At 60.2% G+C, this 114,280-nt stretch carries 106 protein-coding genes and 5 tRNA genes (2 of these 111 running past the window's edge); 69 read left to right on the top strand and 42 right to left on the bottom strand.

Annotated features, from left to right (window positions below; all coding sequences use genetic code 11):
- Together AWB64_RS14310 and AWB64_RS14305 are read left to right on the top strand one after the other, a co-directional pair.
- Positions 1 to 83 carry the final stretch of an electron transfer flavoprotein subunit alpha/FixB family protein gene (locus tag AWB64_RS14310; RefSeq protein WP_060856078.1) on the top strand. It extends 853 nt beyond the left edge of the window, so only the last 83 of its 936 coding nucleotides appear in the window; its start codon lies off the left edge, out of view; the stop codon is at positions 81 to 83.
- A gap of 77 nt (positions 84 to 160) precedes the next feature.
- Positions 161 to 1,951 carry an acyl-CoA dehydrogenase gene (locus AWB64_RS14305; RefSeq protein WP_060856077.1) on the top strand — a complete coding sequence of 597 codons (1,791 nt, stop codon included), beginning with the start codon at positions 161 to 163 and terminating at the stop codon, positions 1,949 to 1,951.
- An 84-nt stretch (positions 1,952 to 2,035) separates the two neighbouring features.
- Here AWB64_RS14305 and AWB64_RS14300 read toward each other — a convergent pair whose 3' ends face one another.
- A complete protein-coding gene (locus AWB64_RS14300) occupies positions 2,036 to 3,328 on the bottom strand; it encodes a D-amino acid dehydrogenase (RefSeq protein ID WP_060856076.1) in 1,293 nt (430 codons plus the stop codon).
- A 150-nt stretch (positions 3,329 to 3,478) separates the two neighbouring features.
- Here AWB64_RS14300 and AWB64_RS14295 point away from each other — a divergent pair, with 150 nt between their 5' ends.
- Both AWB64_RS14295 and AWB64_RS14290 read left to right on the top strand, forming a co-directional pair.
- Positions 3,479 to 3,967 (top strand): Lrp/AsnC ligand binding domain-containing protein, encoded by a 489-nt coding sequence (locus AWB64_RS14295; protein WP_060856075.1) that lies wholly within the window; start codon positions 3,479 to 3,481, stop codon positions 3,965 to 3,967.
- Positions 3,968 to 4,066: 99 nt separating this feature from the next.
- Positions 4,067 to 5,203, top strand: coding sequence for a PA0069 family radical SAM protein (locus AWB64_RS14290; protein ID WP_060856074.1), 1,137 nt, complete (start codon positions 4,067 to 4,069; stop codon positions 5,201 to 5,203).
- Positions 5,204 to 5,239: 36 nt separating this feature from the next.
- Here AWB64_RS14290 and AWB64_RS14285 read toward each other — a convergent pair whose 3' ends face one another.
- Complete coding sequence (locus AWB64_RS14285) at positions 5,240 to 5,734, bottom strand: NINE protein (RefSeq protein ID WP_060856073.1); 495 nt, start codon at positions 5,732 to 5,734, stop codon at positions 5,240 to 5,242.
- Between the two features lie 386 nt (positions 5,735 to 6,120).
- Here AWB64_RS14285 and rpsP point away from each other — a divergent pair, with 386 nt between their 5' ends.
- From rpsP to AWB64_RS14255, 6 genes are all read left to right on the top strand, one after another.
- Positions 6,121 to 6,375, top strand: coding sequence for a 30S ribosomal protein S16 (rpsP, locus tag AWB64_RS14280; RefSeq protein ID WP_047844837.1), 255 nt, complete (start codon positions 6,121 to 6,123; stop codon positions 6,373 to 6,375).
- A gap of 79 nt (positions 6,376 to 6,454) precedes the next feature.
- Positions 6,455 to 7,162, top strand: coding sequence for a ribosome maturation factor RimM (gene rimM, locus AWB64_RS14275; RefSeq protein WP_060856072.1), 708 nt, complete (start codon positions 6,455 to 6,457; stop codon positions 7,160 to 7,162).
- A gap of 36 nt (positions 7,163 to 7,198) precedes the next feature.
- Positions 7,199 to 7,969 carry a tRNA (guanosine(37)-N1)-methyltransferase TrmD gene (gene trmD, locus AWB64_RS14270; RefSeq protein ID WP_060856071.1) on the top strand — a complete coding sequence of 257 codons (771 nt, stop codon included), beginning with the start codon at positions 7,199 to 7,201 and terminating at the stop codon, positions 7,967 to 7,969.
- Between the two features lie 137 nt (positions 7,970 to 8,106).
- Positions 8,107 to 8,493, top strand: coding sequence for a 50S ribosomal protein L19 (gene rplS, locus AWB64_RS14265; protein ID WP_056354506.1), 387 nt, complete (start codon positions 8,107 to 8,109; stop codon positions 8,491 to 8,493).
- A 132-nt stretch (positions 8,494 to 8,625) separates the two neighbouring features.
- Complete coding sequence (locus AWB64_RS14260; protein ID WP_244164060.1) at positions 8,626 to 9,327, top strand: CoA pyrophosphatase; 702 nt, start codon at positions 8,626 to 8,628, stop codon at positions 9,325 to 9,327.
- A gap of 114 nt (positions 9,328 to 9,441) precedes the next feature.
- Positions 9,442 to 10,380, top strand: a complete 939-nt coding sequence (locus AWB64_RS14255; protein ID WP_060856070.1) for a CobD/CbiB family protein — start codon at positions 9,442 to 9,444, stop codon at positions 10,378 to 10,380.
- A 344-nt stretch (positions 10,381 to 10,724) separates the two neighbouring features.
- Here the strand turns inward: AWB64_RS14255 and AWB64_RS14250 are convergent, their stop codons facing one another.
- Genes AWB64_RS14250 through AWB64_RS14240 form a run of 3 tightly spaced genes read right to left on the bottom strand, consistent with a single transcriptional unit; the run spans position 10,725 to position 13,249 of the window.
- On the bottom strand, positions 10,725 to 11,048 hold the full coding sequence (locus AWB64_RS14250) for a putative signal transducing protein (RefSeq protein WP_060856069.1): 324 nt from the start codon (positions 11,046 to 11,048) through the stop codon (positions 10,725 to 10,727).
- A gap of 9 nt (positions 11,049 to 11,057) precedes the next feature.
- Positions 11,058 to 11,984, bottom strand: a complete 927-nt coding sequence (gene rsgA, locus AWB64_RS14245) for a ribosome small subunit-dependent GTPase A (RefSeq protein ID WP_060856068.1) — start codon at positions 11,982 to 11,984, stop codon at positions 11,058 to 11,060.
- On the bottom strand, positions 11,981 to 13,249 hold the full coding sequence (locus tag AWB64_RS14240) for a M48 family metallopeptidase (protein ID WP_060856067.1): 1,269 nt from the start codon (positions 13,247 to 13,249) through the stop codon (positions 11,981 to 11,983). The genes rsgA and AWB64_RS14240 overlap by 4 nt, the downstream gene beginning before the upstream one ends.
- A 161-nt stretch (positions 13,250 to 13,410) precedes the next feature.
- On the opposite strand from AWB64_RS14240, the gene orn reads away from it, so the two are divergent.
- The gene (orn, locus tag AWB64_RS14235) at positions 13,411 to 14,040 is read left to right on the top strand and encodes an oligoribonuclease (protein WP_060856066.1); all 630 of its coding nucleotides are present in this window, start codon (positions 13,411 to 13,413) and stop codon (positions 14,038 to 14,040) included.
- An 18-nt stretch (positions 14,041 to 14,058) separates the two neighbouring features.
- Here orn and mog read toward each other — a convergent pair whose 3' ends face one another.
- Entirely contained in the window at positions 14,059 to 14,679 is a 621-nt protein-coding gene (gene mog / locus AWB64_RS14230; protein WP_075643286.1) for a molybdopterin adenylyltransferase, read from the bottom strand.
- Positions 14,663 to 15,307, bottom strand: a complete 645-nt coding sequence (gene yjgA / locus AWB64_RS14225; RefSeq protein ID WP_060856157.1) for a ribosome biogenesis factor YjgA — start codon at positions 15,305 to 15,307, stop codon at positions 14,663 to 14,665. The genes mog and yjgA overlap by 17 nt, the downstream gene beginning before the upstream one ends.
- A gap of 216 nt (positions 15,308 to 15,523) precedes the next feature.
- Here yjgA and pmbA point away from each other — a divergent pair, with 216 nt between their 5' ends.
- Complete coding sequence (gene pmbA / locus AWB64_RS14220; RefSeq protein ID WP_060856065.1) at positions 15,524 to 16,894, top strand: metalloprotease PmbA; 1,371 nt, start codon at positions 15,524 to 15,526, stop codon at positions 16,892 to 16,894.
- Positions 16,895 to 16,969: 75 nt separating this feature from the next.
- Here the strand turns inward: pmbA and AWB64_RS14215 are convergent, their stop codons facing one another.
- Positions 16,970 to 17,467 (bottom strand): dihydrofolate reductase, encoded by a 498-nt coding sequence (locus AWB64_RS14215; RefSeq protein WP_060856156.1) that lies wholly within the window; start codon positions 17,465 to 17,467, stop codon positions 16,970 to 16,972.
- 104 nt (positions 17,468 to 17,571) lie between these two features.
- Positions 17,572 to 18,120: a hypothetical protein gene (locus tag AWB64_RS14210; protein WP_060856064.1), complete on the bottom strand. Its 549-nt coding sequence runs from the start codon at positions 18,118 to 18,120 to the stop codon at positions 17,572 to 17,574.
- Between the two features lie 514 nt (positions 18,121 to 18,634).
- Between AWB64_RS14210 and AWB64_RS14205 the strand changes: the two genes are divergently transcribed.
- Both AWB64_RS14205 and AWB64_RS14200 read left to right on the top strand, forming a co-directional pair.
- The gene (locus AWB64_RS14205; RefSeq protein WP_060856063.1) at positions 18,635 to 20,011 is read left to right on the top strand and encodes a sigma-54 dependent transcriptional regulator; all 1,377 of its coding nucleotides are present in this window, start codon (positions 18,635 to 18,637) and stop codon (positions 20,009 to 20,011) included.
- A gap of 286 nt (positions 20,012 to 20,297) precedes the next feature.
- Positions 20,298 to 21,131: a thymidylate synthase gene (locus AWB64_RS14200; protein WP_060856062.1), complete on the top strand. Its 834-nt coding sequence runs from the start codon at positions 20,298 to 20,300 to the stop codon at positions 21,129 to 21,131.
- A gap of 80 nt (positions 21,132 to 21,211) precedes the next feature.
- Here AWB64_RS14200 and AWB64_RS14195 read toward each other — a convergent pair whose 3' ends face one another.
- Positions 21,212 to 23,176: an alkyl/aryl-sulfatase gene (locus tag AWB64_RS14195; RefSeq protein WP_060856061.1), complete on the bottom strand. Its 1,965-nt coding sequence runs from the start codon at positions 23,174 to 23,176 to the stop codon at positions 21,212 to 21,214.
- Between the two features lie 241 nt (positions 23,177 to 23,417).
- Entirely contained in the window at positions 23,418 to 24,197 is a 780-nt protein-coding gene (locus AWB64_RS14190) for an ArsR/SmtB family transcription factor (protein WP_060856060.1), read from the bottom strand.
- A 163-nt stretch (positions 24,198 to 24,360) separates the two neighbouring features.
- Between AWB64_RS14190 and AWB64_RS31930 the strand changes: the two genes are divergently transcribed.
- The 3 genes from AWB64_RS31930 to AWB64_RS14180 all read left to right on the top strand — a co-directional run bounded on the left by AWB64_RS31930 (position 24,361) and on the right by AWB64_RS14180 (position 26,858).
- On the top strand, positions 24,361 to 24,504 hold the full coding sequence (locus AWB64_RS31930) for a hypothetical protein (RefSeq protein ID WP_167353920.1): 144 nt from the start codon (positions 24,361 to 24,363) through the stop codon (positions 24,502 to 24,504).
- 113 nt (positions 24,505 to 24,617) lie between these two features.
- The gene (locus tag AWB64_RS14185) at positions 24,618 to 25,145 is read left to right on the top strand and encodes an acyl-CoA thioesterase (RefSeq protein ID WP_060856059.1); all 528 of its coding nucleotides are present in this window, start codon (positions 24,618 to 24,620) and stop codon (positions 25,143 to 25,145) included.
- Between the two features lie 177 nt (positions 25,146 to 25,322).
- A complete protein-coding gene (locus AWB64_RS14180; RefSeq protein ID WP_060856058.1) occupies positions 25,323 to 26,858 on the top strand; it encodes a class I SAM-dependent methyltransferase in 1,536 nt (511 codons plus the stop codon).
- Between the two features lie 56 nt (positions 26,859 to 26,914).
- On the opposite strand, the gene fumC is transcribed toward AWB64_RS14180, so the two are convergent.
- The 5 genes from fumC to AWB64_RS14155 all read right to left on the bottom strand — a co-directional run bounded on the left by fumC (position 26,915) and on the right by AWB64_RS14155 (position 33,838).
- Positions 26,915 to 28,309: a class II fumarate hydratase gene (fumC, locus tag AWB64_RS14175; protein ID WP_060856057.1), complete on the bottom strand. Its 1,395-nt coding sequence runs from the start codon at positions 28,307 to 28,309 to the stop codon at positions 26,915 to 26,917.
- 109 nt (positions 28,310 to 28,418) lie between these two features.
- A complete protein-coding gene (locus tag AWB64_RS14170) occupies positions 28,419 to 30,107 on the bottom strand; it encodes a phospholipase D family protein (RefSeq protein WP_082850491.1) in 1,689 nt (562 codons plus the stop codon).
- Positions 30,108 to 30,459: 352 nt separating this feature from the next.
- Positions 30,460 to 31,887 carry an MATE family efflux transporter gene (locus AWB64_RS14165; protein WP_060856056.1) on the bottom strand — a complete coding sequence of 476 codons (1,428 nt, stop codon included), beginning with the start codon at positions 31,885 to 31,887 and terminating at the stop codon, positions 30,460 to 30,462.
- Between the two features lie 180 nt (positions 31,888 to 32,067).
- Positions 32,068 to 33,126, bottom strand: coding sequence for an NAD(P)-dependent alcohol dehydrogenase (locus AWB64_RS14160; RefSeq protein ID WP_060856055.1), 1,059 nt, complete (start codon positions 33,124 to 33,126; stop codon positions 32,068 to 32,070).
- Between the two features lie 490 nt (positions 33,127 to 33,616).
- A complete protein-coding gene (locus AWB64_RS14155) occupies positions 33,617 to 33,838 on the bottom strand; it encodes an RNA-binding S4 domain-containing protein (RefSeq protein WP_060856054.1) in 222 nt (73 codons plus the stop codon).
- Positions 33,839 to 34,207: 369 nt separating this feature from the next.
- Between AWB64_RS14155 and AWB64_RS14150 the strand changes: the two genes are divergently transcribed.
- The 3 genes from AWB64_RS14150 (at position 34,208) to AWB64_RS14140 (ending at position 37,213) form a co-directional block, all read left to right on the top strand.
- Positions 34,208 to 34,597, top strand: coding sequence for a hypothetical protein (locus AWB64_RS14150; protein WP_060856053.1), 390 nt, complete (start codon positions 34,208 to 34,210; stop codon positions 34,595 to 34,597).
- Positions 34,598 to 34,662: 65 nt separating this feature from the next.
- Positions 34,663 to 34,920, top strand: a complete 258-nt coding sequence (locus AWB64_RS14145; protein WP_374728624.1) for a hypothetical protein — start codon at positions 34,663 to 34,665, stop codon at positions 34,918 to 34,920.
- A 169-nt stretch (positions 34,921 to 35,089) separates the two neighbouring features.
- Positions 35,090 to 37,213, top strand: coding sequence for an ATP-dependent helicase (locus AWB64_RS14140; RefSeq protein WP_060856154.1), 2,124 nt, complete (start codon positions 35,090 to 35,092; stop codon positions 37,211 to 37,213).
- A 22-nt stretch (positions 37,214 to 37,235) separates the two neighbouring features.
- Here AWB64_RS14140 and AWB64_RS14135 read toward each other — a convergent pair whose 3' ends face one another.
- From AWB64_RS14135 to AWB64_RS14120, 4 genes are all read right to left on the bottom strand, one after another.
- Positions 37,236 to 38,000, bottom strand: a complete 765-nt coding sequence (locus tag AWB64_RS14135; protein ID WP_060856051.1) for a DUF4088 family protein — start codon at positions 37,998 to 38,000, stop codon at positions 37,236 to 37,238.
- 158 nt (positions 38,001 to 38,158) lie between these two features.
- On the bottom strand, positions 38,159 to 38,632 hold the full coding sequence (locus AWB64_RS14130) for a CreA family protein (protein ID WP_060856050.1): 474 nt from the start codon (positions 38,630 to 38,632) through the stop codon (positions 38,159 to 38,161).
- A gap of 252 nt (positions 38,633 to 38,884) precedes the next feature.
- Positions 38,885 to 39,943 (bottom strand): aldose epimerase family protein, encoded by a 1,059-nt coding sequence (locus tag AWB64_RS14125; protein WP_060856049.1) that lies wholly within the window; start codon positions 39,941 to 39,943, stop codon positions 38,885 to 38,887.
- A complete protein-coding gene (locus AWB64_RS14120; protein ID WP_060856048.1) occupies positions 39,940 to 40,728 on the bottom strand; it encodes a FadR/GntR family transcriptional regulator in 789 nt (262 codons plus the stop codon). The genes AWB64_RS14125 and AWB64_RS14120 overlap by 4 nt, the downstream gene beginning before the upstream one ends.
- Before the next feature lie 828 nt (positions 40,729 to 41,556).
- Here AWB64_RS14120 and AWB64_RS14115 point away from each other — a divergent pair.
- The 3 genes from AWB64_RS14115 to AWB64_RS14105 are packed head-to-tail and all read left to right on the top strand — an operon-like array spanning position 41,557 to position 44,290.
- Entirely contained in the window at positions 41,557 to 42,300 is a 744-nt protein-coding gene (locus tag AWB64_RS14115) for a (Fe-S)-binding protein (RefSeq protein ID WP_060856047.1), read from the top strand.
- Positions 42,297 to 43,706 (top strand): lactate utilization protein B, encoded by a 1,410-nt coding sequence (locus tag AWB64_RS14110; RefSeq protein ID WP_060856046.1) that lies wholly within the window; start codon positions 42,297 to 42,299, stop codon positions 43,704 to 43,706. Before AWB64_RS14115 ends, AWB64_RS14110 begins: the two co-directional genes overlap by 4 nt.
- Positions 43,703 to 44,290 (top strand): LutC/YkgG family protein, encoded by a 588-nt coding sequence (locus AWB64_RS14105; RefSeq protein WP_060856045.1) that lies wholly within the window; start codon positions 43,703 to 43,705, stop codon positions 44,288 to 44,290. The genes AWB64_RS14110 and AWB64_RS14105 overlap by 4 nt, the downstream gene beginning before the upstream one ends.
- A 72-nt stretch (positions 44,291 to 44,362) precedes the next feature.
- Here AWB64_RS14105 and kdgD read toward each other — a convergent pair whose 3' ends face one another.
- The 4 genes from kdgD to fdxA form a co-directional block, all read right to left on the bottom strand.
- Positions 44,363 to 45,280 carry a 5-dehydro-4-deoxyglucarate dehydratase gene (kdgD, locus tag AWB64_RS14100; protein ID WP_060856044.1) on the bottom strand — a complete coding sequence of 306 codons (918 nt, stop codon included), beginning with the start codon at positions 45,278 to 45,280 and terminating at the stop codon, positions 44,363 to 44,365.
- Positions 45,281 to 45,556: 276 nt separating this feature from the next.
- Positions 45,557 to 46,300, bottom strand: a complete 744-nt coding sequence (locus AWB64_RS14095; RefSeq protein WP_060856043.1) for a FadR/GntR family transcriptional regulator — start codon at positions 46,298 to 46,300, stop codon at positions 45,557 to 45,559.
- 188 nt (positions 46,301 to 46,488) lie between these two features.
- Positions 46,489 to 46,564: transfer RNA gene (locus AWB64_RS14090), tRNA-Asn, on the bottom strand.
- A 132-nt stretch (positions 46,565 to 46,696) separates the two neighbouring features.
- On the bottom strand, positions 46,697 to 47,020 hold the full coding sequence (gene fdxA / locus AWB64_RS14085) for a ferredoxin FdxA (protein ID WP_060856042.1): 324 nt from the start codon (positions 47,018 to 47,020) through the stop codon (positions 46,697 to 46,699).
- A gap of 433 nt (positions 47,021 to 47,453) precedes the next feature.
- On the opposite strand from fdxA, the gene pncB reads away from it, so the two are divergent.
- The 4 genes from pncB to AWB64_RS14065 all read left to right on the top strand — a co-directional run bounded on the left by pncB (position 47,454) and on the right by AWB64_RS14065 (position 52,682).
- Positions 47,454 to 48,644 carry a nicotinate phosphoribosyltransferase gene (gene pncB / locus AWB64_RS14080; RefSeq protein ID WP_060856041.1) on the top strand — a complete coding sequence of 397 codons (1,191 nt, stop codon included), beginning with the start codon at positions 47,454 to 47,456 and terminating at the stop codon, positions 48,642 to 48,644.
- Between the two features lie 175 nt (positions 48,645 to 48,819).
- A complete protein-coding gene (locus AWB64_RS14075; RefSeq protein ID WP_060856153.1) occupies positions 48,820 to 50,211 on the top strand; it encodes a sodium:proton antiporter in 1,392 nt (463 codons plus the stop codon).
- Positions 50,212 to 50,221: 10 nt separating this feature from the next.
- A complete protein-coding gene (locus tag AWB64_RS14070) occupies positions 50,222 to 51,202 on the top strand; it encodes a 2-hydroxyacid dehydrogenase (protein ID WP_060856040.1) in 981 nt (326 codons plus the stop codon).
- A 10-nt stretch (positions 51,203 to 51,212) separates the two neighbouring features.
- Complete coding sequence (locus AWB64_RS14065; RefSeq protein WP_060856152.1) at positions 51,213 to 52,682, top strand: DNA recombination protein RmuC; 1,470 nt, start codon at positions 51,213 to 51,215, stop codon at positions 52,680 to 52,682.
- Here the strand turns inward: AWB64_RS14065 and AWB64_RS14060 are convergent.
- The 6 genes from AWB64_RS14060 to AWB64_RS14035 form a co-directional block, all read right to left on the bottom strand.
- The gene (locus AWB64_RS14060; protein WP_060856039.1) at positions 52,679 to 53,173 is read right to left on the bottom strand and encodes a GNAT family N-acetyltransferase; all 495 of its coding nucleotides are present in this window, start codon (positions 53,171 to 53,173) and stop codon (positions 52,679 to 52,681) included. The genes AWB64_RS14065 and AWB64_RS14060 overlap by 4 nt on opposite strands.
- Positions 53,173 to 53,448, bottom strand: a complete 276-nt coding sequence (locus tag AWB64_RS14055; protein WP_031363462.1) for a hypothetical protein — start codon at positions 53,446 to 53,448, stop codon at positions 53,173 to 53,175. Before AWB64_RS14055 ends, AWB64_RS14060 begins: the two co-directional genes overlap by 1 nt.
- A gap of 117 nt (positions 53,449 to 53,565) precedes the next feature.
- On the bottom strand, positions 53,566 to 54,873 hold the full coding sequence (gene moeA / locus AWB64_RS14050; protein ID WP_060856038.1) for a molybdopterin molybdotransferase MoeA: 1,308 nt from the start codon (positions 54,871 to 54,873) through the stop codon (positions 53,566 to 53,568).
- A 138-nt stretch (positions 54,874 to 55,011) separates the two neighbouring features.
- Positions 55,012 to 55,644, bottom strand: coding sequence for a molybdenum cofactor guanylyltransferase MobA (gene mobA, locus AWB64_RS14045; RefSeq protein WP_060856037.1), 633 nt, complete (start codon positions 55,642 to 55,644; stop codon positions 55,012 to 55,014).
- Between the two features lies 1 nt (position 55,645).
- Complete coding sequence (gene moaA / locus AWB64_RS14040) at positions 55,646 to 56,755, bottom strand: GTP 3',8-cyclase MoaA (RefSeq protein ID WP_060856036.1); 1,110 nt, start codon at positions 56,753 to 56,755, stop codon at positions 55,646 to 55,648.
- A gap of 214 nt (positions 56,756 to 56,969) precedes the next feature.
- Positions 56,970 to 60,341, bottom strand: coding sequence for an Rne/Rng family ribonuclease (locus AWB64_RS14035; protein WP_060856035.1), 3,372 nt, complete (start codon positions 60,339 to 60,341; stop codon positions 56,970 to 56,972).
- 926 nt (positions 60,342 to 61,267) lie between these two features.
- Between AWB64_RS14035 and AWB64_RS14030 the strand changes: the two genes are divergently transcribed.
- From AWB64_RS14030 to AWB64_RS14015, 4 genes are read left to right on the top strand one after another with little or no spacing between them, the layout of a single operon-like run.
- Complete coding sequence (locus tag AWB64_RS14030) at positions 61,268 to 62,272, top strand: RluA family pseudouridine synthase (protein WP_060856034.1); 1,005 nt, start codon at positions 61,268 to 61,270, stop codon at positions 62,270 to 62,272.
- Positions 62,272 to 62,931 carry an HAD-IIIA family hydrolase gene (locus AWB64_RS14025; protein WP_060856033.1) on the top strand — a complete coding sequence of 220 codons (660 nt, stop codon included), beginning with the start codon at positions 62,272 to 62,274 and terminating at the stop codon, positions 62,929 to 62,931. The genes AWB64_RS14030 and AWB64_RS14025 overlap by 1 nt, the downstream gene beginning before the upstream one ends.
- Positions 62,928 to 63,314: a Rieske (2Fe-2S) protein gene (locus tag AWB64_RS14020; RefSeq protein ID WP_060856032.1), complete on the top strand. Its 387-nt coding sequence runs from the start codon at positions 62,928 to 62,930 to the stop codon at positions 63,312 to 63,314. The genes AWB64_RS14025 and AWB64_RS14020 overlap by 4 nt, the downstream gene beginning before the upstream one ends.
- 46 nt (positions 63,315 to 63,360) lie before the next feature.
- The gene (locus AWB64_RS14015) at positions 63,361 to 64,362 is read left to right on the top strand and encodes a S49 family peptidase (RefSeq protein WP_060856031.1); all 1,002 of its coding nucleotides are present in this window, start codon (positions 63,361 to 63,363) and stop codon (positions 64,360 to 64,362) included.
- A gap of 59 nt (positions 64,363 to 64,421) precedes the next feature.
- Here the strand turns inward: AWB64_RS14015 and AWB64_RS14010 are convergent, their stop codons facing one another.
- Positions 64,422 to 65,141 (bottom strand): SAM-dependent methyltransferase, encoded by a 720-nt coding sequence (locus AWB64_RS14010; protein WP_060856030.1) that lies wholly within the window; start codon positions 65,139 to 65,141, stop codon positions 64,422 to 64,424.
- Complete coding sequence (locus AWB64_RS14005) at positions 65,138 to 65,752, bottom strand: Maf-like protein (protein ID WP_060856029.1); 615 nt, start codon at positions 65,750 to 65,752, stop codon at positions 65,138 to 65,140. Before AWB64_RS14005 ends, AWB64_RS14010 begins: the two co-directional genes overlap by 4 nt.
- 419 nt (positions 65,753 to 66,171) lie before the next feature.
- Between AWB64_RS14005 and AWB64_RS13995 the strand changes: the two genes are divergently transcribed.
- From AWB64_RS13995 to nagZ, 22 genes are all read left to right on the top strand, one after another.
- Positions 66,172 to 66,837 (top strand): YceD family protein, encoded by a 666-nt coding sequence (locus AWB64_RS13995; RefSeq protein WP_060856027.1) that lies wholly within the window; start codon positions 66,172 to 66,174, stop codon positions 66,835 to 66,837.
- A gap of 143 nt (positions 66,838 to 66,980) precedes the next feature.
- Positions 66,981 to 67,160 (top strand): 50S ribosomal protein L32, encoded by a 180-nt coding sequence (gene rpmF / locus AWB64_RS13990; protein ID WP_056354381.1) that lies wholly within the window; start codon positions 66,981 to 66,983, stop codon positions 67,158 to 67,160.
- Positions 67,161 to 67,331: 171 nt separating this feature from the next.
- On the top strand, positions 67,332 to 68,483 hold the full coding sequence (gene plsX / locus AWB64_RS13985; protein ID WP_060856026.1) for a phosphate acyltransferase PlsX: 1,152 nt from the start codon (positions 67,332 to 67,334) through the stop codon (positions 68,481 to 68,483).
- Positions 68,483 to 69,472, top strand: a complete 990-nt coding sequence (locus tag AWB64_RS13980; RefSeq protein ID WP_060856025.1) for a beta-ketoacyl-ACP synthase III — start codon at positions 68,483 to 68,485, stop codon at positions 69,470 to 69,472. Before plsX ends, AWB64_RS13980 begins: the two co-directional genes overlap by 1 nt.
- 69 nt (positions 69,473 to 69,541) lie before the next feature.
- Positions 69,542 to 70,474, top strand: a complete 933-nt coding sequence (gene fabD / locus AWB64_RS13975) for an ACP S-malonyltransferase (protein ID WP_060856024.1) — start codon at positions 69,542 to 69,544, stop codon at positions 70,472 to 70,474.
- Between the two features lie 23 nt (positions 70,475 to 70,497).
- A complete protein-coding gene (gene fabG, locus AWB64_RS13970) occupies positions 70,498 to 71,238 on the top strand; it encodes a 3-oxoacyl-ACP reductase FabG (RefSeq protein ID WP_060856023.1) in 741 nt (246 codons plus the stop codon).
- 234 nt (positions 71,239 to 71,472) lie between these two features.
- Positions 71,473 to 71,712 carry an acyl carrier protein gene (acpP, locus tag AWB64_RS13965; RefSeq protein WP_004197638.1) on the top strand — a complete coding sequence of 80 codons (240 nt, stop codon included), beginning with the start codon at positions 71,473 to 71,475 and terminating at the stop codon, positions 71,710 to 71,712.
- Between the two features lie 156 nt (positions 71,713 to 71,868).
- Entirely contained in the window at positions 71,869 to 73,107 is a 1,239-nt protein-coding gene (gene fabF / locus AWB64_RS13960; protein ID WP_060856022.1) for a beta-ketoacyl-ACP synthase II, read from the top strand.
- 49 nt (positions 73,108 to 73,156) lie between these two features.
- Entirely contained in the window at positions 73,157 to 73,633 is a 477-nt protein-coding gene (locus tag AWB64_RS13955; RefSeq protein ID WP_060856021.1) for a hypothetical protein, read from the top strand.
- Between the two features lie 95 nt (positions 73,634 to 73,728).
- On the top strand, positions 73,729 to 74,328 hold the full coding sequence (rpoE, locus tag AWB64_RS13950) for an RNA polymerase sigma factor RpoE (RefSeq protein WP_060856020.1): 600 nt from the start codon (positions 73,729 to 73,731) through the stop codon (positions 74,326 to 74,328).
- Between the two features lie 79 nt (positions 74,329 to 74,407).
- Complete coding sequence (locus AWB64_RS13945; RefSeq protein WP_060856019.1) at positions 74,408 to 75,040, top strand: sigma-E factor negative regulatory protein; 633 nt, start codon at positions 74,408 to 74,410, stop codon at positions 75,038 to 75,040.
- A gap of 3 nt (positions 75,041 to 75,043) precedes the next feature.
- Positions 75,044 to 76,102: a MucB/RseB family sigma factor regulatory protein gene (locus tag AWB64_RS13940; RefSeq protein ID WP_060856018.1), complete on the top strand. Its 1,059-nt coding sequence runs from the start codon at positions 75,044 to 75,046 to the stop codon at positions 76,100 to 76,102.
- A 19-nt stretch (positions 76,103 to 76,121) separates the two neighbouring features.
- Positions 76,122 to 77,753 carry a DegQ family serine endoprotease gene (locus AWB64_RS13935; RefSeq protein ID WP_060856017.1) on the top strand — a complete coding sequence of 544 codons (1,632 nt, stop codon included), beginning with the start codon at positions 76,122 to 76,124 and terminating at the stop codon, positions 77,751 to 77,753.
- A 15-nt stretch (positions 77,754 to 77,768) separates the two neighbouring features.
- Positions 77,769 to 78,020 carry a glutaredoxin family protein gene (locus AWB64_RS13930; RefSeq protein WP_075643285.1) on the top strand — a complete coding sequence of 84 codons (252 nt, stop codon included), beginning with the start codon at positions 77,769 to 77,771 and terminating at the stop codon, positions 78,018 to 78,020.
- Positions 78,021 to 78,150: 130 nt separating this feature from the next.
- Entirely contained in the window at positions 78,151 to 79,941 is a 1,791-nt protein-coding gene (gene lepA, locus AWB64_RS13925) for a translation elongation factor 4 (RefSeq protein WP_060856016.1), read from the top strand.
- Between the two features lie 21 nt (positions 79,942 to 79,962).
- The gene (gene lepB, locus AWB64_RS13920) at positions 79,963 to 80,856 is read left to right on the top strand and encodes a signal peptidase I (RefSeq protein WP_060856015.1); all 894 of its coding nucleotides are present in this window, start codon (positions 79,963 to 79,965) and stop codon (positions 80,854 to 80,856) included.
- Between the two features lie 222 nt (positions 80,857 to 81,078).
- On the top strand, positions 81,079 to 82,332 hold the full coding sequence (gene rnc, locus AWB64_RS13915; RefSeq protein WP_060856014.1) for a ribonuclease III: 1,254 nt from the start codon (positions 81,079 to 81,081) through the stop codon (positions 82,330 to 82,332).
- A gap of 91 nt (positions 82,333 to 82,423) precedes the next feature.
- Positions 82,424 to 83,323: a GTPase Era gene (gene era / locus AWB64_RS13910; RefSeq protein WP_060856013.1), complete on the top strand. Its 900-nt coding sequence runs from the start codon at positions 82,424 to 82,426 to the stop codon at positions 83,321 to 83,323.
- The gene (gene recO / locus AWB64_RS13905) at positions 83,310 to 84,245 is read left to right on the top strand and encodes a DNA repair protein RecO (protein WP_060856012.1); all 936 of its coding nucleotides are present in this window, start codon (positions 83,310 to 83,312) and stop codon (positions 84,243 to 84,245) included. The genes era and recO overlap by 14 nt, the downstream gene beginning before the upstream one ends.
- Positions 84,246 to 84,257: 12 nt before the next feature.
- Positions 84,258 to 85,031, top strand: a complete 774-nt coding sequence (pdxJ, locus tag AWB64_RS13900) for a pyridoxine 5'-phosphate synthase (protein ID WP_060856011.1) — start codon at positions 84,258 to 84,260, stop codon at positions 85,029 to 85,031.
- 7 nt (positions 85,032 to 85,038) lie between these two features.
- On the top strand, positions 85,039 to 85,437 hold the full coding sequence (gene acpS / locus AWB64_RS13895) for a holo-ACP synthase (protein ID WP_060856010.1): 399 nt from the start codon (positions 85,039 to 85,041) through the stop codon (positions 85,435 to 85,437).
- Positions 85,438 to 85,519: 82 nt separating this feature from the next.
- A complete protein-coding gene (gene nagZ / locus AWB64_RS13890; protein WP_060856009.1) occupies positions 85,520 to 86,524 on the top strand; it encodes a beta-N-acetylhexosaminidase in 1,005 nt (334 codons plus the stop codon).
- An 85-nt stretch (positions 86,525 to 86,609) separates the two neighbouring features.
- On the opposite strand, the gene AWB64_RS13885 is transcribed toward nagZ, so the two are convergent.
- The 4 genes from AWB64_RS13885 to earP all read right to left on the bottom strand — a co-directional run bounded on the left by AWB64_RS13885 (position 86,610) and on the right by earP (position 90,833).
- A complete protein-coding gene (locus AWB64_RS13885; protein ID WP_060856150.1) occupies positions 86,610 to 87,992 on the bottom strand; it encodes a sigma-54-dependent transcriptional regulator in 1,383 nt (460 codons plus the stop codon).
- A gap of 258 nt (positions 87,993 to 88,250) precedes the next feature.
- On the bottom strand, positions 88,251 to 88,586 hold the full coding sequence (locus tag AWB64_RS13880; RefSeq protein WP_060856149.1) for a BON domain-containing protein: 336 nt from the start codon (positions 88,584 to 88,586) through the stop codon (positions 88,251 to 88,253).
- 264 nt (positions 88,587 to 88,850) lie between these two features.
- Positions 88,851 to 89,408, bottom strand: a complete 558-nt coding sequence (gene efp / locus AWB64_RS13875) for an elongation factor P (protein ID WP_060856008.1) — start codon at positions 89,406 to 89,408, stop codon at positions 88,851 to 88,853.
- A 225-nt stretch (positions 89,409 to 89,633) separates the two neighbouring features.
- Positions 89,634 to 90,833: an elongation factor P maturation arginine rhamnosyltransferase EarP gene (gene earP / locus AWB64_RS13870; RefSeq protein WP_082850490.1), complete on the bottom strand. Its 1,200-nt coding sequence runs from the start codon at positions 90,831 to 90,833 to the stop codon at positions 89,634 to 89,636.
- A 169-nt stretch (positions 90,834 to 91,002) separates the two neighbouring features.
- On the opposite strand from earP, the gene uvrC reads away from it, so the two are divergent.
- The 6 genes from uvrC (at position 91,003) to AWB64_RS13840 (ending at position 94,969) form a co-directional block, all read left to right on the top strand.
- Positions 91,003 to 93,174: an excinuclease ABC subunit UvrC gene (gene uvrC / locus AWB64_RS13865; RefSeq protein ID WP_060856147.1), complete on the top strand. Its 2,172-nt coding sequence runs from the start codon at positions 91,003 to 91,005 to the stop codon at positions 93,172 to 93,174.
- A gap of 85 nt (positions 93,175 to 93,259) precedes the next feature.
- Complete coding sequence (pgsA, locus tag AWB64_RS13860; protein ID WP_060819787.1) at positions 93,260 to 93,856, top strand: CDP-diacylglycerol--glycerol-3-phosphate 3-phosphatidyltransferase; 597 nt, start codon at positions 93,260 to 93,262, stop codon at positions 93,854 to 93,856.
- Between the two features lie 178 nt (positions 93,857 to 94,034).
- Positions 94,035 to 94,110, top strand: a tRNA-Gly gene (locus AWB64_RS13855).
- A 59-nt stretch (positions 94,111 to 94,169) separates the two neighbouring features.
- Positions 94,170 to 94,245: transfer RNA gene (locus tag AWB64_RS13850), tRNA-Gly, on the top strand.
- Between the two features lie 66 nt (positions 94,246 to 94,311).
- Positions 94,312 to 94,385 (top strand) — tRNA-Cys (locus tag AWB64_RS13845).
- Between the two features lie 104 nt (positions 94,386 to 94,489).
- A complete protein-coding gene (locus AWB64_RS13840) occupies positions 94,490 to 94,969 on the top strand; it encodes a GNAT family N-acetyltransferase (RefSeq protein ID WP_060819785.1) in 480 nt (159 codons plus the stop codon).
- Here AWB64_RS13840 and AWB64_RS13835 read toward each other — a convergent pair.
- Entirely contained in the window at positions 94,966 to 95,592 is a 627-nt protein-coding gene (locus tag AWB64_RS13835; protein ID WP_060856146.1) for an SCO family protein, read from the bottom strand. The two genes, AWB64_RS13840 and AWB64_RS13835, sit on opposite strands and share 4 nt — an antisense overlap.
- A gap of 285 nt (positions 95,593 to 95,877) precedes the next feature.
- On the opposite strand from AWB64_RS13835, the gene otsB reads away from it, so the two are divergent.
- Both otsB and otsA read left to right on the top strand, forming a co-directional pair.
- Positions 95,878 to 96,630, top strand: coding sequence for a trehalose-phosphatase (gene otsB / locus AWB64_RS13830; protein WP_060819784.1), 753 nt, complete (start codon positions 95,878 to 95,880; stop codon positions 96,628 to 96,630).
- Entirely contained in the window at positions 96,627 to 98,006 is a 1,380-nt protein-coding gene (otsA, locus tag AWB64_RS13825; RefSeq protein WP_060819782.1) for an alpha,alpha-trehalose-phosphate synthase (UDP-forming), read from the top strand. The genes otsB and otsA overlap by 4 nt, the downstream gene beginning before the upstream one ends.
- A gap of 72 nt (positions 98,007 to 98,078) precedes the next feature.
- Here the strand turns inward: otsA and AWB64_RS13820 are convergent, their stop codons facing one another.
- Positions 98,079 to 99,917, bottom strand: coding sequence for an ABC transporter ATP-binding protein (locus AWB64_RS13820; RefSeq protein WP_060819780.1), 1,839 nt, complete (start codon positions 99,915 to 99,917; stop codon positions 98,079 to 98,081).
- Between the two features lie 939 nt (positions 99,918 to 100,856).
- On the opposite strand from AWB64_RS13820, the gene AWB64_RS13815 reads away from it, so the two are divergent.
- The 3 genes from AWB64_RS13815 to AWB64_RS13805 all read left to right on the top strand — a co-directional run bounded on the left by AWB64_RS13815 (position 100,857) and on the right by AWB64_RS13805 (position 103,589).
- The gene (locus AWB64_RS13815; protein ID WP_060819778.1) at positions 100,857 to 101,921 is read left to right on the top strand and encodes a glycosyltransferase family 4 protein; all 1,065 of its coding nucleotides are present in this window, start codon (positions 100,857 to 100,859) and stop codon (positions 101,919 to 101,921) included.
- Positions 101,922 to 102,223: 302 nt separating this feature from the next.
- Complete coding sequence (locus AWB64_RS13810) at positions 102,224 to 103,066, top strand: hypothetical protein (RefSeq protein WP_060819777.1); 843 nt, start codon at positions 102,224 to 102,226, stop codon at positions 103,064 to 103,066.
- Between the two features lie 49 nt (positions 103,067 to 103,115).
- Positions 103,116 to 103,589, top strand: a complete 474-nt coding sequence (locus AWB64_RS13805; RefSeq protein ID WP_060819776.1) for a DUF2214 family protein — start codon at positions 103,116 to 103,118, stop codon at positions 103,587 to 103,589.
- A gap of 90 nt (positions 103,590 to 103,679) precedes the next feature.
- Here AWB64_RS13805 and AWB64_RS13800 read toward each other — a convergent pair.
- The 4 genes from AWB64_RS13800 to AWB64_RS13785 form a co-directional block, all read right to left on the bottom strand.
- Positions 103,680 to 103,754: transfer RNA gene (locus AWB64_RS13800), tRNA-Val, on the bottom strand.
- A 79-nt stretch (positions 103,755 to 103,833) separates the two neighbouring features.
- A complete protein-coding gene (gene dnaQ / locus AWB64_RS13795; RefSeq protein ID WP_060819775.1) occupies positions 103,834 to 104,571 on the bottom strand; it encodes a DNA polymerase III subunit epsilon in 738 nt (245 codons plus the stop codon).
- An 11-nt stretch (positions 104,572 to 104,582) separates the two neighbouring features.
- A complete protein-coding gene (rnhA, locus tag AWB64_RS13790) occupies positions 104,583 to 105,041 on the bottom strand; it encodes a ribonuclease HI (RefSeq protein ID WP_060819773.1) in 459 nt (152 codons plus the stop codon).
- Complete coding sequence (locus AWB64_RS13785; RefSeq protein WP_060819771.1) at positions 105,041 to 105,886, bottom strand: class I SAM-dependent methyltransferase; 846 nt, start codon at positions 105,884 to 105,886, stop codon at positions 105,041 to 105,043. Before AWB64_RS13785 ends, rnhA begins: the two co-directional genes overlap by 1 nt.
- An 18-nt stretch (positions 105,887 to 105,904) precedes the next feature.
- Between AWB64_RS13785 and gloB the strand changes: the two genes are divergently transcribed.
- The 5 genes from gloB to carB all read left to right on the top strand — a co-directional run.
- Positions 105,905 to 106,708, top strand: a complete 804-nt coding sequence (gene gloB, locus AWB64_RS13780; RefSeq protein WP_060819769.1) for a hydroxyacylglutathione hydrolase — start codon at positions 105,905 to 105,907, stop codon at positions 106,706 to 106,708.
- Between the two features lie 157 nt (positions 106,709 to 106,865).
- Positions 106,866 to 108,524: a transglycosylase SLT domain-containing protein gene (locus AWB64_RS13775; protein WP_060819767.1), complete on the top strand. Its 1,659-nt coding sequence runs from the start codon at positions 106,866 to 106,868 to the stop codon at positions 108,522 to 108,524.
- A 111-nt stretch (positions 108,525 to 108,635) separates the two neighbouring features.
- Positions 108,636 to 109,871 carry an MFS transporter gene (locus tag AWB64_RS13770; RefSeq protein WP_060819766.1) on the top strand — a complete coding sequence of 412 codons (1,236 nt, stop codon included), beginning with the start codon at positions 108,636 to 108,638 and terminating at the stop codon, positions 109,869 to 109,871.
- 284 nt (positions 109,872 to 110,155) lie between these two features.
- Positions 110,156 to 111,295, top strand: a complete 1,140-nt coding sequence (gene carA, locus AWB64_RS13765; protein ID WP_060819764.1) for a glutamine-hydrolyzing carbamoyl-phosphate synthase small subunit — start codon at positions 110,156 to 110,158, stop codon at positions 111,293 to 111,295.
- A 48-nt stretch (positions 111,296 to 111,343) separates the two neighbouring features.
- On the top strand, positions 111,344 to 114,280 hold the 5' portion of the coding sequence (carB, locus tag AWB64_RS13760) for a carbamoyl-phosphate synthase large subunit (RefSeq protein WP_060819762.1). It continues 318 nt past the right edge of the window; only the first 2,937 of its 3,255 coding nucleotides appear in the window; the start codon lies at positions 111,344 to 111,346; its stop codon lies beyond the right edge, outside the window.

The raw sequence follows: 114,280 nt of genomic DNA, 5'->3' as shown, positions 1-114,280 counted from the left end.
CGCCTATCTTCGGCGTCGCGGACTACGGACTCGTGGGCGATTTGTTCACCGTGGTGCCGGAGTTGGTGAAAGAGCTGGGCTGACTGGTTGAATAAAGCCGGACGACAAAAAAGGGGCGACGCATGTGCGCCCCTTTTTACATCTAGTGGGGAGACAAGACATGAGCTATAACGCGCCCGTCAAGGACATGTTGTTCGTGATGAAGGAACTCGCGGACATTGAGAGTATCGCGGCGCTGCCGGGTTTCGAGGACGCCAGCCTCGACACCGCTCGCGCCGTGCTCGAAGAAGCCGCGCGTTTCAACGGGGAAGTGGTCGCGCCGCTGAACGTTGAGGGCGACAGGAATCCGAGCGCGTGGAAAAACGGCGAAGTGATCACCACGCCGGGATTCAAGGACGCTTTTCGCCAGTTCGGCGAAGGCGGCTGGCAAGGCGTGCTGCATCCGGTCGAATACGATGGACAAGGCCTGCCGAAACTCATCGCGACGCCGTGTATAGAAATGTTGAATGCGGCAAACCTGTCGTTCGCTTTGTGCCCGCTGCTCACCGATGGCGCTATCGAAGCGCTGCTCACCGCCGGCACCGACGAACAAAAGCAGCGCTATGTGCCAAAGCTGATTTCGGGCGAATGGACCGGCACCATGAACCTGACCGAGCCGCAAGCGGGCTCCGATCTCGCGCTCGTGCGCACGCGCGCCGAGCCGCAAGGCGACGGCACGTACAAGGTATTCGGCACAAAAATATTCATCACCTACGGCGAACACGACATGGCGAAGAACATCGCTCATCTCGTGCTGGCGCGCACGCCTGGCGCGCCCGATGGCGTGAAGGGCATATCGCTGTTCATCGTTCCCAAGTTCCTCGCCGATAAAACCGGCGCGCCCGGCGAGCGTAACGACGTGCATTGCGTATCGATTGAACACAAGCTCGGGATCAAGGCGAGCCCGACCGCCGTGCTGCAATTCGGCGACCACGGCGGCGCGGTCGGCGAGTTGATCGGCGAGGAAAATCGCGGGCTCGAATACATGTTCATCATGATGAACGCCGCGCGCTTCGCGGTCGGATTGCAGGGCGTGGCCGTTTCCGAGCGGGCTTACCAGAAGGCCGTTGCGTTTGCGAAGGAGCGCGTGCAGAGCCGGCCGGTCGATGGCTCGGCGAAACAACCGGTATCGATCATTCATCATCCCGACGTGCGCCGCATGCTGCTGACCATGCGCTCGCTGACCGAGGCGTCGCGCTCGCTCGCTTACGTGGCGGCGGCGCATTGCGACTTCGCGCACCATCATCCCGATGAAGCCACCCGGGCAAATCATCAGGCCATCTACGAATTCCTCGTGCCGATCGTGAAAGGCTGGAGCACGGAGCTGTCCGTCGATGTCACGAGCCTTGGCGTGCAGGTTCATGGCGGCATGGGTTTTATCGAGGAAACGGGCGCGGCCCAGCATTATCGTGATGCCCGGATTCTTTCCATCTACGAAGGCACGACCGCGATCCAGGCGAATGACCTGATTGGCCGCAAGACCGTGCGCGACGGCGGCGCGACCGCGTTGGCGATGCTTGCGCAGATGGATCAGACCATCGCGCTTTTGGCCGATCGGGAAGGGCAGGCGTTCAAGTCCATGCACCGGCACTTGAGCGCGGGCAGTCTAGCGTTGGCGCGTGTGGTCGAGTTCATGGTCGCGAAGGTGAAGAGCGACCCGAACGCGGCGTTTGCCGGCAGCGTGCCTTATCTGAAGCTCGCAGGCATTGTGCTCGGCGGATGGCAAATGGCGCGGGCGCTGCTGGTGGCATCGGATAAACGCGCCGAAGATCAGGCGTTTTACGACGCGAAGATTGCAACGGCGCAGTTCTTTGCCGAGCATGTCTTGTCGCAGGCGCCGGGTATCGAGGCGTCGATTGTCAGCGGCAACGGGCAGGAAGGGTATCTTGCGTTGAACGAAGCGCAGTTCTAAATGCATTGAGTGTTGAAGCGTTAAAAAAGGCCGTCTCCTTGCAGGGACGGCCTTTCTCTTTCGTGCTAACGCCGCATGGTCAAATCACGCGCGTGCGTACGCGGGTCTGCCGCTCGCACGCACTTCGCCCAAATAGCGATGCACCGATAAATCGTCGGACTGGATTGCCGGCTGCTTGCCGGACATCAGGTCGGCCAGGAGTTGGCCGGAACCACATGACATTGTCCAGCCGAGCGTGCCGTGTCCCGTGTTCAGGTAAAGGTTCGGCAGCGGCGTGCGGCCAACTATCGGCGTGCCGTCCGGCGTCATGGGACGCAGTCCGGTCCAGAACGATGCCTTTGCCGTGTCCCCGCCGCCCGGGAACAGGTCGTTCACGCACATTTCCAACGTTTCACGGCGTGCCTGGCGCAAGGAAGAATCGAAGCCGACAATCTCCGCCATTCCTCCAACGCGAATGCGGTCGTCAAAACGCGTGATCGCGATCTTGTAGGTTTCATCAAGCACGGTGGAGACCGGCGCGGCATGCTCGCTTACAACGGGCGCGGTGAGTGAATAGCCCTTCAGCGGATAAACAGGAATCTTGACGAGGTCGCCAAGCAGTTTCGTGGAGTATGAGCCGAGTGCGACCACGTAGGAGTCGCCGCGAACAAGTTCGCCGCCGCATTGGACGCCCGCGATCCGGCCGCCGCTGATCGCGAGGGCGTCAATAGGCGTGTTGTAGCGGAATTTCACGCCGAGTTGCTCGGCCATTGCGGCCAGGCGCGTGGTGAATTTCTGGCAATCGCCGGTCTCGTCGTTCGGCAGGCGCAGGCCGCCCGTCAGCTTGTGCGATACCGCCGCGAGCGCAGGTTCCGCCTTGTGCAGATCGGCCGGCATGAGCAATTCGAACGGCACATTCGCGTCGCGCAATACAGCGATGTCCTTTGCCGCACCGTCCAGTTGCTGTTGCGTCCGGAACAATTGCAGCGTGCCGCCGGTACGTCCTTCGTATTCGATGCCCGTGTCCGCGCGCAGCGCCTGCAGGCAGTCGCGGCTGTATTCGGCCAAACGGACCATTCGGCCTTTGTTCACCGAATAACGTTCTTGCGTGCAGTTTTGCAGCATCTGCCACATCCACTTCAACTGAAACGATGTTCCGTCCAGACGAATGGCAAGCGGCGCGTGTTTTTCAAACATCCATTTCACTGCCTTGAGCGGCACACCGGGCGCCGCCCACGGCGACGCATAGCCGGGCGAAATCTGTCCCGCGTTGGCGAAACTCGTTTCAAGCGCGGGCCCTGCTTCCCGGTCGATGACCGTGACTTCGTGTCCCGCCCGGGCCAGATAATAAGCGCTCGTCACGCCAACAACCCCGCTTCCCAGAATTACGACTTGCATGTCTTGCTCCGTGCAAAGTGACATTCCGCCGGTCATCGCTTCGTTTTGCAGGAAGCCGGGTGAGTAGCGGGTTACATAGTGGTATCGACTATAGTATTGAGAGTTCAGTAGTTTTTGTTATTGTATTTTCTTACTTTTCAGTAGAACCCAATGAGAACTCAGAGGAATTCGGTACGGGAGCTGGATAAGATCGATCGGCGGATTCTGCGGATCCTTCAGCAGGATGGCCGTATCGCCATGAAGGAACTCGCCGAGCAGGTCGGGCTTTCCGTGACGCCGTGCATTGAACGCGTGAAACGCATGGAGCGCGACGACGTGATTTCGGGCTATTACGCGCGCGTGAATCCGCATCAGCTAGGGGCGTCGCTGCTGGTATTCGTGGAGATCACGCTGGATCACAAGAGCGGCAACATGTTTGAACAGTTTCGGAGGGAGGTGCAGCGGATTCCGGAAGTTCTGGAATGTCATCTCGTTTCCGGCGATTTCGACTATCTAATCAAGGCGCGGATTGGCGAGATGGCGGATTACCGGAAGCTTCTCGGCGACATCCTGTTGCAGCTTCCAGGCGCGGTGCAGTCAAAAAGCTACGTGGTCATGGAGGAAATCAAGGAGAGTCTTGCCATTGCTGTAGAGGGGTAGATCGGAGCATTGGGGAATTCGTCAACGGGGCTTGCGAGCGAGTAGATTTACTGTATATTTATACAGTATTTTTTGTCTCTCTGAACGTACACCTCGATCATGGATTCACTCGATTCGGAATATCCCGTTGCTCCGCCTGCCGCTTTTAAAGGCCGTGGCGCGGTCACGAATATTCAGGGGCGCTACGAAAAGGACGCGCGGGAGCGCATAGACGACGGCTGGACGCATACGGATCAAAACAGCGAGACGGAAGGTGCGCCGGCGCTGCGTACTCAAGTGTTCGAGGAACGTGCGAAGAGCATCCTTACGCGCAACTCATCGCCCGATATTCCATTCAGCGTGTCCTTGAACCCGTACCGCGGGTGCGAGCATGGCTGCATCTACTGTTTTGCGCGGCCGACGCATAGTTATCTGGGGTTGTCGCCGGGATTGGATTTCGAAAGCCGTATATACGCGAAGGTCAACGCCGGAGAATTGCTCCAGCGCGAACTGGACAAGCGGTCGTATCAGCCAGAACCCATCGCGCTCGGCGTCAACACGGATGCATATCAGCCTGTCGAACGTAACTTGGGTATCACAAGGCGCGTAATCGAGATTTTGAGCGAGCGTGGACATCCATTTGCGGCCATCACGAAATCGTCGCTGATCGAGCGCGACATCGACTTGCTGGCGCCAATGGCCCAAAAGGGACAGGTGATCGTCGCCGTAACCATCACCACGCTCGACGCCGACATCGCACGCACGCTCGAACCGCGCGCCGCTACGCCGGCAAGGCGGCTGCGCACAATCCGTACACTCGCCGACGCCGGCATTCCGGTCGGCGTGAGCGTCGCACCCATGATCCCGTTCGTTACGGAACCCGACATGGAACGGGTGCTGGAGGCCTGCGCCGAAGCAGGCGCGACCAGCGCGAGCTATATTGTGCTGAGGCTGCCGTGGGAAGTCGCGCCGCTATTCAAGGATTGGCTCGCGGCCCATTTCCCCGACCGGGCGGAACGCGTGATGGGGCGAGTACGCGACATGCGCGGCGGCAAGGACTACGATTCGGATTTTTCGAAGCGCATGAAAGGCGAGGGCATTTGGGCGGACATGCTCAAGCAACGCTTTCATCATGCCGCCCGCCGGCTTGGACTGAACCAGCGGCAACGCGGCATTCTGGATATGTCGGAATTTCGGCCAGGAAAGCGCATGCCGAAGCGGCCAGTCGTGGACAGTCCGCAGATGACCTTGTTTTGACGTTGGGGAAGCAAGGTCTCTCACACCCGAACAAGATTACTGAGATAGCTCCTTGGCGGCCTGAACCTGCCCTTCGAAGTAAGTCTGGAAGGTGAGCGCAAGACCTGCCATCAGCATGAACGCCCCGAACAACAGTGAGAAGATCACTATGAAGATCACAGTCCAACCGGAATCGCTGTGCTGTCCCGTTTGCGAATTGAACTGGGCATCCCATTTTTCGTCGGGCCGCAATCCGTAGACGATCGCCGACAAGAATGCCGCCAGCAGCGAAGCGGCGCCGGGCACGACGAGCACCCAGCCCAATATCGATGCGCGTTCGCTCGCGGCGAGCAGCATGTAGCCCGTGAGACCGAGCAGGATGCCCGCAATGTGCGTCCAACCGAATTTGTCGCGCAAACCATACAGATAAAAGCGATGTGCCCCAATGCTGCCGAGAAAAAAGGCAAGCGCGGCCGTCAGCGTTTTCGATCGGAAACGACCATGCGGCGCCGGGTTAGAGGGATGCGTGACAGTGGAGGACGGGTTGTTCATCGGCGGCTGAAAAGAGAGTCGGTGGAAACACGGGACGCGAGGGGCAATACTTTTGCGTCGAAGCGGCATTCTACGCTCGCAGCCGTTGGCTAGGCCGCGCTTACTGCTTTGCCGCGACCGGCCACGCGTAGCCGATCGTTGAAGTGCTTGCAGAAAAACTGGACCCTTTTAATCGAACGGTCCCTAAAAAGGCGCGTCGAAACTTGTTCCAAAGCCCTGAAAAGCTCTGTATGCGGTACTTTCCGGGCGCCCGTCGTTGGCCGAACGGCACGCACCACGTCCCGTTTCATCTCGATTAATCGATGCAAGTGTTTGTTAAGGCATCGTTTTACCGCTATAATCGCGTGTTTTGGTAGTTCCGAACCCCGGTTTTCAAGGATTTCAGCATGGTTATCATCCGCTTGGCACGTGGCGGCTCCAAGAAGCGCCCGTTTTACAACATCGTCGCAACCGATTCGCGTAGCCGCCGTGATGGCCGCTTTATCGAACGCGTGGGTTTCTACAACCCGGTCGCGACCAAAGGCGAAGCCCTGCGCATCGCTCAGGATCGCCTGACGTACTGGCAAGACAACGGCGCGCAGCTGTCGCCGACGGTTGCACGTCTGGTCAAGCAATCGCAACAAGCTCAGCCGGCTGCTTAAGTGCAGCGGCCGCAGTCGATCGTTCGGGTACGCGTGATCCGATCGATTCTTGCTGCCGAGGTTCGCGGGAGATTGGCTCATGTCGACGCGTGACTCCGCTTCAGACTCAGGTTTGAAAGCCGAGCGTGGCGAAAAGCCTGAAGAGAACGATGCCACGTTTGGCGCATTTGTCCGCAAGCCGGCAGCGCGCCGCGTGGCTATCGACGTTTCAGGCGAATCGGGATCTATCGACACGGTCGAAACATTGCCCAACGACGCCATTGAAGTCGGCGCCATCGTAGATGCTTACGGCCTTAAGGGCTGGGTCAAGATCGCGCCGCACGCGCATGCAGGACACGGCGGCGACGCAATGCTCGCGGCAAAACGCTGGTGGCTGGTCAAGGGAAACGAGCGCAAGGCAGTTCGCTGCCTGCAATCGAAAGTGCATAGCGACACGGTCGTCGCGCATTTGGCCGGCTGCAATGACCGCGACATGGCGTATGCGTTGCGTGGCCACAGCATCCATGTGTTGCGCAGCGACTTCCCGAAGCTTACTGGCGAAGACGAATTCTACTGGGTCGATCTGATCGGCCTGGATGTCGTGAATGAAGCGAACGTGGCCCTGGGCCAGGTTGCCGGCATGATCGACAATGGCGCGCATTCCATCATGCGCGTGGAATTTCCGGCTACGGGCAAGGACGGTTCGCCCGCAACTGGCGAACGGCTGATTCCGTTTGTTGGCGTGTATGTGAAGACGGTGGATCAGGCGGCGCGCAAGATTGTCGTTGACTGGGACGCCGACTATTGATTCATCGGCCAGACCCATCACTGCAAGGAGAGAGCGATGCAGTTTGACGTCGTGACGCTCTTTCCCGAAATGTTTCGTGCGCTGACCGACTGGGGTATTACCAGCCGGGCAGTGAAGCAAGAACGGTTTGGCCTGCGCACGTGGAATCCGCGCGATTTCACCACGGACAATTACCGGACCATCGACGATCGTCCTTATGGCGGCGGCCCGGGCATGGTGATGCTGGCGCGCCCTCTGGAAGACGCAATATCGGCTGCGAAAGCGGCGCAGGCAGAGCAGGGCATTAGCGGGACGCGCGTGGTGATGATGTCGCCACAAGGGAAAACGCTGGACCATGGGCGCGTGATGCAAATCGCTCAGGAGCCCGGGCTGGTCATGCTGTGTGGCCGTTATGAAGCGATCGACCAGCGGTTGATCGATCGTGTGGTGGACGAAGAAATCAGTCTCGGCGACTTCGTTTTGTCCGGCGGCGAATTGCCGGCCATGGCGCTCATGGACGCTGTGGTGCGTCAGTTGCCCGGCGTGCTGAACGATTCGCAGTCGGCGGTGCAGGATAGTTTTGTCGATGTGCTGCTCGATTGTCCGCACTACACGCGCCCTGAAGAATATGGCGGCGTGCGCGTTCCGGATGTGCTGCTTGGCGGCCATCATAAGGAAATCGAGGCATGGCGCAGGCGTGAATCGCTTAAGAATACGCAGGAAAAGCGGCCCGATCTCATAGAAAAGGCGCGCAGGAATAAAATGTTGAGTCGTGCCGATGAGGCATGGCTTGCAAGTCTCGCCAAGGAAGGGTCGAAAGCGCAGTAGGCTTTCGGCCTTGTTCCAAGGCGGGACAAAAGGGCGGCGCTACGCCTGAATCAGGCAGGCGCCAGATGTGAACCCATCCTCTACCGGGGCCACCAACATGGCAAACAACTCCGGCAAGATGGCTCCAGGAGTCAGTAATGAATCTGATTGAGCAACTCGAAAAAGAAGAGATCGCGCGTGCACTCGGCGAAAAGTCGATTCCCGAATTCGCCCCCGGCGATACGGTGATCGTCAGCGTCAACGTGGTCGAAGGTACGCGCAAGCGTGTCCAGGCTTACGAAGGCGTCGTGATTTCGAAGCGTAACCGTGGTTTGAACTCGAATTTCATCGTTCGCAAGATTTCGTCGGGCGAAGGCGTCGAGCGTACGTTCCAGACCTACTCGCCGCTGCTCGCGAGCATTGTCGTGAAGCGTCGTGGTGACGTGCGTCGTGCAAAGCTGTACTACTTGCGCGAACGTTCGGGCAAGTCGGCTCGGATCAAGGAAAAGCTCGTGTCGAAAGACCGTGCTGCTGCAAAGGCGTAATCCTTGCGCTGAAAGCTGCACCGAAAAAGCACCCTCGCGGGTGCTTTTTTCATTGGTGTGGTCAAATCATGGTTTGCGCCTTCGTTCACGGCGCCTGAATCAAACCATTCCATTCAAGCAGCCAAGTCCCACGTGCCTCCGAACAAGTCGTCGACTCCCCGCATTCTCGAGCCTGAAATCCTGCCGATCGAATCGACCAGCGCAGATTTGCCGCGCGTGCGCGAAGACGTCCTGACACCGGACGGCATGCGTGCAAGGTTCGCGCAGACGCTCGACTGGACACCGGACGCACGCGACGACAAGATCAAGGCGCTGGGCGGGGACCCGCGCGTGGCGTCGGTGCTGATTGCGCTAGTGGTGCGCGACGGCGGCCTGACCGTGCTTCTCACGCAGCGCGCCGATCATTTGTCGAACCACGCCGGGCAGATCAGCTTTCCCGGCGGGCGCGAGGAACCCGGCGATGCCGACGCCGCGGCGACCGCGCTTCGCGAGGCGCAAGAGGAAGTCGGTCTTGAAGCCGAGCACGTGGAAGTGCTTGGCGAGCTGCCTGACTATCTGACCGGAACGGGGTTTCGCGTGACGCCGGTGGTCGCGCTGGTCCATCCTCCAATCGAACTCCATGCGGACACCCTCGAAGTTGCCGATATCTTCGAAGTCCCGCTCGCGTTCCTCATGGACCCGGCCAATCACCAGACCCGCGTGTTTCGATGGGAAGGCGGCGAGCGTCGTTTTTTTGCGATGCCTTTCACGCCGGCCGGGAACGCGTCTCCCTATTTCATCTGGGGCGCAACGGCAGGTATGTTACGCAATTTCTATCGCTTCCTCGCCGCGTGACGCGTAATGTGTCGGCACTCGAATGGCGCTTCGTCCGATGTGTCCCTCTGGCAGCATCGGTGCTGTGCTATCTTTACAAGAAATTCGTAAAACTCGAATGTCCCGGCGCATCGCATGACTTTTTTCTCTGTATTGCTGGCTCTTATCATTGAGCAATTGCGCGCGCTTTCGCCGCAGAATCCTGTTTCGGCGCTGCTTCAGTACCATGCGGAATCCGCGGCTCATGGCTTCGATGCCGGCAAGCAGCGGCATGGCGTGCTCGCGTGGCTGGTCGTCGTGCTGCCGTGGACTTTGGCCGTCGGGCTGATCTACTACGTTCTGTATCGCATCAACTTCGTGCTGGCATTCTTGTGGAACGTCGTGATCGTGTACTTCACGCTCGGGTTCCGGCAGTTCAGCCACTATTTCACCGACATCCATCTCGCGCTGAATAACGACGACGTTCCGCGCGCCCGCGAGATTCTCAATGAATGGACCGGTATCGATACCCTCGATATGCCCGTCAGCGAGATTGTCCGGCATACGCTGGTTCATGCGGTCGTGGCTTCGCATCGGCATGTGTTTGGCGTGTTTTTCTGGTTTTTGATTCCTGTCGGGCCAGCGGGCGCAGTGTTGTACCGGATCGCGGAGTATCTGGCGCGGTCGTGGGTGCAGCCTACTGACGAACGCACGCCCGCGTTCTCCACTTTTGCTCAGCGGGCATTCTTTTTCATCGATTGGGTGCCTGCACGGTTGACCGCGCTCGGGTTCGCTATTGTGGGGAATTTTGAGGACGCTATTTATGCGTGGCGTAATCACGCGAAGCAGTGGCCCGATGCTAATGAAGGGGTTCTGCTTGCTGCAGGGAGCGGGGCGCTTGGGGCCCGGCTGGCTGGACCTCTGGCCGAGCCACTTAGCGTGGAAGCTTTGGCCGTTGGCGATGCCAGCCCGCTGCCAGTCGGCGATGATTGCACGCCTCGGACTTTGCAGTCTGCAGTTGGACTTGTCTGGCGGGCTGTGATCCTGTGGATGCTTTTGTTGCTCATGCTGAGCATCGCGGTTTGGTTGGCTTAGGGTTTTGGTTTTTGCTCGCGCTGGCGGATTGGTGGGTTGGTGGGTTGCCAACGCTTCCTTCTTCTGGGAACTTGATTTCGCTTTGGTCTATTAGCGTTGCCACTGTGCGTGGCGGCACTTCATTTCTTTTTCCAAACGGCGAAAAAGAAACGAAGCAAAGAAAACGCCTTTACACCACAACCACTAAATTACCCGCTTCGCACAGCTCTTTTCGTGGCACGCCTTGGCTAACGCCCTAGTCATCCGTAGCCGTTGAAAAGAACCTGCTCGCCTTTTTGCGTTACCTCACACGCTTCGCTTGTCAGGCCGTACCGGTTGTATCGCTTGTCTGGACCTGGGCCGCCTTATTCGTCATTCAGCGGGTCTCGGGCCGTTCCGCATTGCCAGCATACCGTGAATTGCCCTTCCAGCCATTCGCCGCAGTGCTGGCATCGCCATGCTCTTGCATTTGCCGGACCATTTCTCGCTCGGTCCAGTACGCCCGTTGCCAACGCCTCGTCGCGGTCGTCCAGTATCCAGATTTCTGGTGCGCACTGGTCCGCCGGAATCTCACCCATCGCACCACTCAAATACCGGTTGTGCAACTCGCACGCTATCCCCGCAGTCGTCAGCACATTCATCCAGTGATGCGCCGTGATCAAGTTCGGAGCCCGCGTCAGTTTTTTCATGCGGTAAAGTTATCGAACAATCTGGCTGGCCTCGTGCACGAGCTGCGCATACAACTGATGACGCGCCGGGCGGATTTTGCCTTCCGCCATTGCTTCCAGAATCGCGCAGCCCGGCTCCTGCAAATGCCGGCAATTGTAGAAGCGGCATTGCCCAAGAAAAGGCCGGAAATCAGCGAACGCGCGCTCCAGTTGCCCTTCGGACAAGTGGTGCAGCCCGAACTCCTGGAACCCCGGCGAGTCGATCAGCGATCCTCCGCCAGGCAACGGATACAAACGCGTGAACGTGGTCGTGTGCCGCCCGCTGTTCAACGCCTTCGATATCTCCCGCGTCGCTACCTCTGCATTCGGAATCAGAATATTCACAAGCGTCGACTTGCCCATGCCAGACTGTCCAAGCAACAGCGTGGAACGGTTCGCAAGACGCGCATCGAGTTGATCGTGAACGTGCTGCGGCGCCGCCTTCGCCGATAATTCCACGACCGTATATCCAAGCTCCCGATACAGCGCCAGACGCTTGCGCGCGACCGCGAGCGGTCCCTCCATGTCGATCTTGTTCAACACGATCAGCGGTTCCAGACCGTGCGCTTCGGCCGCAATCAACGCGCGGCCGAGCAAGTCCTCGCTGAAATGCGGCTCGGTGCCCAGCACGATCATCAATTGATCGAGATTGGCGGCGAAGAGTTTCGATTTGAACTGGTCGGACCGGTAAAGCAGATTGCGGCGCTCACCAATCTCGACAATCACACCCTGATCCGCCGATGACTGCTCGTACTGCACGTTGTCGCCCACGGCTATCTCGCTGCGTTTGCCGCGCGGGAAACATTGCAGCATCACGCTGCCATCCGCAGGGGCGACGAGATAATGCCGTCCATGAGCGGCAATGACTTTTCCCTCGATGCGCGCGTTCGCCGGTTTCTTCGCGGTGCGCGGCCTCATGCGGCGAATTGCATCAGGCGCTCGATGCGCTGCGACGCAGGCGGATGCGACGCGTAGAACGCGGTGTAGAGAGGATCGGGCGTGAGCGTGGACGCATTGTCCTCATATAGCTTCACAAGCGCATTGACGAGGTCGCGTGGATCGGTCTGGCTCGCGGCAAAAGCGTCGGCCTCGAACTCATGCTTGCGTGAACTCAAGCTGCCAAGCGGCGTCACGAAGAACATGAAGACCGGCAGCGCCAGCATGAACAGCACGAGCGCAAGGCCGTTGTTGTTGCCGATCAGCGATGGCCGGACGCCAAGTCCCTCATAAAACCACACGCATTGTGCAAGCCAGCCGAGCAGCGCGAGCATCACCAGGCTGAGCACGAAAGTCACGACCAGGCGCTTGATCACGTGGCGGCGTTTGAAGTGACCCAGTTCATGCGCGAGCACCGCTTCAATTTCGCTGCCGGAGAGCCGGGCGAGAAGGGTATCGAAGAAAACAATCCGCTTGGCCGCGCCGAAACCCGTGAAATATGCGTTGCCGTGCGCCGAGCGGCGGCTGCCGTCCATCACGAACAAGCCCTTTGCAGCAAAGCCCGTGCGCGACATCAGGTTTTCAATGCGCGCCCGCAGCGCCTCGTCTTTCAACGGTTCGAACTTGTTGAAAAGCGGCGCGATAAAGGTCGGGTACAGGATCAGCACGAGCATCTGGAACGCGACCAGCAGCACCCACGCCCACAGCCACCACAGCGCGCCCGCCTGATTCATCAGCCACAGGGTCACGAACAATACGGGCAAGCCAATACCCGCGCCCAGCACCACACCCTTGACGAGGTCGAGGAAAAAAAGCTTCTTTGTCATGCGGTTGAAGCCGAACTTCTCTTCGATCACGAAATGCCGGATGTAATCGAAAGGCAGATCCACCACGCTCGTGATCGCCACCACAATAGCCACCAGCGCCATCTGCCCTATATAGCCGCGGCCGAGCCAGCCGGTGACGGCCAGATCGATTTGCTGAATACCGCCGAGCAGCGTCAGCGCAATCAGCAACGCCGCGCTCACCACGACTTCGACCATTGTCAGGCGCGTGCGCTCGACAGTGTAGTCGGCGGCACGCTGGTGAGCGGCGAGCGGAATGGTTTGCAGGAACTGCGGCGGCACCTGCCTGCGATGCGCGGCGACGTGCCGGATCTGGCGCGACGCAAGCCACAGCTTGGTGCCGACCATGCCGACCAGCGCCACGACAAACACGACCGAGAACGCGAGATTGATATTGGACATCAGCGGAAATCCGATTGAAATATGCGCGATTGAATTATGCGAGAATTATAGGTTCTTGGCCGTCACAGCGCGCATGGCTTATTGCGCGTTAGCCGAACGGCCGGGTCCTGCAAATCCCTAAGCGCCGTTCCCGGCGCCAAACCCATCCAGGTTGCCCTCCCATGGCCGATTCCGTGCTCGATTCCTCTTCTTCCGCCAGCTCGTCCGAACTCGTTCGCAGCGACATGAACCTTGTCTGGCTCGACATGGAAATGACGGGCCTCGAACCCGATAACGACCGCATTATAGAAATCGCGGTCGTCGTGACGAATTCAACGCTCGATAAACTCGTGGAAGGTCCGGTGCTCGCGATTCACCAGGACGAAACGGTGCTCGGCAAGATGGATGAATGGAACCGCAACACGCATGGCCGCTCGGGGCTGACCGAACGCGTGAAGGCGTCGACGGTGGATGAAGCCGAAGCCACGCGGCAAATCCGCGAATTCCTCGGCCAGTACGTCCCGCCGGGCAAGTCGCCGATGTGCGGCAATTCCATCTGCCAGGATCGCCGTTTCATGGCCCGGTGGATGCCGGAACTTGAAACGTTCTTCCATTACCGCAACCTCGACGTCAGCACGCTCAAGGAATTGTGCCGCCGCTGGCAGCCGGCCATCTATAAGGGTTTCCAGAAGCGCGCAATGCACACGGCGCTCGCCGATATCCACGAATCCATCGACGAACTCAAGTACTACCGCGAGCATTTCCTGATTCCGTCAGCGACCGGCGGAACCGGCGAAACCGGAACGGCTTGAAGCGCAAGGCCGGACGTTTTAAGTCTTCGTCGGCCTGATCGCGTTCTTCGGGCGGAACGCGGCGACCACTTCGGGCCGCGTTTCCATATACGGCCCACCGATCAGATCAATGCAGTACGGAATTGCCGCGAAGATTCCTGGCACTTTCGGCTTGCCATCCGCGTCGCGCAGACCTTCCAGCGTCTCGCGAATCGATTTCGGCTGGCCGGGCAAATTCACAATCAACGCCGCGTGATCCGCCGTTTCACGAATCACAGCCACCTGGCGCGACAAGATTGCCGTAGGTACGAAGTTCAGGCTGATCTGGCGCATTTGCTCGCCGAAACCGGACATCGGCTTGGTCGCAACCGCCAGCGTGGCCTCCGGCGTTACATCGCGGCGCGACGGGCCCGTTCCGCCTGTTGTCAGGATCAGGTCGCAGCCGGTTTCATCGACTAGTTCCGTGAGCGTGGCCGAAATGGTGGCCGCGTCGTCGTGAATCAGGCGTGTTTCGGCGCGCCACGGCGAACTGAGCGCGCTCGCGAGCCATTCCTGCAGCGAGGGAATGCCCTTGTCCTCATACACGCCCTGCGACGCGCGATCGCTGATCGATACCAGTCCAATCAGCAATTCGTCGGGATGATCACGCTTTGTAGCCATCGTCGTCGTCTCGTTGCGGGAATTCGATTTCATTGCCGTCTTCCGCCTCGGCCGCGCTTTCATCTTCTTCGTCCACGCCCGCCGCGGTCTTGATCCACTGGAACAGTTCGCGGAAATAGCGCGGCGGCTTGCTCTGCTCGCGTTCCTTGCGGGCGTTGCGAATCAGCGTGCGGCCTTCCTGCGGATCGACACCGGGATGCTGGCGGATGAAATCGGTGAGGGCAGAGTCGTCGGCGAGCAGCTTTTCGCGCGTGTGTTCGATCCAGTGGAGCTTCGCCGTTTCCGCGCGATTGACGCCGCGATACGTATCGAGCGCCGTGCGCAGTGCTGCCGTTTCTTCGTCGGTGAGCGAGCGCATTACGCGGCCGACGTATTGCACCTGACGGCGCTTGCCTTCGTGATCTGTGATCTTTCGTGCGTCGCGAACGGCGTCGTCGAGCTTTTCAGGCATGGGCATGCGCTTGAGCGCATCTTTTGGCAGTTCGATCAACGCGACCCCGAGCACTTGCAGCGCAAGCATGTCCCGTTTGAGCTGGGATTTACTCGGACGGTCGTAACCGTGCTCGCTGCCATCCTGTTCGGTGGCGACGGCCGGATTTATGGGTTGCGTGCGGGTTTTACGGTTCATCGCGGTATTGTACTTGTTCGACGCGGCCCACTGGGCGCCCGAGCGAGGCGCCACCCGAGTACCGCGCGCAAGGGGAGCGAAACCAAACCCCTCTGGACTTGCTATGATCCTGCGATACACGGAAGCACTCATGGCGAGCACCGCGCCGGCAAGATTTTTCCGGCGCTACCGCTACCGAACCCTTCCGCAACTCGAGCAACCCACAGGCAGACAAAAATGGCAGCAGACATGGACGTGAGGCAACGCTTTTTCCCGCACACCCAGGACGAGCTGAAGGAAATTGCGTCCGATATCCTGCGGCATGCAAAAGAACTCGGCGGAACCGACGCCGCCACTGAAATCTCGGAAGGCGATGGCCTTTCGGTCAGCGTGCGTCGCGGCGAGGTGGAAACCATCGAGCACAATCGCGACAAAATGGTCGGCGTCACGGTGTTCATCGGCAATAAGCGTGGTAACGCGAGCACTTCGGATTTCACGCGCGCCGCGTTGAAAGACACCGTGGCCGCGGCCTACAACATCGCCCGCTTCACGGCCGAAGACAGCGCTGCCGGCCTGGCCGAAGCGGAACTGCTCGAAATGGCGCCGCGGGATCTGGATCTCTACCATCCGTGGGACATCAACGCCGAAGAAGCGGCCGACCTCGCGCGCCGTGCAGAAGACGCGGCTTTTGCCGTCGATAAACGCATCCAGAATTCGGAAGGCGCAAGCGTTTCGGCGCAACATTCGCAGTTCGTGCTTGCTACGTCGCGCGGTTTCATGGGCGGCTATCCGTTTTCACGGCATTACGTGGCGTGCGCGCCTATTGCGGGCTCGGGGCGCGACATGCAGCGCGACGACTGGTACACGTCGAAGAGAAATGCCGCCGATCTCGCCGACCCCGAAGCAATCGGCCGATACGCCGCGCATCGTGCGCTGGCGAGATTGGGCGCGCGCAGTCTCGATACGCGCAAATGCCGCGTGATGTTCGAAGCGCCGCTCGCGGCGGGCATCCTGGGTGCGTTCGTGCAGGCTGTCAGCGGTGGCGCGCTGTATCGGAAGACGTCGTTTTTGGTCGATAGCCTCGGCAAACCCGTTTTCGCGCCGCATGTCCAGGTGGTCGAGGACCCGCACGTGAAGGGCGGAATGGGCAGCGCCCCATTCGACGAGGAAGGCGTGCGCACGCAGCGCCGCAACGTGGTCGAGGATGGCGTGGTGCAGGGTTATTTCCTTTCGACCTACTCGGCGCGCAAGCTCGGCATGAAAACCACGGGTAACGCGGGCGGTTCGCACAATCTTTCGCTGCGCAGTTCGCTGACAAAACCGGGCGATGACTTCGAGGAAATGCTCAAGAAGCTCGGTACGGGCCTGTTGCTTACCGAACTGATGGGGCAGGGCGTGAACTACGTGACGGGCGACTATTCGCGCGGTGCATCGGGATTCTGGGTGGAGAACGGCAAGATCCAGTATCCGGTCGAGGAAATCACGGTGGCGAGCACGCTGCAGGAGATGTTCCGGCGCATCGAGGCAATCGGTGCGGATACGGTCGTGCGCGGGAACAAGGAAATTGGCTCTGTGCTGATCGAAAAGATGACGATTGCAGGACAGTAAAAGCCGAGGAGCGCTGCCAGAGTCAAAGCCCGGGGAACGGATACGTTGCCGGGCTTTTTGTCGCTTGGTAGCCTGTCAGGCGCGCCGCTCGTATGTCACGAACGAATAGTGGAAATCATTCGGCGCGGCCGCGTGATGCGTCTCGCGCGAACGCTCTTCCCAGATGTGTGGATCGGGGGCCTCGATCGAGATATCGCCTTCGAAATCCGCATCGATCTCGGTCACGATGAGCTTCTGAGCAAACTGCCAGCCTTCGCGGAACAGTTGCGCGCCACCGATCAGGAACACTTCCTTCGCGTCGTCGCGCGCGGCTATTTCCAGCGCGCCGGACAGGCCTGTGACCGTGTCGCAGCCATCGAAACGGCGCCCGGCGTCGCGCGTCACCACAATGTTGCGCCTTCCCGGCAGAACACGGCCGATGGATTCGTGAGTCTTGCGGCCCATGACAATCGGCGCGCCCATTGTGGTGCGTTTGAAGAACGCCAGATCTTCGGGCAGGCGCCAGGGTAGTTGGTTGTCGCGTCCGATCACGCCATTGCGCGCACGGGCGACGATCAGTGTGAGCGTCGTCATGGTAATGAACCCTACAGCGTTGAGATAAATCAAGCCGCAGATTCTACCCGACGCTCCTGCTCCGGCGCGCTCGTCAAACGCGCCGAAAATTGAGTCCTGGCCGCCTATTGCGTAGTGTGCGCCTCTGTGTTTGCGACCTCGCCGGGCGTGGAATGCACCGCTGTGTTGTCATTGGGAACCGGCGATGGCAATGGCGGCGCGATCTCATCCCAGAGCGTGACGCTGTTTGGTGTTTGCGTGAGCACGGGCGTCCATTCGTCTGTCACCGAGACCTTCGCAAGCGCGTCGTCATCCTGTTCCATAAACGACGCAGGCTGGTCAAAACGAACAGGTGCCGAACCGGCTTGCGCCGTTGCGAAAACTTGAATAATGTTCTCAACCGATGCACCGCCGCTTTCACCGGGTTTCTCTATAAGTTGTTCCACAGAGATGGCTGGCGGATTAGTCCGTACCGCTAATGTTTCAAATCCGGACAATCGCAGCATAAACCCAGATTCAAACAAGGGGGTAATCGTCGGGGAATGATTCATACTATTCTGCGCGCAAACGTTGCCGCTTGAACTTCCCAGTACAATCCACGCCGTCGCCGCCGCGGCAAACCGTTGCGGAATGGCGTTTTTTCCGTATCTGACGGCGGTGCTGGCAATTTCCATGGCGAATCTCCGTGATTCGCTTTTATTAGCGAGACATATGCCATCCACCGCATTCGCCCAACCTAATTGAGCTGGACGAAAATTCTCTGACAACGCAATAAAAAAACCGCTGAAAATGTTTCACCGTTGAAACGAAACGCGATTGACGCGCATTTTTACCAGGAAGCGTGTAAATGATATTGTCTTATTTAATGTATTTGCAAACCGCTTATTAAAACAGATCACCGTATTGAATCGCATACGGCATTGCTTCAGCAACGAGATGGCAGACATTGTTGCGGATATTTGTTTTCGAAGTATTCGCTTTATAGTAGTCTCTCAAAAACAGCAGTAGAAACAAAACAGGTTCGTTTATGAACCGCGCGACAGCACTCGTCGCTTCCGGGGTTTCACCGTTTGCAGTTTTCCGAATGACCGTTCGCTAGAAGTACGCGAGTCTTCGACGTCTGCAACGTGATCGAGGGCATTTACCGGCGCGACCTTTTCAACGACCGTTGACGAAAGGATCAGAACAATGGAAGTCGCTCGGCGGCAATTAATCTATGTGACTCGTGACCCTAGTGCGCCCTTGTGCGCCCGGTTCGAGGAAAGGGGCTGGCACATCGAGGTGGTTTCCAACGCCAAGGATGCACGCCGGTGGCTTCGCAACGATCTTGCAACTGGTGGTTTGCTGGATTTATCCAGCAACTTTGAAGCGCATGAACTGGCGGCGCTGGAAGCGTCGCTGACGCTCACCAATGTTGGCTGGGTCGCGGCAACCGTGACAGGCCAGCTCGAGGACGCGGCCGTTCGCAGGCTGATTCGCGACTACTGCTTCGACTACGTGACGTTGCCAACATCGAATGACCGTGTGGTGGATGCGGTTGGCCATGCTTATGGCATGGTGGCCTTGCACGAAAACGCATCGAACGATTCACGCGACGGTCGCGCGGAAGGCGAAATGGTCGGCTCCTGCGACGCCATGCTCAGCCTGTTCCGCTCCATCCGCAAGGTCGCCATGACCGACGCTCCGGTCTTCATCTCCGGCGAATCCGGCACGGGCAAGGAACTGACCGCGGTTGCCATCCACGAACGTTCCGCCCGGCGCGAACAGCCGTTTGTTGCGATCAATTGTGGCGCCATCCCCGCGCATCTCCTGCAATCGGAACTGTTCGGTTACGAGCGCGGTGCCTTTACTGGCGCGAACCAGCGCAAGATCGGGCGTGTGGAAGCGGCCAATGGCGGCACGCTGTTCCTCGATGAAATCGGCGACTTGCCGCTCGAAAGCCAGGCGAGCCTGCTGCGTTTCCTGCAGGAGCGCAAGGTCGAGCGGCTGGGCGGACACGGCTCCACGCCCGTCGATGTACGCATCATCTCGGCCACGCACGTGGACATGCAGACGGCCATGATCGAAGGGCGGTTTCGCGCCGACCTGTATCACCGTTTATGCGTGCTGCAAATCGATGAACCGCCGCTGCGGGCGCGCGGCAAGGACATCGAATTGCTGGCGAAACACATGCTGGACCGCTTCAAGAAGGACGCGAGCCGGCGTCTTCGCGGTTTCGCGCCCGATGCTATCGCTGCAATTCACAACTACGGCTGGCCCGGCAACGTGCGTGAGCTGATCAACCGCGTGCGTCGTGCCATTGTGATGTCCGAAGGGCGGCAGATCAGCGCGCGCGACCTCGAACTGGGCGAGTACGTGGAAGTTGCGCCGGTGTCGCTTGCACAAGCGCGCGAGGCGGCGGAGCGGCAGGCGATTGAGCTCGCGTTGCTGCGCCATCGGGGCCGTCTTGGCGACGCCGCGCAGGAACTTGGCATTTCGCGCGTCACGCTCTACAGGTTGCTCAGCGCGCATGGCATGCGCCATATCGAAGTCGATGCACCCACGGAACATGTCACGCGCGGCTGAATATCTAGCCGCGCGTGACGGCCGCCGGCCGGCTGATTTCATCTAAGTTCGCCAAAACCCGCGGGTTCGCCCGAACCACCGCGGATCGCACATATTTAACCCCCGCAAAACGCCTCTGCACCTCTGCCTTCGGGCCTTGGTAAAATCGTGGTTTGGTTTTATCGGCGGCTGGATTCTTGTCATGCTCCACGGCATGGCGAGCGTGCGCAGCCCTCCACGCGCCGCGAAATCTTCAGCCAGAACAGGCAGACAGGCCACGGGCCACTTTTTAGCGAACTACCTTTCCATGATCCAGTATCAAGAACTGCTCAAAGACATTCTCGAGCGCGGCGCCCGGAAGATGGACAGGACCGGCACGGGGACGATCAGCACGTTTGGCCGGCAATTGCGGTTCGACCTGGCGGCGGGTTTTCCGATCGTGACGACCAAGCGCATTCACATGAAGAGCGTGGTCTATGAACTGCTGTGGTTCCTGAACGGCGACACCAACATCAAGTATCTGAACGACCACGGCGTGACGATCTGGGACGAATGGGCGGACGAGAACGGAAACCTGGGTCCGGTATACGGTCATCAATGGCGCTTCTGGCCAAAGAGCGACGGCACTTTGGTCGATCAGGTCAGCGGGCTCGTCCACCAGATCAAGACGCGCCCGAATTCACGGCGGCTGATGCTCACAGCGTTGAACGTGGCGGATTTCCCCGACGAATCCATGTCTCCCCTCGATAACGCCCGCGCCGGCCGGATGGCGCTCGCGCCATGTCATTGCCTCGCCCAGTTCTACGTGAACGACGGCAAGCTGAGTTGCCTGCTGTATTGCCGCAGTCAGGATGTGTTTCTGGGCACGCCGTTCAACATTGCGAGCTACGCGTTGCTCACACATATGCTTGCCCAGCAATGCGATCTGGATGTTGGCGAACTGGTGTGGACTGGCGGCGATTGCCATATCTACCTGAACCATCTGGAACAGGTAGACCTGCAATTGAGCCGCGAGCCGTATCCGCTGCCCAAGCTCAAACTGGCGAGAAAACCCGAGTCGATCTTCGATTATAAATACGAGGATTTCGAAATCGAAGGGTATCAATATCACCCGGGTATCAAGGCGCCTATCGCCATTTAAAGCGGCGATTTAAAGCGCCAAACTAAAAGCTGTGGTTTCAATGCGCTTTCCGGCGACCGGAAAGCGCAATCATCAAAACGTCAAGGCGTGACGATGTTGAACATCGAATCAAAGGTATCGAGAAGACCAAACAACTCGCTTACCTTTTGAATGTTTCCGCTGACTTTGTCGCTGGCGGCCTGCGTGCCACTCATCAGGAGCCTGGCGAACTCGTTCTTGCTCATGTTGAGCGTCGCGTCCGGGTTGGCCAGCGTGACACCTTCGGTATAGATCAAAGTGGAATTGCGCAGCTCGATGCCGTATTTCCTGCCATCGCCGAGATTCCAGTTGATGACCGCGTGCTTGCCATCAGCTTTCGGACCGTTGAGCCGGATCCCCATGTAGTCGAGCAGCATGTCAGGGCTCATTGCCGCGATGGAGTCGGGCGACGCCATGTTGATGCCCTTGCCCTTCGGCACGCCGTTGCGCAACTCGAACGCGCCCATCAGGTACTCATTGCGCCACGTCGGGTTCTCGGTCTGGTAACCGAGTTGTTCGAGCGCATCGGCTTCAAGATCCCGGGCTGCCTTGTTGGACGGATCCGCGAAAACGACCTTGTTCATTACGGTCGCGACCCAGCGGTAATCGCCTTTATCGAATGATTGAGTGGCCTTCGCGATCACGGCGTCGGCGCCGCCCATGAATTCCACGAAATGCTTCGACTCGTCTTCTGGCGGCAACGGATGCAGGTTCGCCGGATTCGAGTCATACCAGCCGAGGTAACGCTGGTAGATGCCCTTCGCGTTGTGATTCACGGAGCCGTAATAGCCGCGGTTGTACCACTTCTTGCCAATGCTGTCGGGCAACTGAACCTGATCCCCGATCTCCGTCATGGTGTAGCCGGCGTTCGCGAGACGCAGCGTCTGGTCATGCAGATACTTGAGCATGTCGCGCTGGTCGGCCATGTAGTTCACGACCTTTTGCTGACCCCATGTCGGCCAGTGATGCTGCGCGATCACCACGTCCGTGCGGTCGCCGTAGCGCAGAATGGCTTCGTTGATGGTTTTCCACCATTGCACCGTGTCACGTACCTGCGCGCCGCGCAGCGTGTACAGGTTGTGCATGGTGTGCGTGGTGTCCTCAGCGGTATCCAGCAGCTTGAACTGCGGCATGTAGATCAGCATTTCGGACGGTGCTTCGGTGCCGGGCGCCATCTGGAACTCGAACTGAATGCCATCGATCACGCGGGTATCGCCGGTTTTTTCCACGGTGTCGTTCGGCGCGATCAAGCCGAGGTTGCCGCGTGAGGTGGTCTTGCCGAGCCCGGCGTCGATCTGCCCGCGCGCGCTCGCCGGCAGCATGGCGCCGTATTGATACAGGGAGCGCCGGCCCATTGCATTTCCTGCGTAGATGTTCTCCGCCACGGCTTCCTGCAGGAAGCCTGCCGGAGCGACGACCTTGACCTTGCCGCTCTTTGCATCGGCTTCGTCGATCACGCCCTTTACGCCGCCGTAATGATCCGCGTGGCTGTGCGTGTAGATCACGGCCACCACCGGCTTCTTCGGCCGATGCTGGAAATACAGGTCCAGCGCGGCGCGCGCGGCTTCCCGTGTTGTCAGCACGTCGATCAGGATGAGGCCCGTGTCGCCTTCGATGATCGTCATGTTCGCGAGATCGAGCCCGCGCACCTGATACACGCGGTCCGTTACCTTGAACAGGCCGGTGAACATGTTCAGTTGTGCGATGCGCCACAAGCTCGGATTGACCGTGTCGGGCGCGTCGCCTTTCAGGAACGCGTACTTGTTCAGGTCCCAGCTCGTGCCGCCGGCGTCGGTCTGGAACGTGCCGGATGCAAGCGTGCCCATGAAGCCGCGCTGCGCGTCTTCGAAGTCGCTTTTATCGGCGAAAGGAAGTTGCTGGTAGGTCGCGAGGTTGTCTTGCCGGGTGATGGCCGTGGCGTCCTTGGCAGGCGCAAACGCGGCCTGCTGTGCAAGCGCGAACGGTGCGGCAAGCACGCTGAGCGCTGCGAGCGCGGTGAGCGTGAGTCGATGCGGCGATACGATCATTGTTATTCTCCATTGAAGTGCGATGCCTGTTTCGGGTCCACGCCTGATCCGACGCAAGGCACGCCTTCGACTGGTTTCGTGTCTCCCATTCCCTATTCGATAAGCTGAACGCCGCGTACCTTCACATCACAGGCGAGTCAAAAACTTTACAGGCGAACCGAATTTTTGATTGTCATATTTGGTCGGTGCGCAACCGTCATGGAATGCGCCTGAAATTCAGCGCATGAGTCGTCCAATAGCTTTACGCGTTGCCAAGGACAGCCGCGAAATGCCGCTCGCCAGATGGCGTGACGCGCAGAATGCGCCTTCGGGACGTTGTTTCCAGCCAGCCATGTTGAGTACAAGCGTCGAGAAATGCCGCGCCCAGCGCGCCGCCGAGATGCGGCCGGCGCTCGCTCCAGTCGATGCATGTGCAAGCGAAGCGTCGCCGCCGCGCTTTTTGCGCCTTCAGATCGATGCCGAGTTGCGAGAATGCGTCGATTCCTTTCGCCGTTGCATCGAGCGTGGCGGGTCCGGCCCGCGTGGACCCGGATGTGCTCGCCAACGATCCTCCCGGCACGACCTCCAGCCAGTTCGATGTCAGCATCCGGTCGAACAATCGAACAGCCAGCTCGCCGGCGAGATGGTCATAACAGGTTCGCGCATAGCGCATGTCGAGCGGCACGGCCGACGCGCGTCGTGGCGTCTGGGCGGGAGGCAGTGCCGGTTCGCGCAACGGCGCGCTCGCCTGCGCAAGATTGGCGAGGGCTTCGATTGCCATCGCAATGTCGGGCGTGGCGATTCGATAGTAACGATGCCGTCCGCTGACCTCGAGCGCGAGCAGACCGCTTTCGATGAGCCGCGCGAAATGCCCGCTCGCCGCCGATGGCGATATGCCGGCAATCATGGTCAGTTCACCGGCGGGGCGCGCGGTGCCATCCATCAGCGCCCAGAGCATGGCGGCGCGTCCCGGGTCCGCGAGCAGCGCACCAATGCGCGATAAGCCGGGAAACGGGCGTGCATCGTCGTGATTGAGAGTCATGAAAACCTCCTTCGATTGACACTACTTTAAACGCATGGCGCACGCGATGTTTCATCGGCAGATGAAATATGAATGCAGAGCCTGCAGCAACGCCGAGCGCCGTCGAAGCGCCGCGCTAGAATGGGTATTTCGTGCTGGAATGCGGTCATGCAGGGGATTTTTCATGCTGAAACTTGTGGTTGTGGCGCTGCTTGCAGCGGTGTGTGCCGGGTGTGCGGGGACGTCGGGCGGATCGTCGTCGGCGGGCGGGTCGAGCGGAATCACCATGTACGGTGTGATCGACGAAGGAATTTCGGTGCGCAAATAAGCGTTGACGACGCATCCACACGATATTGCCGCGGACGTGCCATCATTTTGAGACTCGTATAATTTGGCAATTCCACTTGACTGGCAGCTCCGCTGGGCGCGCCTTACATCCCCATGAACATTGCCGCGCCGCTTTCTTATTCAACCGATGCGCCCATCACCGACCGGTCCGAAACCACGTTTCGTTTCCTCGCCGAGCCGACGTCCGTCAATTTCGGCGGGAAGGTCCACGGCGGCGCGCTGATGAAATGGATGGACGAGACGGCCTACGCGTGCGCCGCAGTGTGGTCCGGACGTTATTGCGTCACTGTGAGCGTGGGCAATATCCGCTTTCGCCGGCCAATCCTGGTTGGCAATCTCGTGGAATTGCGGGCGCGGGTTGTCGCGACCGGACGTACGAGCATGCATTTGCATATATCGGTGCATGCAGGAGATCCGAAGAGCGGCGTCTTGCAGCAGACAACGGATTGCCTGATGGTATTCGTCGCCGTCGATGAACAGGGCAAGCCGGTCCCGGTCCCGTCCTTCGTGCCGCTAACCGACGAGCAGAAACGGCTGGCCAAATACGCGATGGACGTCAAGGACGCACTCGATGCCATCGTCGAACTGAAGCCGGAAGAGGTCGCCGCCGGCAAGGTTTGAACAGCGCTGAAGCGCGTGGGTATCGCCATCTATCCGGCTAATTAATTTGATAGCCAAAAGAAGCAAATAAGACCTTTCTCATTCATGAACGTGTGCGTTATTGGCATAGTTCGGCGCACCGTGTAATAGCCGCCTATCGGGCTAGAGCGCAACACCCAACATGAATGAGGAAACACCATGACCTGGACTGCCGGCTACAACAGCTCGGTTGCATACACGACCGGCTACTATCAGGAACAGAGTCCCAGCTTCCTGAACGCGTGTCTCGTGATGCAGCGCGTACAGCCGCCATCGCTCGAAAAATTCACATATTGCGAACTTGGCTTTGGCCAGGGACTGACTTCGCTGATCCTGGCTGCAACCCATCCCACCGGCGAGTTCTACGCCTGCGATTTCAACCCGTTGCACGTGTTGAACGCGTCATCCATACGCGACGAAGCACGCCTGCCGAACCTCACCTTGCTGGAAAACGGTTTCGGCGAGCTTGCAGAAGGCAAGGTCGACCTGCCTTTGTTCGACTACATCACCTTGCACGGCATCATCTCGTGGGTATCGGACCAGACTCGCGCCCAGATCATGCAGTTCCTCACGCGTTACCTGAAACCGGGCGGCGTGGTTCAGGTGAGCTATAACGCAATGGTCGGTTGCGCGCAGATCATGCCGCTGCAACGGCTGCTGACGCTCGGAGCGGGAAAAACCGGCGGCTGGTCAAAGGCCAACGAACTGGTGACGAAGGTGAAGGGCCTGGAAGCATTGCACTTCTTGCGCAACCCTGACTCGCGGGGCCGCGCGGAAAATTTCGATAACCAGGACAAAAACTATCTCATTCATGAGTATTTGCATGAGAAATGGACGCCGTTTCACTTTACCGATATCGCTCGGGAAATGACCGAGGCGAAGCTGAGTTTTGCGGGTAGCGCGCGTTTTTCCCATATGACTCCGGTTGCGTGGCTGACGGACAGCCAGCGCGAAATGCTGGAAACGCTCACCGATCCTTTGGAAGCCGAAGAAGTGCGCGATTACTTCGTGAACCGGGCATTCCGCTCGGATATCTTCGTGCGAGGCAAGGCGCCGCTTTCCGATGCCCGCCTGCGCGAGCAGGCGCAACACGTTTATCTGTGGGGTAACTCGTCTGCGGCCTATAAGCCCGAGGCGAGCCTGGAACACGCCACGATCACTCGCGCCGACAGTCACCACAAGCCATTGTTCGATTTGCTGCGCCGCTCGGAAACGACGCTCGCCCAAGTCTTTGACTCGCCCGAGTTCGCAGGGCTTTCGCTTGACGCGATTCTGGGTCTGCTGCGCCTCTCGATTGCCGTTGGCGAGACGGCCGTGCGTTACGGCGCGGAACAACCGCGCGTTGCGGCGGATCGGCTCAACGCTGTTTTGCTATCGCGAGTCGAGCGCGGGGAAGTGTGGGGCGCGTTGGCTTCGGTCCGGCAAGGCGGCGGAGCGGGTATCAGCACGCTTGATCAGTTGATATTCGCAACACTCAATGAAAAGACCGATCCGCAAAAAGCGCTCGCCAAGGATACCAAGGAACTGGTCGCACGCCTGAAGCGCTCAATGGTTGCGACGGGCCTGAAACTGCGCATTGGCGACGTTGAGGTGGCCGACAAAGACATTGATAAACGTCTCGGTCATATTTTCGAGGATTCCGGCAAGAAGCTTCTTGCGCATGCGGTGGAACTGGGTTTCATGGCAGCACGATAGATTCATTGCACGAAGATGGCAGCGGTTAAGTACGATCAACCGCTGCCATTTCACTTTTACTTCTTTCCGACCATATCTTCTGGCTTCACCCACTCGTCGAACTCGGCTTCCGTCACATAGCCAAGCTTGAGCGCCGACGCTTTCAGCGTCGTTCCTTCCTTATGTGCCTGCTTCGCGATCTTCGCGGCCTTGTCGTAGCCAATATGCGGGTTCAACGCCGTCACGAGCATCAGCGATTCATTCAGCAAACTTTCTATACGCGGCTTGTTCGGCTCGATGCCAACCGCGCAGTTATCATTGAAGCTTTGCGCGCCGTCGGCGAGAAGACGCACCGATTGCAGCACGTTGTGGGCGATCATCGGGCGAAACACGTTCAATTCGAAATTGCCGCTCGCGCCGCCGAAATTCACCGCGACGTCATTGCCAAACACCTGGCAGCACAGCATGGTGACTGCTTCGGATTGCGTTGGATTCACCTTACCCGGCATGATCGAGCTGCCCGGTTCGTTTTCCGGAATCGACAACTCGCCCAGCCCGCAACGCGGTCCGCTCGAAAGCCAGCGGATGTCGTTGGCGATCTTCATCAAACCGGCAGCAATGGTCTTGAGCGCGCCGTGCGCGAACACGAGCGCGTCGGCGGCGGCCATCACTTCGAACTTGTTCGGCGCGGTTTCGAACGGCAGGCCCGTAAGCTTGCCGATCGCGTTCGCGACCTTCACCGCGAATTCGGGATGCGCGTTCAAGCCCGTGCCGACCGCAGTGCCGCCAAGCGCCAGTTGATACAGATGCGGCAAGGTGGATTCGACATGCCGGATGCCTTGATCGAGTTGCGCGACATAGCCGGAGAATTCCTGTCCTAACGTGAGCGGCGTTGCGTCCTGCAAATGCGTGCGGCCAATCTTCACGATCGAATCGAAGTCCTTCGATTTTTTATCGAGCGTGGCGCGCAGCGTCTTGAGCGACGGCACCAGATGCTTGACGATCGCCACGGCCGCGGCAATGTGCATGGCGGTCGGAAACACATCGTTCGATGATTGCCCGCGATTCACGTCGTCGTTCGGATGCACCTTGCGGGCTTCGCCGCGCTCACCGCCCATCAGTTCGCTCGCACGATTCGCGATCACCTCGTTGAGATTCATGTTCGTCTGCGTGCCGGAGCCCGTTTGCCACACGGCAAGCGGAAATTCATCGGAATGCTTGCCCGCGAGAATTTCGTCGGCGGCCGCGATGATTGCCTGCGCCTTGTCGGCGGCGAGCACTTTCAGTTCGGCGTTCACTTCTGCCGAAGCACGCTTGACGATGGCAAGCGCATCGATCAGTTCGGGCGATTGCTTTTCGCTCGATATCTTGAAGTTTTGCAACGAGCGCTGCGTCTGCGCGCCCCAAAGCTTGTCGTTCGGCACGGCGATCTCGCCGAAAGTGTCTTTCTCGAGTCTTGCGTTGTCCGTCATGACTGCTTGCTCCTTCAGGTTCGGTTTTGAATCGGGTCCCGGGCTGAGCGCCTGGCGTCAGCACGAACCCTCATTGCGAAAGGGCCTGCACAATCGGAAATCCACACGCTCAAAGTTGCGAATCGACGGGCAGCAACATGAACAAACCCGTCAGCAGATTCCGGTACAGCCCGGCTTGCGGATCGAAGTTATACGTGCGCACCTGGCCATTTTCTTCGGTGGTCCAGATAAGCGGTGACATTGGCGAGCCGGTGTTCCTCAAGCCTGCCAGTACTGCGGGGGATGCGAGCTCCACACGATACGCCGTTGCCGGCGCAATGCCGCGATCGAACAATTCGGCGGCCGCGCCGGCAATCTGTTTGTTGTACACGATCAGCACGAGTTCCGTGTTGAGGGACGCCGAGCGCGGATCGAGGTTCATGGAACCGATTACAAGGATACTGCGATCGATCACGTATGCCTTGGCATGAAGGCTCGCGCGCGATTGCGATCCGAACAGGCCCGCGCGCGGCTGCCCGGCGCCTTCGGCAATCACGGGCTTCAACTCGTACAGATCGACGCCGGCCTTGAGCATCGGCACGCGATACGGCGCATAACCTGCCTGGACGGCGACGGCGTCCGTTGCAGCCAGCGAATTGGTCAGGATTTCGACCTTCACGCCTTTTCCGGTGATTGCGGCGAGGGCTTTCACGCCCTCGTCATGCGGCACGAAATAGGGCGAGACGATCAGGACGCCGCTCCGCGCCTCGTTCGAGAGTTCGATGAGGCGGTCCAGCGGCGGGCTCTTGTAGTCCGGATCGGGATGCTCGATCTTGATCGGCGAATCGGCCTTGAATTCCGTGCGCGCCCACGTGAGGCCAAGGCTTTCCTGCGTAATCTGCTGGGAAAGCGGCGTGGCGTTGAGCGGCTTTGCGTTCAGCGGATCGGCCTGGTCCTTCCAGTGCTGGCGCAGGTCGGCGCGGGTTTTATCGAGATCGGCGGGATCGAATTTCTGCTTGTTCAGCGCGCGCAGCGGATACGCAATCGAGCTGTTCCAATAGTCGTCAAAGCTCGCCGATATCTCGTGCGTCACCGGCCCTGCAACGAACGCGTCGAGATCGCGAAACTGGATGGTCGGACTCGCGCTGAAATATTCGTCGCCCAGATTGCGGCCGCCGATGATCGCGATCTGGTTGTCGGAGATCATCGCCTTGTTGTGCATGCGGCGCGTGAAGTGATCGACGTTCGTCAGCAGGTTGCGGGTGCGCTCGCCAAAACTTCGGGTGGCGCTGCCGAACGGATTGAAAACGCGGATATCGATGTTGTCGTGCGAATTCAGCGCCGCCATGATCTGGTCGATGTCCTTGAAATTCAGGTCATCGACCAGCATGCGCACTTTTACGCCGCGATCCGCCGCGTAAAGCGCCGCGCCGAGCAGCAGCTTGCCCGTGTTGTCTTCTTCCGCGATGTAGTACTGCATGTCGAGCGTTTTCGTCGCGGCGCGCGCCAGCGCGATGCGCGCCTGCAGCGCCTCGGTGCCGGTCGGCAGCAGGAGGACGCCGGATTCGCCAGGATGCGCGGCCTCCTTGGGCGCGAGCGCGGCGCGCAGGGGTGTCTCGGCGGTGGCTGAGAGCGCGTGCGTGACCGGATGATCGAATGCGGTGGCTGGCGGGCGCGTGGCGCAGGCCGTGAGCACGAGCGCGGTCAGGGCGACTGCGGCGAGCCGGATACCGCGGGACACAGCGCTTGAACCGGTCGCTTTGGAACCGGCCGTATCGGGTTGTTGGCCTTTCAGGGCGGGGATATTCAATGACTGCATGCTGCTGTCCGACACGTCCATTTCTCTTCTTTCCCGAGCGATTTTTATGATCCGATGGCGCTTTGGACGCGCCTTCCTTGTCGTTCTCACGGCAGGATCTCGTTTGAACGCCCGAGGATCACGCGAGCACATTTTATGGGAAATCGGGTACGGACACGCGGAACGGTTCGATTGGAGAAAAAACGACGTGGAAGGCGTTGCTGATCGCTCGGGCGAAAAAAAGCCCGCTTCAACGAAGCGGGCCTAATACCCCTGTTACTGGATGAGTCTCAAGGAGACGGTTTGATCGTATCCGCGGATTGCTCCGATTCCAACCAACAATGCCTGCTTAACTTATTCGGCCTCATGGGGCTCATGCCGTATGGCGCGACGTTTCCCCGGTTTCTCCAGTGGCCGGCAACGTGCCGCCGGCGATAAGCCGCCGGCTCATCCGGTCGAAGCGGAAGGTCATCAGCGCGGCCACGCTCGCGAGTCCCGCCGCGAGTCCCCACCACAGGCCTTTTGTCCCGCCGCCGAAATGAAACGCCAGCAGGTAGCCCGTAGGGAAACCGATGCCCCAGTAGCCAAACGCGGCGGCGAGCATGGGCACGCGCGTATCTTTCAGCCCGCGCAGCACGCCGGAGGCTACCGTCTGCATGCCATCGACAATCTGGAACACCGCCGCCACGCCGAGCAGCGACGCCGCCAGCGCGACCGTCTGGGCATTCTTCGGGTCATCGAGATGCAGATACAGCCCCACGATCGCGTGCGGCGCCAGCACCAGCACGCAGCCCGACAGCGCCATGAACGCCACGCCGAGCGCCAGCGCGACGAAGCCCGCATGACGCGCGGCCACCGGCACGCCCGCGCCGATCCAGTACCCCACGCGCACGTTCGCCGCCTGCCCGATAGCCAGCGGCACCATGAAGGCCACCGACGCCACGTTCAGCGCGATCTGGTGCGCCGCGAGCGGTGCTTCGCCGAGCGTGCCCACGGTCATGCCGGTGGCAAGAAACAGCATCGATTCAACGCCGTAGGTGATCGCGACCGGCCAGCCGATGCCGAACAGTTCGCCCATCAACGGCAGGCGCGGGCGCGACGCGGCGACAAAATGCTTGTATCGCGCACGCAGATGCAGGAAGGCGACCAGCGTCAGCGCGGTTCCCCAGACGGTGATGGTGGTCGCGACCGCCGAGCCGAGAAAGCCGATCTCCGGCAAGCCGTACGCGCCATGGATCAGGCCATAGTTGAGAAACCCGTTCACGAACACGCCGCCAATCGATACCCACAACAGCCGCTTCGCCGCCCCGATAGCCGGCAGGAACGCGCGCATCATGCCGATCCCGATCAGGCTGCCCGGCGCGCCCCAGCGCAGCACCGCGCAATACTCGCCGACGTTTTTCGCCAGCATCACGGGCTCGTGGAACGCGAGCAGGATCGGCTCCGCGAAGCTCATCAGCAGGAACGCCGGAATGGCGAGCAGCAGCGACAGCACGAAGCCCGTCCAGTAGATGTTCGGCACAAGGTGATCGTTGTTCGCGCCGCGCGCGTGCGAAACGGACACGCTCACCGATGTCAGCACGCCCTGCAGCAGCACGACCACGACAAAAAACAGGTTCGCGCCCAGCCCACCGGCGGCGAGCGAATCGGGTCCGAGCGATCCAAGCAGGATGGTGTCGGTTACGCCCATCGCCATTTGCGAAAGTTGCGAGATGGCGAGCGGCGCGGCGAGCCTGGCGGTATCGGCGGCATGACGGGAGAGGCTTGGCGGCGCGTCGCCGCGATTTATTCTGGTTGGCATGACAGGAAATCAGAAGCTCGCACCGGCGCATGTAGCAAGAAAACGGCGCAAAAACGGTAACGGGCGATGCGCGGGCCGTTTTTGGCCCTGCATCGCCCGCTCGTTCCGGCCGTACTTTGGTGCTCAGGCGCGCATTGCGCTGAACCCGAAGCCGGCGAAAGAGAACGAAAGCCTTGTAGCTTATTGCTTGATCGAGCTCATGTCGATCACGAAGCGGTATTTCACGTCGCTCTTGAGCATCCGGTCATACGCGGTATTGATTTCGTCCATGCGGATCATTTCAATATCCGACGTAATTCCGTGCTTGCCGCAGAAATCGAGCATTTCCTGCGTTTCCTCGATACCGCCAATCAGCGAACCCGCGAGCGAGCGCCGCTTGAAAATCAGGTTGCCGATGGACGGCGACGGATGCGGATGTTCCGGCACGCCGACGAGCGTCATTGCGCCATCGCGCTTGAGCAGCGTGACAAACGCGTCGAGATCGTGGGATGCGGCGACGGTGTTCAGGATGTAGTCGAAGCTGTTGGCGTGCTTGGCCATCTGATCCGCGTCCTTCGAGATCACCACGTCATGCGCGCCCAGGCGCTTTGCATCTTCCACCTTGCTCTGCGACGTGGTGAACAGCACCACATGCGCGCCAAGCGCGGCCGCGATTTTCACGCCCATGTGTCCAAGGCCGCCCAATCCCACGATGCCGACCTTCTGCCCCGGCTGGATGTTCCAGTGGCGCAGCGGTGAATACGTCGTGATGCCGGCGCACAGGAGCGGCGCGACAGCGGCGAGTTCGAGGTTCTCGGGGATATGCAGCGTGAAGGCTTCGTCGACGACGATCTGGGTGGAATACCCGCCGTACGTCACGCCGCCCGTGTGTTTGTCGGGTGCGTTATACGTGCCGACGAACCCGCCCGGACCTTCGCAATATTGTTCGAGGCCTTCCTGGCAACTCGGACAGGTGCGGCAAGAATCGACCATGCAGCCGACGCCCGCCAGTTGCCCGACCTTGAACTTCGAGACTTCCGATCCGACTTCGACGACGCGGCCCACAATCTCATGGCCTGGAACGTTTGGGTACACCGTGCCGGCCCATTCGCTGCGCGCCGTGTGCAGATCCGAGTGGCACACGCCGCAGAACAGGATGTCGATACGCACGTCGTGCGCGGTGAGCTCGCGGCGTTCGAACTCGAAAGGGCTGAGCGGCGTGGTGGCGGAACGTGCGGCGTAAGCGTGGGTCTTGTACATGGAATGTGCTCCAGAGAGGGCAGAAAAGCGTCGGGCGAAATGCTTGGCCCGGACACAAATATTTAACGATTCAAACGGTTCAGTCAGCGGCCCGTTCGAAAGCCGCGAGCCTGTGAACCTTTGCATGTCCTGCGACCGAAATTCGTCGGGATGATGCGGGGCAGGGGCTGTGCCGGTCCTTGAGCGGACGCCACGCGTTGCAACAGAAGGAATGATTGCCGGAATGGAGCGCGCGGCCAGCCGATCTTCGGGTACTGCGCTGGTGTTGCGCGGATATAACGAAATCAGCCGCATGCATTCAATGATGCGGCCTTGATTAATTCTAAATCGACATGGGAAAACGTGCTTGAACGGCGGCCGGGTCACGCCTGGATGCTGCTTGAACGAGCCGTTGCGCAGTGCTGATTATCGCGCCTCCAACCCCGCCTTCCAACCCATGCCCATGTAAAACTTTGCCGCCGTCATGCGCGGGCTGCACCGGGCGCCGCGATCATGCCGGCTTGCGAATTTTGATCGTGGTGTCATCGATAAAAACCGTTTGGCCCGCGCGGATCTTGCGCGTTTTGCGCAACTCGATCTTGCCGTCGACCTTCACCTCGCCAGCGGCTACGCGCATCTTCGCGGAGCCGCCGCTGTCGGCGAGACCCATGATCTTGAGCAGATTGTGCAGTTCGACGTAATCGCCCGTGAGCGTGAATTCTAGGCGTGGCATGGAAGTTCTTCGCAGGTGAGACCCGGGTTGAGACCGGGCGGGGCGCACATCATAAACCAGCGGAAGACCGTAATTCCATTCAGCATTTCAGAACCGGGCACGCCATGTGCGACTGCAGCACTGTCCCGGTAAATCCGGCCGTTGCCTGCTTGACAATATGTCAGCAAATGAAACCTTCGGTAACAGTGACGGATTTCATCGAACCCGGCGGCTGGCATAGGGTCAATCGTATTACGTAGTCAGTTGTGAACAGAACGGGCGGTTGCAATGCGACTACCAGAAAGGTATCCAGGGCGGTCTCAGGACACGATTTACGCCGCCTGCGTTGCCACTGTCCCGGTAACAACAATCGTCAGAGAGGAATTGAATATGTCGCAAGTCAAGAAGATGCTGCTCGGTACTGCTTTTGTCGCTCTTGCAGGTTCCGCGTTCGCGCAGACCGCACAGCCGTCCGCCGCCGATGCTGGTGGCCAGACACCCGCCCAGGTGACGCCCGCGCCGCAAAATCTCACGGCTCCGGCGCCTACGGATCCACTCGTTCAGAAGCGCAATGCGAACGCTCAGGCCAATGCCGAGTACAAGGCATCGAAGAAGGCGTCCAAGCAGGAAATGAAGGCGACCAGCAAGGAAGCCAAGGAGCAATACAAGGAGCAAGTGCGCAACGCCAAGATCAACAAGAAAGCCGACAAGCAAACGGCCAATGACGAACTCAAGTCCGCCGAACCGAATGGCCCGCAGGACACGAACCTGCAGCACTAAGCGCAATGTATCGATGAACGCGGCCAGATTCATTGCGCCGCGTTTATAAAAAATAGAAGGAGAACATGATGACGCGGACCACACATCGTTTATTGGCTACCTTGCTTGCTGGCGCGTTTGCGACCGCTGCGACCGCATCGATAGCGCAAACCACCACCGAGCCCACGCACGCCGAAAAGAAGGCAGCAAAGAAGCAGGCTGACGCCGACAAGGATGCGAATGTCGCGCAAGCCAAGGCCGACAAGAAGAAGACCGAATCGCAATCCGAGGCGAACGAAGCCGCGGCTGATGCGAAGCTGAAGAGCGCAAAGAAAGCGGATTGATCTTTGCCCGGATGTTTTAGGCATTGGCATGGCCCGTCGAGCGCAAGCTCGGCGGGCCATTGTTTTTAAGGGCCAAAAGCGTTCCACAATCAAGCGCTTGCGTGAGCAGGTTGTATGGATATACAGTGTGCGTCACCCGTTTTTGTGATGACGCGCCGTGCTTTCGCCCATTCCCGTCCCTGCTGTCGAACCATCGCCGAAAGTAGAATCCGCCGTTCCGGATACGGCGCTTTATCTCGCCAAGCTCAACGAGGCCCAGCGCGAAGCCGTGGAATACGGAACCGATGTCAAGAATCCGGCTGGCGCGTTGCTCGTGATCGCGGGTGCGGGATCGGGCAAGACGAACACGCTTGCGCATCGTGTGGCGCACTTGCTGGTAAAGGGCGCCGATCCGCGCCGAATCCTGCTGCTGACTTTTTCGCGGCGCGCGGCCAGCGAAATGACGCGCCGGGTGACGCGCATTGCCACACATGCGCTTGGAAATCGCAGCGGGTTGGCACAGGGGCTCACTTGGTCGGGCACGTTTCACAGCGTGGGCGCGCGTTTGTTGCGCGACTACGCGGATCTGGTCGGACTGTCGCCGTCATTCACCATCAACGACCGTGAGGATTCCGCCGATCTGATGAACCTCGTGCGGCACGAACTGGGTTTATCGGCGAAGGAAAAGCGCTTTCCGGCCAAGTCCACGTGCTTTGCCATCTACTCGCGCGTGGTCAATACGGGTGCGCCGCTGGCGACCGTGCTCGACCAGGCGTTTCCGTGGTGCCGCGAATGGGAAGACGACCTGCGGCGTCTCTTCGCCGCCTACGTCCACGCGAAGCAGCAGCAAAGCGTGCTCGACTATGACGACCTGCTGCTCTACTGGTCGCATCTGGCGGCGGAGCCATCGGTGGCGGCTGATTTGTCGAGCCGTTTCGACTATGTGCTTGTCGATGAATACCAGGACACCAACAAGCTCCAGGCGTCCATCCTGCTTTCAATGAAACCCGATGGCCGCGGCCTGACCGTTGTCGGCGACGATGCGCAGTCCATCTACTCGTTTCGCGGCGCGACGGTGCGCAACATCCTCGATTTTCCGAATCACTTCGATCCGCCCGCCAAATGCGTGACGCTCGAGCGTAACTACCGCTCCACGCAGCCGATCCTGGCGGCATCGAATGCGGTGATCGGGCTCGCCACCGAGCGATACACAAAAAACCTCTGGACGGACAAGGCGTCGGCGCAACGGCCGCGCCTTGTTTCCGTCGCCGACGAAGCCGATCAGGCGCGCTATGTGGTCGAGCAGGTGCTCGAAGCGCGGGAAGGCGGCATGACGCTCAAGCAGCAAGCCGTGCTGTTCCGTGCCGCCCATCACAGCGCGGCGCTCGAAATCGAGCTCACGCGGCGCAACATTCCGTTCGTGAAGTTCGGCGGGTTGAAGTTCCTCGATTCCGTCCATGTAAAAGATATGTTGGCCGTATTGCGCTGGGCCGAGAACCCGCGGGACCGCGTTGCGGGATTTCGCGTGGTGCAGTTGCTGCCGGGTATCGGACCGGCCATCGCTGGACGCGTACTGGATCAGGTGGCGGAGCGCGGCGATACGTCAGCCGCGTTGGCGGCATTCGCGCCGCCACCACGCGCGAGTGAGGACTGGCCGGTCTTCGCCGGGTTGATGGCGAAGGTCTGCGCGCGGGAAAGCGGCTGGCCGGCAGAATTCGAGATGATCCGGCGCTGGTACGAACCGCATCTGGAACGCAATCACGAAGACGCGGCAATCCGCCATGGCGACGTGCTGCAGATGGAAAGCATTGCATCGACGTATCCCACGCGCGAGCGTTTCCTCACGGAACTCACACTCGATCCGCCCGATGCCACGAGCGACGAATCGGGTGTGCCGCTTATCGATGAAGACTATCTGATTCTCTCCACCATCCATTCCGCGAAGGGTCAGGAATGGAAGAACGTGTTTGTGCTCAACGGCGTGGACGGCTGCATTCCGTCGGACATGGGCACGGGCAGCGACGAGGAGATCGATGAAGAACGGCGGCTGTTATACGTCGCCATGACGCGGGCAAAAGAGGATCTGCACATTGTTACGCCGCAGCGGTTCTACGTGCACAACCAGACCGCCATGGGCGACCGTCACGTGTGGGCGGCGCGTACGCGTTTCATTCCCGCGCATCTGATGCCGCAATTCGAAGCGCGCGCGTGGCCGCACGTGCCGGAGCCTGCTGCGCCGACCGCCGCGGGATTGGCGGCAGCGGCGAAGGCGAAGCTGGACATTGCCGCGCGGCTGAAGAAGATGTGGGAATAGAAGGAAGCCGGCACCGCGCGGCTTAGTGCTCTGCCCGCGATGGCTTCGGCGCCTTGCGTTCCGGCGTGAAGATGGCGCGAAGCCAGTTGCCAAAGCGTGTAAAGCCGTCATACGGCTCTTCAACGAAGATCTCCGGCTTGAGCGATCGCAATTGCTCCAATACTTGCTGCGCTTCCTGCTTGGATATCGAACCATGAAACATCCCAAGCCTCAACAAACAGCGTAATTCTCCAAGCTTTTCGCGCGCCGTCGAACCCACGCTGTGCTCGGTTGCAATCCTCGTTTCATACACGCGCTGACGCAATGAATCGGCAAGACGCCACGCGGGCGTCTGCATCTTCTGCTCGAGATCCTGGATATCCGTTGCCGCCGACTTGATCTGCCCGGCGAGCGAATCGATTTGCGCCGGATCGCCTTTTGCCTCCGTCACGATCAAGGTCGCCCACGTGCGCGCGGCCTTCAGCAGATCGTCGGCCGACCAGTCCGAGCGCACCGCGAAGCCGAAACCGTGTTCCGCGGCCTGACGCATCATCATGTCCACTACGTCCGGAAACTCCTTGTCGAGCGCACGCTTGGCCCATGCGTACTGGCCGTTCTGCAACATCCGCTGGACTGCTTGCTCGGTGAGCGGCGTGGGGTTGTCGAGCAGTTTTGCGCGCAAGAAGTCTTCGAACGACGGCGTGACGAATTGCGGATCGAACTTGAGCGACAGGCGGATGAACGTATCGAAATCGCGGCGCAGCGCGGCGAGCGTTTCGTCTTTGAATGAAAGGGTGATCTGACCCATGGTGTGTCCCGGTTCGCGCGTCCCGCGCATCGACTGTTGAACGGGCGCGGAAAGACAGTTGGCGTCGCCATTAGAGCGATGGCCATTCGTCTTTATATCGGCGGCGAGGCGGGAAACTTTAGGGCGCTGGAGGAAACCGTCCAATCGCCGGCGTCACGCTACTTGACCGGGATGGTCGTGCCGGCCGGCATGGGCACGGCGGTCACGCTGTTCTTCGCGCTGCCGGTGGCAATCCGGTCGCTATACGTCAGATAGACCAGGGTATTGCGCTTGGCATCGACGACACGCACCACGTGCAAGGTCTTGAAGATAAACGACATGCGCTCCGAGAACACATCGGCTTTCTGCTTGAGCGGCGCGTCGATTTTGATCGGGCCGACCTGACGGCAGGCTATTGACGCTTCGGATGGATCTTCGGCAATGCCCAGCGTCCCCTTGACGCCACCCGTTCGCGCACGCGAGACATAGCAGGTGACGCCGGCAACGCCCGGGTCGTCGTACGCCTCGACCGTGACGCGGTCCGAACCGGTGAACCGGAAGTTCGTGTTCACGCTGGCGATTTCCTCGGCATGCAAACCAGGCATGACGAAGAGCGCCGCGAGCGACGCAAGTAGGGGGAGAGCGCGTTTCATCGGAATCCTTCGGGGTGGAAAAACAAAAAAGGCGTCGTATTGTAACGACGCCCTCGCTCCATCCGATTGAAATGCGTGCTCAGTGGAAGATCAGATACAGGATCACCAGCACGATCACCGGAACACCGAGCAGCCAACCAAGTAGATAAGGCATGTCTTCCTCCGTTAGATATCTGATTTGATGGATTCAGTATCCGTGAGAGGCCGCTGCGCTGATAGCCGCGCCTGTCCTATATGGTTGTAGGCGGGCTCCTATCGGACGCTCGTGGTGTATTGCGTGACCTGTCTGTAGCGCTCGTTCGGACGCAGGATGACGTCTTCAGCGCTGTCCATGTTGATCTGGTTGGGAAATCCGCCGGCTTCCAGGCACAACGCGCCATGCTTCCTGTAGATCACGCCTTGCTTGCCCGGTTCGCCTTCCAGATGATTGCTCGTGTAAAAGACGAGTCCGCGTTCAGTTGTCGATACAGTCAGTTCGCGCCCGCTTGCCGGATGGTAGACGCTTGCTGCGCGCTGCAATTCGGGCAACTCGGTCACCGCGCCGATTGAACGCAGCACATAACAATGATCGATCCCGCCATTCGCCAGCCTCACCTGCTCGTTATCCTGCGTATCGATTCGCGCTCCGACAGCAGCCGGCTTGCGGAAATCGAACGGGGTATCGGCGAGCTCTTCGAGCGTGGTCGGAATCGTGTTTTCATCGATGGCGAAAAACTGGTCCGCTGCGATTTCGATTTCGTGATCCGCAATGCTCGACGGTACGCCCGACAAGTTGAAATACGCGTGATTCGTGAGGTTGAGCGGCGTGGGCGCGTCGGTGAAGGCGTCGTAGGCGATCGTCAACTCGCCCGCCGCGCTGAACGTGTACGTGACCTGGACCGTGAGCGCACCGGGAAAACCGTTATCGCCATCGGGCGATTCCAGCCTGAGCACGAGCGATTCGTCCGTGTGCTTCGCTTGCCAGAGCCTGTAGCTAAAGCCCGTCGATCCGCCGTGCAGCGAGTTCGGCGGCTGGTTTGCTTCGAGCGGGTACTCGTGCCCGTCGAGTGAAAAGCGCGCGCCTGCAATGCGGTTCGCCCAGCGTCCAACGGTTGCGCCCATGTGGGCCGGACCTTGGGTGTAGGCGGCGGGTGTGTCGTGGCCGAGGAGGATATCGGCGAGACGGCCGTCACGATCCGGCGCGAACCACGAGACGAGCGCCGCGCCCAGATTCGTGACCGAGACCCGCAAGCCGTTGTCGTGGCTGAGTGTGTGGAGCTCGACGGACGTGCCGTCCGGAAGGTCGCCCCAATGGGCGCTCGATATGTTCATTGCGTGGTCTCCGGGTTATGGTTTTTTGCGGATTGGCGAGGCGCTTCGGGCTTGAGCGGCCTGTCACGATACAGCGTGCGCACATAGTCCAGATGCGCGCCCGCAGCGTCGCGGGCGCGTTGCGAATCGCGGGCGATGATGGCGTCGAAAATGGCCTGATGTTGCGCGAGCAGATCCGCTTCGACCTGATCGTCGTAATCGACCAGCCGATGCGAGGTCAGCATGGATTCACGCACCAGTTCGTGCAGCCCGTGCATGACGTGGGCGAGCGCGAGGTTGTGGGTGGCGTCGGCGATTGCCAGATGGAACGCGGCGTCGTGCTCGGCAATGCGCGTGCGCTTTGGCTCGATGGCCGCCGTTTTCAGCGCCTGGAATGCTGCGGCGATGCGAGCAAGATCGGTATCGGTGGCGCGTTCGGCCGCGTAGGCTGTGGCGAGCGATTCAAGTCCGTGGCGCAGTTCGAGCACGTCGGCGCTGGCTCGTGGGTGTTGGCTCAGCAGCGCGGCGAGCGGGGCGGACACGAGGGGCGCGGTGACGTCCGAGACTTCGAAACCGCCGCGGGCAACGGCGCGGATGAAACCATCCGATTCCAGCCGGATCAACGCTTCTCGCAACGATGGCCGCGAGACGTTGAGTTGTTCCGCAAGGTCGCGTTCGGCGGGCAGGCGCTGACCCGGAAGCAGCGCGCCGCTTGTGATCAGGGCGCGGACCTGGTCGGCCACTACATCGGCGATTCGCACGCGGGTGTAGGACTGGACAGGTTGGAAAGGGAGGGGCGTTCGCACTTGGAGTTTCGTTTGGGCAGTTGTTCGGGGCGGTCGGGGTTGATGCAGGGTTGCTGCTATTTGCGCCTGCGCGCGGTCTGCTTTAGCTGATTTTTTTAGCACTGTTAGCCACTGTCCGTGGCGGGACTTCATTTCTTTTTCCAACGGCGAAAAAGAAACGAAGCAAAGAAAACGCCTTCCAACCGCTAATTCTTAAAGAGACCAAGCGTGCACGCAGATCTGCTTGGGACTTCAAAAGAACCCTCGACGCCATAACCGCCAACACCTGAAACCCTCCCCCTCCGAATCCCTACATCCACACGCTTCGCCACCTGTGTTCTCGGGCAAGTCCACAAAGTTCTGGAACTTGCACGGCCAACCTCTTCGTTTGTGCGTGAGCGGGCACAAACCAGGTTTCCGTATTAACGTCTACCCACACTGGTGGCGAAGCGTGTGGGTATTCGTTGACGGAGGGGGAGGGTTTCAACTGTTGGGCGGTATGCGCCGAGCGTGCTTTTGGGGTACCAAGCAGTTCAAAACTGCACGCTCGGGCTCCTTAAGAATTAGCGGTTGAAAGGCGTTTTCTTTGCTTCGTTTCTTTTTCGCCGTTGGAAAAAGAAATGAAGTCCCGCCACGGATAGTGGCCAACAGTGCTAAAAATAACAACAAACACTGAACGCGCGAACACCTGAAAAGCAGCAACCCACCGTCAACCTGGACCCCCCAGGACCCCTAGTTTGACATGAAACACCACAAACTTTAAAGTCTTGGTCAGACCAAGCTGACCAGCAAACAAAAATACCAAAGCGCCAGCAACCCAAAATCCCCAAGCGCCAGCGTAAAAACAACATGAAAGTTGCCCTGTTCGTCCCCTGTTTCATCGACGCGTTCTATCCCGAAGTCGGCGTCGCGACGCTCGAACTGCTCGAACGTCTGGGCGTGGAAGTCGACTATCCTGAAGAACAGACGTGCTGCGGCCAGCCGATGGCAAACAGCGGCGCCCAGAAAGAAGCCGCCGGCGCCGAACGCGTGTTCGCCCGCAATTTCGCGGACTACGACTACGTGGTCGGACCATCGGCGAGTTGCATTCATCATGTGCGCGAACATCTGACGGCAATCGAACAAACGGCTTCGGTGCGCAAGGTCCGAACCAGCGCCTACGAACTCGTCGAGTTCCTCCACGATGTCCTCGAAGTCCGCGAATTCCCGTGGGCCGAATTTCCGCATCGGGTCGGGTTGCACAATAGCTGCAGCGCAATCCGGCATTTGAAGGAGGTGTCGGCATCTGAGATTGGCGGCGTGCCGTTCTCAAAGCCGCGGGCGCTGCTCGAAGGCGTGAAGGGCATCGAATTCGTCACACCGGCCCGGCCCGACGAATGCTGCGGTTTTGGCGGCACGTTCTCGGTCACGGAAGAAGCGGTATCGGTGAGAATGGGGCAGGACAAAGTCCGCGATCACGTGGGCGCGGGCGCGCAGTACATCGTGTCCGGCGACATGTCGTGCCTCATGCACCAGCAAGGTTGCGCCGAACGAATGAAAGCCGATGCGCGGTTTATCCACATCGCCCAGGTCCTGAACGGAGCACGCGCATGAGCGACGTCGTGAAGGGAAAGAGCAAACGGCTCGATCACGCGAAGGCGGCGGGCGCGTTCATAGCGAAGACGGATCACCTCGCTTTCCACGACAAACGTCTCTGGGATCTGCGCAGCAAACGCGATGCGCAAGCGCACGGCATGCCGGAGTGGGAAACGCTGCGGGAACTGGCATCGGGGATCAAGGAGCACACGCTTTCTCATCTTTCGGATTATCTCGAACAGTTCATCAGCCAGGCCGAATCGCACGGCGTGACCGTGCATTACGCGGCCACCGCCGAAGAACACAACGAGATCGTCTACAAGCTGATGTCCGAGCGCGGCATGACCACGCTCGTCAAGAGCAAATCCATGCTTACCGATGAATGCAAGATGCGCGAATACATTGAGCCGCGCGGCATCACGGTGATGGAAACGGATCTGGGCGAACGCATCCAGCAACTGGACAATCAGGACCCGAGCCACATGGTCGTGCCGGCCGTGCACAAGTTGCGCGCCGATGTCGCCGAACTGTTTGGCCGCACGATCGGCACGGATCCGCAGAACAGCGACATCCACTATCTTGCGGAAAGCCAGCGCATGAACACGCGGCCGTATTTCGTGCGCGAGAAAACGGCGGGCATGACAGGCTGCAACTTCGCGGTCGCGGAGACAGGCACGGTCGTGGTGTGCACGAACGAGGGCAACGCGGATTTGTCTGCGAATGTGCCGCCGCTGCATATTGCATCGATAGGTATTGAAAAACTGATCCCGAAGATATCGGATCTGGGCGTGTTCGTGCGCATGTTGTCGCGCAGCGCGCTCGGCTCGCCCATCACGCAATACACGTCGCATTTTCGCGCGCCGCGTCCGGGTTCGGAAATGCACTACATCCTCGTGGATCACGGCCGTTCCGAGCGTCTCGCCATGGAAGATTTCTGGTACTCGCTCAAATGCATCCGCTGCGGCGCGTGCATGAATACGTGCCCGGTTTATCGGCGTAGTGGCGGCTTGTCATATGGCTTCACGTACTCGGGGCCGATTGGCGCGATCATCAATCCTACTTACGACATGAAGCGCTTCAGCAGTTTGCCGTTTGCATCGACGCTTAACGGCAGTTGCACGAACGTCTGCCCGACGAAGGTGAACATCCACGAGCAGATTTACAAATGGCGCGAGGTGATCGCGGCGAATCACGAAGTGCCGTTCGTGAAGGCCGAAGTGCTGAAGATGGCCGGACGCCTGCTTGCCAGTCCGACGCTGTATCGCGGCACGGTGGCGTCGCTTGGCGGTGCGCTCAAGCGCTTGCCGAACTTCGTGCTGTACAACCCGCTGAACATCTGGGGCCGTCAACGCGACTTGCCCGAATCGCCGGCTGAAACCTTTCACGAGTGGTACAAGAAAAATCGCAAGGCGACGCAAAAATGACGACAACGCGTGAAGCTTTTCTGGCCAGGATCCGCGCGGCGCAACCGGCGGGACGTCCACGCCCGGAAGTGCCCCTCTTCGACACACCTCCCGGCGAGCGTCTCGAACGTTTTCGAACGGCGCTGGCCGCGATGGGTGGAACCGTGGTCGAAGGTGAGTCGCTTGAAACGGTGCGTGCGCTTCTGGCCGAACGTTTCGGAGCGGATGCGGTTGTGGCGTCGGCGGTTGCGGGTATCGATGGGAACCGCGCGCTCGACGCCGGGATGTCGCCGGCTTTGCTTCAGGACGTCGATGCGGGCGTCGTGCGCGCGCGTTTTGGCGTGGCGGAAACCGGCTCGGTGTGGTTCAGCGAGGACGAATACATCGTCAATTCGATTGGCTATCTCGTGCAGCATCTCGTGGTGCTGCTCGACCCTGCGCGGATTGTGGATGGCCTGCAGGATGTGTACAGGCAAGATGACTTCAAGAGCGCACGATACGCCGTGCTTGTAACCGGGCCTTCAGCGACGGCGGACATTGAAGGCGTGCTGATTCGCGGCGCGCAAGGCGTTCGGTCGTTGACTGTGGTCTTGCTCGCGGGCTGACCTGACGCGTATCCAGATGCACAAAACCCGTTCCCGCGAGCATTCACTGGAACGGGTTTTTGCCATAAACGACTACTGCGAGCCGAGCTTCTTGATCAGCACGTCGAGTTGCGCCATCTCGTCTTCGGTGAGGTCGGTCAGCGGCGCGCGCACCGGACCGGCGCTGCGCCCGATCAGCTTCGCGCCCGCCTTGACGATACTCACCGCGTACCCCGCGCGCCGGTTGCGAATTGCCAGATACGGCATGAAGAACTCGTCGAGCAGACGGCCGGTCGTTGCATGATCCTGCGCCGTGACCGCGCGATAAAACTCCATCGCCGTTTTCGGAATGAAGTTGAATACCGCCGATGAATACACCGGCACGCCGAGCGCCTTGTACGCCTCGGCATAAACCTCGGCGGTCGGCAAGCCGCCGAGATACGAAAAGCGGTCGCCTAGACGGCGGCGGATCGTCACCATGTTTTCAATCTCGCCCACGCCGTCCTTGAAGCCGATCAGGTTCGGGCAACTGTCGGCAAGACGTTCCAGCATGTCCGCATTGAGCCGGGAATTCGCGCGGTTATACACGATCACACCGATATTCTTCACCGCCTTGCACACCTGTTCCACGTGCGCCGCAATCCCTTCTTGGCTTGCTTCCGTGAGGTAATGCGGCATCAGCAGGATACCGTTCGCGCCCAGGCGCTCGGCCTCCTGCGCATAAGCGATGGCAATGCGCGTCGGACCGCCGGCGCCGGCGAGAATGGGCACCTTGCCCTTGCAGGTTTCCGTAGCCGTGCGGATCACGTTCGAATAGTCGCTTTGCGTCAGCGAGAAGAATTCGCCCGTGCCGCCCGCGGCGAACAATGCCGTCGCGCCATAGGGCGCCAGCCATTCGAGACGTTCGGCATAGGTATCGGCGCGGAAGTCGCCCTGTTCATCGAAGTCGGTCAACGGGAAAGACAGCAGGCCTTCGGAAACGATTTTCTTGAGTTCTTGAGGTGTTGTCATGTTCGATCGTGAATTGAAATTTGAAGCGGCTCAATGCCCAAAACGTCGTGATACGTTGTCTGATGACATTCTATGTTTGACCGGATTCTCGACAGAATGAGTATTAACCCGAAATCGTCTCGTGCAGGTCAATGTGTCTATGCTCGAAAGAAGTCACACACTGCCGCTTGATACGGGTAGTATCCATCAAAGTATGACGTCAGACAAGATGAGTTTGCCTGTTTTCATGGAAAAGCTGGGCGAGGCAGGGCAAGAAGCAAAGAACGCAGAAACGCTTCAGCCGTTTACATCAGTGGCCTGATTGGCGCGGCGCAGACGCTCGCGGCTATTCGACAAATGCATGCGCATGGCGGCGCGGGCGCTTTCGGCGTCGTGCCGGATGATGGCTTCAAGGATGCTTTCGTGTTCGAGATTCACCAGCGACATATATGCCTTCGGATCCGCCTTGGCGATACCGGCTGAGTCGATGCGGTTTCGCGGGATCAGCGCCGTTCCCATTTGCGTCAGGATATCGACGAAATAGCGGTTGCCCGTCGCCCGGGCGAGCGCGATGTGGAACTGGAGATCGGCCGCGACGCTGTCGCTGCCGTTGCGGCTGGTGGCTTCGATTGCGTCGAGCGCGGCGCGCATGCGCACGATATCTTCGGGCTGTGCGCGTTGCGCGGCCAGACCGGCGCATTCCGTTTCGAGGCTGATGCGCAATTCGAGGACGGAGAGAACATCGCGCAGCGTGGTGGCCGGCACCATGTCGATGCCGAGCTTCTCACGTCGCGGTTCCAGCACGAAGCTGCCGATGCCGTGCCGCGTTTCGATGACCTCGTTCGCCTGCAACCGCGAAATACCTTCGCGCACGACAGTGCGGCTCACGCCAAGCGTGGCCATGAGCTTCGCTTCGGTCGGCAGCTTGTCGCCGGGTTTCAGGGCGGCGGACTCGATCTGTTCGATTACGTAGTCGAACACGCTCTCCGCCAGATTGCGGGCACGCCGGGGTGTCGCGACGGATGCGAGGGGTTCGGCCATCGGAAACGCTCCTTGGGTCAGTCGACGGGTAATGATCGAGATTATACCGTTGTCTGACGACCATTAATATTCAATGGTGTCCTGATCGATGATCGTCCCTTGAAGCACCAAGTATCAGAACGATGTATTCCCCAAACCAAACGCAAAAAGCCCAATCTTTCGATTGGGCTTTTTGTCTGGAACCTTTTTGGCTCCCCGACCTGGGCTCGAACCAGGGACCTACGGATTAACAGTCCGGCGCTCTACCAACTGAGCTATCGGGGAACATCTGCAGCAGAGAAACGAAATTATATGGAGGGGAATCTAGCCTGTCAACACCCCGCATTCATCTCGATTTAAAAATTTCCAGTGCGCGATGGATGCTTGCCGCGCCGCGAAAAGACGCGGCAAAACGGATCAGCGTTCGAGCAGTTCGAGCTTCTCTTTGACGTCCTTGAATTCATCAGCCTCGGGCAATGGCGCCTTTGTCTTGGTGATGCTCGGCCAGGAGCGCGAGAGCTCTGCGTTCAACTCGATGAAGTGCTGCTGGTCACCCGGCACATCTTCTTCAGCATAGATTGCGTTGACCGGGCATTCAGCCACGCATACGGCGCAGTCGATGCACTCGTCCGGATCGATCGAGAGGAAATTGGGACCTTCGCGGAAGCAGTCCACCGGGCACACGTCCACGCAATCGGTGTAACGGCACTTGATGCAGCTTTCGGTCACAACGTGAGTCATTCAGGCTCCTGCATGCGAAATTCGTGGGGGCGGCGGGGCAACCCGGACGTTGGGCTCGGTCTTGAACCAACAGTCTCTTTCCTGGCTGGGCAGCCGGGGGGGAAGTGTGTATTGCAGCACACTGCAGCACATTGCGCGCGCCAAAACCAATATTGTAGCGTACCGGTAAATATGAGCGCGACCCCGTTCCTGCAGGCTTTATATCCTTTAGTGATTTGTTTATGGGCCCATGCAGGTCCGGCTCGTGGCCTCCCGCGGGCTTCGGCGCACGGCGCTCACGCCTGGCACTTCGGGTAACATGCATTCGAGGCCGCCGGGGCAAACCAGCCAGTGCATAGAAAATGCGCCGCGGCGGGCCGGGTTTGTTTGCGGTTTCATCCGCGGGTTTTTGCCTGGCGGTTCTATCTGTTGTACTAGCCGTTCGTCTGGAACCATGATCATCCATTCGCTGCTCGATACCGACCTCTACAAGTTCACCATGATGCAGGTGGTCCTGCATCATTTCCCGGCAGCACACGCGGAATACAAATTTCGATGCCGTACGCAGGGCGTCGATCTCGTTCCGTACATCGATGAAATTCGTGAGGAAGTGCGTGGGCTTTGCGAACTGCGCTTCGCCGAGGAAGAGCTCGAATACCTTCGGCGGATGCGCTTTATCAAGAGCGATTTCATCGACTTCCTGGCGCTCTTTCACCTCAACGAAAAGTCGGTGACCATCAAGCCGTCGGAGAAGAACAATGGCGAGATCGACATTGATATTGTTGGTCCGTGGCTGCACACCATCCTGTTCGAAATCCCCGTTCTGGCGATTGTCAACGAAGTCTATTTCCGCAATACCCAGCGCGATCCGACATTCGAAACCGGCCGCGACCGTCTGCGCGACAAGATCCAGTTGCTCGGCGGACGTCCTGAGGTCTCCGACTGCAAGATCGCCGACTACGGCACCCGCCGCCGGTTCTCCGGCAAGTGGCATGAAGAGGTCATCCTGAAATTGAAGGAAGGCCTGGGCGAGCAGTTCACCGGCACGAGCAACGTCTATTACGCAATGAAGCATGGCCTTCGGCCGCTCGGCACGATGGCGCACGAATACTTGCAGGCTTGCCAGGCGCTTGGTCCGCGCCTGCGCGATTCGCAAGTGTTCGGCTTCGAGATGTGGGCAAAAGAATATAGAGGTGACCTGGGCATTGCGCTCTCCGACGTCTACGGCATGAAGGCGTTTCTCAACGACTTCGACATGTACTTCTGCAAGCTTTTCGACGGCGCGCGTCACGACTCCGGCGATCCGTTCGACTGGGGCGAGCGCCTGATCCGTCACTACGAGCAAAATCGCTGCGACCCGCGGACCAAGGTGCTGGTCTTCTCGGACGCACTCGATATTCCCAAAGTGCTGCGCCTCTACGAGCGCTTTCGCGGCCGTTGCCAGCTTGCCTTCGGCGTGGGCACGAATCTCACCAACGACCTTGGCTATCAGCCGCTGCAGATCGTCATCAAGATGGTTCGCTGCAACGGCCAGCCGGTCGCCAAACTCTCTGATTCTCCCGGCAAGAACATGTGCGAAGACCAGGCTTATCTCGCCTATCTGCGCCAGGTCTTCGATATCGCCAAGCCTGTGGGAGAACTGTAGCGCCTGGCGCGCAAGTTCGGCGCAATCCGGTCGAGCGTTAGCCGCTCGGTCTAGGGTTGCGTGGATGGCCCGCTCGTTATAATCAAGTCCTTGATCGACGCACAGGCCAACGAGGACCCATCACATGAAGTCATCGGCCGCATGCCGGAATTCAAGCAGGCAAAGCGGCCGGAACATGCGTTGGTTGCTGCAGGTTCTCGCGCTGGCTGCGCTGCCGCTCAATGCATCCGCGGCAACGCTTGATGGCGCTTCGCTTTCGCCATTTTGGGCAATGCCGTTCGCGGGCATCCTGCTTTGCATCGCCATTGCGCCGTTGGTCGTGCCACATGTCTGGCACAGCCATTTCGGCAAGATATCGGCAGCGTGGGGACTCGCGTTTCTCGTGCCATTCGCGATCGGCTTCGGCGCGCAGGCCGCCTTTGCCACGTTCGTCCACGCCATGCTGGAAGAATATGTTCCGTTCATCATCTTGCTAACGGCACTCTTCACCGTTGCCGGAGGAATTTGCCTGAACGGCGATCTGCGCGGTTCCCCTCGAGTGAACACCACGCTGCTTGCGCTCGGAACCCTGCTCGCCAGCATCATGGGAACGACCGGCGCCGCCATGCTGCTGATACGACCGCTCTTGCGCGCGAACGAAAAGCGCAAGAACCGCGCGCATCGAGTGGTGTTCTTCATTTTTCTGGTGGCCAACGCGGGTGGTTCGCTTTCGCCGCTCGGTGATCCGCCGTTGTTCCTCGGCTTCCTGAACGGCGTCAGTTTTTTCTGGACCACCGTGCATCTCGTCAAGCCGACGCTGTTTATATGCGCCATCTTGCTGGCACTGTTCTACGCGCTCGACCGCTATCACTACGCGAGGGAAGACGTGCCGCCTAAGACTACCGTGATGATGCCGCTGAGCATTGACGGCAAGGTCAATTTTGTCTTGCTCGCGGCAGTTGTCGTGCTGGTGCTGAGCAGCGGCGTGTGGAAACCGGGCATCGAATTCGATATTTTCGGCACGCACATCGCGCTGCAGAATCTCGTGCGCGACGTGCTGCTTGTTGCAGTGACGCTTCTGTCGCTCAAGCTCACGCCGAAGAGCGCCCGCACGGGAAACGCGTTCAACTGGGCGCCCATCGAGGAGGTCGCGAAGCTCTTCGCCGCCATCTTCATCACCATTGCGCCAGTGATCATGATTTTGCGCGCCGGGGAGAACGGAGCGTTCGCGGGCATCGTGCACCTGGTCACCGACTCGAGCGGCAAGCCTATCGACATTGCGTACTTCTGGGCGACGGGGTTGCTCTCGTCGTTTCTCGACAACGCGCCGACATATCTTGTGTTCTTCAATCTCGCTGGCGGCGACGCGCAAACGCTCATGACGACCGGCGCTACAACGCTTGCCGCAATCTCCGCGGGCGCGGTGTTCATGGGCGCGAACAGCTATATAGGCAACGCGCCCAATTTCATGGTCAAGGCGATCGCCGAATCCCGCGGCGTTGTAATGCCCGGTTTCTTCGGATATATGGGCTGGTCGGCGATCGTCTTGCTACCCTTGTTCCTGCTCACCGGATGGTTGTTCTTTTGAGGAGAAGTCGATGAAGAAAGTGCTGGTTGCCCGCCCCATCTTCCCGGACGTGATCGAACGTCTGCGACAGTATTTCGAAGTCGACGCCAATCCCGGCGCGCCGCTTCCCGCCGACGAATTCGCGCGCCGCATGGCCGACCGCGACGGCGCCTTGCTGGCGGGAGACCCCGTGACGGCGAAGGTTCTGGAAGGCGCGCCAAATTTGAAGGTTGTGTCGAACATGGCCGTGGGATACAACAACTTCGACATGCAGGCGCTCAACGCCCACGGTGTGCTCGGCACGAACACGCCCGACGTCCTGAACGAAAGCACCGCGGACTTTGGCTGGGCGCTGATGATGGCGGCCGCGCGACGCATCACGGAGTCCGAGCATTTCCTGCGCGCGGGCAAATGGGGCACGTGGTCGTACGACGCGTTTCTCGGCGCGGATATTTACGGCTCAACGCTTGGGGTGATCGGCATGGGCCGCATTGGTCAAGCGCTGGCCCGGCGTGCGCGCGGGTTCAACATGCGCGTGATTTATCACAACCGTTCTCGCGTTGCGCCGGCTATTGAGGCGGAGTTGAATGCGGAGTATGCATCGAAGGCCGATTTGCTCAAGCAGGCCGATCACGTGGTGCTGGTGTTGCCGTACACCGCCGAGAACCATCACACCATCGGCGCGGCTGAACTGGCGAGCATGAAATCCACGGCAACACTGACCAATATCGCGCGCGGAGGAATTGTCGACGACACCGCGCTGATCCAGGCCCTGCGCAACAAGACCATCGCCGCAGCGGGGCTCGATGTCTTTGAAGGCGAGCCCAATTTCAATCGCGATTTCCTGGGTTTGTCGAATGTCGTGCTGACGCCGCATATTGCGAGCGCGACCGAATCCACACGCCGCGCCATGGCGAATCTCGCGGCCGACAACCTGATCGCCGCTTTGGGTGAAGGGCCGCGCGCCGGCAATCCGCCGAACCCGATCAATCCGGAAGTCCGGAAGTCCTGAAGAAATGACGATGTTGCTGCTGTTGAGCGTTGCGGTCGCCGTCCTCGCAATCACGCTGGTGATTGCGCTGATCCTGTTGTTGCGGCCGAAGCGCGAGACGAATATTGAAGAGCAGTTCGAGGCGCTCACTGATCGGGTCATCGATATGGGCGACGCACACGCGCGTGCTCAAGAACGCCTCGAACGCAATGTGAGAAGCGAAGTGGTCGAGACATCGCGTGCGTCGCGCACGGAAGCGGGCGGTGCGTTCGCCCAGTTCCAGCAGACGCTTGCCACGCAACTCGCGAGCATGTCGAACGTGCAGAACGCGCAGCTCGAAGCGTTCTCGCGGCAATTGCTTGCGTTGACGGAAAGCAACGTCCAGCAAAGCCAGCATGCACGCGACGAACAAAGCCAGGCGCTCAAGCGTTTCGGCGATGCCTTGACGCTGCAACTGGCGCAGATGTCGGAGTCGAACGACCGGCGCTTGAGTGAAGTGCGAACCACGCTGGAAGCGCGGCTGAAGGACATTGAAGCGAACAACGCGGCGAAGCTCGAAGAAATGCGCCGCACCGTCGATGAAAAACTTCACGCCACGCTGGAACAGCGTCTTGGTGAATCGTTCAAGCTGGTCTCGGACAGGCTGGAGCAGGTGCATCGTGGATTGGGAGAAATGCAGACGCTGGCCGCGGGTGTCGGCGACTTGAAGAAAGTGCTGACCAACGTCAAGACACGCGGGACGTGGGGCGAAGTGCAACTGGAGTCGCTGCTCGAACAATTGCTTACGCCAGATCAGTACGCGAAGAATGTCGCGACGATTCCAAAGAGCAACGACCGCGTGGAATTCGCGATCAAGCTGCCGGGCCGTCACGACGCCCCCGGCCAAAGCGGGACGAACGCAGTGGCGACGCCGGTTTGGCTTCCCATCGACGCAAAATTTCCGCGCGAGGATTACGAACGTCTGATCGACGCTCAGGATCGAGCCGATCCGGTTGCGGTGGAAGAGGCGTCGCGCGCGCTTGAGGGCCGCATTCGCGCAGAAGCAAAAACCATCGCGCAGAAGTACGTCGCGCCGCCGCACACCACGGACTTCGCGTTGCTGTTCCTTCCCACGGAAGGTCTGTATGCGGAGATTCTGCGCCGTCCAGGGCTCACGGACTTCTTGCAGCGTGAGTATCGTGTGAGTGTGACGGGTCCGACCACGCTGACCGCTTTGCTCAACAGCCTGCAAATGGGCTTCAGGACACTCGCGATCGAGCAGCGTTCCAGCGAAGTCTGGCAAGTGCTCGGCGCGGTGAAAACGGAGTTCAGGAAGTTTGGAGAAGTGCTCTCGAAGACCCGCTCGCAATTGGAGGCGGTGACGCGGTCCATTGAATCGGCGGAAACGCGCACCCGGCAGATGAGCAAGAAACTACGCGATGTAGAAGCTTTGCCGGGTGAGCAGGCGGCCAACCTGCTCGGGCATGAAGCCGACGCGGATCGCGAGGAGCCGGACGCTTAACCAGCAGTCACAGCAGGCGAAGCCAGCCTTGCGAGGTCTTCGCCCGTAATGCGCACGATGCGCCAGTCGGGCAGCACCGTTGCGCCCATTTTCTCGTAGAAGCCGATGGCGTTCACGTTCCAATCCAGCACGGTCCATTCGAAACGGCCACACTGACGTTCCACTGCCAGCGCCGCGAGGGCGCGCAGCATCTGCGTGCCGAGTCCGCTACCGCGAATAGCCGGCTTCACGTAAAGGTCTTCGAGATACAACCCGCGCTTTCCAAGGAAAGTGGAGTAGTTCTGGAAGAACAGGGCATAAGCCACGATAACCCCGTTCTCCTCGGCGACCATGGCTTCCGCGGCGGGCCGTGCGCCGAACAGTGCGTCGTGCAAGCCGGATTCAGTCGCCGTGAAAAAGTGCGTCAGCTTTTCAAACTCGGCCAACTCCAGCATGAGTCCAAAAATCGCGTTGATATCGCTGGGCGCCGCGGTGCGGATTACCGCGCTCATCACGCTTCTTCCGGCGCGTCGGACAACACGATCTCGATGCCGCCAAATCGCGACGCCACCCAGTTGTATGCGTGACACGCAATCCACAACAGGATGAACCCCAGGATTGCGTTGAGCAGCAGTGCGCTTGTCACGGTGCTGAGTTCCACGGAGCCATATCGGAAGAACGCGACCAGCACGCCGAGCAACACAATTGGCACGCTGAACGTGAGATATACGAGAATCAGCGCTTTGGCGGTTTGTCCCGGTGCGATGAACGAAATCTGTTTTTTCATGAAGGAAAAGCCCCGTCAGTCGTAGTGCAATGCGTTCGAATCCACAGCTTTAGCCACCCGTGTGATGACCGCGTTACAGCCTGGATTCTTGAAGCGGTTATCGAAAACTCTTTGAAACTAGATTAGGCCGTCGAATGGCAGGATATCGACGCTGTCTCCTGCATCTATATTGCCTGCCTCGTGCCTGAGGACAATGAAGCAATTGGCTTCGCTCATTGAACTCAGCACGCCCGATCCTTGCGGCCCGGTCGTGACCACGTGCCAACGCCCGGCGTTGTCGCGCTGCGCGATACCGCGCTGGAACTCCGTGCGCCCGGCGCGTTTGGATAGTGGATTCGTGCTCGTCGCCGATATCAATGGCAACGCATGCGCCGTGGCGCCCGACATGGCAAGCAGCGCCTCCCGCACGATGAAATAAAACGTCGCCATGACGGCAACCGGATTGCCGGGCAAGCCAAAGAACAACGCCGACTCACCGTCGCCGGGACGCGCACCGGACCACAAACGGCCGAATGCGAGCGGCCGGCCCGGACGCATCGCAATCTTCCAGAACGCGACGTCGCCGAGCGTATTCATCAGGTCGCGCGTGAAATCGGCGTCGCCAACCGACACGCCGCCCGAACTGATTACAACATCGGCTTCCCGCGTTGCCCGGCGCAGCGCCTGTTCAAGCGATGCGCGGTCGTCGCGCACAATGCCCAGATCGACGGGCTCCACGTTCATCCGGCGCAGCGTGGCGTAAAGCGTGTAGCGGTTGCTGTCGTAAATGGAACCCGGTGGTAGCGCCTCGCCGACCGCGCGCAATTCGTCGCCGGTCGAGAAAAAGGCGACCCGCAAACGCCGCCGCACGGCGATTTCGGCAATGCCCAACGAAGCCAGCAAACCAATATCCGATGCCCGCACGATTCGCCCTGCACGCAATGCCGGCTGACCTTGTGCAAGATCTTCCCCCGCGAGCCGCCGATTCACGCCGCGCCTGATCCCCGCCGTGCCGAACGTGATCGTGTCTCCCGTGCGTTGCACGAGTTCTTGCGGAACAATCGTGTCGCAACCGGGCGGGATCAGCGCGCCCGTCATGATACGCACGCATTGCGCGGAGAGCGCCACGCCTGCAAACGGTTGTCCGGCGAGCGCCTTGCCGGCGACCTTGAGCTCAACTTGGCCTTCACGACCGGCTTCTTCGAGCGCCACGCCGTCGAACGCGTAGCCGTCCATGGCGGAATTGTCGTGGGAAGGAACGTTGATCGGCGAGACGACGTCTTCAGCCAGCACGCGGTCCAGCGCATCGAATAGCCGCACGCGCTCCACTTCGGCACGCCCGCGCGGCAACGCCCATTGACGCACGATCTCCTGCGCCGCGCTGACGGGCAGCGCGTTCGGATCGTACTCGGCGACGCAGCTCGAAAAGTGCCTGGATGAGTTCATCGATGGGTAAAAACAGCGCGGAGTCGCGACGCAAAGCCCGCAGGCGGATGGATGGAGAGGCAGACGTGTTGAGATGCACGGCATGACCGCGACATCTGGCAAGCCAATGGCTCGCAGCAAACTGAAACGAACTCGCGATTAGTTGCGCTCGAGGTCGGCTAGCTGCTGCAGATCGTTGACATTGTAAAACGCACGCTCGTTGGTGAAGGTCACTTCTACCGCCTTGTGGCGCGCGTACCACGCGCGGACCTTGCGTTCTCCGGCGCGGATAAACGCGTCGAGATCGTCGGCCAATGATGCTCGCAGGAGCGCGAAGACCGGATGCATGTGCTGATCGCCAGCGGCGTCAATCACGCTCGCGACGGCGATATCCGCATTTCCGGCAAGCAGTTTTTCCGATAGCCGCTCGGCCAGATGGGTATCGATGAAAGGCGCATCGCATGGCGCGAAGAGCACGAACCCGGTCTGCGCCGCGTGTAACGCCGCCGACATGCCGGCAAGTGGGCCGGGGAAGTCCGGGAATGCGTCGACAATGACCTTGGCCCGGAACGGCATGCCAAGCTGCGCATACATTTCGAGACTGCGGTTTGCGCTGATCAGCATGGCGCCGCATTGCGGCGAGAGCCGGCGCAGCGCGTGCACCGCGAGCGGTTCCAGGTTCAGCGGCTGCAAGCCCTTGTCCACGCCGCCCATGCGCGATCCACGTCCACCGGCCAGCACCACGCCGGTCATGTCGTGCTTCGAAAGCGCTTTTGGCGCCGGCTCGGTCATGTCAGCCGCCGATGTACGACATTTCGACGCGGCGTGCGTCCGGGTCTACGTCGGGCAGCGAATTGCTGCCCCTAAGTTCCGAATAGCGGTCAGTGCGCGCTTCCCAGATTCGCGCGATCGCGGTGGCAATGGTCGCGTCGCTCGCGCCGCTGCGAACCAGCGCGCGCAGATCGTGTCCCGAAGTTGCAAACAGGCACAAGTACAGCTTGCCTTCCGTGGATAAGCGCGCTCGCGTGCAAGTCCCGCAAAATGCCCGCGTGACACTTGAAATGACGCCAATTTCTCCGCTGCCGTCCTGATAACCCCATCGTTGCGCGGTTTCGGCGTCGTTGTGAGCGTCAAGCGGACGCAGCGGAAAATGCTCGGCAATGCGCGAAACAACTTCCGCCGATGGCAGCACTTCGCTCATGTTCCAGCCGTTCGACGCGCCCACATCCATGTATTCGATGAACCGCAGCACCGTGCCGCTGCCCTTGAAATGACGCGCCATGGGCACGATTTCGGCGTCGTTCGTGCCGCGTTTGACGACCATGTTCACCTTCAGCGGCGCCAGGCCGACTGCATGCGCGGCATCGATGCCGTCGAGCACGTCGGCGACGGCGAAGTCGGCGTCATTCATGCGGCGAAACAACGCGTCATCGAGCGCGTCGAGGCTCACCGTGACACGCGACAAACCCGCGTCCTTTAGCGACCGGGCCTTGCGGGCGAGGATGGAGCCGTTGGTGGTCAGCGTGATGTCGAGCGGCCGGCCTTCGGGCGTACGCATCAGCGCCAGCCGTTCAATCAGGAATTCGATGTTCTTTCGCAACAGCGGTTCGCCGCCGGTCAGCCGGATCTTCTCGACGCCATGGGCGACAAAGAGCCGTGCCAGCCGTTCGATTTCTTCGAACGAAAGCAGCGCGCTGTGCGGCAGGAATTCATAGTTTTTATCGAAGACTTCGCGCGGCATGCAGTACACGCAGCGAAAATTGCAACGATCGGTCACCGAAATGCGCAGATCGCGCAAATCGCGTGACAGCCTGTCGGTGAGCAATCCGGTCGGCGTCGCCACGGCTCCCGGGAAGGCCGGGATCGCGGTGACATCGGTGACGGGAATGATGCGTCGGGACATGATCGTTTTATTTCTCGCAAGCAGCGGCGACAAGTGTTCGGAGAAACGGCCGCTCGGCTGCTATTAACTTCGAACGTCTCATTTTAGCGGAAGGGCGGATCAGCAGTGATCCGCGGCAGTGCTTTGTGGTGTTTTTCACGCGCAAGAAAAAAAAAGCGTCACGGACCGGAAGTCCGTGACGCTTTACTGAAGCATCAAACGCTATCAAGCGTACTTATTGAACGTCCTTGCCCGTTTCGACCTGCTGCATGGGCGCGGAGTCGAGCGGCGGCAGGCGCTTGCGCTCGCGTACCACGCGTTTCGGTGCTTCGACCTGTGCCGCGGCTTCACGTGCTGCACGAAGCTTGTCGGCGTCGGTGTTCACCCAGACGAGGCCGGCTGTATCCAGCATCGGCTTGAGCGCGTCTTCCTTCAGCGCGACCGGAGCAATGGCGGGCGCTGCAGGGGACGGCGCTGCGATTTCAACGGCCTCGAAGGTCTTGACCGGCTCGGACTCGACCGGTGCGGACGGCGGCGCGACGACTGGCGCGGCCGGCGCAACGGCCGATACCATTTCCGACGTCGGCGATGCGGCGACAGCCGCCGTTTTCAACGGCTCCGCAGGCTGGGCAAGCGTTTCAGCGGTTTGCGGCGCCGCATGAGAAGCTGCTTGGGGCTCCGCCTGAGCAACGACGGGTTCCTCTGCCTTCGGGGTGTCGATGAACGGGCTCGCCGGCTTTTCTTCCGCTACCCTGGGCGTCGGGCCAAACGGGTTTTCGACAGGCCGCGGGGTTGCCGGCTTCTCGAACACGTTGATCGCGGGCGTTTCAGCCTGATGCGCGTGAACTTCATGCGCCTCGTGCTGCACCACGAACCCTTCGGCTTCCGCGTGCTTTGCTTCAATTGGTTCGGCGACCGGTTCTGCTGCGACTGGCGCCGCTGGTTCGACTGCCTGGACCGGTTCGACCGGCACCGCGCGAACCGGCTCGGGCAATTCCGTCACGGCAACGGCGGCAGCCGCAATCGGCTCGACCGTTACAGCCGATGGTTGAACCTGGGGCTTGGTTGCGGCAGGCGCGAAATCGCGCGTGTCGTCGCCGTCGGTATCGAACACGCCAGCCTGAGCGCGCTCCGGATCGGTACTTTCAGCCGTGCCTTCGCCTTCCGCAATATCCGCTGCCTGATTGACCGTCACGCCTTCTTCTTCGCGATCGCGACGTCCGCCGCGACGGCCCCGGCGACGACGACGGCGCTCTTCGCCTTCACGCGCCGCGCTAGCCTGATCGGCCTGCAATGCGTCGGCATTGCCGTTTTGCTGCGATTCCTGACCTGCCTGGCGCGCTTCCGCCAGATCGGATGCCGCTGTTTCACCTTGCGTCAATGCTTCGACGGCCGCTTCCGGCTGAGGTTTCTTGCGCTCACCGCGTTCCCGGCGTTCGCTACGATCGACCGCTTCAGCGCGCTCGCGGTTATCGCGTGATTCACGCGGTTCGCGTGGCTCACGCTGTTCCCGCGGCTCACGGCCTTCGCGGGCCTCGCGCGGTTCGCGGCCTTCACGCGCCTCGCGCGGCTCACGGCCTTCACGGCCACCGCGCGATTCACGGGGCTCCTTCGGCTCCCGCAGTTCGCGCGTATCACGCGGTTCGCGTCCTTCCTTCGGTTCGCGTTCCTCGCGGCGCGGGCTTTGACGCCCGCCTGCCGTGCCCGGTGCGCTCGCCGTGCCGGTACTCGCTGCGCTATCTCGCGAACCAGCGCCACCACGACGATTCCGGTTGCGATCGCCTCCCTGGCCCGAGCGTTCCGGCCGCTCGCCGCGGACCGGACGCGCCGGTGCGGGCGCAACGACAGGCGCTGGCGCCGGTTTCACTTCTGGCTGCACGCCAAACAGATTCTTCAGCCAGCCGATAAACCCGCCCGTCGATGCCGCCACCGGCGCGGGTGCCGCGACCGGAGCCGCCGCCACCTTCACCGGCGCGCTGGGCGCGGGCGAAGCCGGCGTAATGCCCTTGACCATTGCTTCCTGCTTGGGCTTCACTTCCTCGGTGCGCTTGCTGTAACCCGTTTCGGATTCCAGCTCGTGCGCGGCTTCCTCGGCCATCTTCCACGATGCCCGCGGCTCGTCCAGACGCGTATCGTCGTGACGCAGGCGTTCCAGCTTGTAATGCGGCGTTTCGAGATGCTTGTTCGGGATCAACACCACGTTGACCTTGAAACGCGACTCGATCTTGTTGATTTCCGAACGTTTTTCGTTCAGCAGGAAAGCAGTGACTTCCACCGGCACCTGGCAATGAATTGCCGCGGTGTTTTCCTTCATTGCTTCTTCCTGAATGATCCGCAGCACTTGCAGCGCGGACGATTCGGTATCGCGGATATGGCCCGTGCCGTTACAACGCGGGCACGTCACATGGCTGCCTTCGGAGAGCGCCGGACGCAGCCGCTGACGCGACAGTTCCATCAAGCCGAAGCGCGAAATCTTGCCCATTTGTACGCGCGCACGATCGTGCTTCAACGCGTCTTTCAGGCGTTGCTCGACTTCGCGCTGGCTCTTGGCCGATTCCATGTCGATAAAGTCGATCACGATCAGCCCGCCCAGATCGCGCAGGCGCAACTGGCGCGCGACTTCGTCGGCGGCTTCGAGGTTCGTGCGGGTCGCCGTTTCCTCGATATCCGCGCCCTTGGTCGAGCGCGCCGAGTTCACGTCGATGGCCACCAGCGCTTCCGTGTGGTCGATCACGATCGCGCCGCCCGAAGGCAGCGGCACCGTGCGCGAATACGCGGTTTCGATCTGGTGTTCGATCTGGAAACGGGAGAAGAGGGGAACGTCGTCGTGATAGCGCTTAACTTTGCTCAAGTTATCCGGCATCACGATGTCCATGAAGGCGCTGGCCTGGTCATGGATTTCGGTGGTATCGATGAGAATTTCGCCGATATCCGGCTGGAAGTAGTCGCGGATTGCGCGGATCACGAGGCTGGATTCGAGATAAATCAGCATCGGCTTGCCAGCCACGCCGCTTTGCGACGCCGCTTCCACCGCGCGCCACAGTTGCATCAGGTAGTTCAGATCCCACTGCAGTTCTTCGGCCGAACGGCCAATCCCCGCTGTTCGCGCGATGATGCTCATGCCATCCGGCAAATCGAGCTGCGACATGGTTTCGCGCAATTCCTGGCGCTCGTCGCCCTCGATCCGGCGCGATACACCGCCGCCGCGCGGGTTGTTCGGCATCAAGACGAGATACCGTCCGGCAAGCGAAATAAACGTGGTCAGGGCCGCGCCCTTGTTGCCGCGCTCTTCCTTTTCGACCTGAACGATCAGTTCCTGGCCTTCGCGCAACGCGTCCTGAATGCGTGCGGAGCGCATGTCCACGCCGTCCTTGAAATACTGGCGGGCGACTTCCTTGAACGGCAGGAAACCATGGCGGTCCTCGCCGTAGTTCACAAAACAGGCTTCGAGCGACGGCTCGATGCGAGTCACAACTCCCTTGTAGATATTGCCTTTGCGCTGTTCGCGCCCGGCGGTTTCGATGTCGATATCGATGAGTTTTTGCCCATCGACGATAGCGACGCGCAATTCTTCTTGCTGCGTCGCGTTAAACAGCATGCGTTTCATTGGACGGCTCCAGAGCGGCTCTACCGGCCCCCATCGAGCGAATTCACGCGGTTGTCAGTCGCATGAAGCAGGAGGGCGGGCGCGCCGCGCTTTGTTGTTTGTTGTCACAAAGCACGCTGGGCGCGGGAGTTCTGGCTCGGAGAATTGCCTGAGGCGGGCTTTGCCACCAACGTGCGGCGAAATACGCCGCGACAGGTAGAAAGCCCTGGGCACATGCGAACAGGTTTGACACGCCGTGATTCGACGGCTGTCGGCTTAAGCGGCACAGCACTGCGGCTCGACGTCCAGCAAACAAATCGAGGAGCCAGCAGCGCAGCCAGCAGCAGCCGGATGCATCCTGCAGCAGTTTCGTTTTCAGCCGGCGTTTTCTCTCGCAAAATCGCGGGTAAGCAAAACGGCCAGGCTCTAGTTCAAAACTGCGGCAGACTGCCGTTGTGGCTTTTCAGGCGCTCAAAGCGCCCGATCAACCGCGTTGGGTGTCTCGCCTTGTTACAACGTCCGCCACGCTTCGCCCGTTTCAGCGCAGCTTGCGGCAGACCATTGTTTTCTTCGCTACGGCAAAGCGCCGACGTTCCGGTCGCCCAATACCTGATATCCGCCCAATATCTTTTCGATACCTGCCTGATACCCGGGGTCGAATCCGGACCCGGCCGAATAAAATCCGGCCTTCATCAACTCTCGCCGATAAAATTCTTGATCGCCAAAAATCCGTTACCGTGTCGGCGATCGACTCGACCGAACGCGCCTGTGGGCACCGTCCCTGCCGCGCGATATCGCCGTGCGTGCAACTCGTTACTCCGTTTTCCGGGTGAGCAACTGGCCCTGGGCGCAAGTAAAATAACGGTTGTCCGCTTGCACCTGTACAGTCTGACAACATCCGGCCAGCTTACTGGCTTTTTCCAGACTGTCCGCAAATTATATTCAGAATGAATGAGTTAGGCAAAACATCCCATAAAAAGGTCGCAAGCGAACAGGTCTCGATGATCGAGATCGACGAGAACGCAGCGGGTCAGCGCATCGACAATTTTTTACTTCGCGTCTGTAAAGGCGTGCCGAAAAGCCACATTTACCGGATTTTGCGCAGCGGCGAAGTTCGTGTGAACAAAGGGCGCATTGACGCGGCATATCGGCTGGAAATGGGCGATCTGGTTCGCGTGCCGCCCATTCGTACCGCTCAACTGGACGAGACACCGGTTTCCTCGAATGCGCCAGCCGCCGAATTCCCCATACTGTTTGAGGACGATCATCTGATCGTGATCAACAAACCCGCTGGCGTCGCCGTTCATGGCGGCAGCGGCGTAGCGTTCGGCGTGATCGAGCAGTTACGCAATGCGCGTCCGCAGGCGAAGTTCCTCGAATTGGTGCATCGGTTGGACCGTGAGACGTCCGGCGTGCTGATGCTCGCGAAAAAACGCTCGGCGCTCGTGAACCTGCACGAACAGATGCGCGACAACAAAATCGATAAACGCTATCAGGCAGTTGGCCACGGCGAGTGGCCGGCAGGCTGGGGGCGCCGAAGGATCGTGAAAGAATCCTTGCACAAATATCTGACGCCCGAAGGCGAACGGCGCGTGCGGGTTCAGGACGACGGGTTGGCATCGCACACTGTTTTCAACCTGATCGAGCGCTTCGACGAATACGCCTGGGTCGAGGCCGAACTTAAAACCGGCCGCACGCACCAGATTCGCGTGCATATGGCGCACATTGGCCTGCCGATTGCCGGCGACGCCAAATACGGCGACTTCGCGCTGAACAAGAATCTGGTGCGTCCCGATGCAAAGCCGTCGCTAAAACGCATGTTCCTGCACGCTTTCCGCCTGAAACTGGTTCATCCGGCAACGGGCGAGACGCTCCAGGTCGAAGCGCCGCTGCCGGCCGAATGCAGGCGGTTCATCGAACAACTCAAACAATTTTCCAGAGAGACACAGTAATGGCGCGTCAGCAATTCGACCTGATTGTCTTCGACTGGGATGGCACCTTGATGGACTCCACGGCGCACATTACGCGCAGCATTCAGGCGGCCTGCCGCGACCTGAGCCTGCCCGTTCCCGCCGACGAAGCCGCGAGCTACGTCATCGGGCTTGGCCTGCGCGACGCGTTGCAGATCGCGGCGCCCACGCTCGATCCCACCGATTATCCGAAGCTGGCGGAGCGGTATCGCTTTCATTACCTGATCAAGGGTGAGCAAACCGAACTCTTCGAGGGCGTGCGCCAGATGCTGCAAAACCTGCGTGACGAGGGTTATCTGCTGGCGGTCGCGACGGGAAAAAGCCGCGTGGGCCTGAACCGGGCGCTCGACCAGTCGCGCCTGACGAGCCTTTTCGACGGAACGCGCTGCGCCGACGAGACCTTCTCCAAACCGCATCCCGCGATGCTGCACGAACTGACCCGCGAACTGGGTCAGAACGTGAACCGCACGGTGATGGTCGGCGACACAACGCACGACCTGCAAATGGCGAAGAATGCGGGCGCGGCGTCGGTTGGCGTGACGTATGGCGCGCATCCGGCGAAGTCGCTGCATGCGCTCGAGCCGCTTTTCGTCGCCGAAAACGTGACCGCGCTCGGCGACTGGTTGCGGGAGAACGCATGACGGGAACGCCGCCTGAAGCGGTGCGGATCTGCGCATCGGAGGAACTGGTCGATGGCGGCGATGGCGTTCGCCGCAGCGCAGCCGGCAAAAGCGGCGAAGCCACGGTGTTTTTCGTTCGCTACGACGGCAGGCCGTTCGGCTATCTCAACCAGTGCGCGCACGTGCCCATGGAGCTGGACTGGTCCGAAGGCAAGTTCTTCGAGAGCTCCGGCTTATACTTGATGTGCGCGACCCACGGCGCAATTTACGAGCCGGATACCGGGAAATGCGTCGGCGGTCCGTGCCGCGGCGCGCGTTTGCGCAAGGTTGAAACCGAAGAGCGCGATACGCCGGAAGGCCATGCTGTTTTCTGGCTTCCCGACGACGACCTGCGCCCCGCTTGAACCAAAAACTCCCGATTCAATCTTTAATCAGTCAACCAGGCGACGCATGTCCGATCACATTCCCACAGAACCTTCCGACCCGTTGCGTCCGGCGCCCGCGGGCGCCCCACGGAGTGAAAACTGGGAGCGCGCCGCGCTTGAACGCATCGCGCTCGCGGCGATCAACGAGCAGCGCTCGGCGCGCCGCTGGCGCATTTTCTTTCGTTTCGTTTTTCTCGCCATCCTCGCGGTTGCGGTCTGGCGGGCATTCGATTTCACCAGCGACAAGGTATCGAAGACTGCTCGGCACACGGCGTTGGTCGAACTCGAAGGCGAAATTTCCGCCAATAGCGACGCAAGCGCTGACAACGTCAACGCGGCGCTCGACAGCGCGTTCGAAGACGACGCCACGGCCGCCGTGATCCTTCGCTGCAATAGCCCCGGCGGCAGTCCGGTGCAGGCGGGCATCATCAATCGGGAAATCACGCGCTTGCGGACGAAGTATCCGTCGAAGCCGCTTTACGTGGTCGTAAACGACATGTGCGCGTCGGGTGGCTATTACGCCGCTGCTGCTGCTGACAAGATTTACGTCGATAAGGCGAGCATCGTTGGCTCGATTGGCGTGCTGATGGACGGTTTTGGTTTCACTGGCCTGATGAGCAAGCTTGGCGTGGAACGCCGCCTGCATACGTCCGGCGCGAACAAGGGCGCGTTCGATCCGTTCTCGCCTGAAACGCCGGTAATGGATGCGCACGCGCAGGAAATGCTGGACCAGATCCATACGCAATTCATCGATGCCGTCAAAAAAGGCCGCGGATCGCGCCTGAAAGACAGTCCCGACATCTTCTCGGGCATGTTCTGGACCGGCCAGAAAAGCGTGGAACTGGGTCTCGCCGATGGTTTCGGCGACGCGGATTACGTCGCGCGTGAGATTGTGAAGCAGCCGGATCTTGTTGATTACACGCAGAAAGAGAGCATTGGCGAACGCGTTGCGCGCAAATTTGGCGCGGCGGCTGGAAACGCATCCATAGAGGCGCTGATGACGAGCGGGAAAATGCAGTTGAAATAGTTTTCCGTCGGCAATGAAAACGCTCGCCGTGGACGTTCCCGGCGAGCGTTTTTTATGTTTTATGCACCCAGCAGCAGGAAAATCGCCGGCCGCTTATGCAGTTCGGGTGCGGTTTTCTTTTTCCATTCGGCTACCGTTCGCGTAACGATCGTTTCCTCCGGCAATGTCAGGTCCACCGCGACGCAAACGAGCGTCGACGGTGCACAAGTCGCGAGCAACGTGTCCAGCAACGCACGATTCCGATACGGCGTTTCGATAAAAATTTGCGTCTGGTTCGCTTTTCTCGATAGCATTTCAAGGTCCCGCAGACGTTTGCCGCGCTCGGCGGCATCGACGGGAAGGTAGCCGTTGAACGCAAAGCTCTGGCCGTTCATTCCCGACGCCATCAACGCCAGCAAAATCGAACTCGGTCCAACAAACGGTACGACTTTCACGCCGCGTTCATGCGCACGGCGCACGAGCAGGGCGCCCGGATCGGCGACCGCGGGGCAACCGGCCTCGGAAACGAGTCCTGCGTCAGTGCCGCCCAGAATCGGCGCTAGCAGCTTTTCGACTTCGCCCGGCGGCGTGTTGACGTTCAACTCGCGGATTTCGATTTCCTGGATCGGACGCTCGGTTCCGACTTTCTTGAGGAATGCGCGCGTGGTTTTCGCGTTTTCGCCGATGTAATACTGCAGCGCCGCCGCGCGTGCCCGAACCGGTTCGGGCAGGACGTGGGCCAGCGCGGCGCTGTCGCCTTCGCCGAGCGTGTTGGGAATCAGATACAGAACGCCGCTCATGCTGCCTCCACCAAAGGAAATCCGGCCACGCGCAGCATTTTCGACAACGCGATCAGCGGCAAGCCGATCAGCGCGGTGGAATCGTCGGAATGAATGGCTGAGACGAGCGTGATGCCTAATCCCTCCGATTTCGCGCTTCCTGCCACGTCGTACGGCGTTTCGGCGAGTAGATAGGCTTCGATTTCGTCATCGGAAAGATCGCGAAACTGCACGCGGGTAACGATATCGGCGGTCTGGACGTTGCCCGTGCGGCTATCGAAAAGGCATAACGCGCTATGGAACTCGACGCTTTTGCCGCGCATAAACTGGAGTTGGGCGCGCGCATTGTCGTGCGTGCCGGGCTTGCCGATCTGCCGGCCGTCGCAGGTGGCGACCTGGTCCGAGCCGATAACCAGAGCGCCGGCCGCGTCCGTCACGCGCTTCGCTGCCGTACGGGCTTTCGCCTCCGAAAGCCGCAGGGCCGTGGCTTCGGGCGTTTCCGCGTCGAGCGGCGTTTCGTCTATGTCGGGTGTGATTACATCGAACGGAACGCGCAGGCGTTCGAGCAATTCCCGTCGATAACGCGAACTCGATGCAAGGACGAGACGCGGCTTATTTGAGACATCGGGCATGAAAAGGACCGGCTAGACAAGGAGATTGGCGGTTGCGGTGTTTGCGCCGCAACCCGAAGCATAAGTGTTTGACTCGAAAAGACAAAGCCGCTATAGTTTTGGGCTTTTCATCGGTGCGCGCAGGGTGTTCAAGCAGTTTTTGCGTTTGATTGAATAAGAGCGCGATGAAATGAGCGACGGCGTGCAGTGCGGCCTGCAGTGAAGCGCGACGGCCGGAAGTGTACCGAGATATGTTGTGGTTTTCAGGGCCAGAAGCGTTGGAAGCGTCATAAGCGTGCTTCGCCTTGTCCGGTAAAATCCGGATAAACCACACCAGCCGGACGGGTTAAGTGCGGTGCATACTGCAGCTTCCATCTCGGTCGTGTTCCGTGCACACGCTTTTTCAGCCGTCGCGGTAACGACCCATCGCAGGAGCGCACATGACACAAAATCCTGGCAAACCTGCATGTCCCGAGGACTTGCGCGCACTCGACCTGTTCGACTTTGCCCAGAGCCGCCGGCAGGCGGCGGGCGGTGTACGGGTTTCGCAGTTGCCGCGTCTGCTCAGTGAAGTGCCGGCGGACGCGCCCGATCGCGACACGGTGTTTTCATGGCAGGCCGAAGGCTCCATGCAGCCCGAGTTGCAGGACGACGGCACCGAAGCGCCGCAGCCATATTTGCGGCTTGCCGTGCACGGTTCGGTCTGGATCGAATGTCAGCGTTGTTTATCGCCGTATTCGCAGCACCTTGATGTCGACGCAACGTATCGCATTGTGTTGACGGAAGAAGAAGCAGATGAATTTCCGCTGGACAACGATGAAGTCGAGGTGATCGTGGGCTCGCGCCAGTTCGATCTCATCGACTTGATCGAAGAGGAATTGTTGTTGTCCTTGCCGCTCGTGCCCAAGCACGACGTGTGTCCCGAAGTGCACGAGAGCCTGAACACGGATCTCTACAGCGCCGAGGGCGAGCTGGACGAAGGTGGTCTGAATGGCGAAGCAGGATCGCGGCAGGATGGCGGTTCGGGCAGCGGCTCAAACAGGCCCAACCCCTTCGCCGCGCTCGGCAAGCTCAAGCAGGGCGGTTCCGGCAACGACACGCATTAAAAAAAAGTAGTGATGTCCGGCGCTCAAGCCGGGTATCGGATCGTCATTCGGCGCGATGCGTCCGGACGGGCTCGCTGGCTTCAGGTCAGGGTCGCCGGTGTGTCGAGCTGTGTTAGAATTCGCAAAATTTTTCTGGAGTCATCATGGCAGTTCAGCAAAACAAGAAATCGCCGTCCAAGCGCGGCATGCATCGTTCGCACGACTTCCTCACGGCGCCGGCGCTGGCCGTTGAGCCGGGCACGGGTGAAGTCCATCTGCGTCACCACGTGAGCCCGAACGGCTACTATCGTGGCAAGAAAGTCATCAAGACGAAGAACGATTAAGCGTACTGCGGGCAATGCGTCCGCGACGCTTGGTGCGTCTCGCGTCGCCGTCTTGACTCATGGTCTGACACATGAATTGAGCTACGGTCGCTCGCGTTTGACATCTTCCTGGTGTAACAAGAAGGCGGCATTTCACTGCCGCTTTTTTGTGCCTGAAATTCGTCGCACTCCATGACCGTAAAGATCACCATCGACTGCATGGGAGGCGACCACGGCCCGTCCGTGACCGTTCCCGCCGCTGTCAGTTTCGTGCGTTCGCATCCCGATGCGCATTTGCTGCTCGTCGGCATCGAGTCGGCTATTCGCGCGCAGTTGAAGAAGTGCAAGGCCGCCGGCGAAACCCGGCTGACAGTCGTCCCGGCTACGGAAGTAGTCGAGATGGACGACCCGGTGGAAGTCGCGCTGCGCCGGAAGAAGGATTCGTCGATGCGCGTGGCGCTCAATCTCGTCAAGGAAGGGCAGGCGCAGACCTGCATTTCGGCGGGCAACACGGGCGCATTGATGGCCGTGTCGCGTTACGTGCTCAAGACGCTGCCGGGCATAGAACGGCCGGCTATCGCGTTTGCCATGCCGAGCCAGAAAGGCTTCACCACCGTGCTCGACCTGGGCGCGAACGTGGACTGCGAGCCGCAGCACCTGCTGCAGTTCGCCGAGATGGGACATGCGCTGGTGGCCGCTATCGGCAGCAAGGAGCGGCCGACCATCGGCCTGCTCAACATTGGCGAAGAAGTCATCAAGGGCAACGACACAATCAAGCGCGCCGGCGAACTGCTGCGCGCAAGCACGCTCAACTTCTACGGCAACGTGGAAGGCAATGACATCTATAAAGGCACAACAGACGTAGTCGTCTGCGACGGATTTGTCGGCAACGTGGCGCTGAAGACGTCGGAAGGTCTCGCGCAAATGCTCACCGACATGATCCGCGAGGAATTCAGCCGGTCACTCGCGACCAAGCTGATGGCGATCGTCGCACTGCCGGTTCTCAAGCGCTTCAAACGACGCGTCGATCCCGCCCAATACAACGGCGCGGCGCTCCTCGGGTTGCGCGGCCTCGTCATCAAAAGCCATGGCTCGGCGCAAGCCTACGGGTTTGAGTGGGCTATCAAACGCGGGTATGATGCGGTCAAAAATGGCGTGCTGGAACGGCTCGTACGCGCCATGGAAGAAAATGCTGCGCCTGTGCAACAAGCGGCGCTGGACACTGCCGCTGACGCAGCCGTGACCGTGGACCCGGCAGCATCAGCCGCCTCCGGCGACGCGGCCGTTTCACGCCCGCTCGTGCAGCCGGGCGCACCGGGCGCCGCGCTACCCTCGAAGGCATAATGGCTCAATCGAATCTCTATTCCCGTGTGATCGGAACGGGCAGTTATCTGCCAGCCGATCGCGTCACGAATCAGGATCTGGCCGACCGGCTGGCCAGGCAAGGCGTGGAAACGAGCGATGAATGGATCGTCGCTCGCACAGGCATCCACGCGCGCCACTTCGCCGCGCCCGATCAGACCACGAGCGAACTCGCCCTGCACGCGTCGCGCCAGGCGATTGAAGCAGCGGGAATCGATCCGGAATCGATCGACCTGATTATCGTGGCGACCTCCACGCCTGACTTTGTCTTTCCCAGCACGGCCTGCCTGCTGCAGAACAAGCTCGGTATCAAGAATGGCGGCGCCGCATTCGATATCCAGGCGGTCTGCTCCGGTTTTGCCTACGCCGTCGCCACCGCCGACAGCTTCATTCGCGGCGGCATGAATCGCACGGCGCTCGTCGTGGGCGCCGAAACGTTCTCCCGTATCCTCGATTTCAACGACCGCACCACCTGCGTGCTGTTTGGTGACGGCGCGGGCGCGGTCATCCTGCAGGCGTCGGACGAACCGGGCGTGCTGTCGAGCGCGCTTCACGCGGACGGCAGCCATTCGAGCATCCTGTGCACGCCGGGCAATGTGAACAAGGGTGTGATAGAAGGCAGCGCGTTCCTGCACATGGACGGCCAGGCAGTCTTCAAGCTCGCTGTGAAAGTGCTCGAGAAAGTGGCCGTCGAGGCGCTGGAAAAGGCGCGGCTTACGGCTGGCGACATCGACTGGCTAATTCCGCATCAAGCCAATATCCGCATCATGGAAAGCACGGCGAAGAAGCTTCATGTGCCGCTCGAACGCATGGTCGTGACCGTCGGCGAGCATGGCAATACGTCGGCGGCTTCGATTCCGCTCGCACTCGACGTCGCGGTGCGCGACGGCCGCATCAAGCGCGGCCAGCATGTGCTGATAGAAGGCGTCGGCGGCGGCTTCACCTGGGGCGCTTCGGTCATCCGCTACTGAACGCGGCGTCAGTGCCCGCGTTGCCTGGCCGCATTGGCCATTCGACCCATCCAATTGAGTAAGGACGTCATGAAATTCGCGTTCGTTTTTCCGGGACAAGGCTCCCAATCGGTCGGCATGCTCAACGCATTCGCCGATCACGCCGTAGTGCGCGAAACCGTGCAACAGGCATCCGATGCACTCGGCCAGGATCTGGGCAAACTGATTGCCGAAGGTCCGGCGGAAGATCTTGGACTCACGACCAACACGCAGCCTGTGATGTTGACGGCCGCTTATGCAATTTATCGTGTGTGGGAGAAGGAAACTGGGCTGAAGCCGGCGCTGGTGGCTGGACACAGCCTCGGCGAATACACTGCGTTGGTGGCGGCCGGCGCGCTGAAATTTTCGGACGCCCTGCCGCTCGTGCGCTTTCGTGCGCAAGCCATGCAGAGCGCGGTTCCCGTGGGCGAAGGCGGCATGGCCGCAATCCTGGGTCTCGACGACGACGCCGTGCGCGCCGTCTGCGCGGAAGCATCGGCGGCCGGCATTGTGGAAGCGGTCAACTTCAACGCGCCTTCGCAAGTGGTGATCGCGGGCGCGAAAGCCGGCGTGGAAAAGGCCTGCGAACTGGCCAAGGCGAAGGGCGCGAAGCGCGCGCTGCCGCTGCCGGTTTCGGCGCCGTTTCATTCGTCGTTGCTTAGGCCCGCGTCGGATCAGTTGCGCGAATATCTGGCGAGCGTCGAAATTGACGTGCCGCAGATTCCGCTGATCAATAACATCGATGTTGCCAGCGTCGCCGAACCGGCCGCCATCAAGGATGCGCTCGTGCGTCAGGCGGCGGGTCCCGTGCGATGGGTGGAAACGGTGCAGAAAATGGCGCGTGAAGGCGTCACGCATGTGATCGAATGCGGTCCGGGCAAGGTGCTGAACGGTTTGACGAAGCGTATAGATGGCGCGCTCGTCGGTGCGTCGATTTTCGATCCCGCTTCGCTCGACGAAGTTCGCACGCTGCTCGCCGGCTGAACAAGACAAGGAACGGATAAAACATGAGTCTGGACAAGCAGATTGTGGTCGTAACGGGTGCATCGCGAGGAATCGGACGCTCGATCGCGCTCGAACTCGCGCGTCAGGGCGCGACCGTGATTGGCACGGCGACCAGCGAAAGCGGCGCCGAAGCAATCACCGCAGCGCTGAAGGAAGCCGGCGTGCAAGGCCGCGGCGCGGTGCTGGACGTGACGGACGCCGCCGCGAGCGAGGGGTTTATCGACGGCGTGGTGAAGGAATTTGGCGCGCTGAATGTGCTCGTGAACAACGCCGGGATCACCAAAGATCAATTGGCGATGCGCATGAAAGACGAAGAATTCGACGCTGTTATCGACACGAACCTGCGCGCCGTCTTCCGCCTGTCGCGCGCCGTTCTGCGCCCGATGATGAAAGCGCGCGGCGGACGGATCATCAATATCACGTCGGTGGTGGCTTCTTCGGGCAATCCGGGCCAGGCGAACTACGCGGCCGCGAAGGCTGGCGTGGCGGGCATGACGCGCGCCCTGGCGCGAGAAATCGGCAGCCGCGGAATCACGGTGAACTGCATTGCGCCGGGTTTTATCGATACCGACATGACCAAGGTCTTGCCGGAAGCGCAGCGCGCGGCGCTCACAGCACAGATACCACTCGGCCGACTGGGCAGCCCCGAGGATATCGCTCATGCTGTGGCTTTCCTCGCTTCGCCGCACGCGGGCTACATCACGGGAACCACGCTCCATGTGAACGGCGGCATGTACATGTGACAGGCATTTCGTTAATATCCGCGCCTTGGCGGGTGCGCAAAATGCTTGTTGAAAGCAAGCTGCGCGAGACGCGAAATGCGCTGTAGCTAGCCGGTGACGTTGAAAGGGTGTGACGTGCATTTGACGGGCGTCGCACGTGAAGCAAACCTGATTTGTGCGTGGGTTATTACGGGTACAAACCTGATAAAATGCGCGCACTTGTGTTTTTGAACTACATTTCCCTCGGAGGGCTGCATGGACAATATCGAACAGCGCGTGAAGAAGATCGTCGCCGAACAACTGGGCGTCGCCGAAGCTGAAATCAAGAACGAAGCTTCGTTCGTGAACGATCTGGGCGCTGACTCGCTCGACACCGTCGAACTCGTGATGGCTCTCGAAGACGAATTCGGCATGGAAATTCCGGACGAAGAAGCGGAAAAGATCACGACGGTTCAGCAAGCAATCGACTACGCTCGCGCGAACGTCAAGGCTTAAGAGCCAAGCGCAGCTACTGCTACGATATTCGGGGTTGACGCTCTGTTGCGCTTCGAACCGCGCTTCGAACCGATTTAACGGCCACAGGGCTCACAGGGCAATTTCCTGTGAATCTTGTGGCTTTTGCTTTTTGTCATTTATGGATAAGGGGTTACCGTGAGCCGTCGTCGTGTTGTTGTTACAGGCCTTGGGCTGATTTCGCCTGTCGGCAATACCGTTGCCGACGGCTGGGCCAATCTGGTCGCCGGCAAGTCGGGCATCGCCGAGATCACGAAGTTCGACGCAACGAACTTCTCCACGCGCTTTGCCGGTGAAGTCAAGGGCTTCAATGTCGAAGACTATATGCCGGCAAAGGAAGCGCGCCACATGGATACCTTTATCCATTACGGCATTGCGGCCGGTGTTCAGGCCATGCAGGACAGCGGGCTTGAAATCACCGAAGAGAACTCGGAGCGCGTAGGTGTTGTGGTGGGCTCGGGAATTGGCGGCTTGCCGATGATCGAAGTCACGCAAACGGAATTGCTCAATCGCGGCCCGCGCCGGATATCTCCGTTCTTCGTGCCGGCGTCGATCATCAACATGATCTCTGGCCACCTGTCCATCCGGTTTGGGTTGAAAGGGCCGAATCTCGCGATCGTGACTGCCTGCACCACAGGGCTGCATTGCATTGGAGAAGGTTCGCGGCTGATCGAATACGGAGACGCCGACGTGATGATCTGCGGTGGATCCGAAGCCACCGTGTCGCCGCTGGGTGTGGGCGGATTCGCGGCGGCGCGCGCGCTGTCGCAACGCAATGATGACCCGGCAACCGCTAGCCGTCCGTGGGACAAGGATCGCGACGGGTTTGTGCTGGGCGAAGGCGCTGGCGTGATGGTGCTTGAAGAGTACGAACACGCGAAGGCACGCGGCGCGAAGATTTATGCGGAAGTCAGCGGCTACGGCATGAGCGGCGACGCATATCACATGACCGCGCCGCCTGAGGATGGCGACGGCGCGCGCCGCAGCATGCGCAATGCGTTGAAAAACGCCCAGGTCAATCCCGACGAAGTGCATTACCTGAACGCGCACGGCACGTCCACGCCGCTCGGCGATCTGGCGGAAACAATCGGTATCAAGAACACCTTTGGTGACCACGCGAAGAAAATCGTCGTGAACTCCACCAAGTCGATGACCGGGCACCTGCTCGGCGGCGCAGGCGGACTGGAGTCGGTGTTCACGGTGCTGGCGCTGCATCATCAGGTATCGCCGCCGACCATCAACATCTTTAACCAGGATCCGGCGTGTGATCTGGACTACTGCGCGAACGAAGCGCGGGAAATGAAGATCGACGTGGCGCTGAAAAATTCGTTCGGCTTCGGCGGCACGAACGGCACGCTCGTTTTCAAGCGGCATTGAACGCCACCGGGCGTCTCGCGCTTACGTGCTCGCGGAGAACCAGCGAGTGATGAGTACGCTTGAATCGCAGCGGGAGGCTTCGGCGGAAGCATTCGCCGGGTTATCCCGCCGCCAGGAAATCACCCCATCGCGATTGTTGTCGGGCGCCACGGTGGCGTTCGTGGCAGTCGCGGCCGGCGCCGTGTTCCAGACGGTCGCGGCGTATTCCGGTGTTTTTGACGCCTGCGTCGCGGCGTTCATTGTCGTGATCGGGCTTGGAAGCATGGCGCTCAGTGGCGAACGTCGCCGCCCCGTCGCATTCGAGATTGGGCAGGATGGCTTGACGACTTGGGACCGCAAGGGCCACGCGCAGTATCGGCAAATATCCGGTTGTGCCCATTGGAGCGATCGTCTGCTTGCCTTGGTCCTGGTTTCCGCCGATGGCCGGTCCGAGCCGCTTCTCGTCCCCGCCGATTCATTGGCCGGCGCAAGCGCGTTTCGCGAACTGGCCGTGCGCGCACGGCGCTGCGCCCAGGAACACCTGTAACGCTTGTAACCGCCAATGAGCGTTCGGCGCGCCCCGGTGGCGTAACGCTACAATAGCCCTCCGCGTAGCACCCCCAAAGTTAACGGATTTCCCAGGTGAGCGAAAAAGAAATCGATCAGTTACTGGTCGAACGCGTGCAGAAGGGCGATAAAGCAGCGTTCGAGCTTCTGGTCGCCAAATATCAGCGCAAGATTATCCGGCTTATCTCGCGGCTCGTCCGCGATCCCGCCGAGGTGGAGGACGTCGCGCAAGACGCCTTTATCAAGGCTTATCGCGCGTTGCCGCAATTTCGCGGAGAATCGGCGTTTTACACGTGGCTTTACCGGATTGCGGTGAACACGGCAAAGAACTATCTTGCCACTCAAAGCCGGCGTGCTCCAACTTCTACCGAAGCCGATGCAGAAGAAGCGGAAACTTTCTCCGACGCAGACCAACTAAGGGATATCAACACGCCTGAGTCGATGTTGATGAGCAAGCAGATCGCACAGACGGTCAATGCTGCGATGGCGGTTTTACCGGAAGAGCTGCGCACCGCCATAACTCTTCGTGAAATTGAAGGTCTGAGCTACGAAGAAATTGCCGAAATGATGGATTGCCCTATAGGGACCGTCAGATCGAGAATTTTTCGTGCTCGCGAAGCCATTGCGGCAAAATTGCGTCCATTGCTGGACACTCCCGAAGGCAAGCGCTGGTAGCAGCGAGGTTGCGCGGGGCAGGGATGCGGTATCTGGGTCAGGTAGTGTCACTACAGGTGCAGTCAAGATGGGGAGCATCATGGGGTCGGTTTCGGTGCAATCGCAAGCTGGGTCGCAAGGCGAGCGTCTTTCCGCTTTTGTCGACGGAGAATCGTTCGACGATTCAGGCGACATTAGCCAGTTTCTTTCCGGATTTACGCAGAAAGACCGCGCGGCGTGGTCGGACTATCACTTGATCGGCGATGCTCTGCGTTCCGACGATCTGGCGACAAGTCCCGCAGCCAGCAGCGCGTTCATGAACGCGTTTTCGGCGCGGTTCGAGGCTGAAGCGCATGTATTCGCGCCAGCGTCCATTCCGGCTGCGGCAGCCGAGCGCGTGCGCTCGGGCGTGTTCCGCCGGCGCGTCGTGCCGGCGTTCGCAGTCGCGGCTGCTGCGGCTACGCTCACGTGGATTGTCGTGCCCCAGTTGCAGGGTGTCGATTCCCACAGCGGCGTGCAAGTCGCAAGCGTGTCTTCATCGGATCATGTGCAGCGCGTCGCGATGGCTTCAATGCCGGCCGCCACGCTGCGCTCGCCGGTCGTTGAAGCGAACATCATTCGTGATGCGAGTCTCGACCAGTATCTGGAAGCGCATCAGCAATTCTCCCAACAGCCCGTCATGCCGGGCTCAACGCCTTTGATCCGCACTGCGGCTACGAGCCAAGGTCAATAACTGATGCAACTTGTGCGGTTGAAGAAAACGACTCATTGGGGGCGGCTGCCGGTTCTATTGCTCTGTGCAGTCGCGTTGTTATCCGCGGCATCTGGAGCTTCGGCGCAAGGCGGTTCCCCGCAAGGCGACGATTCAACTGCCTCGCGCAAGTCGGCTGCGGATCTGCTCAACCGGATTCACGAAGCCGCACAGCAGCAGAATTACGAAGGCACCTTCGTCTACCAGCGTGGAACAACGGTGCAATCGTCGCGGATAACCCATTCCGCAGCCCGCAGCGACGGCGAGTATGAGTCGTTGGAAAGTCTGGACGGCAAGCCGCGCAAGATGCTTCGCCATGACGACGACATGTATACGTTCGTGCCTGAACGTCATCTGCTGGTCGTCGAAAAACGTCAGAACAAGGATTCGTTCCCGTCGCTGCTGGCTACCGGTGGCGAGCAGGTCCTGTCTGTCTACGATCCGAAAATTCTCGGCACAGATCGCGTCGCGGGTATCGATAGTCAGGTTATCGAGCTTGATCCGAAAGACGCCTGGCGATTTGCTTACAAGTTCTGGGCCGATTCGAAGACCGGTCTCTTGTTGCGCGCGCAGACGCTCGGGCCTGACGGCCAGGTCCTCGAACAGCTTTCGTTTTCGCAAGTCAAGATCGGCGGCACGGTCGACCGGTCGGCAATCGCGAACGGCATCAAGAATATAAACGGGTGGACAGTTGTGCGGCCGCCGGTTCAACCAGTGGATATGGAAGCGCAAGGCTGGAAGATCACGCCCAATGTCCCTGGTTTTCGCGAGATTCGCGAGTTGCGCAGGCCAATGGCGTCGCGTGAGGAAGGGCAACCGCCCATCCCCGTCGATCAAGCTGTTTTTTCTGATGGCCTTGCGGCAATCTCTATATTTGTCGAGCCCGTAGAAAAGAATTCACGTAAGGAAGGCGCCGGCGACAGTGGCGCGACACACGTACTGGTCAAGCGTCGCGGGGATTTCTGGATTACCTTGCTAGGTGAAGTTCCCCAAGCTACGTTGCAGCAATTTGCTTCTGCCATAGAATACAAGCCTTCCAAGTAATTCCTCGGCCCATCAAGATATGAGCAACCTCTCGCTGCGCACCTTCCTTACGGCCGCGGCGCTTGCTGCATGCCTGCCGCTTGCGACCTTCGCGGCGACCGCATCCGCAGCGAGCGCCGCAACATCGGCAGTCGCACCGGCGGCTGCGCCGGTTGCATCGACTGGCGCGGTGCCCATAGTGAACCTGCCCGACTTCACTACGCTCGTGGACCGCGTCGGGCCGTCGGTGGTGAATATCCGCACGACCACGCGTGTGAGCAGCAGCAATGATTTGCGCGGCTTGCCGCCCGGCATGGATAACGGCGACATGTCGGAATTTTTCCGGCGATTTTTCGGCATTCCGATGCCCGGTACGCCGGGGTCTCCCGGTTCGCCGCGCGGCGGAAACGGTGGCGGCGGAGGCGATCAGGGCGGCGATAGCGGCGGCGGCAGTGGCCGCGGAAACCGCAGTGCGCCGCAGGACAGCCCCGACAATCAGGACAATTCCGAGCAGAGCAGCGGCGTGGGTTCCGGTTTCATCATGTCTGCCGATGGTTACGTGATGACCAACGCCCACGTGGTCGACGACGCCGACACCATCTACGTCACGCTCACCGACAAGCGCGAGTTCAAAGCCAAGCTGGTAGGCGTCGATGAACGTACGGACGTCGCCGTGGTGAAAATCCAGGCGACGAGCTTGCCCGCCATCACCATGGGCGACTCGAACAAGGTGCGCGTGGGCGAATGGGTGCTGGCAATCGGCTCGCCGTTCGGCCTCGATAACACCGTGACGGCGGGTATTGTCAGTGCAAAGGGGCGCGATACCGGCGATTACCTGCCTTTTATCCAGACGGACGTCGCGGTAAATCCAGGCAATTCCGGCGGACCGCTCATCAACATGGCCGGCGAAGTGATCGGCATCAATTCACAGATCTATAGCCGTACTGGCGGCTTCATGGGGATTTCGTTCGCCATTCCTATCGATGAAGCCATGCGCGTCGCGGATCAACTGAAGACCGGCGGCAAGGTGGTGCGTGGCCGTATCGCGGTGGCGATTGGCGAAGTGACCAAGGAAGTGGCCGACTCTCTCGGGCTCCCGAAGGCGCAAGGGGCGCTGGTGAGCAGCGTTGAAGCAGGCGGTCCCGCCGACAAGGCCGGCATCCAGCCGGGCGACATCATCCTGAAATACAACGGCCATGACGTGTCCACGGCGACCGACTTGCCGCGCATGGTCGGTGACACGAAGCCCGGTACGAAGGCCACGATCACCGTATGGCGCAAGGGCCAGTCGCGCGAATTGCCGATCACCATTGCGGAAATGCAGCCGGACAAGGTCACGAAAGCCGAGACCAAAAAGCCGTCGCCGCCCAAGGAACGCGCACCGAGCAATGCGCTCGGGATTGCCGTGAGCGACATTCCGGCTGACCAGAAGAAGTCGCTGAAGATCACGAACGGCGTGCAGGTGGATGCGGTGGAGGGTCCGGCGGCGCGTGCGGGCTTCCAGAAGGGCGACATCATCCTGCGTATTGGCGACACGGATATCACGAGCGCAAAGCAGTTCGACGCCGTCGCGCAAAACGTCGATCCAAGCAAGATGGTCGCCGTGCTCATACGCCGTGGCGACAACACGCAGTTCGTGCCGTTACGCCCGCGCGCGTCGGCGCAGAAGTAACGGAAGTAACGCGAAGTGGGGACGCTCGTGCTTTATGGGCGCGCGTGGTGCCATCTTTGCGAGGAAATGCGTGCCGAACTCGAGCCAATAGCGGCGGAGTTCGGCGTGCGGGTCGAATGGATCGATATAGACAGCGACCGGGCGCTCGAAGCGCTTTATGACGAGCTCGTGCCCGTTCTGGTGTTCGATGGCGCGCAACTGTGTCATTACCATCTGGACCGAGCGCGCGTGCGCAATGCGCTTCTTGGATCGTCCTCAAGTCCATGAACAATCGGACCTTTCCCGTAAAATCCGCCGTTGGCTGCCCTTTTCGGCTAAAATAGACGGGTTTTTCACCCCATTTTCAAGGCGTGCTCCGCGTTTGTCTGGGCGCGCCTTTTTGCTTGATCGGCACTGAATGAATCATATTCGTAACTTCTCGATCATTGCGCATATCGACCACGGCAAATCGACGCTGGCCGACCGCATCATCCACCTTTGCGGCGGCTTGTCCGACCGCGAGATGGACGCGCAGGTCCTCGACTCCATGGATCTCGAGCGCGAGCGCGGCATCACGATCAAGGCGCAAACCGCAGCGCTGACTTACAAGGCGCGCGACGGCCAGGTCTATAACCTGAATCTCATCGACACCCCCGGACACGTCGACTTTTCATACGAGGTCAGCCGCTCGCTCTCCGCATGCGAAGGCGCGTTGCTGGTCGTGGACGCGAGCCAGGGCGTGGAAGCGCAGACGGTCGCCAACTGCTACATGGCCATCGAACTCGGCGTGGAAGTCGTGCCGGTGCTCAACAAGATCGACTTGCCGGCGGCCGATCCCGACAACGCGATTGCGGAAATCGAAGACGTGATCGGTATCGATGCAACCGACGCAACGCATTGCAGCGCCAAAACCGGCCTCGGCGTGACGGACGTGCTCGAAGCGCTGATCGCCAAGGTGCCGCCGCCGAAGGGCGATCCGGACGCGCCGCTGCAGGCGCTGATCATCGACTCGTGGTTCGACAACTACGTCGGCGTGGTCATGCTCGTGCGCATCAAGAACGGCACGCTGCGCCCGAAAGACAAGATCAAGATGATGGCGTCCGGTGCGGTCTATCCGGTCGAGCATCTCGGCGTGTTCGCGCCGAAAGCCACCAACTTGGCGGCGCTGTCGGCGGGGCAGGTGGGTTTCATTATTGCGGGTATCAAGGAACTGCAGGCCGCCAAAGTGGGTGACACGGTCACCACGGTCGCACGTCCGGCCGACGCGCCGCTGCCCGGTTTCAAGGAAGTGAAGCCGCAGGTGTTCGCCGGTTTGTATCCGGTCGAGGCGAACCAGTACGACGCGCTGCGTGAATCGCTCGAAAAGCTCAAGCTCAACGACGCGTCGCTGCAGTACGAGCCGGAAGTGTCGCAGGCGCTCGGCTTCGGGTTCCGATGCGGCTTTCTCGGCCTTTTGCATATGGAGATCGTGCAGGAACGCCTTGAGCGCGAATTCGACATGGATCTCATCACCACGGCGCCGACCGTGGTGTACGAAGTCGTGAAACGCGACGGGGAACTGATTCAGGTGGAGAATCCGGCCAAGATGCCGGAGCCTTCGTACATTGAAGAAGTGCGCGAGCCTATTGTGACCGTGAACCTGTACATGCCGCAGGAATACGTCGGGTCGGTGATCACGCTGTGCACGAACAAGCGCGGGCAGCAGGTCAACATGCAGTATCACGGCCGTCAGGTGCAACTCACATACGAAATCCCGATGGCGGAAATCGTGCTCGATTTCTTCGATCGCCTGAAATCCACGTCGCGCGGTTATGCGTCCATGGATTACGAGTTCAAGGAATATCGTGCTTCCGACGTGGTGAAGGTCGACATGCTGATCAATGGCGACAAGGTCGACGCATTGTCGGTGATCACGCACCGGTCGCAGAGCCAGCATCGCGGACGCGAAGTGGCGTCGAAAATGCGCGAACTGATTCCGCGGCAGATGTATGACGTGGCGATCCAGGCGACCATTGGCGCGAATATCATTGCGCGTGAAAACATTAAAGCATTGCGTAAGAACGTTCTGGCAAAGTGCTACGGCGGCGATATCTCCCGAAAGAAAAAGCTTCTGGAAAAGCAGAAGGCCGGCAAGAAGCGCATGAAGCAGGTCGGTTCCGTCGAGATTCCGCAAGAAGCTTTCCTCGCGATTCTTCGCGTCGAAGATTAATAAAACAACCGGAAACGATTGATGAATTTTGCGTTGATTCTTTTGGTACTCGTCATTTTGACGGGGATCGCGTGGGTGTTCGATAAACTGGTATTCGAGCCGCAACGGCGGCGCGCGGCGGATGCAGCGGTAGCCGAATTCGACAAGCAGCAGGCACGCCTCGAACCGCGTTTCGCCGACGAACACGCGCCGCAAACGCGCGCTCGCCTGCGCGACGAGAAACTTCGCCAGCCATGGTATCTGGAATATTCGGCGAGTTTCTTTCCGGTCATTCTCGTGGTTTTCGTCGTGCGTTCGTTTGTAGTCGAGCCGTTCAAGATTCCGTCTGGATCAATGGTGCCGACGTTATTGGTGGGCGACTTTATTCTGGTCAATAAATTCGAATACGGTTTGCGCCTGCCCATCAGCAACACCAAGCTGACCAGCGGTACGCCGCTCAAGCGCGGTGACGTCGTGGTGTTCCGTTATCCGAAAGACGAATCGGTGGATTACATCAAGCGCGTGATTGGTCTTCCGGGCGATACCGTCGCGTATCAGGACAAGAAGCTGACCATCAACGGCAAGGCGGTTCCCGAAACTCCGTTGCCTGATTATTTCGATGACGAACGTATTGGTTATGCAAAGCAGTTTGAAGAAGATCTGGATGGCCGCAAGAATGCCATTCTGAACAACGCGCAAGTGCCGCCGTTTGTTATTGGCGCGGACGATTTTCCGAATCGCGACAATTGCAACTACAACGCGCAGGGCGTGATCTGCAAGGTGCCGCCCGGCAGCTATTTCATGATGGGCGACAATCGCGACAACAGTGCGGACAGCCGCTATTGGGGTTTTGTGCCCGATGCGAATATTGTCGGCCGCGCCTTCTTTATCTGGATGAACTTCAGCAGTTTGAAGCGCATTGGTTCATTCCATTGAAGCGCGTCAATCTTGTATAAATGGTTCGACTACTACGCCGCGGGAATACGCGGCGTATTCATTAATGAACGCGTTTGAACACGCTGCATGACACGCTACGTTGGCCGCTAGAAACAGCACGAAGAAACGCGGCTAACGTGTGCTTGCCGTATCGGTTTTATTTTCGATTTTCTGTTTTTCAGCCGGAATCGTCCGCTCCGGCGCCCGCGTTATACTCTGCCCATGCCCTCAACCCCGTTGGAAAGCCGGCTTCAGTACGAATTTCGCAATGCGGAATTGCTGCGCCAGGCGATGACCCATCGCAGTCACAGTGCCACGCACAATGAACGACTCGAATTTCTTGGAGATTCCGTTCTAAATTGCGTGGTGGCTGCGCTTTTGTTCCAACGATTCGCAAAACTCGACGAAGGCGATCTTTCTCGCGTTCGCGCGAATCTGGTCAAGCAGCAGTCGCTTTATGAGATTGCACAGGCGCTCAACGTCTCGGAGGCCTTGCGGCTGGGCGAAGGGGAACTGCGCAGCGGTGGCTTTCGCCGCCCATCCATCCTGGCCGATACGCTGGAAGCCATCTTCGGCGCGGTTTTCCTGGATGGCGGTTTCGACGCGGCGCTTCAGGTCATCAAACGGCTCTACACGCCGATTCTCGATCACATCGATCCACGCACCATCGGCAAGGACGCCAAGACGCTGCTGCAGGAATACCTGCAAGGCCACAAGATCGCGTTGCCGACTTATACCGTCGTCGCGACACACGGGGCTGCGCACAACCAGCAGTTCGAAGTGGAATGCACGGTGCCGAAGCTCGACGTGAAAGTATCCGGTTCGGGCGCAAGCCGCCGTGCAGCGGAACAGGCCGCGGCGAAGAAAGCGCTGGACGAGCTTGCTTCTGCAACACCTGCGCTCACGACGAAGCCGAAGCGCAAGGGCGCTCGCGCGGCGAAGCTTGCGGAACAGGAAGTCGTACCCGGCGTGACCGGTGTTCAGGCTGCGCTGGATCTCCGGGCGCCTGACCGGCGTGAGCGTGCGCGCGCGAGTGCGGCCAACGGCGCCAGCGGTACGCATAACGATTCCGAGCGCCCGGCCACCGCGCCGCTGGCTGTGATTCGTGCGTCGCATGTGGAGTCATCGGCGGGAACGGCCGCGGCGTTGGAGAAAGCCGAGCGCACGACGATCCATCGGGCGGAACGGGCCGACAAAAACGCCGATAAAACCGCCGATAAACAACCAGCTCCCACTCCACCACAGGCGGTGGATAATCCTGTGCATAACCCGGTGGAAAAAAGCGCCGAAAAGACTGCGGCAAAGCCGTCAAACAAGTCGGCAACGGAATCGCCGGTCATCGATAAATCCGCATCTCAGCGCGAAGAGGCTTCCGTCGTGGCTCAGAAGAGCGGCGTGGCCGAGGAAAGTGTTGAGGCGCACGCGGAAGCGAGCGTCGACGAAAACGTCGCACGCGCGGCCGACACAGGCCATTGACCGCGCTGAAGCTGAATCCGAAGCTAACGCGCCGGCCAATCGCATACTCCCGACGCCACGCGTCCCAACGAATCTGTAGCTGCAAACATCTATGAACGCTCCCACTCCCCCTGGTTTCCGCTGCGGCATGGTCGCGATCGTCGGCCGGCCGAACGTCGGCAAATCGACCTTGATGAACGCGCTCGTCGGACAGAAAGTCAGCATCACGTCGCGCAAGGCGCAGACCACGCGGCACCGGATCACCGGCATTCATACGCTCGAGGACGCACAATACATTTTCGTCGACACACCCGGCTTCCAGACCAAGCACAGCGGCGCGCTGAACCGCTCGCTGAACCGCGCGGTGACGTCCACGCTGACGGCGGTCGATGCCATTCTGTTCGTAATCGAAGCCGGCCGTTTTGGCCCTGACGACCAGAAGGTGCTCGACCTGATTCCGAACGACACGCCGTGCCTTTTGATTGCGAACAAGCTGGATCACGTCACCGACAAAGAGACGCTGTTCCCGTTCATGCAGAAAATGAGCGCGTTGCACGACTTCAAGGAAATCGTGCCGATGACCGCGAAGCATCCTGACGACATCGCGCGTCTGATGACAGTCGTGAAGCCGTATTTGCCGGAGGGTTCGCCCATCTATGGCGAAGACGATCTGACCGATCGCAGCGAGCGTTTTCTCGCCGCCGAAATTCTGCGTGAAAAAGTGTTCCGCTGGACAGGCGACGAATTGCCGTACACAAGCACGGTGATGATCGACAAATGGGAAACCGAAGGTCGGCTGCGCCGGATTTTCGCGACCATTCTCGTGGAACGCGATACCCACAAGGCGATGATCATTGGCCAGAAGGGCGCCAAGCTGAAGCAGATCAGCACCGAGGCGCGCCTCGACATGGAGAAGCTTTTCGACGGCCCCGTGTACCTCGAAACCTTCATCAAGGTGAAGAGCGGCTGGGCGGACAACGAAGCGGGACTGCGCGCCTATGGGTACGAATGACGCGTGGATGACCCAGTCTTCCAACGCCGACTCCGATCCGCTCGCTGACGATAACTTCAGCGTCGGCGAGTCTGCAACGCCCGCGCCAAAGAAGCGCGGGACGCGTGCTGCTTCGGCAAAAACGCCAGCCCAACCTGCTGCGCCAAAAGAACCCAAAGAACCCAGGCAAGCCAGACCACCCAAGCCGCCGCGCGCCGCGCCGCGCTCGGACTTTCGTATCGCGGAGCAGCCGTCGTTCGTGCTGCACAGCTATCCGTATCGGGAAACGAGCCTGGTTCTCGACGTGTTTTCCCGCGATCATGGCCGCGTGGCGCTCGTCGCCAAGGGCGCAAAACGGCCGCATTCCGCGTTGCGCGGCGTGCTGCAAACGTTCCAGCCGCTGGGTTTATCGTGGACCGGGAAGGGCGAAGTCCGTACCCTGACGCAAGCGGAATGGGTCGGCGGCATGTTGCCGCTTGCCGGCGACGCGTTGCTCTGCGGTTTTTACGTCAACGAACTGCTCGTCAAGTTCTGCGCGCGCGAGGACGCGCATCCGGCGCTGTTCAATCATTACGTGTTGACGTTGTCGCGTCTTGCGCACGGCGAGCCGGCGTTGCACGCGCTGCGATCGTTCGAGCGCGTGTTGTTGCGCGAAACCGGTTACGCAATGGCGCTCAACAAGACCATCACGCGCCAGCCAGTTGTGGCCGGGCAGAAATATGTGTTCGATCCGGAACGCGGCGTGCGCGAAGCGTCGGACGATGTCCCGTCGCAATGGCCCGTGATCGCGGGTCAGACGCTTCTCGATATGGAGAAGGACGAATACGGCCGCCCGCAGACGGCCGCGCAAAGCAAGACGCTGATGCGCTTTCTGCTGAACGTGTACCTTGGCGGGACGCCGCTCGCCACCCGTCAAATCCTGATCGACCTGCAAAATCTCTGAGCTGCCAAATCCATGAGCTTCTTTCTTTCGTCGCCCGCGAATGTGATCGATCTGGGCGTCAACATCGATCACGTCGCCACGCTGCGCAACGCGCGCGGCACGCACTATCCCGATCCTGTCCGCGCCGCGCTCCAGGCTGAAGAAGCGGGCGCTGACGCCATCACGCTGCATTTGCGGGAAGATCGCCGCCATATTCTCGATGCCGACGTGCACGCGCTGCGTCCGTTGCTCAAGACGCGGATGAACCTCGAATGCGCGGTCACGCAGGAGATGCTGGACATAGCGTGCGGCGTTCGTCCGCACGACGTGTGTCTCGTGCCGGAAAAGCGCCAGGAACTGACCACGGAAGGGGGGCTCGACGTCGCCGGCCAGTTCAACGCGGTGAAAGCCGCGTGCGAGCAATTGAGGCAAGCGGGCGCGCGAGTGTCGCTGTTTATCGACGCCGATGAAACCCAGATCCGCGCGGCGTATGAATCGGGCGCGCCGGTGATCGAACTGCATACGGGCTGCTACGCCGAAGCGCACGACGAAGCCACGCAGCAAAAGGAATTCGAGCGCGTGGCGCGCAGCGTCGATTTTGGCAACTCGCTTGGGCTGAAGGTGAATGCGGGGCATGGTTTGCACTACACGAACGTGCAGCCAATCGCGGCGCTCGAAGGCATTGTGGAGTTGAACATCGGTCATGCAATTGTTGCGCACGCGATCTTCGCCGGCTGGGATAACGCCGTGCGCGAAATGAAGGCGATCATGGTGGCGTCGCGCCTAGCCGCCACATCTTCGCGATAAACCCGCCATGGCGATCTATGGAATCGGTACGGATCTCGTTCAGGTAAGCCGCATCGCGGGCGTGATGGAGCGCACGAAAGGGCGCTTCGCCGAAAAGGTGCTCGGCGCGGACGAACTGCGCGTCTATCATGCCCGCAAGGCGCGCTCCGAAGTGCGCGGCCTCGCGTTTCTCGCCACGCGTTTCTCGGCCAAGGAAGCGTTTTCCAAGGCGATCGGCCTGGGCATGCACTGGCCAATGACCTGGCGCGCAGTCCAGACGCTCAACGAACCAAGCGGCAAGCCGATCGTGGTGGCATCGGGCGAACTCGCCGAATGGCTAGCAGCACGCGGCATTACGGCACAGGTCACGATCACCGATGAACGCGACTACGCGGTGTCATTCGTGATCGCGGAAACCAATACCTGAGCGCCCGAGCGCCAAGACTACTTAAACCCCTGACTTTGTCTCTTTCAATTTGAACTCTTTAAAACGCACTCCCGGCCCGGTCATGCTCGACGTGGCCGGCACCACGCTCTCCGACGCCGACATCCGCCGTATCGACCATCCGATGACTGGCGGCATCATCCTTTTCACGCGGCACTTTCAGGATCGCACGCAACTCGCCGCGCTGACCGACGCGATTCGCGCGGTGCGTGACGACATCCTGATTGCCGTGGATCACGAAGGCGGCCGTGTGCAGCGCTTTCGCACCGATGGCTTCACCGTCCTGCCGGCGCCGGGCAAGCTCGGCGCGCTCTGGGACCGTGACGTTCTGCTCGCGACGAAAACCGCGACCGCGTTCGGTTATGTGCTGGCGGCGGAGTTGCGGGCGTGCGGTATCGATATGAGTTTTACGCCCGTGCTCGACCTCGATTACGGGCATTCGAAGGTGATCGGCGACCGTGCGCTGCACAGCGATCCGCGGGTGGTGACCGTGCTCGCCAAGAGCCTGAACCACGGCCTCGCGCTCGCGGGCATGGCGAATTGCGGCAAGCATTTTCCGGGGCATGGATTTGCATCGGCGGATTCGCATGTCGCCATGCCGGTGGACGATCGCTCGCTCGAAGACATCCTCGCCGCCGATACCAAGCCGTACGACTGGCTGGGCATGTCGCTGGCTTCGGTGATTCCGGCGCACGTGATCTATCCGCAAGTCGATGAAAAACCCGCCGGTTTTTCGCGCGTGTGGTTGCAGGATATCTTGCGCGGCAAATTAGGCTTCAACGGCGCAATCTTCAGCGACGACCTTTCGATGGAAGCCGCGCGCGCCGGTGGCACGCTGACCGAAGCCGCGACCACAGCGCTGACGGCTGGATGCGACATGGTGCTGATCTGCAACCAGCCGGAAGAAGCTGAAAAGGTGCTGGACCGGCTGACATTCCAGCAGACGAAGGCATCGCAGACGCGGTTGAAGCGGATGCGGCCAAGAGGACACGCCTGGCGCTGGAACAAGCTGATGTCGCAAGTCGAATATCAGCAGGCGGTGGCGCTGGTGAAAAAGGCGTTGGGCTAAGACGTACATTGTTGATGTGCGAATGCAAAAGCCGGTGATTTCTGCGAAGAAACCACCGGCTTTTTTTCAAACGAATTAGTCCGGATCACTCCAGCTTCATGCGCTGCAGCTTGTTGTAAAGCGTCTTAGGGCTGATCCCAAGCAGCGTCGCGGCCCTATGCCGCGTGCCGCCAACTGCTTCGAGCGTTGCCCGGATCAGCATGTCCTCCACATCGGCGAGCGCGGTTCCCACCGTGACCTGAACGCTGGTGCCGTTCAGGCCGCGCCCACCTGCGCTCGTCTGTTCATCGGCGCGAAGGGTTTCGATCACATCGCCGGATGCGTGATACGCGCGCCGGACCCGCTCGCGCAGTTCGCGCACGTTGCCCGGCCATTCCGCCGCAAGGCATTCACGGATGAAATCCGGACTCACGCGCTTGGGCGCGCCGCTTGTAATGCCGCTCACGTGATTTTCGCGATTGAGCTCGTAGACAAAATGCTCCGCGAGCAGCGCTATATCGTCGCCACGATCGCGCAAGGGCGGCATCGCAATCGACGACGCATTCAAACGCTGGAACAGATCCTCGCGGAGCTTGCCCTCGGCGACGGCGTCTTTCGGCGACATTCTGGTCGACGCCAGCAGCCGGAAATCCGTGACGATCTTGTTACTGCCGCCAACGCGCATGAACGTCTGCGAATCGAGCGCACGCAACAGCGCTTCCTGCTGGGCGATTGGCAATGCATCGAGTTGATCGAGGAACAAGGTGCCGCCGCCAGCCTGTTCGAGCAAACCCGGTTCGCGGTTTTCCGCACCGGCGAACGCGCCGCGCTCGTGGCCGAACATCAGGCTTTCCATCGAACGCGCGCCCATGTCGCTGGACGCGGCGCAATCGAACGAAACGAACGGACCTTTGCGCCGCCGGCTCATGTCGTGCAGCGTGCGGGCCGCGACCTTCTTGCCAGTGCCCGCTTCGCCGCAGATCAGCACGGCGGCTTCCGTTGGCGCGGTATGTTCGATCAGGTCGTAGACATGTTGGATAGCGGGGCTGCGTCCGAGCATGCTGCCGAAGTGGCCGAGTTCGCGCAGCGTGCTGCGCAGTGCGCCGACTTCTTCGGTGAGTTCGTACGGACGCGGAATGCGCGCGAGCAAGCTGCGCAGGCGTGGAATATTCACCGGCTTGAGCAGGTAATCCCAGATGCCTTGCCGCAAGCCTTCAATAGCGCTTTCCACGGTTGCATTGCCCGTCATCACGATGACCGGCAATGCGCCGCCGGGCGGTTGTGCAGGCAGATTGTGCAGCAGGTCGAGGCCACTGCCGTCAGGCAGATTCAAGTCGACGAGCACGACATCCGGGATGAAGCGCGTCAGGGCGGAGCGCGCCTCGGCGAGCGTGGTCGCGGTATCGACGGAAAAACCATCGGCCGCGAGAATGGCGGACAAGCCGGAAAGGCTGTTCGGATCGTCTTCGACAATCAAAGCGTGTGGCATGGCGGACACGGCGTGTTAAATGGGTCTGAATGACGTTCGTGGCCAATCACCCCGATGGCGATCCCCGGCAAACGTCTCGATACCTGGCGGTGGCGGCGCCGGACGTTCGCGCTTCGAACTCAGATTGGCTCGACGCTTACATTCCGCTCATCGCATGACACCGGCGGGTCTTCGTCCTGCTAACGCTCAATACTGATTCCGCGTGGCGCGGCCGGCTTACAAGCCGGTCCGCTCACGCAAGCGCCGCTGCTTTGGTTCTTATTGCGGCTTCACATGCAGGTCGTTCTTGACGGACTGCACGCCTTCTACTCCACGCGCGACCGAAACCGCCTTCTGAATCTGATTCGGCGAGTCCACGAAACCCGACAACAGCACTTCGCTCCGATACGTCTTGACGCTCACCGACAATGACTTCAGGCCTGGATCTTCCAGCAGCGCCGTTTTCACCTTCGTGGTCAGCGCGGTATCGGTGGTGTATTCGCCGGCCGATTCATGGGTAGGCGTCGACGAACATCCGGCGGTAATGGCAATCGCGGGAACCGCGCAAACAGCAGCAAGGACAAGGCGGGCAAACGTGGCTTTGGTATTGGGCATTTTTTCTTGTGTCGGAAGTTGAAAAATTCCGCGCATACATTACGCGGTCATATCAATCAGAGCAGGTTTCATGCCATCAGTGTGTGGTAGACGAATCAGGTAGTTAGCAGCGCGCCTTGCATGTCGCGAGAGGTTTCTATCGTAATTTAGAGATACGGAGCGGTAAAGTTTGCCTGAATTGGCAAGAATGTTCAGCAAAAAGAAAAAGCGCCCTTTGGGGCGCTTTTTCTAACTTCCGACGCGGCGCTAGATGCGCTGCAACGCCTATGCGCGGCTGCGATACTCGTTCGTGCGCGTATCGATTTCGATCTTGTCGCCGATATTGCAGAAAAGCGGTACTTGCAGTTCGAAACCCGTGGTGAGCTTGGCCGTCTTCAGCACCTTGCCCGACGAGGTATCGCCCTTCACAGCCGGTTCCGTGTAGATGATCTCGCGCACCAGCGTGGTCGGCAGTTCGACCGAGATGGCTTTCTCGTTGTAGAACACCACTTCGCACGGCATGCCGTCTTCGAGGTAGTGCAGGGCGTCGCCCATCATGTCGGCTTCGACTTCGAACTGGTTGTAGTCCGCGTCCATGAACACGTACATGGGATCGGCGAAATACGAGTACGTCACTTCCTTGCGGTCGAGCTGGACGACGTCGAACTTGTCGTCCGCCTTGTACACCGATTCCATGTTGCCTGCGGAGAGCAGGTTACGGAACTTCATTTTCACGACGGCCGAATTGCGGCCGGATTTGTTGTATTCGGCTTTCTGCACGACCATGGCATCGCTGCCGATCATCACGACGTTGCCGACGCGGAGTTCTTGTGCGGTCTTCATATTGAAAAACTGTCCTGTACGAAAATGTGAGCCTGATCGCTGCGGTGTTGGCGGCCGGCTTTGAGAGTTGGATGCTGCGGATATCCTGCCTATTCCATCCCACGCCATACCGCGCGCCTGGGCGCTTTTCACCCATCCACCGTGGAATCCGCCCGGAACCGTGCGCCGCTTGTGCCTTCGCTGTGCCTTGCACGTGTTCCGAACTGTAAGCCGTTGGATAACCGCTTATTTTAACTGAGATTTCGCGTATTCCGCCAGATTTCCAGCCAGATCGCCGATGCGCGCCAGTTCTTGCGCCCAATCGGCGGCGCGCTGCTCCAGAACCTCGCGATACCCCCAGAAATCGGACCAGTCGGGCGTGCCCACGCCGTTCCAGGCATGCCAGAACCGTTCCAGCGACGTTCGCGCCCCATCCGGCAAGCCGTTTGCGTAGTGCGCGAGCGCGGCGTCGAGCTTCGGCAGATGCGCGTCGTCGGCCTGCGGATAAATATGCCAGACGAAAGGTTTTTGCGCCCATTGCGCCCGCACGAAGGAATCCTCGCCGCGCACGAAATTGATATCGGAGGCCCACAGCAAGGCGTCGAAGAGCGGCTGCTCGACAAAACCCAGCGCATAGGCCGTTATTGACCCGCTTTGCGCCTTCGATCCCGCCGCGAAACCACGCAATCCGAAAAAGCGTGCGACCGCGCCCGATATGCGCCCCTCCGGCACCAGCAAGACCACAGGCGCAGCGGAATCGCGCCACTGCTCCAGCAATAAATCGATGGCTGGATTTTCATACGCGAACAGCGAGATGACGGTCGTTGCGGATTCGGGCGCGGCAGTACCGACACGTTCCTGCCACCACGCCTCGCGCTGGAATGTCTCGCGCGCGGTATCGAGTGCGCGTTCCTTCAGCACGCCGCCCGTTCCCGCGCCGAGGCCCGGAAAGAAAAACGTCTTGTTGATCGCATAACGAGGATGCGGCGACGGCCGCAAGTGGAAATCCGCGACCCAGTCCTCGGCGCTCAGGTATTCCAGGTTCAGCCATACAGGCTTGCGCTCGCGGCGTGCCATTGCGGTGACGTAGATGGCGGGCAACTCGCAGCCGAACGCTTCGATCACCACATCGGCGATCTGCAGCGTGTCGCCCGCGTGCGTGGGCGCATGCCAGTGCTCGATGATCACGCCCTCGGCCTCCTGGCGCGCGAGCGCAGCGTCCACGGCGGGACAGAGCGCGTGAAAGGCCTTGAGGTCATCGACGAAAAGGCGCACCTGCCAGCCATGCTCCGCCTTGAGCTGGCGCGCGAGCCGCCAGCAGACGCCGATATCGCCAAAGTTGTCGATGACTTCGCAAAAAATATCGCACGCGATATCGCTGGCGGTGTTGCTCGGGTGGCTCTCGTTACCGGCGAGCCCCGGAGAATGTTGCGATGAAGGCGGCATGAGTGCTTGAGCGGCGACGAACCGCTGATCGATGGTGAACAACGAGCCTGAGTGTGGTTTGCACTAAACTGGCATTTTTGAGGATAACGATTCGCGCGTCATGCGCGTTTTCAAGTCAACCGCGCCGGTCCAGAGGCCGCCAGACGAACTCCCCGCATATCATTCCTGCATGACCGAATCCGACGTTTTCGACCCTAAAAAGAACCTGGCCCAGTTGCCGCACCTGCCGGGCGTGTACCGCTACTACGACGAAAACGGCAACGTGCTGTACGTCGGGAAAGCGCGCGACCTGAAAAAGCGTGTGTCGAGCTATTTTACGAAGACGCTGCTTTCGCCGCGCATCGCGATGATGGTGACGCGGATTCGAAAGATAGAAACGACCGTCACACGATCCGAAGCAGAAGCGCTGTTGCTTGAGAATAATCTGATCAAGGCGCTCACGCCGCGTTACAACATCCTGTTTCGCGACGACAAGTCTTATCCCTATCTCAAGCTGACCGGGCACAAGTTTCCGCGCATGGCGTATTACCGCGGCAGCGTGGACAAGAAGAACCAATACTTTGGTCCGTTCCCGAGCGCCTGGGCCGTGCGCGAGAGTATCCAGATTTTGCAGCGCGTGTTCCAGCTGCGCACGTGCGAGGACTCCGTCTTCACCAATCGCACGCGGCCTTGCCTGCTGCATCAGATCGGACGATGCACGGGACCGTGCGTTGGTTTGATCGATGAAGAAGATTACGCGCGCGATGTGTCGAACGCATCGCGTTTCCTGCTTGGGCGGCAGGGCGAAGTGATGAAGGAACTCGAGCAGAAAATGCACGCGTTCGCCGCCGATCTCAAGTTCGAGCAGGCCGCCGCCGTGCGCAACCAAATGAGCTCGCTTTCCACCGTGCTGCATCAGCAGGCGATAGAAGTGGGCGGTGACAACGACGTCGATATCCTCGCGGTCGCGGCGCTGGGCGGCAAGGTCTGCGTGAACCTCGCGATGGTGCGCGGTGGCCGTCATCTCGGCGACAAGGCGTATTTCCCGACGCATGTCGAAGCAGCGCTGGCCATAGAAGACGCCATGCCTGAGGACATGGCCGACGGGTTGGACGATGACGACATCGCGGAGAGCGCCGGCCATATCGTCATCGAGCAAGTGGACGCGAACGCCGGCGAAATCGCATTGCCGCCCGGCACGCTTGCGTCGATGGAACAGGACTTCGAGGCGCATGCGACGACCGGCGAGATGCAGGATGACATTGCGGAAACAGGCGCGGCGCAGCCGGATCAGGCCACCGAATCACAGCGCCAGGGCGCGCTCGAGGCTGAAGTGCTGGAGGCGTTCATCGCGCAGCATTACATTGGTAATCGCGTGCCGCCGGTGCTGGTCGTGAGCCACGCGCCGGCCAATCGCGAACTCGTGGATTTGTTGATGGAGCAAGCCGGGCACAAGGTCACGCTGTTGCGTCAGCCGCAGGGACAAAAGCGCGTGTGGCTGTCCATGGCCGAATCCAACGCGAAGCTCGCCCTTGCGCGGCTGTTGTCCGAACAAGGTTCGCAACAGGCGCGCACGCGCTCGCTCGCGGATACGCTGAGCCTCGAGATGGCCGATCTCGCGCAGTTGCGCATCGAATGTTTCGACATCAGCCACACCATGGGCGAGGCCACGCAGGCATCGTGCGTGGTGTATCACCATCACAAGATGCAGACGGCGGAATACCGTCGCTACAACATCACCGGCATCACGCCCGGCGACGATTACGCCGCGATGCGCCAGGTCCTCACGCGCCGTTACGAGAAGATGGTCGCGCAAGCCGCGGCGCGTGCTTCGGATGAACCGGTTGAACTGGACCCGTCCGAAGCGCCGCAATCGGACGCCGCCGATGTTGCCGAACCCACGCCGCCGGGCGGCCGCCTGCCGAATATCGTGTTGATCGATGGTGGCAAGGGGCAGGTCGAGATCGCGCGGCAAGTCTTCGCCGAACTGGGGCTCGACCGCAGCATGCTGGTTGGCGTGGCGAAAGGAGAAGGGCGTAAGGTGGGTCTTGAAACCCTGATTTTCGCCGATACCCGCACGCCGCTTGAACTCGGCAAGGAAAGCGCGGCGCTGATGCTGGTCGCGCAGATCCGCGACGAAGCGCATCGGTTCGCAATTACCGGCATGCGCGCGAAGCGGGCGAAGACGCGGCAGACGTCGCGGCTCGAAGAGCTCGAGGGCATTGGTGCAAAACGGCGTCAGCGGCTGCTGTCGCGCTTTGGCGGATTGCGCGGCGTGCAGGCGGCGAGCGTGGAAGATCTCGCGAGCGTGGAAGGGATATCGCAGGCGCTGGCCGAGCAGATCTACCGGCAGTTGCATTGAACGCAACGTCCGGACGTCCGGCCCGTCGGCTTGTGACATATAAGTCGACGCGGCACAATGGCACCTCTCAATAAGAGTCACGCCCATGCCGTTTAATTTTCCGATTTTCCTGACGTGGCTGCGAATCGTGCTGATTCCGCTCGTCGTGGGCGTCTTCTATTTGCCGGACATGATGATGAGCCCGGACCATCGCAACCTGGTCGGCATGGTCATCTTCGTGCTCGCCGCGCTGACCGACTGGCTTGATGGCTATATGGCGCGCAAGCTCAACCAGACATCGGCGTTCGGTGCGTTTCTCGACCCCGTGGCCGACAAGCTCATGGTCACCGCCGCGTTGCTGATCCTCGTGCAACTGATGCGGCTGAACGCAGTGATCGCGCTGGTCATAGTAGGACGCGAGATCACGATTTCAGCGTTGCGGGAATGGATGGCGCAGATCGGGGCATCGAAGAGCGTGGCCGTGAATTCGCTTGGCAAATTCAAGACCGTTTGCCAGATGGTTGCAATTCCCATGTTGCTGTTCTACGGGCCGCTCAAGATTGCGGGCACGCCTGTCGTTATCGATACGCGCGTGTGGGGTCTTTGGTTGATCTATGTTGCCGCGTTCCTCACGGTCTGGTCTATGCTCTATTACATGAAACTCGCATGGCCGCAGATTCGTGAGCGCGGCGGCATGCTGTGATCGATGGATGACATAGTTGATTACGGCGAAAAGTGATGGGGCACATACAAAGCTCTTGACACTAAAGTTGGGCTTCTCCATAATCTCGTTTCTGTCGGATGCACGCGAAACAAAACATCGCAACGCAGCGTCTGATGAAGTACAAAAGCAGTAAATTGGCAGAAGAAGTCGGCAAGATGCGGGAGTAGCTCAGCTGGTAGAGCGCAACCTTGCCAAGGTTGAGGTCGCGAGTTCGAGCCTCGTCTCCCGCTCCAGATTCAGAGGTTGCTGGCAATGGTAAGCCGGTAGCTGGCAGTACAGTGCAAGGCAAGATGCGGGAGTAGCTCAGCTGGTAGAGCGCAACCTTGCCAAGGTTGAGGTCGCGAGTTCGAGCCTCGTCTCCCGCTCCACTAAAGGGGAAGCCAAGCTTCCCTTTTTGTTTGGTGGCCCGGAAAGTTCACGTAGTCCCCGCTTCTGGCGCGATAGCAAAGCGGTTATGCAGCGGCCTGCAAAGCCGTTTAGGCCGGTTCGACTCCGGCTCGCGCCTCCAGGATTCAAAAAGAAAAAGCCCTGACTTGGTCGGGGCTTTTCTTTTTGATATGGCGTCTGCAAGCCATCCGCGGGCATCGAAACTTCTTCAAGTGAGACGCATCCATGACCAACCTCTACTCTGAATTCGATTGGCGCTGGGCCTCGTTCAACGAACTTGACGCATTCGATGTTTACACCGTGCTCGCGGCCCGCAGCGAAGTGTTCGTAATCGAGCAACAGTGCTTGTATGCCGACATAGACGGTCAGGATACCGATGCATGGCATCTGCTTGTGCTTGGTCAAACGACCCACGCTGAACTCGCCGGCTATCTGCGCGTCCTTCCGCCCGATGAAACCGGCGACGTTCGCATCGGACGGGTTCTCACTCGGGCGCCGTTTCGGGGTATCGGGTTAGGCCAGGCCATGCTCGAACGCACGCTCGAGCACATTGCGCAGCAATGGCCCGGGCGCGCCATTCGTCTGCACGCCCAGGCTCACTTGCAGCGCTTCTACGCGAGTTCCGGCTTCGAACCCATCTCGGACGTTCATCTCGAGGACGACATTCCGCATATCTGGATGCGCCGCGAAGCCGGCCCGCGCTAGGACGTCGAATCGATCACACGGCGCAGATCGCTCGCGATGTTATCGATGGAATCAATTTCGGTCGCGAGCAGGCGCGCGTGGCCGTGGGTATCGAAGATATAGACGGCCGAACTGTGCGTGACGTCGTAAGCCCCCGACGGATCGCGCTTCTCCATCTGATAAGCCACGCGATACCGCTTCGCCAGCCCCTCAATTTCCCCATCCGTACCCGTCAGCCCGATTGCATGTTCGGCGTCGAACGCACGCACGTATTCGTGCAGGGCAGCGGCCGTATCGCGTGCGGGATCAACGGTGATGAATGCAATGCGCGTGTTCTTAGCGTCGGGTCCGAGCTTCTGCAAGACCTGCATCAGCCGCGCCATCGTTTCCGGGCAGACATCCGGGCAGTGCGTGTAGCCAAAGTAGACGATCGTGGTCTTGCCGGCGAACGACTGGCCGGTGGCGGGTTTGCCGGTATCGTCGGTCAGATGGAAGTCAAGGTCGGGAAGGTGGCCACTGACGTCGGTCAGTTTCCAGGGCGTAGTGTCGGGATGCGAGCACGCGGCAAGCGCGGCGCTGAAAACCAGCGCGGCAAGCAAGGCGGGCAGGCGGCCGCGGCGTTGAAACTGGAACCAGGAAGGCATGTGCAACTCGGACAAAGTGGATGCATGAAGGCGGCAGACCGGATGATTCGTCACAAGATGTTTCGCGACGTCATGCGGGGCCGACTTTATCTCAGAATAGAGGGCCTTGCTGTGCGCTTGCTGTCCCGCGCGCACGTTCGAGACGTTTTGCCGCAGACTGGCGGATCACCGGCTTGCGAATCCATTTTGCGGGCGTGCGGCTTGCAAGGACGTCCGGATGCAGCGGCAAAGCGCGGTAACATGCGCACACTTTTCCGGTCCGTCACGGCTTAAAGGCAGATATCGATGCAAAACCTTCCTGAAAAACTCCCGCTCGCCGAGACCGCTTTTTTCTTCGACTTCGACGGCACGCTCGTCGAACTCGCTTCCACGCCCGATGGCGTTGTGGTCTCGCCGGCCGTACCTCCCATCCTGGACGCCTTGCGTCGTGCGACCAACGGCGCGGTGGCGATCGTGTCGGGACGCGGGATCGACAGCATCGACTCGTTTCTCAATATGCCGGATATTCCGGTCGCCGGTCTTCACGGCGCCGAGCGCCGCGATTCGAACGCGGACGTGCATCGCGTGGGATTCAACGACGAACGCCTGATGCGCATGGAACACGTGCTCGAAAACGTGATGAAGGCGAATCCCGGCATGCTGCTGGAGATCAAGGGCGCTGCGCTCGCGCTGCACTACCGCAACGCGCCGGATCGCGGCCCGGCGGCGCGCGAGGCGACGGAGAAACTCGTCGCCCAATACGCCGATGCCTACGTACTGCAGCCCGGCAAGATGGTCTACGAGATCAAGCCAAAGGACGTCGATAAAGGCCGCGCAGTGCGTGCGTTTCTCGAGGAACCGCCGTTTACGGGCCGCCGCCCGGTGTTTGTGGGCGACGATCTGACCGATGAAAAAGGCTTCGCGGTCGTGAACGAACGCAACGGCCTGTCGATCAAGGTGGGCGCGGGCGATACGCTCGCGCATGCGCGTCTGGAATCAGTCGGTGCGCTGATTGCGTGGCTGCAAGGCGTAGCCGGCATTCAAGGAATCCGTTCGTGAGCCGCCTGATCATTGTTTCGAACCGCGTCGCGCCAATCTCCGAAGGCGGCCCCGCGGCGGGCGGCCTTGCAGTCGGCGTGTACGACGCGCTCAAGGAAACCGGCGGCATGTGGTTCGGCTGGAGCGGCGACGTGGTGGCCGAAGCGCCCGAAGCCATCAAGCTCGAAGAGCGTGGGCGCGTGACGTTTGCGACCATCGGGCTCGCGCAGCGTGACTACGACCAGTATTACCGCGGATTTTCAAACGCCACGCTTTGGCCCGCGTTTCACTATCGGCCGGATCTGATCCAGTTCGATCGCGATGAATTCGAAGGCTATTGCCGCGTGAACCGATGGCTCGCGAAGCAACTCGCCCCGCTGCTCAGACCCGACGATGTCATTTGGGTCCACGACTATCATCTGATCCCGTTTGCGCAGGCGCTGCGGGACGAGGGCGTGACCAATCGCATCGGCTTCTTCCTGCACATTCCGTTTCCAGCGTCGCAGGTTCTGCTGAGCGTGCCGCGTCATCGCGTGCTGGCCGCGGCGTTGTGTTCCTACGATCTTCTCGGCTTCCAGACCGCGCCGGATTTGCGCGCGTTTTGCGATTACATCGAGACGGAGGCGAACGGCACGGTCACGCGCATTGCGGGCGAGCCGAATGCCGTGAGCGCCTTTGGCAAGACGTTGCGGGCGGGCGCTTATCCAATCGGCGTGTATCCCGATGAAATCGCCGCGCTTGCCAAGGACGGCGAAAGCGGGCGAGAAGTGCAGACCGTGAAGACCACGCTGCGCGACCGCAAGCTGATCATGAGCGTGGACCGCCTGGATTATTCGAAGGGTCTGGTCGAGCGCTTTCGCGCGTTCGAAAAGCTGCTGGAATTCGAGCCTGCGCAGCGCAATAACGTTTCGTTCGTGCAGATCGCGCCGCCCACGCGCGCCGACATGGACACCTACAAGGACATCCGCCTGCAACTGGAAGCGGAATCCGGGCGCATCAACGGCCGGTACGCGGAATTGGACTGGACGCCGATCCGCTACATCCACCGGCAGTACGAGCGCCCCGTGCTCGCCGCGCTCTTTCACGCGTCGCATGTGGGTTTTGTCACGCCTTTGCGCGACGGCATGAACCTCGTCGCCAAGGAATACGTCGCGGCGCAAGATCCGGACGATCCAGGCGTATTGGTCTTGTCGCAATTCGCTGGGGCGGCGCAGGAACTGAACGGCGCGCTGATTGTGAATCCCCTCGATATCGCCGGCATGGCCGATGCACTGGCCACGGCTCTCGCCATGCCATTGGCCGAACGCCGCGCCCGCCATGCCGAAATGTTCACGCAACTTCGCGAGAACAACGTTTCGGTCTGGCGCGACAATTTCATGCGCGACCTTCAGGCATGACATAAAAAAAATCCGCTTCGGTATGAAAACCGAAGCGGATTTTTCGAAGCGTGAACGGTTGGTAGAAGCCCGTTACGTTTGTTCGGCCTTGGCGGCGATCTGCTGCGAGGGCATGGTGGTTGGCGGCAACTTGCCGTGCTGCTTGGACAACAATTCCCGATACAACCCCGGACGATCCCGCAATTGCTGCGGCGATCCGTCGTCAATCACCTTGCCCGCGCTCATCACGATGATCCGGTCGAAGCCCTGCAGCGTCGACAGCCGGTGCGCAATCGCGATCACCGTACGGCCGACCATCAGCCGGTCGAGCGCTTGCTGAATGGCTTCCTCGGAGGAACTATCGAGCGCGGAAGTGGCTTCATCGAGCAGCAGGATGGGCGCGTTCTTCAGAATCGCGCGGGCGATGGCAATCCGCTGGCGCTGGCCGCCCGACAACTTCACGCCCCGGTCGCCGACGATGGTATCGAACCCTTCCGGCATGGCTTCGATGAAATCCGTGCAGCGCGCTTCGCGAGCCGCCGCCAGCACTTCTTCCCGCGTGGCTTCGGGCCGGCCATACGCAATGTTCTCGTACACCGTCCGATGAAACAGCGAGATATCCTGCGGAACGAGCGCGATGGAAAGCCGCAGGCTGTCTTGTGTAATCAGCGAAATATCCTGTCCGTCGACCTTGATCGCGCCGCCTTGCGCTTCATAGAAGCGTTGCAGCAGCGCGAGCACAGTGGATTTCCCCGCGCCCGACTTGCCGATCAGCCCGACGCGCTGACCCGGCTCAATGTGCAGGTTGAATTTATCGAGAATCGGACGGCGTCGCGGATAAGCGAATGTCACCTCTTCGAAGTCGACGCGGCCGCCTTGCGGCACAAGTTCAGTGGCATCCGACCGGTCCGGCATGCCGTGCGGTTCGAGCAGCGTTTGCACGGCTTCCGAAAGACGTGCGACGTGCTGAGTGACGTCCACCAGCGCTACGGCAAGATCCCGCGTGCCGTGAAGGATGGTGAAGCCGAGCGAGCTGACCAGCACGATGTCGCCGGAAGTCGCCTGGCCTTTCGACCACAGCCACAGCGCCCAGCCGAGCAGTCCTGCAGACAGGATTGCCGTGACCACCGCATGGAACAGCCGCAATTTTTCGAGATATAGCAAGCTTTGCTGGCGCGCGACCATCTCGGCCTTGACCGTCGAGCCAAAGCGCTTTTGCTCGCGAAAGGTCATGCCGAACGCACGCACGAGCGCCATGTTGCCGATGACATCGACGAGTTCGCCGTCAACCGAAGCCGCCTTCGACGCAAACGTGTGATGCCGCGCCGAGCCTCGCCCTGCAAGCCGGTACAGCACAAAAGCGAGAATGGCGGAGGCGAGCAACAGTCCGCCGGCCATCAGCGGATTGACCGCAACGATCATGAAGATCGCGCCGATCACCGCGATGCACGGTGGCAACACGTTCCACGCCATGGTGTTTTCAGCGGTGTAGATCGCGTTCGATGTCGCCGTGATCCGGCTCGCCAGCATGCCGGGCTGCTTTTCGGAGAAATAGGTTGGCGAATGGCCGCTCAGATATGAAAAAAGATCGCGCCGCAAGTCGCCCGTCACCACGACGAACGCATGCGCGCCGACCCAGCCGCCAACCCGCCATAGCAGGTTATCGGCGGCGATCAGGCCGACCAGGATCATGAACGCAGCCCAAAGCGGGCCGGGATGGCCGCGGCCCTGGCCGAGCACATCGATCAAATGCTTGATCGCGTACTGCGAGGCGAGCGCGCAACCAACGGCGGCCAGCACGCTGACCAGCACAATGGTATGAGCGACAGGATGCCGGCGGATGTAACGGAACAGGAACGCAAGCGGGCGATGCGCATAGCTCGCTAGCTTCGCGTTGTGTACGTTACGCTGGGAGACTGTGAGTTGGTCCAATTGGTCGTTTTAGGTCGAGTAGAGCGGTTGAGCGCGGTGCTTCGCTGTCGCCACAAGCAGGGCGCGTCGGGCAGTCCCCGGCAATCCAGCCAAAGCCGCACAGCGACAAGGTTGAATTGTAGCCAGTGTAGCGAGCCAAATCGTCTCGTGTAGGCCTTTCCGTGGCACTTATCCATCAGAACAGGCGCAATTTCAGCGAAAGCGGGCCGGTTTGACGGATACCGATGCCCGGCGGCGACGGAACTTGTGCAACGTTCGCCGCTTGGCGCGAATGACTTGCCATCGTTCGCCTGGTTGCCCGGCGAACGGCCGAATACTTCCTGTAACTTCCTGCGCAGGGTATGAGCACGTGGCGGTCCCGCTGTGGGCGAAATCGCGTTGGTCGACATGACAGGCCAGGTCGCGCCGGTCATTGCGGGCTGGCGAAATCATGGCGAGGTTGTTCCCCGGATATTTCCGGGGTGCTTTGCGAACTGTTCGTACAATGTAGAACATCCTTGATAAACAAGGGCTTGCAAAGTGTATTCGACGCTGTAACAACGTAAATAAGTTGAAATGTGGGCTTGAAAGCTGTGTAAAAACCTCGATACTTCGTGCGGGTTTCCCCTTAGATTTTTTGACAGCTTCTTGTAGGTTCCGGTCAACGGCCCCGCAGGTTGTGCGTTTATCGCTAGGTGCGCCGGTTTTACGAGATGGACCCGATCTTGCTCTTTGGGATCACCCTCGGAAACAGACGCCTGAAGCAAAAGGGCTGATGGCTCAATATTCGAGTACGCCGAAACACCAAAGCAACAGCGAAGCATCGCAGTTTTTTCTCGTGCTTCCGGCCATTTCACTGGACAACCAGCATGGTGCCGGGCCCGGGTGGGCGATTCGCTTGATTAAACATGACCGATGCCAAGCGCATCAATTTGCCTGACATTATTAGGAGTTTTCGACATGCGAATCGCTCAAATCGCGCCTCTCCACGAAGCCGTTCCCCCGAAGTTCTACGGCGGCACGGAGCGCGTGGTGTCCTATCTGACCGAAGCCCTGGTTGAGGCCGGTCACGACGTCACGCTGTTCGCGAGCGGTGATTCGCAAACGTCCGCGAAACTCGAAGCGTTCTGGCCGCAAGCGCTGCGCCTCGATCCGACCATTCGCGACACCATGGCGCCGCACATGTTGCTGCTGGAAGAAGTGCGCCGTCGCGCCGACGAATTCGACGTGCTGCATTTCCACATCGACTATTACCCGTTTTCGCTGTTCTCGCGCCAGCCCGTACCGTTCCTGACGACCATGCATGGCCGTCTCGACCTGCCGGAACTGCAGCCGATCTTCAGCACGTTCAACGAAGCGCCCGTCGTCTCGATCTCGGACAACCAGCGCCAGCCGCTGCCGCAAGCCAACTGGCTCTCGACGGTCTATCACGGCCTGCCGGAAAACCTGCTGACGCCGGTTCCCAACGTGCAGCCGGGTTATCTGGCGTTCCTCGGCCGTATCTCGCCGGAAAAGCGCGTTGACCGGGCAATTCGTATTGCCGGCGCAGCGGGCATGAAGATCAAGATCGCCGCAAAGATCGATAACGCCGACCGCGCCTATTACGAAGAGCAGATCAAGCCGTTGTTCGCGCTGCCGCATGTTGAATATGTGGGCGAAATCAACGAGCAGCAGAAGACGGAGTTCCTCGGCAACGCGCACGCGCTGTTGTTCCCGATCGACTGGCCGGAGCCGTTCGGTCTCGTGATGATCGAAGCCATGGCGTGTGGTACGCCGGTCATCGCGTTCAATCGTGGTTCAGTGCCGGAAGTGATCGAAAACGGTGTGTCGGGTTTTGTCGTGGAAGATGAACTCAGCGCAATCGCCGCTGTGAAGCGCCTTCATACGCTGCCGCGCGCCAAGGTGCGCCAGGCGTTCGAAACGCGTTTTTCGTCGAAGGTCATGGCGGCCCGCTACGTCCAGACCTACGAGGAACTGCTCCGCACGAAGCGCCGCACCGTGCTGCGCGAAGTCAACGCCAGCTAAGTCCGGGCTTCATGCGCGTCACCCACGCGCGTGACCGAACAACGCCCCGTGCGCCGTCAGGCGCGCGGGGCGTTGTTGTTTTGACACACTGTAAGTCCAGGCTGCATGGGTTATCGGCGGGTTGGAGGGGCAAGCCTCATGGCAGCTTCGACATTCTCCCTATAATGTGCTGGCTTTATCGAAAGCGGGCGAAACTGGCGGAAATGGACGGTTGAACGTGGACGTTCCAACAAGGATCACATTGCGCGCCGGCAAATATTTGAATCGTGCGAACGGGGACAGTTGTGAACAGGAGCGAAGTTTTGGCGAGAACGAAGCAAAATAGTGCGAGACCGGCACCGGTCGCGGCGGCTGCGGGCGCGGGCACCGTCTTCGCACTGCGCGCGATCGGACTCGTGCTCGTCGCGCGCTGGATGTTCTCGATGTCGCAAATGGGCTATTTGTCGTCCATGCGTGCGATGACTTCCTCGCCGTGGGCTTGCATCAACCTTGTTCTCCTGTTCCTCTTGTTGTTCCTTCCGGGGGCGCGGGCTCGTGCTGAACGGCCGCTTCATCCGTTGCCGCAATGGTTGCGGCAGGCGTTGCGCCTGCTCGCGCTGTTGAGTTTTGTGTTCGCTGTCTGGTCGGTCGGCTTTTTCACGTGGACCGCCGGTTGGAAAAGCGCCTTGCACGCGCTTGCGCAAACCAACGGCTGGCTGCTCGTCGCACCCGCGCTCTATGCCGTGGTGCTGTGGATTTGCCGGCCGCGCGCGCTCTGGCGCTCGAATTTCGCCGCGCGCAGATTCGCTATTGGCCGCTATGCCATTTCCATCGATAACACTACCCGCACCGCCGTGGTCTGGGCCGAAAGCCGCAAGCTCGGTCAGTACGACGCGCGGGAGTTGTCGGTGAAGTGGCCGGACGGTTTCAAGTCGTCCGACAGCTCCGGTAGTTCTGGTGGCGATAGCGAAACGGTCAGTACCGCGACGCCCGCAAAGCGCGGTGTGTTCGGACGCGCCGCACGCGCCAGAATGGAGTTGCTGTGGGATTCACCTGCGGCCGCCGGGCATAACCGCAAGACTGTTTTCCGCACGCCGCTCAGCAGCGAAGGCGATCGGAAGGCGGCGCGGGCGCTGGAGGTTTCATTGGGGCAAAGCCTGAACTAGCGCACATCTCGGCTTGCCGGTTCAATGTTTGATTGGCCAAGGAGAACGCATGCTCGCTCAATGGGGTCTCGCAGCCATTCACTTGCTGGCGTTTGGATTTGCGCTTGCATCGGTTTTCGGCCGGGCGAGGGCGCTGCGTCAGCTTGATCCCGCCAGTTCCCTTAACGCCAATTCCGCGCGCCTCAAACAGGTTTTTCGCGCCGACAACATCTGGGGCGTCGCTGCACTGATCCTGCTGGTGACAGGCGCGACGCGCGCGTTCGGCGGTTTCGAAAAAGGAAGTGCTTATTATCTTCACGAGCCGCTTTTCCATCTGAAAATGACAGCGCTTGTGCTGATTCTCTTGATCGAAATCTCGCCGATGATGGCGTTGATCAAATGGCGGATGGGCGTTGGACGTGGCGCCGCAATCGATCTTGGCAAGGCACGCAAATACGCCGCAATGAGCGATGCAGAGGCCGGCCTGATTATCGTGATGGTGATTGCCGCAACTGGAATGGCGCGCGGGATTTGGGCGGGGTGAAGTTCGCAATGCGCGGCGCCCCAAAGAAAAAGCCCTCGAGCTTGCGCCGAGGGCTTTTTTCAACGCGATGCAGACTCAACCGCAAAATCCTGGTGGGTGGTACAGGGATTGAACCTGTGACCCCTGCCGTGTGAAGGCAGTGCTCTACCGCTGAGCTAACCACCCGAAGAGCTTTGGATTATGTCAGAGCGCCGCCGTTTCGTAAAGTGATTCCTCCGGTGCTTCAATAATTATGTTCGCCGGTTCAAGGCGTGACCGAAACTTCAACATCGATAACCGTTTCGATTCTCCAGACGCTCGTGCCCTTGACCGCTTTATCGAGATCATCGAGGGCGGCGAGATGCGCGCTCAATTCTTCCTCCGACGCCATCAGCACCGGCAACTGCAAATCATCGAGCGCAATGCGCGGCGCATGTCCAGGACCGGACACAGGCATTTCGCCAAGCATGTCGATGACCAGACTTTCCTGGCCGCGCGTCATGGCCAGATAAACTTCCGCGAGCAACTCCGAGTCGAGCAACGCGCCATGCAGCGTCCGGTGCGCATTGCTGATGCCAAAGCGGTCGCATAACGCATCGAGTGAATTGCGTTTGCCGGGAAACATCTGCTTCGCCTGTACGAGCGTATCGATCACGCCGCCGCACACGTCCTTCACGCAGGGCATGCCGAGGAGCGCGAATTCGACGTCCATGAAGCCGACGTCGAACGGGGCGTTGTGGATAATCAGTTCGGCGCCCGCCACGAAATCACGCAACTCGGCGGCAATGTCGGCGAAGCGGGGTTTATCGCTGAGAAATTCCGTTGTGAGGCCGTGCACCGCGAGCGCGCCCGGGTCGCTGTCGCGTCCCGGATTCACGTAAAAGTGCAGGTTGTTGCCGGTGAGCCGTCGATTCACAAGCTCAACACAGCCAATTTCAATAATGCGGTCGCCCGTGCGGGCATTGAGGCCGGTTGTTTCGGTATCGAGTACGAGTTGGCGCATAGAAATAAAAATTATCCTTCCGCGAGTGAGGTCACGCCGCGATTCGCGAGCGCGTCGGCGCGTTCATTTTCCGGATGGCCGGCATGGCCTTTCACCCAGCGCCATTCAATCTGATGCTGGACCACCAGCGCGTCGAGCCGTTTCCAGAGATCCGCGTTCTTGACAGGCGTTTTAGCGGCCGTCATCCAGTTTTTCTTTTTCCACCCGTGAATCCATTCGCTGATGCCTTTCTGCACATATTGCGAATCGGTGTGGATCACAACGCGGCACGGGCGTTTGAGCGCCTCGAGCGCCGAAATCACGCCCATCAGTTCCATGCGGTTGTTGGTTGTCGGCGTTTCGCCGCCGAACAATTCCTTTTCCTGGTCACCAAAGCGCAGCAGCGCGCCCCAGCCACCCGGACCGGGATTGCCCTTGCAAGCGCCGTCGGTATAGATGTCGATTACTTTGTCGCTGGCAGTTTGTGTCATCAATGCTCGTTGCGTGTGTGCGGCGTGGCGACCGGGGCCAGGCCCGGCGCGAGGGCGGTTTTTTTCAGCTTGCGCGGTCCGATCAGGCGCATGCCGCGCACGCGTTTGATGGCGGTGATCATGTAGGCGGCGCCGAAGATCGGCCACCAGCGGTCGCCGGCGGCTTCCATGAACTGATAGCGCGCGAGCCACTGATCGGTGAGAAGAGGCGGACGATAACAGCCGAAGCGCCCGCGTTCAAGATCGAATCCGAGCAGCTTGATCCAGTCCTTGATCCGCGTGAACGCGATCATTTCATGCGCGGACGGCACGAACGGCTTGCCGGCGACCTTGCCGAGCGATTGCCGCGCGCCCCACAAGCTGAGCGAATTGAAACCGAGAATGATCAACTGGCCCTCGGGCATCAGCACGCGTTCGGCTTCGCGCAACAAGCGGTGCGGATCGCTCGTGAATTCGAGCGTATGCGGCATGACGAGCAAATCGACGCTCTGCGCCTCGAACGGCAAGTCCAGCAGGTCACACCACACGGCGCTGCGCCCCTCTGGCGCGTGCAAACCACGGCTAGCCGATGGCAGCGCGGTCACGCCCGGCCGTACGTCAGCGGAAGCGGGCGGCGGGAGCGTGAAAGGCGCGCTGGCGGCGCTGGCGGTATCGAGCACGAGGCCGCGATACGGCATGCGATTCTCGCGCAATGCGTCGAGTCCGGGGAGACCCAGCTGCAGCGCGTGATAGCCAAAAATATCCGATACCACTCGGTCGAGCTGCGCCTGCTCCCAGTCGAGCACATAGCGGCCGGGCGCGGAGAGCGTCCAGGCGGGCCAGTCTATAATCGTTCGCTCTGACATGTTCGGGTGAGTCGCCTTATGAAAACGCTTGAGTACGTGCCGGTTCCGGCGTTTGAAGACAACTACATCTGGGTGATTTCCGACGGCCAGGATGCCGTCGTGGTCGACCCGGGCGACGCCGCGCCGGTCGACGCCTATCTGACGAAGCGCGGCTTGCGGCTGGCTGCTATTTTACTCACGCACCACCATCACGACCACGTCGGCGGCGTTGCGAAGCTGCTCGTTAGCCATTCGGCCGAGGGTGAAATCCCGGTGACCGGCCCGGCCAGCGAGAAGATCGACCATCTGACGCGGCGCGTGAAGCAGGGCGATATCGTCAGTATTGCGAGTCCGGCGCTGGAATTTTCGGTGATCGACGTGCCGGGGCATACGGCCGGGCATATCGCGTATTTCCAGGCGGCAGACCCGCAGGGTACGCCCCATCTATTCTGTGGCGACACACTTTTTGCAAGCGGCTGTGGCCGGCTCTTTGAAGGCACGCCAGAGCAAATGCTGAATTCCCTTGATGCGCTCGCCGCGCTTCCAGACGCGACGCGCGTTCATTGTGCGCATGAATATACGTTGTCGAACATCCGCTTTGCGCGCGCGGCAGATCCCGATAATCCTGCGCTCGCCGCATGGCAAAAAGAAGCGGAAAGCCTGCGCGCCCGCCATCGGCCGACCATTCCCACCACGCTTTCGCACGAACGCCAGGCCAATCCGTTCCTTCGTGTCGATAATGAAAAAGTCCAGGCCACGCTTGCTGCACAATTCAATCGCCCAGTGCATGATCGGCTTGATGCGTTCACACTCATGCGCGGCTGGAAGGACAAATTTCGCTGACCCGCGTAGCCCTGCGGATATCTTCATCTGAAACGTTGAAAAGCTTTGCAGAGCCCGGATTTTGCTATGTTTTTTGCATTTATATTGACGTAAAGAGTGCGGTTCCGTACTATCGGGTCCAAATTTCCAAGCACATTTTTTGGAATCCGAGACGTTCATGCGATTGATTTTTAGCGCGCTACTCGTCCTGACTTTGGCTGCATGTGCCAGCCAGGGACCGACAGCGACCAATTCCCTATCTTCACTCCCTTCCGCCCAGAAGCAGCAAGCCGTAGCCGACACCATTCGCAAGACTGCCGCCGCCCGCGAAACGATCAACGTCGACAAGACATCAGTCGATTCGCTTTCCGGACCTGATGGCGACTTGTGGGGCCGTATCCGCCGTGGTTTCCAGATTCCCGATCTGCAAAGCGACCTCGTCGACATGCAGGTGAGCTGGTACGCGCAACGCCCGGATTACGTCGAGCGCATGACGGGGCGGTCGCAAAAATACCTGTATCACATTGTCGAGGAACTCGAACAGCGGCACATGCCGACCGAGCTCGCGTTGCTGCCATTCATCGAATCCGCCTATAACCCGCAGGCGCTTTCCGTGGCGAAGGCCGCCGGCATGTGGCAGTTCGTGCCGGGCACCGGCCGCGACTACAACCTGAAGCAGAACATGTTTCAGGATGAGCGGCGCGACGTGCTGGCGTCGACGAGCGCGGCGCTCGATTACCTGTCGCGGCTTCATGACATGTTCGGCGACTGGCATCTGGCGCTCGCCGCGTATAACTGGGGCGAGGGCAGCGTGCAGCGCGCGATCGCGAAGAACGAGGCGCTTGGTTTGCCCACGGACTACCAAAGCCTGCGCATGCCCAATGAAACGCGCAACTACGTGCCGAAGCTGCAGGCCGTGAAAAACATCATCGCGAATCCGCAGATGTATGGCCTCACATTGCCGGATATTCCGAACCACCCGTATTTCGTGACCGTGACCACGGCGCGCGACATCGACGTGACCATGGCCGCCCGGCTCGCGGGCATGACGGTGGAGGAGTTTCGTTCGCTGAATCCGTCGTTTGCGAAGCCGGTGATCCTGGGCGCGACCAATCCGCAAATCCTGCTTCCTTTCGACAACGCCAACGCCTTCCAGAAAAACCTGAAGTCGTATTCGGGCGCGTTGTCGTCGTGGACCACTTATACGGTGAGCGAACGTGCGACGCCTGCTGTTATCGCGCAGAAAATCGGCGTGGACCCGGATACGCTGATGTCCGTGAACCGGATTCCGGCGGGCATGCGGCTGAAGGCGGGATCGACCATCGTGGTGCCGCGCGGCGATGACGACGACGAGGACATCAGCGCCGACGTCGCCGAAAGCGCCATGCTTGCCGTCGAACCCGATGTCCCGGATACGCGCAAGATGCTGATTCGCGTGCGCCGCGCGCAGTCCATGTCGACCTTCGCCGATCGATACAACGTCTCGGTCGGGCAGTTGAAGGGCTGGAACCGGACGCATCGCGATTCGGTGTTGCCAGGCCAGGTGATGGTGTTGCATGTGCCGGTTGGCCGTGCCGTGCCGGCGGAGCCGGGTCCGGTTCGCGTCGAGACGGTGAGCGTGACGAGCCGGACGAAGGGCGGCGTGACGAAGATCGGCACGCACGCACCGCAATCGAAGGGCGTTTCGTCGCGTAATGCCAAGGGCAGCGCCGCGCCAGCCAAGGTGACGCGCGTTGCCGAGAAAACCAGTGCGCCGGCGAAAGCGAAGCCGATAGCGGTCAAGCCGGTCGCGGCGGCGTCGAAAAGCACGAAGACCGGCAAGGACAAAAAGAAATAACAAGCTGTCCACGCGGTCAAGAATCCACGCCGTCACCAAGGTGACGGCGTTTTCATTTGGGCGCGCACGTTAAACTGCCGCTTCAAATTCTATAAAGCCCCTGCGCTGCACATGACGTCCTCCGCCAGCCTTCGCGTGTTCTTCCTGTTCTCGGCCGGATACTTTGTTTCGTACGTGTTCCGTGGCGTAAACCTGGGCTTCGCCCCGTACATCACACATGATCTCGGGCTGTCGGCGGCCGATCTTGGCTTGCTTACATCGCTGTATTTTCTTGGTTTTGCCGCCGCGCAGATTCCCGTCGGCATGTTGCTCGACCGCTTTGGTCCACGCCGCGTCACGGCCGGCATGCTGCTTTTCGCGGCTCTCGGGATTGGCGTGTTTGGCGCGGCGCGGGGTATCGGCGGCATGATGGCGGGGCGCTTGCTGATCGGCGTTGGCGTGTCGGTGTGCATGAGCGCGGCGTTCAAGGCGCTGGCGCAAATCCTTCCCGTCGCGCAATTGCCCATGGTCAATGGCCTGGTCATGGCGGTAGGCGGTCTGGGCGGCGTGGTCGTCGGTTCGCCGCTCGCCTTGCTGCTCGGCGTGACCGACTGGCGTCATATCTGCTTTGGGCTCGTTGTCATGACGCTCGCGGTGGCCGTGGCCATCTTCGTGTTCGCACCAGAACGCCGTGAAGGCGTGCATCGGAACACGGATATGCTCACGCAGTTCAAGGGCACGTGGCATATCTTGCGCAGTGGTACGTTCTGGAAGATTGCATCGTTTCCGGTGGTGACGCAGGGCGTTTTCTACGCCATGCAGTCGCTCTGGATCAGGCCCTATCTGCTTGATGTCATGAACCTCAGCGCCGAATACGCAGCAGTGCTGGTATCGGTGCTCGGAATAGCAATGATGATCGGCTGCGTGAGTTTCGGCGCGGCGGCGCGCAGCCTGGCCAGACGCGGCGTCACCGTGTACGCCTTCTGCGGGTTCGGCATGGCGCTTTTCGTGCTCGTTCAGTTGCTGATGCTCGCACGGGCGCCGATTTCACCCGCGTTCCTGATTGCGTGCTACGGGATTTTCGGCGGGACGGGCATTCTGAGCTACGCCGTGATGGCCGAATACTTTCCGACGCACATGATCGGCCGGGCTCACAGCACGTTGACACTCGTGCTGTTCATCCTGATCTTCGGCCTGCAGGTCGGAATCGGCGCAATGCTGTCGCACTGGCCTGCGCAAGCCGGGCGCTATCCAGTCGTTGCGCACTTGAGCGTGTGGGGCGTGCTGATCGCACTGCAGATCGCAAGCGCCATCTGGTATGCATTGCCAGGCAGCGTTCTCGAAAAACACCGGGGCATGGCGTCTTAGCTGCGCGAAGGCCGCCGGGTATGGCTTGAGTACAGGGCCTGGAACGCGTCTTGCATACGGCGCGTCTCAAATTTGAAGGGAAGGGCTATTTCGGGCTATAATTCGAAGGTTTGAGCAAATCAACCTACACCCTAGCGCCTACCTCCCACTCACCGTTCATCCACCGCGCTCGAGGCGCCACGCCTCGGAACGCGATGCGCTCTGCGCGCGCCACGTACAAGGCCGCGCGCGACCCCACGGTCGGATGACAGGTCGGCAAACAGGGTGTTCCAAAGGAGCCTCCCGTGTTGCCGTCATTCTCTCCCGCAATCCTCGCACTCGCCGACGGCACGGTCTTTCGTGGTCATTCGATCGGCGCGTCCGGTCACACGATCGGCGAAGTGGTGTTCAACACCGCCATCACCGGTTATCAGGAAATCCTGACTGATCCGAGCTACGCGCAGCAAATCGTCACGCTGACGTATCCGCATATCGGCAATGTCGGCGTGAACGCTGACGATGTCGAATCCGCCAAAGTCCATGCCGCCGGCCTGATCATTCGCGATCTGCCGGTGCTTGCGTCGAATTTTCGTTCTGAACAGTCGCTCGCCGATTATCTGAAAGCCGAAAACGTCGTCGCGATTTCCAATATCGATACTCGCAAGCTCACGCGTATCCTGCGTGACAAAGGCGCGCAAAACGGCTGCATTCTTGCGGGCGACGACGAAGCGAAAGCCCTGGAACTCGCGCGCTCGTTCCCCGGTTTGTCCGGAATGGATTTGGCCAAGGTCGTTTCCACGAAAGAGCAGTACGAGTGGAAGCAGTCCGAATGGAAGCTCGAAAGCGGCTACGGCGAACAGACGGCGGCGCAGTATCGTGTGGTCGCGTTCGACTACGGCGTGAAGTACAACATCCTGCGCATGCTGGCCGAGCGCGGCTGCCACGTCACCGTGCTGCCCGCTGAAGCCACTGCCGCCCAAGCCCTTGCGCTCAATCCTGACGGCATCTTTCTCTCGAACGGCCCGGGCGACCCGGAACCGTGCGACTACGCCATCGCGGCAACGCGCGAGTTCATCAAGGCCGGCATTCCCACTTTCGGCATTTGCCTTGGTCACCAGATCATGGGCCTGGCGGTCGGCGCCAAAACCATGAAGATGAAAACGGGCCATCACGGCGCAAATCATCCGGTAAAGGATCTGGAAGACGGCCGCGTGGTGATTACGTCGCAGAACCACGGTTTTGCCGTCGATGCCGCAACGCTCCCCACCAACGCAAAGGTCACGCACACGTCGCTTTTCGACGGCACGCTGCAGGGCTTCGCGCTCACCGACAAACCCGCTTTCTGCTTCCAGGGACATCCGGAAGCATCGCCGGGACCGAACGATATTGCTTACTTGTTCGATCGCTTCGTTGGCCTGATGGAAGCGCAGAAAGAAGCCGCCTGAAGACGCGGGCTGGACCAGAACACGCAACACACATCATTGAGAGCAGTTATGCCGAAGCGGACAGACATCAAGAGCATCCTCATCATCGGCGCGGGGCCGATCATCATCGGCCAGGCGTGCGAGTTCGATTATTCGGGCGCGCAGGCGTGCAAGGCGTTGCGCGAGGAAGGCTACAAGGTCATTCTCGTCAACAGCAATCCCGCGACGATCATGACCGACCCGAACACGGCCGACGTCACGTATATCGAGCCGATCACATGGGAAGTGGTCGAGCGCATCATCGACAAGGAACGCCCCGACGCAATCCTTCCAACCATGGGCGGACAAACCGCGCTCAACTGCGCGCTCGATCTGTTCCATCACGGCGTGCTGGAAAAGTACAAGGTCGAGTTGATCGGCGCGTCGCCAGAAGCGATCGATAAAGCCGAAGACCGCCAGAAGTTCAAGGAAGCCATGACGAAGATTGGCCTGGGTTCGGCCAAGTCGGGCATCGCGCATTCCATGGAAGAAGCGCTGCAGGTGCAGGCGGATATCGCTGCGCAGACCGGCAGCGGCGGTTATCCGACCGTGATTCGTCCTTCGTTCACGCTCGGCGGATCGGGCGGCGGGATTGCATACAACCGCGAAGAATTCGAGGAAATCTGCCGCCGCGGACTGGATTTGTCGCCCACTCGCGAACTGCTGATCGAAGAGTCGCTGCTCGGCTGGAAAGAGTTCGAAATGGAAGTGGTGCGCGACACCAAGGACAATTGCATCATCGTCTGCTCTATCGAAAACCTGGACCCGATGGGCGTGCATACCGGCGACTCCATCACGGTCGCGCCGGCCCAGACGCTCACGGACAAGGAATACCAGATCCTGCGTAACGCGTCGCTCGCGGTGCTGCGCGAGATTGGCGTGGACACCGGCGGCTCGAACGTGCAGTTCGCGATCAACCCGAAAGACGGCCGCATGGTCGTGATCGAGATGAATCCGCGCGTGTCGCGTTCGTCGGCGCTGGCGTCGAAGGCGACGGGTTTCCCGATTGCCAAGGTCGCCGCGAAGCTGGCCGTGGGTTATACGCTCGACGAGTTGAAGAACGAGATCACCGGCGGTCAGACGCCGGCGTCGTTCGAGCCGACCATCGACTATGTGGTCACGAAGATTCCGCGTTTCGCGTTCGAAAAATTCCGCGAGGCCGATGCACGCCTGACGACGCAAATGAAGTCGGTCGGCGAAGTGATGGCGATTGGCCGCACGTTCCAGGAATCGTTCCAGAAGGCGTTGCGCGGCCTGGAAGTCGGCGTCGACGGGCTCGATGAAAAGACCACCAGCCGCGACGAAGTGATTCGCGAAATCGGCGAGCCGGGTCCGGACCGGATCTGGTTCCTGGGCGACGCGTTCCGTCTCGGCCTGAGCGCTCAGGAAATCTTCGAGGAAACGTCGATCGATCCGTGGTTCCTCGCGCAAATCGAGCAGATCATCCAGAAGGAAAAGGCGCTGGGCGGTCGCACGGTCGAGAGCCTGACCAAGGACGAAATGCTGTATCTGAAGCAGAGCGGTTTCTCGGACCGGCGCTTGGCAAAGCTGCTTGGCTCGGATCAAACGGCTGTGCGCCGCCATCGCCACGCATTGAAAGTGCGTCCGGTCTACAAGCGCGTGGACACGTGCGCGGCCGAATTCGCGACAAAAACGGCCTACATGTATTCGACCTACGAGGAAGAGTGCGAAGCCAATCCCACGGACAAAAAGAAGATCATGGTGCTCGGCGGCGGCCCGAACCGGATTGGGCAGGGCATCGAATTCGATTATTGCTGCGTGCATGCAGCGCTTGCGATGCGCGAAGACGGCTATGAAACCATCATGGTCAACTGCAATCCCGAGACCGTTTCCACCGACTACGACACGTCCGATCGCCTGTACTTCGAATCGCTGACGCTGGAAGACGTGCTTGAAATCGTCGATCTGGAAAAGCCGGTTGGCGTGATCGTGCAATACGGCGGGCAGACGCCGTTGAAGCTCGCCCTGGATCTGGAAGCGAACGGCGTGCCGATTGTCGGAACGTCGCCTGACATGATCGACGCCGCCGAAGACCGCGAGCGTTTCCAGAAGTTGCTGCAGGACCTGAACTTGCGTCAGCCGCCGAACCGCACCGCGCGTGCCGAAGACGAAGCGCTGCGTCTCGCCGGGGAAATCGGCTATCCGCTGGTTGTGCGCCCGTCGTACGTGCTCGGCGGCCGCGCGATGGAAATCGTCCACGAACCGCGCGATCTCGAACGCTACATGCGCGAGGCCGTAAAGGTCTCGCACGATTCGCCGGTGCTGCTCGACCGCTTCCTCAACGACGCAATCGAATGCGACGTGGATTGCATTTCGGACGGCGAAGCGGTGTTTATCGGTGGCGTGATGGAGCATATCGAACAGGCAGGCGTGCATTCCGGCGACTCGGCTTGCTCGCTGCCGCCGTATTCGCTGTCGCAGGAAACCATCGACGAACTCAAGCGCCAGACCGGCGCAATGGCGCGTGCGCTGAACGTGGTTGGCCTGATGAACGTGCAGTTCGCTATCCAGCAGGTGCCGCGCGACGACGGCTCGAAACAGGACGTTATCTACGTGCTGGAAGTGAATCCGCGTGCTTCGCGCACGGTGCCGTATGTATCGAAGGCGACGGGTTTGCCGCTCGCGAAAATCGCCGCGCGCGCGATGGTCGGCCAGAAGCTGGCGGCGCAAGGCGTTACGAAGGAAGTGATTCCGCCTTATTTCAGCGTGAAGGAAGCGGTGTTCCCGTTCGTGAAATTCCCGGCTGTCGATCCGGTGCTCGGACCTGAAATGCGCTCAACAGGCGAAGTCATGGGCGTGGGCCGCACGTTCGGCGAGGCGCTCTTCAAGTCGCAACTCGCGGCGGGATCCCGCTTGCCGGAAAGCGGCACGGTTCTCCTGACCGTGATGGACGCCGACAAGCAAAAGGCCGTGGAAGTCGCGACCATGCTGCACGAGCTGGGCTAT

The sequence above is a fragment of the Caballeronia sordidicola genome (genome assembly GCF_001544455.2).
GTDB lineage: Bacteria > Pseudomonadota > Gammaproteobacteria > Burkholderiales > Burkholderiaceae > Caballeronia > Caballeronia sordidicola.
This window is presented reverse-complemented; position numbering and strand designations above follow the sequence as displayed.

Coding starts and splice junctions, on each gene's coding strand:
- AWB64_RS14305 (WP_060856077.1), top strand. CDS start 161: ATGAGCTATAACGCGCCCGTCAAGGACATGTTGTTCGTGATGAAGGAA.
- AWB64_RS14300 (WP_060856076.1), bottom strand. CDS start 3,328: ATGCAAGTCGTAATTCTGGGAAGCGGGGTTGTTGGCGTGACGAGCGCT.
- AWB64_RS14295 (WP_060856075.1), top strand. CDS start 3,479: ATGAGAACTCAGAGGAATTCGGTACGGGAGCTGGATAAGATCGATCGG.
- AWB64_RS14290 (WP_060856074.1), top strand. CDS start 4,067: ATGGATTCACTCGATTCGGAATATCCCGTTGCTCCGCCTGCCGCTTTT.
- AWB64_RS14285 (WP_060856073.1), bottom strand. CDS start 5,734: ATGAACAACCCGTCCTCCACTGTCACGCATCCCTCTAACCCGGCGCCG.
- rpsP (WP_047844837.1), top strand. CDS start 6,121: ATGGTTATCATCCGCTTGGCACGTGGCGGCTCCAAGAAGCGCCCGTTT.
- rimM (WP_060856072.1), top strand. CDS start 6,455: ATGTCGACGCGTGACTCCGCTTCAGACTCAGGTTTGAAAGCCGAGCGT.
- trmD (WP_060856071.1), top strand. CDS start 7,199: ATGCAGTTTGACGTCGTGACGCTCTTTCCCGAAATGTTTCGTGCGCTG.
- rplS (WP_056354506.1), top strand. CDS start 8,107: ATGAATCTGATTGAGCAACTCGAAAAAGAAGAGATCGCGCGTGCACTC.
- AWB64_RS14255 (WP_060856070.1), top strand. CDS start 9,442: ATGACTTTTTTCTCTGTATTGCTGGCTCTTATCATTGAGCAATTGCGC.
- AWB64_RS14250 (WP_060856069.1), bottom strand. CDS start 11,048: ATGAAAAAACTGACGCGGGCTCCGAACTTGATCACGGCGCATCACTGG.
- rsgA (WP_060856068.1), bottom strand. CDS start 11,984: ATGAGGCCGCGCACCGCGAAGAAACCGGCGAACGCGCGCATCGAGGGA.
- AWB64_RS14240 (WP_060856067.1), bottom strand. CDS start 13,249: ATGTCCAATATCAATCTCGCGTTCTCGGTCGTGTTTGTCGTGGCGCTG.
- orn (WP_060856066.1), top strand. CDS start 13,411: ATGGCCGATTCCGTGCTCGATTCCTCTTCTTCCGCCAGCTCGTCCGAA.
- mog (WP_075643286.1), bottom strand. CDS start 14,679: ATGGCTACAAAGCGTGATCATCCCGACGAATTGCTGATTGGACTGGTA.
- yjgA (WP_060856157.1), bottom strand. CDS start 15,307: ATGAACCGTAAAACCCGCACGCAACCCATAAATCCGGCCGTCGCCACC.
- pmbA (WP_060856065.1), top strand. CDS start 15,524: ATGGCAGCAGACATGGACGTGAGGCAACGCTTTTTCCCGCACACCCAG.
- AWB64_RS14215 (WP_060856156.1), bottom strand. CDS start 17,467: ATGACGACGCTCACACTGATCGTCGCCCGTGCGCGCAATGGCGTGATC.
- AWB64_RS14210 (WP_060856064.1), bottom strand. CDS start 18,120: ATGGAAATTGCCAGCACCGCCGTCAGATACGGAAAAAACGCCATTCCG.
- AWB64_RS14205 (WP_060856063.1), top strand. CDS start 18,635: ATGGAAGTCGCTCGGCGGCAATTAATCTATGTGACTCGTGACCCTAGT.
- AWB64_RS14200 (WP_060856062.1), top strand. CDS start 20,298: ATGATCCAGTATCAAGAACTGCTCAAAGACATTCTCGAGCGCGGCGCC.
- AWB64_RS14195 (WP_060856061.1), bottom strand. CDS start 23,176: ATGATCGTATCGCCGCATCGACTCACGCTCACCGCGCTCGCAGCGCTC.
- AWB64_RS14190 (WP_060856060.1), bottom strand. CDS start 24,197: ATGACTCTCAATCACGACGATGCACGCCCGTTTCCCGGCTTATCGCGC.
- AWB64_RS31930 (WP_167353920.1), top strand. CDS start 24,361: ATGCTGAAACTTGTGGTTGTGGCGCTGCTTGCAGCGGTGTGTGCCGGG.
- AWB64_RS14185 (WP_060856059.1), top strand. CDS start 24,618: ATGAACATTGCCGCGCCGCTTTCTTATTCAACCGATGCGCCCATCACC.
- AWB64_RS14180 (WP_060856058.1), top strand. CDS start 25,323: ATGACCTGGACTGCCGGCTACAACAGCTCGGTTGCATACACGACCGGC.
- fumC (WP_060856057.1), bottom strand. CDS start 28,309: ATGACGGACAACGCAAGACTCGAGAAAGACACTTTCGGCGAGATCGCC.
- AWB64_RS14170 (WP_082850491.1), bottom strand. CDS start 30,107: ATGCAGTCATTGAATATCCCCGCCCTGAAAGGCCAACAACCCGATACG.
- AWB64_RS14165 (WP_060856056.1), bottom strand. CDS start 31,887: ATGCCAACCAGAATAAATCGCGGCGACGCGCCGCCAAGCCTCTCCCGT.
- AWB64_RS14160 (WP_060856055.1), bottom strand. CDS start 33,126: ATGTACAAGACCCACGCTTACGCCGCACGTTCCGCCACCACGCCGCTC.
- AWB64_RS14155 (WP_060856054.1), bottom strand. CDS start 33,838: ATGCCACGCCTAGAATTCACGCTCACGGGCGATTACGTCGAACTGCAC.
- AWB64_RS14150 (WP_060856053.1), top strand. CDS start 34,208: ATGTCGCAAGTCAAGAAGATGCTGCTCGGTACTGCTTTTGTCGCTCTT.
- AWB64_RS14145 (WP_374728624.1), top strand. CDS start 34,663: ATGATGACGCGGACCACACATCGTTTATTGGCTACCTTGCTTGCTGGC.
- AWB64_RS14135 (WP_060856051.1), bottom strand. CDS start 38,000: ATGGGTCAGATCACCCTTTCATTCAAAGACGAAACGCTCGCCGCGCTG.
- AWB64_RS14130 (WP_060856050.1), bottom strand. CDS start 38,632: ATGAAACGCGCTCTCCCCCTACTTGCGTCGCTCGCGGCGCTCTTCGTC.
- AWB64_RS14125 (WP_060856049.1), bottom strand. CDS start 39,943: ATGAACATATCGAGCGCCCATTGGGGCGACCTTCCGGACGGCACGTCC.
- AWB64_RS14115 (WP_060856047.1), top strand. CDS start 41,557: ATGAAAGTTGCCCTGTTCGTCCCCTGTTTCATCGACGCGTTCTATCCC.
- AWB64_RS14110 (WP_060856046.1), top strand. CDS start 42,297: ATGAGCGACGTCGTGAAGGGAAAGAGCAAACGGCTCGATCACGCGAAG.
- AWB64_RS14105 (WP_060856045.1), top strand. CDS start 43,703: ATGACGACAACGCGTGAAGCTTTTCTGGCCAGGATCCGCGCGGCGCAA.
- kdgD (WP_060856044.1), bottom strand. CDS start 45,280: ATGACAACACCTCAAGAACTCAAGAAAATCGTTTCCGAAGGCCTGCTG.
- AWB64_RS14095 (WP_060856043.1), bottom strand. CDS start 46,300: ATGGCCGAACCCCTCGCATCCGTCGCGACACCCCGGCGTGCCCGCAAT.
- fdxA (WP_060856042.1), bottom strand. CDS start 47,020: ATGACTCACGTTGTGACCGAAAGCTGCATCAAGTGCCGTTACACCGAT.
- pncB (WP_060856041.1), top strand. CDS start 47,454: ATGATCATCCATTCGCTGCTCGATACCGACCTCTACAAGTTCACCATG.
- AWB64_RS14075 (WP_060856153.1), top strand. CDS start 48,820: ATGCGTTGGTTGCTGCAGGTTCTCGCGCTGGCTGCGCTGCCGCTCAAT.
- AWB64_RS14070 (WP_060856040.1), top strand. CDS start 50,222: ATGAAGAAAGTGCTGGTTGCCCGCCCCATCTTCCCGGACGTGATCGAA.
- AWB64_RS14065 (WP_060856152.1), top strand. CDS start 51,213: ATGTTGCTGCTGTTGAGCGTTGCGGTCGCCGTCCTCGCAATCACGCTG.
- AWB64_RS14060 (WP_060856039.1), bottom strand. CDS start 53,173: ATGAGCGCGGTAATCCGCACCGCGGCGCCCAGCGATATCAACGCGATT.
- AWB64_RS14055 (WP_031363462.1), bottom strand. CDS start 53,448: ATGAAAAAACAGATTTCGTTCATCGCACCGGGACAAACCGCCAAAGCG.
- moeA (WP_060856038.1), bottom strand. CDS start 54,873: ATGAACTCATCCAGGCACTTTTCGAGCTGCGTCGCCGAGTACGATCCG.
- mobA (WP_060856037.1), bottom strand. CDS start 55,644: ATGACCGAGCCGGCGCCAAAAGCGCTTTCGAAGCACGACATGACCGGC.
- moaA (WP_060856036.1), bottom strand. CDS start 56,755: ATGTCCCGACGCATCATTCCCGTCACCGATGTCACCGCGATCCCGGCC.
- AWB64_RS14035 (WP_060856035.1), bottom strand. CDS start 60,341: ATGAAACGCATGCTGTTTAACGCGACGCAGCAAGAAGAATTGCGCGTC.
- AWB64_RS14030 (WP_060856034.1), top strand. CDS start 61,268: ATGAATGAGTTAGGCAAAACATCCCATAAAAAGGTCGCAAGCGAACAG.
- AWB64_RS14025 (WP_060856033.1), top strand. CDS start 62,272: ATGGCGCGTCAGCAATTCGACCTGATTGTCTTCGACTGGGATGGCACC.
- AWB64_RS14020 (WP_060856032.1), top strand. CDS start 62,928: ATGACGGGAACGCCGCCTGAAGCGGTGCGGATCTGCGCATCGGAGGAA.
- AWB64_RS14015 (WP_060856031.1), top strand. CDS start 63,361: ATGTCCGATCACATTCCCACAGAACCTTCCGACCCGTTGCGTCCGGCG.
- AWB64_RS14010 (WP_060856030.1), bottom strand. CDS start 65,141: ATGAGCGGCGTTCTGTATCTGATTCCCAACACGCTCGGCGAAGGCGAC.
- AWB64_RS14005 (WP_060856029.1), bottom strand. CDS start 65,752: ATGCCCGATGTCTCAAATAAGCCGCGTCTCGTCCTTGCATCGAGTTCG.
- AWB64_RS13995 (WP_060856027.1), top strand. CDS start 66,172: ATGACACAAAATCCTGGCAAACCTGCATGTCCCGAGGACTTGCGCGCA.
- rpmF (WP_056354381.1), top strand. CDS start 66,981: ATGGCAGTTCAGCAAAACAAGAAATCGCCGTCCAAGCGCGGCATGCAT.
- plsX (WP_060856026.1), top strand. CDS start 67,332: ATGACCGTAAAGATCACCATCGACTGCATGGGAGGCGACCACGGCCCG.
- AWB64_RS13980 (WP_060856025.1), top strand. CDS start 68,483: ATGGCTCAATCGAATCTCTATTCCCGTGTGATCGGAACGGGCAGTTAT.
- fabD (WP_060856024.1), top strand. CDS start 69,542: ATGAAATTCGCGTTCGTTTTTCCGGGACAAGGCTCCCAATCGGTCGGC.
- fabG (WP_060856023.1), top strand. CDS start 70,498: ATGAGTCTGGACAAGCAGATTGTGGTCGTAACGGGTGCATCGCGAGGA.
- acpP (WP_004197638.1), top strand. CDS start 71,473: ATGGACAATATCGAACAGCGCGTGAAGAAGATCGTCGCCGAACAACTG.
- AWB64_RS13955 (WP_060856021.1), top strand. CDS start 73,157: ATGAGTACGCTTGAATCGCAGCGGGAGGCTTCGGCGGAAGCATTCGCC.
- AWB64_RS13945 (WP_060856019.1), top strand. CDS start 74,408: ATGGGGTCGGTTTCGGTGCAATCGCAAGCTGGGTCGCAAGGCGAGCGT.
- AWB64_RS13940 (WP_060856018.1), top strand. CDS start 75,044: ATGCAACTTGTGCGGTTGAAGAAAACGACTCATTGGGGGCGGCTGCCG.
- AWB64_RS13935 (WP_060856017.1), top strand. CDS start 76,122: ATGAGCAACCTCTCGCTGCGCACCTTCCTTACGGCCGCGGCGCTTGCT.
- lepA (WP_060856016.1), top strand. CDS start 78,151: ATGAATCATATTCGTAACTTCTCGATCATTGCGCATATCGACCACGGC.
- lepB (WP_060856015.1), top strand. CDS start 79,963: ATGAATTTTGCGTTGATTCTTTTGGTACTCGTCATTTTGACGGGGATC.
- rnc (WP_060856014.1), top strand. CDS start 81,079: ATGCCCTCAACCCCGTTGGAAAGCCGGCTTCAGTACGAATTTCGCAAT.
- era (WP_060856013.1), top strand. CDS start 82,424: ATGAACGCTCCCACTCCCCCTGGTTTCCGCTGCGGCATGGTCGCGATC.
- recO (WP_060856012.1), top strand. CDS start 83,310: ATGGGTACGAATGACGCGTGGATGACCCAGTCTTCCAACGCCGACTCC.
- pdxJ (WP_060856011.1), top strand. CDS start 84,258: ATGAGCTTCTTTCTTTCGTCGCCCGCGAATGTGATCGATCTGGGCGTC.
- acpS (WP_060856010.1), top strand. CDS start 85,039: ATGGCGATCTATGGAATCGGTACGGATCTCGTTCAGGTAAGCCGCATC.
- nagZ (WP_060856009.1), top strand. CDS start 85,520: ATGCTCGACGTGGCCGGCACCACGCTCTCCGACGCCGACATCCGCCGT.
- AWB64_RS13885 (WP_060856150.1), bottom strand. CDS start 87,992: ATGCCACACGCTTTGATTGTCGAAGACGATCCGAACAGCCTTTCCGGC.
- AWB64_RS13880 (WP_060856149.1), bottom strand. CDS start 88,586: ATGCCCAATACCAAAGCCACGTTTGCCCGCCTTGTCCTTGCTGCTGTT.
- efp (WP_060856008.1), bottom strand. CDS start 89,408: ATGAAGACCGCACAAGAACTCCGCGTCGGCAACGTCGTGATGATCGGC.
- earP (WP_082850490.1), bottom strand. CDS start 90,833: ATGCCGCCTTCATCGCAACATTCTCCGGGGCTCGCCGGTAACGAGAGC.
- uvrC (WP_060856147.1), top strand. CDS start 91,003: ATGACCGAATCCGACGTTTTCGACCCTAAAAAGAACCTGGCCCAGTTG.
- pgsA (WP_060819787.1), top strand. CDS start 93,260: ATGCCGTTTAATTTTCCGATTTTCCTGACGTGGCTGCGAATCGTGCTG.
- AWB64_RS13840 (WP_060819785.1), top strand. CDS start 94,490: ATGACCAACCTCTACTCTGAATTCGATTGGCGCTGGGCCTCGTTCAAC.
- AWB64_RS13835 (WP_060856146.1), bottom strand. CDS start 95,592: ATGCCTTCCTGGTTCCAGTTTCAACGCCGCGGCCGCCTGCCCGCCTTG.
- otsB (WP_060819784.1), top strand. CDS start 95,878: ATGCAAAACCTTCCTGAAAAACTCCCGCTCGCCGAGACCGCTTTTTTC.
- AWB64_RS13815 (WP_060819778.1), top strand. CDS start 100,857: ATGCGAATCGCTCAAATCGCGCCTCTCCACGAAGCCGTTCCCCCGAAG.
- AWB64_RS13805 (WP_060819776.1), top strand. CDS start 103,116: ATGCTCGCTCAATGGGGTCTCGCAGCCATTCACTTGCTGGCGTTTGGA.
- dnaQ (WP_060819775.1), bottom strand. CDS start 104,571: ATGCGCCAACTCGTACTCGATACCGAAACAACCGGCCTCAATGCCCGC.
- rnhA (WP_060819773.1), bottom strand. CDS start 105,041: ATGACACAAACTGCCAGCGACAAAGTAATCGACATCTATACCGACGGC.
- AWB64_RS13785 (WP_060819771.1), bottom strand. CDS start 105,886: ATGTCAGAGCGAACGATTATAGACTGGCCCGCCTGGACGCTCTCCGCG.
- gloB (WP_060819769.1), top strand. CDS start 105,905: ATGAAAACGCTTGAGTACGTGCCGGTTCCGGCGTTTGAAGACAACTAC.
- AWB64_RS13775 (WP_060819767.1), top strand. CDS start 106,866: ATGCGATTGATTTTTAGCGCGCTACTCGTCCTGACTTTGGCTGCATGT.
- AWB64_RS13770 (WP_060819766.1), top strand. CDS start 108,636: ATGACGTCCTCCGCCAGCCTTCGCGTGTTCTTCCTGTTCTCGGCCGGA.